Source organism: Dactylosporangium sp. NPDC049525 (genome assembly GCF_040676755.1).
Taxonomy (GTDB): domain Bacteria; phylum Actinomycetota; class Actinomycetes; order Mycobacteriales; family Micromonosporaceae; genus Dactylosporangium.
Genome location: NZ_JBFAPO010000003.1, coordinates 171,871 through 286,283, shown reverse-complemented (window position 1 = coordinate 286,283; position 114,413 = coordinate 171,871). Strand labels below are relative to the sequence as shown.

General features: G+C 72.6%; 102 protein-coding genes, 2 tRNA genes and 1 pseudogene (2 of these 105 only partly in view). 55 read left to right on the top strand and 50 right to left on the bottom strand.

Annotated features, from left to right (window positions below; translation table 11 throughout):
- The 5 genes in view from rhaS to AB0K00_RS07980 are tightly spaced (at most 22 nt apart) and all read left to right on the top strand, a layout consistent with a single transcriptional unit that may run on beyond the window.
- Positions 1–879, top strand: the 3' portion of a protein-coding gene (gene rhaS / locus AB0K00_RS08000; RefSeq protein ID WP_363517164.1) for a rhamnose ABC transporter substrate-binding protein. Its footprint begins 177 nt before the window's first position; 879 of the gene's 1,056 nt are visible here — the last part of the coding sequence; its start codon lies beyond the left edge, outside the window; its stop codon occupies positions 877–879.
- A 22-nt stretch (positions 880–901) separates the two neighbouring features.
- Positions 902–1,225, top strand: a complete 324-nt coding sequence (locus AB0K00_RS07995) for an L-rhamnose mutarotase (protein ID WP_363517161.1) — start codon at positions 902–904, stop codon at positions 1,223–1,225.
- Positions 1,222–2,400 (top strand): L-rhamnose isomerase, encoded by a 1,179-nt coding sequence (gene rhaI, locus AB0K00_RS07990; protein ID WP_363517158.1) that lies wholly within the window; start codon positions 1,222–1,224, stop codon positions 2,398–2,400. The genes AB0K00_RS07995 and rhaI overlap by 4 nt, the downstream gene beginning before the upstream one ends.
- Positions 2,397–4,397: a bifunctional aldolase/short-chain dehydrogenase gene (locus AB0K00_RS07985; protein WP_363517155.1), complete on the top strand. Its 2,001-nt coding sequence runs from the start codon at positions 2,397–2,399 to the stop codon at positions 4,395–4,397. The genes rhaI and AB0K00_RS07985 overlap by 4 nt, the downstream gene beginning before the upstream one ends.
- A 13-nt stretch (positions 4,398–4,410) precedes the next feature.
- A complete protein-coding gene (locus AB0K00_RS07980) occupies positions 4,411–5,865 on the top strand; it encodes a rhamnulokinase family protein (RefSeq protein ID WP_363517152.1) in 1,455 nt (484 codons plus the stop codon).
- 4 nt (positions 5,866–5,869) lie between these two features.
- On the opposite strand, the gene AB0K00_RS07975 is transcribed toward AB0K00_RS07980, so the two are convergent.
- The 4 genes from AB0K00_RS07975 to AB0K00_RS07960 all read right to left on the bottom strand — a co-directional run bounded on the left by AB0K00_RS07975 (position 5,870) and on the right by AB0K00_RS07960 (position 10,260).
- Positions 5,870–6,517, bottom strand: a complete 648-nt coding sequence (locus tag AB0K00_RS07975) for a 4'-phosphopantetheinyl transferase superfamily protein (RefSeq protein WP_363517149.1) — start codon at positions 6,515–6,517, stop codon at positions 5,870–5,872.
- 61 nt (positions 6,518–6,578) lie between these two features.
- Positions 6,579–7,631, bottom strand: coding sequence for a hypothetical protein (locus AB0K00_RS07970; RefSeq protein ID WP_363517146.1), 1,053 nt, complete (start codon positions 7,629–7,631; stop codon positions 6,579–6,581).
- A gap of 107 nt (positions 7,632–7,738) precedes the next feature.
- Complete coding sequence (locus AB0K00_RS07965; protein ID WP_363517143.1) at positions 7,739–9,151, bottom strand: FAD-dependent oxidoreductase; 1,413 nt, start codon at positions 9,149–9,151, stop codon at positions 7,739–7,741.
- On the bottom strand, positions 9,148–10,260 hold the full coding sequence (locus AB0K00_RS07960; RefSeq protein WP_363517140.1) for a polysaccharide pyruvyl transferase family protein: 1,113 nt from the start codon (positions 10,258–10,260) through the stop codon (positions 9,148–9,150). The genes AB0K00_RS07965 and AB0K00_RS07960 overlap by 4 nt, the downstream gene beginning before the upstream one ends.
- Before the next feature lie 84 nt (positions 10,261–10,344).
- On the opposite strand from AB0K00_RS07960, the gene AB0K00_RS07955 reads away from it, so the two are divergent.
- The 5 genes from AB0K00_RS07955 (at position 10,345) to AB0K00_RS07935 (ending at position 16,673) form a co-directional block, all read left to right on the top strand.
- Positions 10,345–11,361: a potassium channel family protein gene (locus tag AB0K00_RS07955; protein ID WP_363517137.1), complete on the top strand. Its 1,017-nt coding sequence runs from the start codon at positions 10,345–10,347 to the stop codon at positions 11,359–11,361.
- An 18-nt stretch (positions 11,362–11,379) separates the two neighbouring features.
- Entirely contained in the window at positions 11,380–12,012 is a 633-nt protein-coding gene (locus AB0K00_RS07950; protein WP_363517135.1) for a hypothetical protein, read from the top strand.
- Between the two features lie 156 nt (positions 12,013–12,168).
- Positions 12,169–12,672 carry a sigma-70 family RNA polymerase sigma factor gene (locus tag AB0K00_RS07945; RefSeq protein WP_363517635.1) on the top strand — a complete coding sequence of 168 codons (504 nt, stop codon included), beginning with the start codon at positions 12,169–12,171 and terminating at the stop codon, positions 12,670–12,672.
- Positions 12,669–13,676 (top strand): hypothetical protein, encoded by a 1,008-nt coding sequence (locus tag AB0K00_RS07940; protein WP_363517132.1) that lies wholly within the window; start codon positions 12,669–12,671, stop codon positions 13,674–13,676. Before AB0K00_RS07945 ends, AB0K00_RS07940 begins: the two co-directional genes overlap by 4 nt.
- A gap of 90 nt (positions 13,677–13,766) precedes the next feature.
- Positions 13,767–16,673 (top strand): RICIN domain-containing protein, encoded by a 2,907-nt coding sequence (locus tag AB0K00_RS07935; RefSeq protein WP_363517129.1) that lies wholly within the window; start codon positions 13,767–13,769, stop codon positions 16,671–16,673.
- Here the strand turns inward: AB0K00_RS07935 and AB0K00_RS07930 are convergent.
- Entirely contained in the window at positions 16,670–17,563 is an 894-nt protein-coding gene (locus AB0K00_RS07930; RefSeq protein ID WP_363517126.1) for a pirin family protein, read from the bottom strand. The two genes, AB0K00_RS07935 and AB0K00_RS07930, sit on opposite strands and share 4 nt — an antisense overlap.
- A gap of 71 nt (positions 17,564–17,634) precedes the next feature.
- Between AB0K00_RS07930 and AB0K00_RS07925 the strand changes: the two genes are divergently transcribed.
- Positions 17,635–18,198 (top strand): hypothetical protein, encoded by a 564-nt coding sequence (locus AB0K00_RS07925; protein WP_363517123.1) that lies wholly within the window; start codon positions 17,635–17,637, stop codon positions 18,196–18,198.
- Positions 18,199–18,212: 14 nt separating this feature from the next.
- Here AB0K00_RS07925 and AB0K00_RS07920 read toward each other — a convergent pair whose 3' ends face one another.
- Positions 18,213–19,247 carry an ROK family protein gene (locus tag AB0K00_RS07920; RefSeq protein WP_363517117.1) on the bottom strand — a complete coding sequence of 345 codons (1,035 nt, stop codon included), beginning with the start codon at positions 19,245–19,247 and terminating at the stop codon, positions 18,213–18,215.
- Between the two features lie 91 nt (positions 19,248–19,338).
- On the opposite strand from AB0K00_RS07920, the gene AB0K00_RS07915 reads away from it, so the two are divergent.
- From AB0K00_RS07915 to AB0K00_RS07895, 5 genes are read left to right on the top strand one after another with little or no spacing between them, the layout of a single operon-like run.
- Positions 19,339–20,637 (top strand): hypothetical protein, encoded by a 1,299-nt coding sequence (locus AB0K00_RS07915; protein WP_363517114.1) that lies wholly within the window; start codon positions 19,339–19,341, stop codon positions 20,635–20,637.
- Positions 20,638–20,679: 42 nt separating this feature from the next.
- On the top strand, positions 20,680–23,049 hold the full coding sequence (locus AB0K00_RS07910) for a hypothetical protein (RefSeq protein WP_363517111.1): 2,370 nt from the start codon (positions 20,680–20,682) through the stop codon (positions 23,047–23,049).
- Positions 23,046–24,188: a DegT/DnrJ/EryC1/StrS family aminotransferase gene (locus AB0K00_RS07905; protein WP_363517108.1), complete on the top strand. Its 1,143-nt coding sequence runs from the start codon at positions 23,046–23,048 to the stop codon at positions 24,186–24,188. Before AB0K00_RS07910 ends, AB0K00_RS07905 begins: the two co-directional genes overlap by 4 nt.
- The gene (locus AB0K00_RS07900; protein WP_363517105.1) at positions 24,176–25,141 is read left to right on the top strand and encodes a glycosyltransferase family 2 protein; all 966 of its coding nucleotides are present in this window, start codon (positions 24,176–24,178) and stop codon (positions 25,139–25,141) included. The genes AB0K00_RS07905 and AB0K00_RS07900 overlap by 13 nt, the downstream gene beginning before the upstream one ends.
- The gene (locus AB0K00_RS07895; RefSeq protein WP_363517102.1) at positions 25,141–26,106 is read left to right on the top strand and encodes a WxcM-like domain-containing protein; all 966 of its coding nucleotides are present in this window, start codon (positions 25,141–25,143) and stop codon (positions 26,104–26,106) included. The genes AB0K00_RS07900 and AB0K00_RS07895 overlap by 1 nt, the downstream gene beginning before the upstream one ends.
- Here AB0K00_RS07895 and AB0K00_RS07890 read toward each other — a convergent pair.
- Together AB0K00_RS07890 and AB0K00_RS07885 are read right to left on the bottom strand one after the other, a co-directional pair.
- Positions 26,092–26,733, bottom strand: coding sequence for a response regulator transcription factor (locus AB0K00_RS07890; protein WP_363517099.1), 642 nt, complete (start codon positions 26,731–26,733; stop codon positions 26,092–26,094). The genes AB0K00_RS07895 and AB0K00_RS07890 overlap by 15 nt on opposite strands.
- Complete coding sequence (locus AB0K00_RS07885; RefSeq protein WP_363517096.1) at positions 26,697–28,547, bottom strand: histidine kinase; 1,851 nt, start codon at positions 28,545–28,547, stop codon at positions 26,697–26,699. The genes AB0K00_RS07890 and AB0K00_RS07885 overlap by 37 nt, the downstream gene beginning before the upstream one ends.
- A gap of 145 nt (positions 28,548–28,692) precedes the next feature.
- On the opposite strand from AB0K00_RS07885, the pseudogene AB0K00_RS07880 reads away from it, so the two are divergent.
- The 4 genes and pseudogenes from AB0K00_RS07880 to AB0K00_RS07865 form a co-directional block, all read left to right on the top strand.
- Positions 28,693–29,337, top strand: a pseudogene (locus AB0K00_RS07880) (ABC transporter ATP-binding protein); the annotation flags it as partial.
- Positions 29,338–29,426: 89 nt separating this feature from the next.
- Positions 29,427–30,197, top strand: coding sequence for an ABC transporter permease (locus AB0K00_RS07875; protein ID WP_363517093.1), 771 nt, complete (start codon positions 29,427–29,429; stop codon positions 30,195–30,197).
- A gap of 88 nt (positions 30,198–30,285) precedes the next feature.
- Positions 30,286–31,443 carry an alanine racemase gene (gene alr / locus AB0K00_RS07870; protein WP_363517090.1) on the top strand — a complete coding sequence of 386 codons (1,158 nt, stop codon included), beginning with the start codon at positions 30,286–30,288 and terminating at the stop codon, positions 31,441–31,443.
- On the top strand, positions 31,436–32,518 hold the full coding sequence (locus tag AB0K00_RS07865; RefSeq protein ID WP_363517087.1) for a D-alanine--D-alanine ligase family protein: 1,083 nt from the start codon (positions 31,436–31,438) through the stop codon (positions 32,516–32,518). Before alr ends, AB0K00_RS07865 begins: the two co-directional genes overlap by 8 nt.
- Here the strand turns inward: AB0K00_RS07865 and AB0K00_RS07860 are convergent.
- Positions 32,479–34,485 carry an FAD-dependent oxidoreductase gene (locus AB0K00_RS07860; RefSeq protein ID WP_363517084.1) on the bottom strand — a complete coding sequence of 669 codons (2,007 nt, stop codon included), beginning with the start codon at positions 34,483–34,485 and terminating at the stop codon, positions 32,479–32,481. The genes AB0K00_RS07865 and AB0K00_RS07860 overlap by 40 nt on opposite strands.
- Between AB0K00_RS07860 and AB0K00_RS07855 the strand changes: the two genes are divergently transcribed.
- Entirely contained in the window at positions 34,484–35,407 is a 924-nt protein-coding gene (locus AB0K00_RS07855) for a phosphoribosylaminoimidazolesuccinocarboxamide synthase (protein ID WP_363517081.1), read from the top strand. The two genes, AB0K00_RS07860 and AB0K00_RS07855, sit on opposite strands and share 2 nt — an antisense overlap.
- 149 nt (positions 35,408–35,556) lie before the next feature.
- Here AB0K00_RS07855 and AB0K00_RS07850 read toward each other — a convergent pair whose 3' ends face one another.
- Together AB0K00_RS07850 and AB0K00_RS07845 are read right to left on the bottom strand one after the other, a co-directional pair.
- On the bottom strand, positions 35,557–36,471 hold the full coding sequence (locus AB0K00_RS07850) for a PAC2 family protein (protein ID WP_363517078.1): 915 nt from the start codon (positions 36,469–36,471) through the stop codon (positions 35,557–35,559).
- 72 nt (positions 36,472–36,543) lie between these two features.
- Positions 36,544–37,158 (bottom strand): TetR/AcrR family transcriptional regulator, encoded by a 615-nt coding sequence (locus tag AB0K00_RS07845; protein WP_363517075.1) that lies wholly within the window; start codon positions 37,156–37,158, stop codon positions 36,544–36,546.
- 84 nt (positions 37,159–37,242) lie between these two features.
- Between AB0K00_RS07845 and AB0K00_RS07840 the strand changes: the two genes are divergently transcribed.
- Positions 37,243–38,202, top strand: a complete 960-nt coding sequence (locus AB0K00_RS07840) for an SDR family oxidoreductase (RefSeq protein ID WP_363517072.1) — start codon at positions 37,243–37,245, stop codon at positions 38,200–38,202.
- 34 nt (positions 38,203–38,236) lie between these two features.
- Here AB0K00_RS07840 and AB0K00_RS07835 read toward each other — a convergent pair whose 3' ends face one another.
- The 16 genes from AB0K00_RS07835 to AB0K00_RS07760 all read right to left on the bottom strand — a co-directional run bounded on the left by AB0K00_RS07835 (position 38,237) and on the right by AB0K00_RS07760 (position 53,540).
- Positions 38,237–38,896 (bottom strand): response regulator transcription factor, encoded by a 660-nt coding sequence (locus AB0K00_RS07835; protein WP_363517633.1) that lies wholly within the window; start codon positions 38,894–38,896, stop codon positions 38,237–38,239.
- Entirely contained in the window at positions 38,884–40,110 is a 1,227-nt protein-coding gene (locus AB0K00_RS07830; protein ID WP_363517069.1) for a histidine kinase, read from the bottom strand. The genes AB0K00_RS07835 and AB0K00_RS07830 overlap by 13 nt, the downstream gene beginning before the upstream one ends.
- On the bottom strand, positions 40,107–40,787 hold the full coding sequence (locus tag AB0K00_RS07825; RefSeq protein ID WP_363517066.1) for a hypothetical protein: 681 nt from the start codon (positions 40,785–40,787) through the stop codon (positions 40,107–40,109). The genes AB0K00_RS07830 and AB0K00_RS07825 overlap by 4 nt, the downstream gene beginning before the upstream one ends.
- A gap of 66 nt (positions 40,788–40,853) precedes the next feature.
- On the bottom strand, positions 40,854–42,068 hold the full coding sequence (locus tag AB0K00_RS07820; RefSeq protein ID WP_363517063.1) for a VWA-like domain-containing protein: 1,215 nt from the start codon (positions 42,066–42,068) through the stop codon (positions 40,854–40,856).
- A 29-nt stretch (positions 42,069–42,097) separates the two neighbouring features.
- Positions 42,098–43,285 (bottom strand): AAA family ATPase, encoded by a 1,188-nt coding sequence (locus AB0K00_RS07815; RefSeq protein ID WP_363517060.1) that lies wholly within the window; start codon positions 43,283–43,285, stop codon positions 42,098–42,100.
- A gap of 51 nt (positions 43,286–43,336) precedes the next feature.
- Complete coding sequence (locus AB0K00_RS07810) at positions 43,337–44,845, bottom strand: hypothetical protein (RefSeq protein WP_363517057.1); 1,509 nt, start codon at positions 44,843–44,845, stop codon at positions 43,337–43,339.
- Entirely contained in the window at positions 44,845–46,320 is a 1,476-nt protein-coding gene (locus AB0K00_RS07805; protein WP_363517054.1) for a hypothetical protein, read from the bottom strand. Before AB0K00_RS07805 ends, AB0K00_RS07810 begins: the two co-directional genes overlap by 1 nt.
- Before the next feature lie 47 nt (positions 46,321–46,367).
- Positions 46,368–48,014, bottom strand: a complete 1,647-nt coding sequence (locus AB0K00_RS07800) for an ankyrin repeat domain-containing protein (RefSeq protein WP_363517631.1) — start codon at positions 48,012–48,014, stop codon at positions 46,368–46,370.
- A gap of 5 nt (positions 48,015–48,019) precedes the next feature.
- A complete protein-coding gene (locus AB0K00_RS07795) occupies positions 48,020–49,099 on the bottom strand; it encodes a gala protein (RefSeq protein ID WP_363517051.1) in 1,080 nt (359 codons plus the stop codon).
- Between the two features lie 80 nt (positions 49,100–49,179).
- Complete coding sequence (locus AB0K00_RS07790; protein ID WP_363517048.1) at positions 49,180–50,532, bottom strand: SDR family oxidoreductase; 1,353 nt, start codon at positions 50,530–50,532, stop codon at positions 49,180–49,182.
- 53 nt (positions 50,533–50,585) lie between these two features.
- Positions 50,586–50,658, bottom strand: a tRNA-Gly gene (locus tag AB0K00_RS07785).
- Between the two features lie 18 nt (positions 50,659–50,676).
- A tRNA-Ala gene (locus AB0K00_RS07780) sits at positions 50,677–50,749 on the bottom strand.
- Positions 50,740–51,147 carry a VOC family protein gene (locus AB0K00_RS07775; protein ID WP_327009329.1) on the bottom strand — a complete coding sequence of 136 codons (408 nt, stop codon included), beginning with the start codon at positions 51,145–51,147 and terminating at the stop codon, positions 50,740–50,742. Before AB0K00_RS07775 ends, AB0K00_RS07780 begins: the two co-directional genes overlap by 10 nt.
- A gap of 50 nt (positions 51,148–51,197) precedes the next feature.
- Positions 51,198–51,644, bottom strand: coding sequence for a hypothetical protein (locus AB0K00_RS07770; RefSeq protein ID WP_363517044.1), 447 nt, complete (start codon positions 51,642–51,644; stop codon positions 51,198–51,200).
- 22 nt (positions 51,645–51,666) lie between these two features.
- Positions 51,667–52,242 (bottom strand): sigma-70 family RNA polymerase sigma factor, encoded by a 576-nt coding sequence (locus AB0K00_RS07765; RefSeq protein ID WP_363517041.1) that lies wholly within the window; start codon positions 52,240–52,242, stop codon positions 51,667–51,669.
- Positions 52,243–52,352: 110 nt separating this feature from the next.
- Positions 52,353–53,540: a S8/S53 family peptidase gene (locus tag AB0K00_RS07760; RefSeq protein ID WP_363517038.1), complete on the bottom strand. Its 1,188-nt coding sequence runs from the start codon at positions 53,538–53,540 to the stop codon at positions 52,353–52,355.
- Between the two features lie 119 nt (positions 53,541–53,659).
- Here AB0K00_RS07760 and AB0K00_RS07755 point away from each other — a divergent pair, with 119 nt between their 5' ends.
- From AB0K00_RS07755 to AB0K00_RS07730, 6 genes are all read left to right on the top strand, one after another.
- Positions 53,660–56,350: an FHA domain-containing protein gene (locus AB0K00_RS07755; RefSeq protein WP_363517035.1), complete on the top strand. Its 2,691-nt coding sequence runs from the start codon at positions 53,660–53,662 to the stop codon at positions 56,348–56,350.
- Positions 56,351–56,400: 50 nt separating this feature from the next.
- The gene (locus tag AB0K00_RS07750) at positions 56,401–57,183 is read left to right on the top strand and encodes a dienelactone hydrolase family protein (RefSeq protein ID WP_363517032.1); all 783 of its coding nucleotides are present in this window, start codon (positions 56,401–56,403) and stop codon (positions 57,181–57,183) included.
- Between the two features lie 2 nt (positions 57,184–57,185).
- Positions 57,186–57,464, top strand: coding sequence for a DUF6295 family protein (locus tag AB0K00_RS07745; RefSeq protein ID WP_363517029.1), 279 nt, complete (start codon positions 57,186–57,188; stop codon positions 57,462–57,464).
- A 39-nt stretch (positions 57,465–57,503) separates the two neighbouring features.
- Positions 57,504–59,399 (top strand): AMP-binding protein, encoded by a 1,896-nt coding sequence (locus tag AB0K00_RS07740; RefSeq protein WP_363517026.1) that lies wholly within the window; start codon positions 57,504–57,506, stop codon positions 59,397–59,399.
- Positions 59,400–59,472: 73 nt separating this feature from the next.
- Entirely contained in the window at positions 59,473–60,048 is a 576-nt protein-coding gene (locus AB0K00_RS07735) for an ATP-dependent Clp protease proteolytic subunit (RefSeq protein ID WP_363517023.1), read from the top strand.
- Positions 60,049–60,070: 22 nt separating this feature from the next.
- Positions 60,071–61,342: a serine hydrolase domain-containing protein gene (locus tag AB0K00_RS07730; protein ID WP_363517020.1), complete on the top strand. Its 1,272-nt coding sequence runs from the start codon at positions 60,071–60,073 to the stop codon at positions 61,340–61,342.
- Positions 61,343–61,365: 23 nt separating this feature from the next.
- On the opposite strand, the gene AB0K00_RS07725 is transcribed toward AB0K00_RS07730, so the two are convergent.
- Positions 61,366–62,085, bottom strand: coding sequence for a hypothetical protein (locus AB0K00_RS07725; RefSeq protein WP_363517017.1), 720 nt, complete (start codon positions 62,083–62,085; stop codon positions 61,366–61,368).
- A gap of 79 nt (positions 62,086–62,164) precedes the next feature.
- Between AB0K00_RS07725 and AB0K00_RS07720 the strand changes: the two genes are divergently transcribed.
- The 3 genes from AB0K00_RS07720 to AB0K00_RS07710 all read left to right on the top strand — a co-directional run bounded on the left by AB0K00_RS07720 (position 62,165) and on the right by AB0K00_RS07710 (position 63,886).
- On the top strand, positions 62,165–62,734 hold the full coding sequence (locus AB0K00_RS07720) for a class I SAM-dependent methyltransferase (protein WP_363517014.1): 570 nt from the start codon (positions 62,165–62,167) through the stop codon (positions 62,732–62,734).
- A 64-nt stretch (positions 62,735–62,798) separates the two neighbouring features.
- Positions 62,799–63,299, top strand: coding sequence for a hemerythrin domain-containing protein (locus tag AB0K00_RS07715; protein WP_363517011.1), 501 nt, complete (start codon positions 62,799–62,801; stop codon positions 63,297–63,299).
- Positions 63,300–63,406: 107 nt separating this feature from the next.
- On the top strand, positions 63,407–63,886 hold the full coding sequence (locus AB0K00_RS07710; RefSeq protein ID WP_363517008.1) for an STAS domain-containing protein: 480 nt from the start codon (positions 63,407–63,409) through the stop codon (positions 63,884–63,886).
- Here the strand turns inward: AB0K00_RS07710 and AB0K00_RS07705 are convergent.
- On the bottom strand, positions 63,831–64,499 hold the full coding sequence (locus AB0K00_RS07705) for a pentapeptide repeat-containing protein (RefSeq protein WP_363517006.1): 669 nt from the start codon (positions 64,497–64,499) through the stop codon (positions 63,831–63,833). The genes AB0K00_RS07710 and AB0K00_RS07705 overlap by 56 nt on opposite strands.
- Positions 64,500–64,551: 52 nt before the next feature.
- Between AB0K00_RS07705 and AB0K00_RS07700 the strand changes: the two genes are divergently transcribed.
- The 4 genes from AB0K00_RS07700 (at position 64,552) to AB0K00_RS07685 (ending at position 67,949) form a co-directional block, all read left to right on the top strand.
- Positions 64,552–65,208 (top strand): TetR/AcrR family transcriptional regulator, encoded by a 657-nt coding sequence (locus tag AB0K00_RS07700; protein ID WP_363517003.1) that lies wholly within the window; start codon positions 64,552–64,554, stop codon positions 65,206–65,208.
- Between the two features lie 106 nt (positions 65,209–65,314).
- Entirely contained in the window at positions 65,315–66,115 is an 801-nt protein-coding gene (locus tag AB0K00_RS07695; protein WP_363517000.1) for a CAP domain-containing protein, read from the top strand.
- A gap of 229 nt (positions 66,116–66,344) precedes the next feature.
- Complete coding sequence (locus tag AB0K00_RS07690) at positions 66,345–67,238, top strand: DUF4397 domain-containing protein (RefSeq protein ID WP_363516997.1); 894 nt, start codon at positions 66,345–66,347, stop codon at positions 67,236–67,238.
- A 39-nt stretch (positions 67,239–67,277) separates the two neighbouring features.
- Entirely contained in the window at positions 67,278–67,949 is a 672-nt protein-coding gene (locus AB0K00_RS07685; RefSeq protein ID WP_363516995.1) for a class F sortase, read from the top strand.
- 209 nt (positions 67,950–68,158) lie between these two features.
- On the opposite strand, the gene AB0K00_RS07680 is transcribed toward AB0K00_RS07685, so the two are convergent.
- Positions 68,159–68,341, bottom strand: coding sequence for a hypothetical protein (locus tag AB0K00_RS07680; protein WP_363516992.1), 183 nt, complete (start codon positions 68,339–68,341; stop codon positions 68,159–68,161).
- 32 nt (positions 68,342–68,373) lie between these two features.
- Positions 68,374–69,324, bottom strand: a complete 951-nt coding sequence (locus AB0K00_RS07675) for a diiron oxygenase (protein WP_363516989.1) — start codon at positions 69,322–69,324, stop codon at positions 68,374–68,376.
- A gap of 47 nt (positions 69,325–69,371) precedes the next feature.
- Here AB0K00_RS07675 and AB0K00_RS07670 point away from each other — a divergent pair, with 47 nt between their 5' ends.
- Positions 69,372–69,674 (top strand): DUF4873 domain-containing protein, encoded by a 303-nt coding sequence (locus AB0K00_RS07670; protein ID WP_363516986.1) that lies wholly within the window; start codon positions 69,372–69,374, stop codon positions 69,672–69,674.
- 149 nt (positions 69,675–69,823) lie between these two features.
- Here the strand turns inward: AB0K00_RS07670 and AB0K00_RS07665 are convergent, their stop codons facing one another.
- Complete coding sequence (locus AB0K00_RS07665) at positions 69,824–70,255, bottom strand: SsgA family sporulation/cell division regulator (protein WP_033356715.1); 432 nt, start codon at positions 70,253–70,255, stop codon at positions 69,824–69,826.
- 413 nt (positions 70,256–70,668) lie between these two features.
- On the opposite strand from AB0K00_RS07665, the gene AB0K00_RS07660 reads away from it, so the two are divergent.
- Complete coding sequence (locus AB0K00_RS07660; RefSeq protein WP_363516983.1) at positions 70,669–70,998, top strand: TIGR02611 family protein; 330 nt, start codon at positions 70,669–70,671, stop codon at positions 70,996–70,998.
- 304 nt (positions 70,999–71,302) lie between these two features.
- Positions 71,303–71,659 (top strand): Lsr2 family protein, encoded by a 357-nt coding sequence (locus AB0K00_RS07655; RefSeq protein ID WP_203852988.1) that lies wholly within the window; start codon positions 71,303–71,305, stop codon positions 71,657–71,659.
- A 137-nt stretch (positions 71,660–71,796) separates the two neighbouring features.
- Here AB0K00_RS07655 and AB0K00_RS07650 read toward each other — a convergent pair whose 3' ends face one another.
- From AB0K00_RS07650 to AB0K00_RS07610, 9 genes are all read right to left on the bottom strand, one after another.
- Positions 71,797–72,912 (bottom strand): LacI family DNA-binding transcriptional regulator, encoded by a 1,116-nt coding sequence (locus tag AB0K00_RS07650; protein WP_363516980.1) that lies wholly within the window; start codon positions 72,910–72,912, stop codon positions 71,797–71,799.
- A 37-nt stretch (positions 72,913–72,949) separates the two neighbouring features.
- The gene (locus AB0K00_RS07645; protein ID WP_363516978.1) at positions 72,950–73,780 is read right to left on the bottom strand and encodes a carbohydrate ABC transporter permease; all 831 of its coding nucleotides are present in this window, start codon (positions 73,778–73,780) and stop codon (positions 72,950–72,952) included.
- Entirely contained in the window at positions 73,770–74,654 is an 885-nt protein-coding gene (locus tag AB0K00_RS07640) for a sugar ABC transporter permease (RefSeq protein ID WP_363516975.1), read from the bottom strand. The genes AB0K00_RS07645 and AB0K00_RS07640 overlap by 11 nt, the downstream gene beginning before the upstream one ends.
- Before the next feature lie 11 nt (positions 74,655–74,665).
- The gene (locus AB0K00_RS07635) at positions 74,666–75,946 is read right to left on the bottom strand and encodes a sugar ABC transporter substrate-binding protein (RefSeq protein WP_363516972.1); all 1,281 of its coding nucleotides are present in this window, start codon (positions 75,944–75,946) and stop codon (positions 74,666–74,668) included.
- Positions 75,947–75,991: 45 nt separating this feature from the next.
- Positions 75,992–77,635, bottom strand: a complete 1,644-nt coding sequence (locus AB0K00_RS07630; RefSeq protein WP_363516969.1) for an FAD-dependent oxidoreductase — start codon at positions 77,633–77,635, stop codon at positions 75,992–75,994.
- A complete protein-coding gene (locus AB0K00_RS07625) occupies positions 77,632–78,624 on the bottom strand; it encodes a LacI family DNA-binding transcriptional regulator (protein ID WP_363516966.1) in 993 nt (330 codons plus the stop codon). The genes AB0K00_RS07630 and AB0K00_RS07625 overlap by 4 nt, the downstream gene beginning before the upstream one ends.
- 138 nt (positions 78,625–78,762) lie before the next feature.
- On the bottom strand, positions 78,763–80,943 hold the full coding sequence (locus tag AB0K00_RS07620; RefSeq protein WP_363516963.1) for a xanthine dehydrogenase family protein molybdopterin-binding subunit: 2,181 nt from the start codon (positions 80,941–80,943) through the stop codon (positions 78,763–78,765).
- Positions 80,940–81,944 (bottom strand): xanthine dehydrogenase family protein subunit M, encoded by a 1,005-nt coding sequence (locus tag AB0K00_RS07615; RefSeq protein WP_363516960.1) that lies wholly within the window; start codon positions 81,942–81,944, stop codon positions 80,940–80,942. Before AB0K00_RS07615 ends, AB0K00_RS07620 begins: the two co-directional genes overlap by 4 nt.
- On the bottom strand, positions 81,941–82,495 hold the full coding sequence (locus AB0K00_RS07610) for a 2Fe-2S iron-sulfur cluster-binding protein (protein ID WP_363516957.1): 555 nt from the start codon (positions 82,493–82,495) through the stop codon (positions 81,941–81,943). Before AB0K00_RS07610 ends, AB0K00_RS07615 begins: the two co-directional genes overlap by 4 nt.
- A 111-nt stretch (positions 82,496–82,606) precedes the next feature.
- On the opposite strand from AB0K00_RS07610, the gene AB0K00_RS07605 reads away from it, so the two are divergent.
- Complete coding sequence (locus tag AB0K00_RS07605) at positions 82,607–83,320, top strand: class I SAM-dependent methyltransferase (RefSeq protein ID WP_363516954.1); 714 nt, start codon at positions 82,607–82,609, stop codon at positions 83,318–83,320.
- 61 nt (positions 83,321–83,381) lie between these two features.
- Positions 83,382–84,356, top strand: a complete 975-nt coding sequence (locus AB0K00_RS07600) for an SDR family NAD(P)-dependent oxidoreductase (RefSeq protein WP_363516951.1) — start codon at positions 83,382–83,384, stop codon at positions 84,354–84,356.
- Here AB0K00_RS07600 and AB0K00_RS07595 read toward each other — a convergent pair.
- The gene (locus tag AB0K00_RS07595; protein ID WP_363516948.1) at positions 84,342–84,833 is read right to left on the bottom strand and encodes a rhodanese-like domain-containing protein; all 492 of its coding nucleotides are present in this window, start codon (positions 84,831–84,833) and stop codon (positions 84,342–84,344) included. The genes AB0K00_RS07600 and AB0K00_RS07595 overlap by 15 nt on opposite strands.
- Positions 84,834–84,903: 70 nt before the next feature.
- On the opposite strand from AB0K00_RS07595, the gene AB0K00_RS07590 reads away from it, so the two are divergent.
- The 9 genes from AB0K00_RS07590 to AB0K00_RS07550 all read left to right on the top strand — a co-directional run bounded on the left by AB0K00_RS07590 (position 84,904) and on the right by AB0K00_RS07550 (position 93,512).
- Positions 84,904–85,998 (top strand): helix-turn-helix domain-containing protein, encoded by a 1,095-nt coding sequence (locus tag AB0K00_RS07590; RefSeq protein WP_363516945.1) that lies wholly within the window; start codon positions 84,904–84,906, stop codon positions 85,996–85,998.
- 53 nt (positions 85,999–86,051) lie between these two features.
- Positions 86,052–87,356 carry a DUF222 domain-containing protein gene (locus AB0K00_RS07585; RefSeq protein ID WP_363516942.1) on the top strand — a complete coding sequence of 435 codons (1,305 nt, stop codon included), beginning with the start codon at positions 86,052–86,054 and terminating at the stop codon, positions 87,354–87,356.
- An 11-nt stretch (positions 87,357–87,367) separates the two neighbouring features.
- Positions 87,368–88,162 carry an ABC-2 family transporter protein gene (locus AB0K00_RS07580; RefSeq protein WP_363516939.1) on the top strand — a complete coding sequence of 265 codons (795 nt, stop codon included), beginning with the start codon at positions 87,368–87,370 and terminating at the stop codon, positions 88,160–88,162.
- Positions 88,155–88,961, top strand: a complete 807-nt coding sequence (locus AB0K00_RS07575; protein ID WP_363516936.1) for an ABC-2 family transporter protein — start codon at positions 88,155–88,157, stop codon at positions 88,959–88,961. Before AB0K00_RS07580 ends, AB0K00_RS07575 begins: the two co-directional genes overlap by 8 nt.
- Positions 88,958–89,893, top strand: a complete 936-nt coding sequence (locus AB0K00_RS07570) for an ATP-binding cassette domain-containing protein (RefSeq protein ID WP_363516934.1) — start codon at positions 88,958–88,960, stop codon at positions 89,891–89,893. The genes AB0K00_RS07575 and AB0K00_RS07570 overlap by 4 nt, the downstream gene beginning before the upstream one ends.
- Positions 89,894–90,005: 112 nt before the next feature.
- On the top strand, positions 90,006–91,001 hold the full coding sequence (locus AB0K00_RS07565; protein ID WP_363516931.1) for an ABC transporter ATP-binding protein: 996 nt from the start codon (positions 90,006–90,008) through the stop codon (positions 90,999–91,001).
- 1 nt (position 91,002) lies between these two features.
- Positions 91,003–91,740, top strand: a complete 738-nt coding sequence (locus tag AB0K00_RS07560; RefSeq protein WP_363516929.1) for an ABC transporter permease — start codon at positions 91,003–91,005, stop codon at positions 91,738–91,740.
- 48 nt (positions 91,741–91,788) lie between these two features.
- The gene (locus tag AB0K00_RS07555; RefSeq protein WP_363516926.1) at positions 91,789–92,886 is read left to right on the top strand and encodes a histidine kinase; all 1,098 of its coding nucleotides are present in this window, start codon (positions 91,789–91,791) and stop codon (positions 92,884–92,886) included.
- A 20-nt stretch (positions 92,887–92,906) separates the two neighbouring features.
- A complete protein-coding gene (locus AB0K00_RS07550; RefSeq protein WP_363517628.1) occupies positions 92,907–93,512 on the top strand; it encodes a response regulator transcription factor in 606 nt (201 codons plus the stop codon).
- 5 nt (positions 93,513–93,517) lie between these two features.
- Here the strand turns inward: AB0K00_RS07550 and AB0K00_RS07545 are convergent, their stop codons facing one another.
- From AB0K00_RS07545 to AB0K00_RS07530, 4 genes are all read right to left on the bottom strand, one after another.
- Positions 93,518–94,312, bottom strand: coding sequence for an SDR family oxidoreductase (locus tag AB0K00_RS07545; RefSeq protein WP_363516923.1), 795 nt, complete (start codon positions 94,310–94,312; stop codon positions 93,518–93,520).
- Positions 94,309–95,427 (bottom strand): hypothetical protein, encoded by a 1,119-nt coding sequence (locus AB0K00_RS07540; protein ID WP_363516920.1) that lies wholly within the window; start codon positions 95,425–95,427, stop codon positions 94,309–94,311. Before AB0K00_RS07540 ends, AB0K00_RS07545 begins: the two co-directional genes overlap by 4 nt.
- 120 nt (positions 95,428–95,547) lie before the next feature.
- Positions 95,548–96,237 (bottom strand): hypothetical protein, encoded by a 690-nt coding sequence (locus tag AB0K00_RS07535; RefSeq protein WP_363516917.1) that lies wholly within the window; start codon positions 96,235–96,237, stop codon positions 95,548–95,550.
- 118 nt (positions 96,238–96,355) lie between these two features.
- Positions 96,356–97,552, bottom strand: a complete 1,197-nt coding sequence (locus tag AB0K00_RS07530) for a S8/S53 family peptidase (protein WP_363516914.1) — start codon at positions 97,550–97,552, stop codon at positions 96,356–96,358.
- Between the two features lie 172 nt (positions 97,553–97,724).
- On the opposite strand from AB0K00_RS07530, the gene AB0K00_RS07525 reads away from it, so the two are divergent.
- The 3 genes from AB0K00_RS07525 (at position 97,725) to AB0K00_RS07515 (ending at position 104,162) form a co-directional block, all read left to right on the top strand.
- Positions 97,725–100,379, top strand: a complete 2,655-nt coding sequence (locus AB0K00_RS07525) for a CHAT domain-containing tetratricopeptide repeat protein (RefSeq protein WP_363516911.1) — start codon at positions 97,725–97,727, stop codon at positions 100,377–100,379.
- Positions 100,380–100,455: 76 nt separating this feature from the next.
- Positions 100,456–103,539, top strand: coding sequence for a hypothetical protein (locus AB0K00_RS07520; protein WP_363516908.1), 3,084 nt, complete (start codon positions 100,456–100,458; stop codon positions 103,537–103,539).
- Positions 103,540–103,655: 116 nt separating this feature from the next.
- Positions 103,656–104,162 (top strand): hypothetical protein, encoded by a 507-nt coding sequence (locus tag AB0K00_RS07515; RefSeq protein WP_363516905.1) that lies wholly within the window; start codon positions 103,656–103,658, stop codon positions 104,160–104,162.
- A 29-nt stretch (positions 104,163–104,191) separates the two neighbouring features.
- Here the strand turns inward: AB0K00_RS07515 and AB0K00_RS07510 are convergent, their stop codons facing one another.
- On the bottom strand, positions 104,192–105,352 hold the full coding sequence (locus AB0K00_RS07510) for a glycosyltransferase (RefSeq protein WP_363516902.1): 1,161 nt from the start codon (positions 105,350–105,352) through the stop codon (positions 104,192–104,194).
- A 149-nt stretch (positions 105,353–105,501) separates the two neighbouring features.
- On the opposite strand from AB0K00_RS07510, the gene AB0K00_RS07505 reads away from it, so the two are divergent.
- Positions 105,502–106,263, top strand: a complete 762-nt coding sequence (locus AB0K00_RS07505) for a DUF998 domain-containing protein (protein ID WP_363516900.1) — start codon at positions 105,502–105,504, stop codon at positions 106,261–106,263.
- Here AB0K00_RS07505 and AB0K00_RS07500 read toward each other — a convergent pair.
- Together AB0K00_RS07500 and AB0K00_RS07495 are read right to left on the bottom strand one after the other, a co-directional pair.
- Positions 106,228–106,800 carry a hypothetical protein gene (locus AB0K00_RS07500; RefSeq protein ID WP_363516897.1) on the bottom strand — a complete coding sequence of 191 codons (573 nt, stop codon included), beginning with the start codon at positions 106,798–106,800 and terminating at the stop codon, positions 106,228–106,230. The genes AB0K00_RS07505 and AB0K00_RS07500 overlap by 36 nt on opposite strands.
- 98 nt (positions 106,801–106,898) lie before the next feature.
- Positions 106,899–108,122: a DUF2786 domain-containing protein gene (locus AB0K00_RS07495; protein ID WP_363516894.1), complete on the bottom strand. Its 1,224-nt coding sequence runs from the start codon at positions 108,120–108,122 to the stop codon at positions 106,899–106,901.
- Positions 108,123–108,211: 89 nt separating this feature from the next.
- Between AB0K00_RS07495 and AB0K00_RS07490 the strand changes: the two genes are divergently transcribed.
- Positions 108,212–109,402 carry an FAD-dependent monooxygenase gene (locus AB0K00_RS07490; RefSeq protein ID WP_363516891.1) on the top strand — a complete coding sequence of 397 codons (1,191 nt, stop codon included), beginning with the start codon at positions 108,212–108,214 and terminating at the stop codon, positions 109,400–109,402.
- 65 nt (positions 109,403–109,467) lie between these two features.
- On the opposite strand, the gene AB0K00_RS07485 is transcribed toward AB0K00_RS07490, so the two are convergent.
- Positions 109,468–110,922, bottom strand: coding sequence for a glycine hydroxymethyltransferase (locus AB0K00_RS07485; protein WP_363516888.1), 1,455 nt, complete (start codon positions 110,920–110,922; stop codon positions 109,468–109,470).
- A 161-nt stretch (positions 110,923–111,083) separates the two neighbouring features.
- Between AB0K00_RS07485 and metH the strand changes: the two genes are divergently transcribed.
- On the top strand, positions 111,084–114,413 hold the 5' portion of the coding sequence (gene metH, locus AB0K00_RS07480) for a methionine synthase (protein WP_363516885.1). It continues 366 nt past the right edge of the window; the window shows 3,330 of its 3,696 coding nt (coding positions 1–3,330); it begins with the start codon at positions 111,084–111,086; the stop codon falls past the right edge of the window.

Sequence of the window (114,413 nt, the reverse complement as noted above, 5' to 3'; positions counted from 1 at the left end):
TACTTCGACACCTCCGACAACAAGGGCGGCAAGGTCGCCGTCGAGGAGTTCAAAGGCGTCTACAGCGAGACCGGCCCGTCCGAGGCGAGCCCGTCGGCGCAGGTCAGCTACATCAACACCCTGTCGCAGCAGGGCACCAACGTGATCGCGGTGTCCGCCAACGACAAGGACGCCATCTGCGGCGCCCTCAACGAGGCCCGCAAGGCCGGCGCGAAGGTCGTCACGTACGACTCGGACACCAAGCCCGAATGCCGTGACCTGTTCATCAACCAGGCGACCTCCGAGGGCATCGCGAAGGTCCAGATCAAGCTCATCTCCGACGCGGTCGGCGCCGAGGGCGGCGAGATCGCGATCCTGTCGGCGACGGCGAACGCCACGAACCAGAACGCCTGGATCGAGATGATGAAGACCGAGCTGGCGAAGCCGGAGTACAGCAAGCTCAAGCTCGTCGACACCGTCTACGGCGACGACGACGACCAGAAGTCCTTCCAGGAGGCGCAGGGCCTGCTCGCCAAGCACCCCAACCTGAAGGGCATCATCTCCCCGACCACGGTCGGGGTCGCCGCCGCCGGCCGGTACCTGTCCGGCTCCACGTACAAGGGCAAGGTCCAGCTCACCGGCCTCGGCACGCCGAACCAGATGAAGGCCTACGTCAAGGACGGCACCGTCAAGGCGTTCGCGCTGTGGAACCCGGCCGACCTCGGCTACCTGGCCGCCTACGCGGGCGCGTCCCTGGCGTCGGGCGTCATCAAGGGCAAGGAAGGCGACAAGTTCAAGGCCGGCAAGCTCGGCGAGTTCACCGTCGGCAAGGACGGCACCATCCTGCTCGGCGACCCGTTCACGTTCAACGCCTCCAACGTCGACCAGTTCAACTTCTGATCCCGCTGTTAGGGGGTACGGCGTGCGCCGGGTTTGCTTCACCCTGCAGGTCAAGCCTGACCGGCTGGACGAATACCGGCGCCGCCACGCCCACGTCTGGCCCGACATGCTCGCGGCACTGCGCGACGCGGGCTGGCACGACTACTCGCTCTTCCTCCGCGACGACGGCCTGCTCGTCGGCTACCTCCTCACCGAGGACTTCGCCGCCGCGCAGGCCGCCATGGACGCCACCGACGTCGACCGGCGCTGGCAGGCGGAGATGGCGGAGTTCTTCATCAACGGTCGGCACTTCGTCGTCCTCGACGAGGTGTTCAACCTCGAACACCAGCTTGGAGCGTTGCAATGACTGAGCTCGCCCCGGAGACGCGCACGCGTGTCGCGGCACAACTGCGCGGCCAGCGGATCGAGACGGCGTCCTGGGCATACGGCAACTCGGGCACCCGGTTCAAGGTGTTCCCGCAGGAGGGCGTGCCCCGGGACCCGTATGAGAAGCTCGCCGACGCGGCGACCGTGCACCGGTTCACCGGCGTGGCGCCGAGCGTGGCGCTGCACATCCCGTGGGACCTCGTCGAGGACTACACCGACCTGGCCCGCCACGCCAGAGACCTCGGCGTCGCGCTCGGCACCATCAACGCCAACGTGTTCCAGGACAACGACTACAAGCTCGGCAGCGTCACCAACCCGGACCCCGGCGTCCGCCGCAAGGCGATCGGGCACCTCGTGGAGTGCGTCGACGTGATGGACCGCACCGGCTCGCGGGACCTGAAGCTGTGGTTCTCCGACGGCACCAACTACCCCGGCCAGGACGACGTGCGGACCCGGCAGGACCGCCTCGCCGCGGCGCTGTCGGAAACCTACGACCGGCTCGGCCCTGACCAGCGGATGCTCCTGGAGTACAAACTCTTCGAGCCCGCGTTCTACATGACCGACGTGCCCGACTGGGGCACCGCGTACGCGCACTGCGTGACCCTGGGGGAGCGGGCCCAGGTCGTCATCGACACCGGTCACCACGCGCCGGGCACCAACATCGAGTTCATCGTCGCGGTCCTGCTGCGCGCCGGGAAGCTCGGCGGGTTCGACTTCAACTCCCGCTTCTACGCCGACGACGACCTCATGGTCGGCGCCGCCGACCCGTTCCAGCTGTTCCGGATCCTGCACGAGATCGTGCTCGCCGACGCACTCAGCACGAAGGGCATCGCGTTCATGCTCGACCAGTGCCACAACCTCGAACCGAAGATCCAGGCGGTCATCCGCTCGGTGCTCAACGTGCAGGAGGCGACCGCGAAGGCGTTGCTCGTCGACCACGCCGCGCTTCGCTCGGCACAGGATGCCGGGGACGTGCTCGGCGCGAACGAGGTCCTCATGGACGCGTACAACACCGACGTGCGGCCCCTGCTGCGGTCGGTCCGCGAGGACATGGGCATCGACCCCGACCCGATCGGCGCCTACAAGCGGTCCGGCTACCTGGAGAAGGTCCGCGCCGAGCGGGTCGGCGGCACGCAGGCGGGGTGGGGCGCGTGAAAGAGCTCATCGAGCGGTCCCGGCGGCTCGGCGCCGACCCCCGCAACACCAACTACGCCGGCGGCAACACGTCCGCGGTGGGCACCGCGATCGACCCCGTCACCGGCGGCGACGTGGAACTGCTGTGGGTCAAGGGATCCGGCGGTGACCTCGGCACCCTCACCGAGGCCGGCCTCGCGGTGCTGCGCCTGGATCGGCTGCGCGCACTCGTCGACGTGTACCCGGGCGTCGACCGCGAGGACGAGATGGTCGCCGCGTTCGACTACTGCCTGCACGGCCGCCGCGGCGCCGCCCCGTCGATCGACACCGCGATGCACGGCCTCGTCACCGCCGCGCACGTCGACCACCTGCACCCCGACGCGGGCATCGCCCTCGCCACCGCGGCCGACGGCCCGGCGCTGACGAAGGAGTGCTTCGGCGACCGGGTCCTGTGGGTGCCGTGGCGGCGCCCCGGCTTCCAGCTCGGCCTCGACATCGCCGCCGTGCACCGGGCCAACCCGCAGGCGATCGGCGTCGTCCTCGGCGGGCACGGCATCACCGCGTGGGGCGCCACCTCCGCCGAGTGCGAGGCGAACTCCCTGGAGATCATCCGCACCGCGACGGAGTTCCTCGCCGCACGCGGCCGTCCCGAGCCGTTCGGCGCCGTCGTACACGAGCCGCTGCCGTCGCCGGAGCGCCGTTCGCGGGCCGCGGCGTTGCTGCCGCTCCTGCGCGGGCTGGCGTCCACCGACCGCCCCCAGGTCGGGCATTACACCGACGCGCCGGAGGTCCTTGACTTCGTCGCCCGCTCGGCGCTGCAACGGCTCGCGGCCCTCGGCACGTCCTGCCCCGACCACTTCCTGCGCACCAAGGTCCGGCCCCTGGTCCTGGACGTCGCCGGGGGCACCCCGGAACGGATCCGGGAGCTGTTCGCCGCCTACCGCGAGGAGTACGCCGCCTACTACCAGCGGCACGCCACCCCCGACTCGCCGGCGATGCGCGGTGCCGACCCGGCGATCGTCCTCGTCCCCGGCGTCGGCATGTTCAGCTTCGGCGCCGACAAGCAGACCGCCCGCGTCGCGGGGGAGTTCTACGTCAACGCGATCAACGTCATGCGCGGCGCCGAGTCCGTGTCCACGTACGCGCCGATCGACGAGTCGGAGAAGTTCCGGATCGAGTACTGGGCCCTGGAGGAGGCGAAGCTCGCCCGCCGCCCAGCGCCTCGCCCGTTGCAGTCCCGGGTCGCGTTCGTGACCGGCGGCGGCTCCGGCATCGGGCGGGCCGTCGCGCTGCGCCTGGCCGCCGAGGGCGCCTGCGTCGTCGTCGCCGACCGGTCCGCTTCGTCGGCCGCGGCCGTCGCCGCCGAGATCGGCTCCGCGGACGTGGCGGTGGCGGTCACCGTCGACGTCACCTCCGAGGACGCGATCCGGGCGGCGGTGCACGAGGCCGCCCTGGCCTTCGGCGGCGTCGACCTCGTGGTCAACAACGCCGGCCTGTCGATCTCGAAGCCGCTGCTGGAGACCACCGTCGAGGACTGGGACCTGCAGCACGACGTGATGGCCCGCGGGTCGTTCCTCGTCGCCCGCGAGGCCGCCCGCGTCATGATCGAACAGGGCATGGGCGGCGACATCGTGTACATCGCCAGCAAGAACGCCGTCTTCGCCGGCCCCAACAACGTCGCGTACGGCGCGACCAAGGCCGACCAGGCGCACCAGGTCCGGCTCCTCGCCGCCGAGCTCGGTGGGCACGGCATCCGCGTCAACGGCGTCAACCCCGACGGCGTCGTGCGCGGCTCCGGCATCTTCGCCTCCGGCTGGGGCGCGCAACGCGCCGCCGTCTACGGCGTGCCGGAGTCCGAGCTCGGCGCGTTCTACGCCCAGCGCACGCTGTTGAAGCGGGAGGTGCTGCCGTCACACGTGGCGGACGCCGTCTTCGCCCTCGTCGGCGGCGAACTGTCGCTCACCACGGGCCTGCACGTGCCGGTCGACGCGGGCGTGGCCGCCGCGTTCCTGCGGTGACAGCCGTCCTGCGATGACCGGACGCTTTGCCGCCGTCGACCTCGGCGCCTCGTCGGGCCGGGTGATGGTCGGCGACGTCGCCGACGGGCAGGTCCGGCTCGCCGAGGTCGCGCGCTTCGCCAACACCCCGGTCCGGGTCCGGGGCACCCTGCACTGGGACATCCTCGCCCTGTACCAGGGGATCCTCGACGGCCTGCGGGTCGCCGGCCGGGACGGCGCCGTCGACTCGGTCGGCGTCGACTCGTGGGCCGTCGACTACGGCCTCCTCGACGGCGACGACCGGCTCCTCGGCAACCCCGTGCACTACCGCGACGCCCGCACCGCGACGGTCGTCTCCCCGGTCCCGGCCGCCGCCCTGTACGCGGCGACCGGGATCGCGAACCAGCCGTTCAACACCGTGTACCAGCTCCTCGCGGCGGCGGACACCGCGCAGCTCGCCGCCGCCCGCACCCTGCTGCTCATCCCGGACCTCATCACGTTCTGGCTGAGCGGCACCGCCGGCGCCGAACGCACCAACGCCTCCACCACCGGCCTGCTCACCGCGGGCGGCGCCGGCTGGGACCGGTCCCTGGTCGCGCGGCTGGGGATCCGCGCGTCGCTGCTGCCGCCGCTGCGCGACCCCGGCAGCGTCGCGGGGCACCTACTCCCGGACGTCGTCGCGGCCACCGGCCTGACCCCCGACACCCTGGTCACGTCCGTCGCCTCGCACGACACCGCGTCCGCGGTCGCCGGCGTCCCGGCACGGACCAGCGACTTCGCGTACATCTCCTGCGGCACCTGGTCCCTCGTCGGCGTCGAACTGCCGTCGCCGGTCCTTACCACCGGCAGCTACGAGGCCGGCTTCACCAACGAGATCGGCGTCGACGGCACCGTGCGCTACCTGCGCAACGTCATGGGCCTGTGGCTGCTCCAGGAATGCATGCGCGACTGGGACAGCGAATCCGGCGGGGTCTCAGGGGTCTCCGGGGTCTCACTGCCGGCGCTGCTCGCCGGGGCCGCCGCCGCGCCGGCGCTGCGCAGCGTCGTGGACGCCACCGACCCGCGGTTCCTCGCGCCCGGCGACATGCCCGCCCGCATCGGCGCGGCCCTGCGGGAGACGGGCCAGCCCGTGCCCGCCGACCCGGCCGCGATGACCCGCTGCATCCTGGACAGCCTCGCCCTCGCATACCGGCGGGCCGTCCACGACGCCCAGCGGCTCACCGGCCGGCACGTCGACGTCGTGCACCTCGTCGGCGGCGGCGCCCAGAACGCCCTGCTCTGCCAGCTCACCGCCGACGCCTGCGAGCTGCCCGTCGAGGCCGGACCGGTCGAGGCCGGAGCCCTCGGCAACGTCCTCGTCCAGGCCCGCGCCCTCGGTCTCGTCGCCCCCGACCTGCCGTCGATGCGCGCCCTGATCCATTCGTCCCGCACCTACCGGCCCCGGCCCGGCGGCCAGTGGGCGGCCGCGGCGGGCCGCCTACCCGGTTAGCGCGTCACCGTTCGACGTGCCCGGCGGTGCGGATCAGGTCCGGCTCGGCGGCGAACCGCCCCCGGAACGCCTTCGGCGCGCCCGGCGACTCGTCCAGCTTCTCCTGCAGGATCGCGGCTTCGAACGTCCCCGCCGCCACGTCGATGGTCAGCCTCGCCTCATGGAAGTCCAGCCACGTGCCCATGATCGGCGACCACATCTTGAACACGGTCTCCTTGGCGCTGAAGTGCACCGCCGGCCACCACGGCTCATCCGGCCGCGCCGCGCACCAGGCGATCTCCTCCGGCAGGCAGATCGACGGCACGATGTTCGCCGGCAGCACCGTGCGGCGCTCCGCGTCGATCCCGACCGCCCGCAGGTCCGGCACCAGCCCGACGGCGACCGCGCAGTAGCCCTTGGTGTGGGTGATGCTCCCGACCGCGCCCGCCGGCCAGATCGGCGCCCGGCTCGGCGCCGGCAGCACCGGCTGGCCGTGGATCCCGACCTTCTCCAGCGCCCGCCGCGCGCACACCCGGCCCGCGGTGTATTCGCGTCGCCGCCCCTCAACCGCCCGCGGCGACAGGTGCAGCGCCTCGTCGGGCAGCAACGCACCGGTCCAGTCGTCGTCGGTGGCGACCTCGACCACCACGAACTCGGGCAACAGGTCACGCACGAGCCGGAACTCTACCCCACCGCCGCCACCGTCCCCCGCGCCGATGATCGAGCGCGGCGAATCAGTCTGCGGCGGGCCGGCGGACGAGCAGGGTGCCGAGGACCGCGCCCGCCAGGCTGGTCAGGACGACCACGCCGGCCCAGAGCTCCACCGACCACGCCACCCCCAGCGACGTCTGCACGCCGATCAGGTGGGTGGCCCAGACCAGCAGCGGCGTCACGGCGCCGACCGCGACCGGGACCAGGCGCGGGCGCCGGGCCGCGACCCACAGCACGGCCGCGTCGGCGACGGCGGCGCCGGCGAGGGGCCACAGCTGGGCGGCGAGGTTCTCGAAGTCGTTGAAGACGCCGTTGGGGATCGAGGCGGCGGCGACGACGACCGTGATGAGGCCGGCGGGGACGCGACCGAGGCGGGTCCAGGCGAACAGGACGGCGGCGACGACGAGCACGGTGAACGTGAGGTACTGCGCGAGCCCGAACGCCTGGCCGTTGCCGTAGCCGTCGAACGCGGCGGGCGCGTCGATGAACGGGGACAGGTAGTCGAGGAAGAACGCGGCGATGCCGACCGCGCTCAGCATGCTCAGCACGACCGGCAGGTCGCCGACGGGCGACCGGCGCACTGAGGCGGCTGTGCGGGCGGCTGGGCGGGCGGCTGGGCGGGCGGCGGCGGCGCGGACCGGCGTGGTGATCATCAGCATGCCGGCGGTCAGCAGCAGCAGGTGCGGCGGGCTGAGCAGGGCCTCGAGGTTGACCTCGATGCCGAGCAGCGTGTGCCAGGCCATGTCGACGGCGCCGCCGACGGCGAAGAGGATCGCGCCGAGCAGGCCGGGCCCGTAACCGGCGGGGACCCAGTCGCGGACCGGGCCGGCGGGGCGGCCCCGCCACAGACTCGCCGGGACGAGCGCGAGGGCGAGGGCCACGTAGCCGCTGTAGAGCACGCCGTGCCACGGGGTGAAGAACGTCTCCAGCTCAGGCACGTGCGAGTGCGCCCAGCCGTCGAGGTAGAGCCCGCCGGTGAGCCAGAGCGTGGCGAGCGCGACGACCAGGTCCCGGCGCGGGGTGGAGGCCGGCCGGCCCGGGGTGATCGTCAGGTGCGCAGCGGTGGTGGTCGCCATGGATCGATCCTGACGCATCGACGGGACGGAGGCGACCCCGTTGGACGGAAATGCACGCAGCGTCAATGCTCAACCACTATCAGTCAGTCGCGATCGGTCAGTCATGATCAGTCGGGCAGGCTGGCGCCCTGCGCGCGCAGGACCCGCTGGACGTGCGCCACGGGGATCTCCCGCGGCGGCTTGCCGGCGCGGGCCGCGAGCGCCGCGCACACGCCGGCGGCCTGGCCGGTCGCCATCGAGATGGGCATGATCCGGTAGGAGCTGTGCGCCACGTGGTCGCCGGAGATGCAGCGCCCCGCGACCAGCAGCCGGTCCACGTCCCGGGGGAGCAGCGTGCGCAGCGGGATGTCGTAGGAGGTGCCCTGTGGCAGGCGGCGCAGGATCGTGCCGGGGCCGTTCGGGTTGTGGATGTCGACCGGGTAGGCGCCGCGCGCCACCACGTCGGGGAACTTCCGCGCGTCGAGGACGTCCTGGCCGGTGAGCTGGTAGTCGCCGAGGACCCGGCGGGTCTCCCGGACGCCGACCTGCACACCGCTCTGGATGACGTACGAGGACTCGAAGCCGGGCACCCGGGTCCGCAGGAACCGGGAGATGCTGGCCAGCTGGCGGTGCATCGTCAGCTCCGCCCTGGTCAGGTCCCACACGCTGACGCCGAGGCCGCCGAAGCGGGTCGAGTTCACCGACACCTCGTCGTCGTGCGGGGTGGCGAAGAACAGGATGTCCTCCCGCGGCAGGTCCAGCTCGCCGGCGTCGCGGGCGACCCGGATCAGGTCCCACAGGCCGTGCACACCCTTCCACTGGTCGGGGTGCTCGCGGACGTACTCGAGGAAGCCGTCGCGCTCCATGTTGCCGATCCGGAACATCAGCGTCATCGGCTGGGTGAGGCCGTCCTCGGGGCGGCCGACCTCGTACGGCGCGCCGGCCGACGCGGCCAGGTCGCCGTCGCCGGTGCAGTCGACGACGACGTCGGCGTCGATCACGACGGGGCCGGACTTCGTCTCGAACACCACCCGGGAGGCGTCCGGCAGTGCGATGAGGTCGGAGGCGAACGCGTGCAGCAGCAGCTTCACGCCGGAGCCGCCGAGCATGTCGTAGGTGACGAGCTTGAACACCTCCGGGTCGAACGGCACCGTGTACCCGGTCTCCTTCGCCGGGGTGATCGCCCCGCCGGCGCGGACCAGGCGGTCCAGCAGCATCCACAGCACCCCGGCGACGACCGGCTCGCCCTCGCCGTGGTCGGTGGGCAGCAGCCGGCTGTCGTCACCGGCGACCGCCTGCTTGATCTCGTTGTGGAAGCTCATGAGGGGCATGACGAGGGCCGCGGTGGCGTTGCCGCCGAGGAACCCGTACCGCTCGACCAGCACGACGTCGGCCCCGGCGGCGGCCGCGCCCATCGCCGCGCCGAACCCGGCCGGGCCGCCGCCGACGACGAGGACCTCGGCGTGCCCGCCGTACTCCGCGGTTCGTGGCGGCAGGTGTACCCGCTGCGCCCCGTCCGGCCTGTGCAAGGCACTGTTCATGCGGCCACCTTCGGCCGGTCCAGTTGCGCGCCGAGGCGCCGGCCGGTCTCCGTGGCCCGCTGCTTGAGCGCCGCGACCCTCGACGCGGTCTCCTCCAGGCGCTGCGGCCGCTCGTCCCACAGCCGGTCGACCTGGGCCAGCAGTGGCCCCGCCGCCTCCCGGACCACGCCACGCGGCACCGGCGCGCCGATGCGCTGGGCGAAGTCGAAGACCTTCCCCGCGTACGGCAGCGCCAGCAGCGGCACCCCGGCGAGCGCGGCGAACATCAGGAAGTGCAGCCGCATGCCGACGGCCAGGTCGAGATGTTTCATCAGGTCCAGGATCTGGCCGGGCCGGTAGTCGCCGTGCAGGACCCGGCAGTGCTCCGCCGCCGTCATCCGGGACAGCACCGCGTGGGCGTGCCGGATGTCGGAGCGTTCCATCGGCACGAACAGCAGCGCCGCGTCGAGCCGGTGCACGATGAAGTCGCCGACGTGGGCGAGGAGCTGGTGATACCCGTCGGCGTCGAGGTGCTGCGCGGCCCGGCCCGGCTCGCGCACACTCATGCCGACGACCCGTCGCCCGGCCGGCAGCGAGTCACGCAGCAGCCCGACGTCGAACTCCTCCGGGGTCAGCAGCAGCGCCGGGTCGGCGGTCACGGAGACCTGGCAGGTCACCCCCGCCTCCTCGAGCGCGACCTTGGACTCCTCGTCCCGGACGGTCACCTCGACCGCCTGCGCGAGGACGTCGCGCGCCATCGCGCAGTCGGTCTCCTCCGTCAGCGGGCCGGCGCCCAGCGCGTAGGTGAAGACCGGCACCCGCTGCTCCTGTGCGGTGCGCACCACCCGGAGATAGCGGCGCGCCTCCGTGTCGTACAGGATGCCGCCGCCGCCGAGCACCAGCAGGTCCAGCCGCTGCAGCTCCGCCGTGGTCCGGTCCCGGCTCACCCCTTCCCACGGCGCGACCTCGACGTCAGGGTGTGCCGCGGCGGTGTGCCCGGGTTCCCGGGAGAACACCAGGACGTGCACATCCGGCCGCCGGGCCCGCAGATCGGCGAGGATGCTCGTCAGGATTGCCTCGTCGCCGAGGTTGCAGCCACCGTATGAGCCGAGCACGCCCACTCTTGTCATGGGCGCCCGCTACCCAACGGGCGTCGTGTCATACCTTGCCCGTATGGTGGGTTTCGACCATTCAGCAATCCGTGGGCGGGGCACGTGATCCAGTTTCCGGCTCAGCGGCGTGGCCCGCTGCGGGCGATCAGCTCGCGGCTGGGTTTCGCGGTCGTGCTCGTGTCCGTGATCGTCCTGGTCATCTTCGTCGACCGGGCGGGCTACCGGGATGTCAACAACGACGGGCTCACCCTGCTCGACTGCTTCTACTACGCGGTCGTCACCCTGTCGACCACCGGTTATGGCGACATCACCCCGGTGTCGGAGTCGGCCCGCCTGGCCAACATCCTGATCATCACCCCGGCCCGCGTGCTCTTCCTGATCATCCTGGTCGGCACCACCCTGGAAGTCCTGACCGAGCAGTACCGCACCAACCTCAGGTTGCAGCGGTGGAGGAAGCGCGTGAAGAACCACGTCATCGTCTGCGGCTACGGCACCAAGGGCCGGGCGGCCGTCAGCACCCTGCTGGAGAACGGGCTGGACAAGTCCCAGGTCGTCGTGGTGGAGAGCGACTCTGCCGCCGTGCGCCAGGCGCAGTCCGATGGCCTCGTCGTCGTCGAGGGCTCCGCGACCCGCTCGGCGGTGCTCAAGGAGGCCCGGGTCGAGGACGCCAAGGCGATCATCATCGCGACCGACAGCGACGACGCGTCGGTCCTGGTCACGCTCACCGTGCGGCAGCTGACCGCCGGCAAGGTCTCCATCATCGCCGCGGCCCGCGAGGCCGAGAACGCGCCGCTGCTGCGCCAGTCCGGCGCCCACCACGTGATCGTCTCCTCCGCCACCGCCGGGCGGCTGCTGGGCCTGTCGACGACCGCGCCGCCGCTCATCGAGGTCGTCGAGGACCTGCTCACCCCCGGCCAGGGCATGGCCCTGGCGATGCGCTCGGCCCGCCGCGACGAGGTCGGCTCGGCGCCGCGGGAGCTGACGGAGCTGGTCATCGCCCTGTTCCGGCGGGGCAAGGTGCTGTCGCTCGCCGACCCCGAGGGCACCACGATCCAGACCGGCGACATGGTCGTCTACGTCCGCGACGACCGCCCGCAGGCCGCCCCGGCCATGCCGTGACGAGGCTGTGAGACGGTCGTGAGACGGTTCGCCGTTGTCGCGCTGGTGCTGGTGGCGGTGCTGAGCCAGGCTTCGCCCGCCGCCGCGCACGGTGGTGCCTCGGTCACGATCCACTCCGACGGCCGCGGCTCGGTGTGGATCACCGCGCAGTGGCAGGACGGCCACCCGATCAACGAGCCGACCCCGGTGACGCTGACCGCCACGCCGGCGGGCGCTGTGTCGTCGGGGGCTGTGTCGTCGGGGGCTGCCGCCTCCCCGATCGCGGCGTCGAAGCTGACGCAGACCGGGGACGAGCGCGGCACGCAGACGTGGAGCGGCGTGCTGCCACCCGGCTCGTGGCGCGTCGCGGTCGACCTCGGCGCGCCGGTGGAAGGACACTGCCAGGCCCTGGTCCCGTCGGCGCCCGGTGACGCCGCCGGCGCGACGGGGGCCGCCGCCACGCCGCAGCCGGTGGAGGTCGCCTGCCTGATCCCGGCGACCGGAGCGACCGGGGCGGGTGCCCCCGCCGGGGATGCGCCGTCCTCGACCGGCAGCCTCGCCCCGCTCTGGGTGACCCTCGGCGTCCTGCTCGTGGTGGGCCTGGTCGTCGCCGAGGTGGTGCGCCGCCGGCGCCCCGGCGGACCGCGCCAGAGGGAGACGGGGAAGACGTAGACGGTGGTCACTGTGTGGGACGCCTGGCGAGGCGCTCACCCGGTTCGCAGGAACGGGCGCTACGCTTCCCGCGTGACTGGTGAGGCCGGCGAGGGAGCAGCTGACCCGACCCGCGACCCTGCGCTCGGCCCCGGGTTTGACCCGGCGACGGCCGCGCTGCTCGCGGCGCGTGACGGTGACCGGGCCGCCGCCGCGGTGTTCGTCCGCGCGACGCAGCCGGAGGTGTGGCGGTTCGTCGCCGCGCTCGTCGGCCCGCACCACGCCGACGACGTGACCCAGGACACCTATCTGCGGGCGTTCCGGGCGCTGCCCGAGTTCGCCGGGCGCTCGTCCGGGCGGACCTGGGTCCTCGCCATCGCCCGGCGCGCGTGCGCCGACCACGTCCGCGCGGCGGTGCGGGGCCGGCGGCTCGAGGCGCGGGTCGCCGCGGAGCCCGAGGAGCTCGCCGGCGCCGACCACGCGGGCCTGCACGCCGCCGCCGACCTGGTCGCGGCGCTGCCGGCGGAGCGCCGGGTCGCGTTCGTGCTGACCCAGGTGCTCGGCCTGTCCTATGCGGAGGCCGCCGAGATCGAGGACGTCCCCGTCGGCACGATCCGCTCCCGGGTCGCCCGCGCCCGCGCCGACCTCGTCGCCGCGATCGCCGCCGCCAGAGCCGGATGACCCGCCCGCGCATCCTGCTCACGGTGCTCGGGGGGCTGCTCGGGGTGCTCGCCGCGCTCGGGTATGTCGCACCGGCCGCGGCCCACGGCGCCGACGCGCCCGCCGCCGTCGACTACGTGGTGGGCGTCGACTCGGTGTCGGTGCCCGGCGTCAGCGTCCGCGCCGTCGAGGGCGGCGCCCGCCTCGAGCTGCGCAGCGACACCGACCGGACCGTCGTCGTGCTCGGCCTGCAGGGCGAGCCGTTCCTGCGGATCGGCCCGGGCGGCGTCGCCGAGAACCGCCGCTCCCCGACGTGGGCCGCCAGCCGCTCCCTGACCGGCCGGGCCGGCACCAGTGCGCCGGCGGAGGCGCCCGACTGGCGGCAGGTGTCCACCCAGCGCACCGTCCGCTGGCACGACGAACGCGCCCGGGAGCTGCCCGCCCGCGCCTGGAGCGTGCCCCTGGAGGTCGACGGCACCACGCCCGGGATCATCCGCGGCACCGTCCGCCGCGCCGACCCGCCGCAGACCGGCTGGTGGTGGTCGGGCGCGCTGCTGGCGGCCGTCGCGGTCGGTGCGCTCGGCCACCCGGCCCTGGCCCGCCGCGGCCGCTGGCCCGTCGTGGCCGTCGCCGCCGTCGCCGGCGCGGTGACCGTCGCCTGGATCGTGGCGAGCGCCGGCCTGGCCACCTCGCCGGCGGAGAGCCTCGCCACCCAGCTCCTCGCCAGGCTGTGGCCGCTGCTCACCGGCCTGGGCGTGCTCGCCGCCGCGGCGTTGCAGGCGCTGCGGAAACCGGCCGCGGACATCGTCGTCGCCATCGCCGGCGCGTGCCTGGCGGTGATGACGGGCTTCGCCGACGCCGCCGTGTTCAGCAACGGCAGCCTCGCCGGCCCCGGCTGGTCCCGGTGGGCGGTCGCGACCGCGCTCGCCGCCGGCCTGGGCCTCCTCGCGGCCGGCGGCATCCGCTGGTACCGCACACCCATCGAACACCGAGCCGCTGAACACACACTCGCTCAGGATAAATAAACAAAGTCAAACGTGTTCTTTCATAAAGGCGCGTTTCTGCGCATAATCGGGCATCGATGTTCCCCGCCAGGAGCAAAGGAGTCCGGTCTCATGGACCGCAGAACGTTCGTCGCGAGCGGTGTCGCCCTCACCGGCGGCGCGATCGCCTTGTCCACCACCATTGCCAGCCCCGCCGGCGCCGCCGTCCGCACCGCGAAGACCGTCACGCCGGGCGCCAGGGGCGGCCACTACTGGCCGAACCTCGCCCCGCTGAAGGCGACCGCGTTCCTCAAACTCCCGCCGGGTGCGGTCCAGCCCCGCGGCTGGCTTCGCACACAGCTCAACATCGAGGCCGACGGCCTCTGCGGCCGGATGCCGGAGGTGTCGGACTACCTGCAGCTGAACAACTGCGGCTGGGTGGACAAGACCAAGGGCGCCTGGGAGGAGCTGCCCTACTGGCTGCGCGGCTTCGGCGACCTCGGCTACGTCACCGGCAACACCCGGATCCTGACCCTGGCCCGCCAGTGGATCGACGGCATCATCGCCAACCAGGGCAGCGACGGCTTCTTCGGCCCGAACGCGCTGCGCACCTCCCTGGAGGGCGGCCCCGACTTCTGGCCGCACATGCCGCTGCTGGACGCGATCCGGTCACACGCGGAGTACAACGAGCGCAACGGCACCCCCGACGCCCGGGTCAACACGTTCATGCGCAAGTACTTCCAGTTCCAGAACGCGCAGCCGGCGGCCGTGTTCAACCGCAGCTGGGCCGCCCTGCGCTGGGGCGACAACATCGACAGCGTCTACTGGCTGTTCAACCGGACCGGCGAGACCTGGCTCCTGGATCTCGTCCGCAAGATCCACGCGGGGTCCGCGGACTACACCAACGGCATCCCCAACTGGCACAACGTGAACCTGGCGCAGGGCTTCCGCGAGCCGGCGCAGTTCGGCCTGCTCGACCCGGACCCGAAGTTCCCCGCCGCCACCTACCGCGACTACGACACCGTCATGGGCCTCTACGGCAACTTCCCCGGCGGCGGCTTCGCCGGCGACGAGAACTGCCGCCCCGGCTACACCGACCCGCGGCAGGGCTTCGAGACCTGCGGGATCGTCGAGTTCATGCACAGCCACCAGATGCTCGCCAGGATGACCGGCGACTCGGTGTGGCTGGACCGCTGCGAGGACCTCGCCTTCAACCTGCTGCCCGCCTCGCTCGACCCGGCGCAGCAGGGCATCCACTACATCACCTGCGCCAACAGCATCGGCCTGACGAACGCGACCCTGACCCAGGGCCAGTTCCAGAACGGCTTCCCGATGCTCGCCTACATGCTGGGCATCCACAACTACCGGTGCTGCCCGCACAACTACGGCATGGGCTGGCCCTACTACGCGCAGGAGTTGTGGTTCGCCACCTGGGACAAGGGCCTGTGCGCGGCGATGTACGGCAACTCGCAGGTGACCGCGAAGGTCGGCGCGAACGCCACCACGGTCACCGTCACCGAGGACACCGACTACCCGTTCAGCGACACGATCACGCTCACCATGGGCACCCCGAGCGCGGTCGCGTTCCCGCTGTACCTGCGGATCCCGAAGTGGAGCACCGGCGCGGTCGTGCGGGTCAACGGCGCGACAGTCACCGGCACGGTCGAGGCCGGGTCATTCGTGATCGTCGACCAGACCTGGAACAACGGCGACAAGGTCACCGTCACGCTGCCGATGCGCACCACCGTGCGGACCTGGGCGAAGAACGGCAACGCGATCAGCGTCGACAACGGCCCGCTGACGTTCTCGCTGTCGATCGCGGAGCGCTGGTCGCGCATCGGCGGCACCGACGCGTGGCCGACGAACGAGGTGTACGCCAACTCGCCGTGGAACTACGGCCTGCTCATCGACCCGGCCAACCCGCAGGCCACGGTGACCCGCAAACCGGGCGCCCTCGCAGCGAACCCGTTCACCCGCGACGGCGCGCCCGTGTCGCTGAGCGTCACCGCGCGGAAGATCCCCAACTGGCAGGCCGACGCCGAAGGGGTCGTGCGGACCCTGCAGCAGAGCCCGGCCCGCTCCACCCAGCCCAATGAGACCGTGCAGCTGCTGCCGATGGGCGCGCAGCGGGTCAGGATCACCACGTTCCCACGGGTCAGTGACGGCGCCGACGCCGTCGAGTGGGTCATCCCGGCGACCCCGTCGGCGTCGCACTGCTGGAGCGGCGACTCGGTCGCCGCGCTCAACGACGGCAAGGTGCCCAGCAGCTCCGCCGACACGTCGATCCCGCGGATGACGTTCTGGGACCACCTCGGCACGGCCGAATGGGTGCAGCTGACCTACGCGAGCGCGATCACCACGAACGCGGTGTCGGTCTACTGGTTCGACGACACGGGCACCGGGCAGTGCCGGACCCCGCAGTCGTGGCAGGTGCAGTACCGCAACGCGAGCGGCGCCTGGGTGCCGGTCAGCGGGGCGTCGGCGGCCGGCACGGCCACCAACACCTTCAACCGGGTCACCTTCACCGCCGTGTCGACCACCGCGCTGCGCCTCGCCGTGCAGCTCAAGGCGGGCGTCTCGGCCGGCATCCTGGAGTGGCGGGTCGAGGGCAGCACCACCCCGGTCGCGTGGAAGCGGATTCAGAACAAGAACAGCCTCAAGGTGCTCGGCGTCGACGGGATGTCGACCGCGAACAGCGCCAACGTCGTGCAGTACGACGACAACGGCACCGCCGATCACAACTGGCGCCTCGTCGACGCCGGCGGCGGCTGGTTCAAGATCGTGAACCAGAACAGCGGCAAGATGCTCGCGGTGCAGAACATGTCGACGGCCAACTCGGCGCTGGTGCAGCAGTTCGAGGACAACGGCTCCGCCGACCACCTGTGGCGGCTGATCGACAACGGCGACGGCTGGTCGCGCATCCAGGTCCAGCACAGCCTGAAGGTGCTCGGCGTCGCCGGCATGTCGACGGCGAACTCCGCACAGGTCGTGCAGTACGACGACAACGGCACCGCCGACCACCTGTGGCGGCTGCTCTAAAGCCCCCGGTGGCGGGGCCGGGGGAGCAGGCGAGTGGTGGGAAGGGCGGGGGCCGGCAACGGCTCCTGCCCGCCCGGCACCACGCCGAACCGGGACGACCCGGCCTCCCACTCCTCGCGCGCCGCCACGATCTCCTCGTGGGACCGCGCGACGAAGTTCCACCACATGACCAGGTCCTCGTCGAGGGGTACCCCACCGATCAGGAACAGCCGGGCGGACCCTTCGAGACGCAGCGACGCGCGGCCCTCGGGCAGGTGCAGCAGCGAGCCGGGCGTGACATCGACCCCGTCGACCCGCGCGGCGCCGTCGGTGACCACCACACCGTGCTCAAAGGCTGGATCGATCGCGATTTCCGCGGGTGTACCGGCGGCGAGGCGCAGTTCGGCGCCGACGAGGTCGCTGTGGACGGCGGCCGGCGACGTCACGCCAGCCAGTGACCCGACGGCGACGGTCATCCGTACCCCTGCCGCCTCCGCGACCGGCAGATCCTCCAGGTGCTCGAAGCGCGGCTCCTGCCTCCGGGCGGCCTCGGGCAGCGCCACCCACAGCTGCAGCCCGTGCAGCAGCGGCGGCTTCTCGCCAGGGGAGTCCTCGGAGTGCGCGATCCCGCGCCCCGACGTCATGATGTTGAGCTGGCCGGGGCGGATCAGCTCGTCGGAGCCGAGGCTGTCGCGGTGCCGGATCTCCCCATCGAACAGCCAGGTCACCGTCTGCAGCCCGATGTGCGGGTGCGGCGGGACCCGCATCCCCGGCTTCCCGGTGACCTCCTCCGGCCCGAAGTGGTCGAGGAAGCACCACGCGCCGACGGTCCGCCGGGTCTTGTTCGGCAGCGTCCGGCGCACCACCGAGTAGCGACCGAGGGGCACGTCCCGGCCTTCGAGCAGTTCCATCGTCCGATTCTCCCTCCCGTTCTCCCACTGTGACCCGGCGGCAACCAGCGGCGGGTAATTTGTCCGATGTGATGGCATTGGTGGTGGCGGCGCTCGCGATGCTCGTCGCCGGTGCCGCCGCGTTCCTCGGGTTCCAGTCGCTGCGGGGCGTCCGGCGCGCCGCGGCCGCCGCCGCCGGGCTGCTCGCCGCGTATCAGCTCGCCGAGTCCCGCGCCGACGCCGAGCGGGTCTGCGCGTGGGCGGTCAGCGAGCGCGAGACGTTCGAGAAGATCATCACCCGGGGCGTGGTCGGCGCCGCGATCCGCAACGCCGGGCAGACCCCCGTCTACGACCTGGAGATCGTCTTCCGGGACCCGCCGGCCGCCTGGACCGCGATCCGCCGGGTCCGCATCGTGCCGCCGTCGGAGCAGCCCGAGGTGTACGCCGGCTTCGATGAGGAGCACACCGACGGCCCGGTCGAGCGGGACCGGATCAACGAGGACGGCACGATCCGGCTCGCTCCGTCCGCCGACATGCACGTCGAGGTGCGCTTCACCGACAGCCGGGGCCGCCGCTGGCAGCGCGACGACCACGGCATCCTCGCCCAGGTCGGCGAGAACGTGACCCGCGCCCCGGCGCCGGTCGAGCAGGCGTGAGTTACAGGCTGTAGTTACAGGCTGTCGGCGGCCGCGATCGCGGCGCCCCGGGCGCCGGCCATGTCGCGGTCCGGGACCAGGGCGAACGTGGCGACCGCCGCCTGCTCCTCGCGCAGCAGCGTGTGCTCGCGGACCTTGGCCAGGAACCACTCACGGAAGTGCGGGGCCGCCTCGACGACGCCACCGCCGACGAAGTAGCAGTCGGGGTCGGTGAAGTTCGCGGAGATGGTGAAGAGCCGGCCGAGGCCCATCGCCTGCTGCTCGAAGATCCGCAGCGCCAGCTCGTCGCCCTGCTCGGCGAACGAGCGGACCTGCTTCGCGGCGGCCCGGACCGTGTCGGCGTGGTGCAGCGGGTGGTCGGGGAACCGGGTCAGCCAGTACGGCAGCAGGTTGCGCACGATCCCGGTGAGGGAGGTGACGCTCTCCACGTCGCCGAGGAAGCCGCAGCCGCACGACGGCAGCGGCTGGCCCTCCTCCAGGAGGCCGTGCATCGGGATGTGGACGTGCCCGAGCTCGCCGGCCATCCCGGCCGCACCCTTGATGACCTTGCCCTGCTCGATGACGCCGCCGCCGAGGCCGGTGCCGACGATCGCGGAGATCGAGGAGCGCTCGGCGGCGTCGGGGCCGAAGTAGACGTGGTGGGCGTACAGGGCGGCCGCGTTGCCGTCGTTGTTGTAGACGACGGGCAGGCCGAGGCGCCGCTCGAGGGCGCCGCGGAAGTCGAAACCCCACCAGGCCGGCTGGGAGAAGTTCGTCGAACCCTTCGAGGAGATGACCCCGTCGGCGCTGGCCGGGCCCGGGGTGTCCAGGCCGACGGCGGCGACCCGCGACCGGTCGATCTTGGTCACGGCGAGGATGTTGTCGAACGCGCCGGCGAGGGCCTCGACCGCGATCGCCGGCCCCTCCAGGACCCGGCTGGGCACCTCGACGAGACCGTCGACGAGGAACGCCCCGTCGTGGGAGAGCACCGTGGCGTTGTTGGCGGTGCCGCCGTTGTCCAGGCCGACGACGACCCGGTCCTGCACGCTGTTGTCCTGCACCGTGCCCATCGGTCCTGCTCCTCGGGGACGAACGAAGGTGAGCGGCGAACACGGTACCGCACGACGTACCCGGGCGGGCACCTCGATCGTTAGGAACCTCATGGTGGTGCGGGAGCGGCGCGCAAGCGCTCTCGCGGCGGCGGCGCTGTTCGCGGCCACCGTCGCGCAGGGGCCCGCGGGCGGGTTCGTCTACGACGCCGCCCGCTACTTCAACGGGTCCCTCGCCCTGTTCACCGGGCAGAGCACGGTCCGCGAGGGCGACCTGGACTTCCGCGGGGTGCTGACCACGGTGGTGTACGCGCCGGCCGCCCTCGCCGAACACCTCGCCCCCGGCGCCGGCCGGTACGCCGTCCTGGCCAGCAACGCGCTGCTCGTCGCGGTCGTCGGCGCGGTGCTGCTGCCCGCGCTCGCCGCCGCACTCCGCGGGCGGGGCGAGCCGGGCGGACCGGTCGTGACGGCCGGGCCGGTGGGTGTCTGGGTGTGCGCCGCGCTGACCTGGCTCGTCGCGGCGAGGTTCGCGCCGTTCCCGCTGATGGACCTGCCCGCCGCCGCCGGTTTCCTGACCGCCGGGTGGCTGGCGCTGCGCGACCGGACCTGGTGGACGCTCCCGGCGGCGGGGGTGGCGGCCGGCGTCACGCTGAACCTGCGGCCCGCGTACCTGCTGCCGCTCGTCGCGCTCGGCGCTCTCGTCGCGGTGACCCGCCGGTGGCCGGCGACCTGGTTCGCGGCCGGGGTCGTGGCCGGTTCGCTGCCGCAGGTGGCGGTCAACCTGGCGCGCGGCCTCCCGCCCGGGTTGACCCCGCCCGGCACCGCGGGGCTCGTCGGGTTCCAGGCCGGGTACGCCTCCTACGTCGTGCGCTACGACACCGTCACCTCCGGCGGCCCGCCGCAGCAGTTCTACTGCGACCCGTCGATGGCCGCGGCCGTCGCCGGGCACCCGGTCGACTCCACCGGCGGCCTGGTCCGGGCGCTGCTGGGCAACCTGCCCTCCTCGGCGCTGTTCCTCGTGGAGAAGGTCGCCGCCGCCCTGGCCTGGTCGGTGCCGACCCCGTACAGCGTGCCCGCGACCGCCGAGCACTTCGAGCTCGCGATCCCGATCGTGCTGATCGTCGTCGTGGGGGTCGGCGCCGCGTGCCGCACCCCGGGCGCGCGGGCCCTGGCCGTGCTCGCCGCGGGTGTCTGCGCCTCGCTGATGACGTCGGCCACGGAGACCCGCTTCGCGCTGCCGCTCGTGCTCCTCGGCGTCGCCGGCTGCGCGCTGCTGCGGCGGCCGCCGCCGCTGATGGCGGTAGTGCTGGTGGTGGTGGCCGCGGTGCTGCTTGCCGCCGCCGCGGCGGGCGTCGCGCATCCGCTGCCGCCGGGCCCGGCGACGCCGGCGGCCTGTGCCGCGAACGGGTGATCCGGCGCGACCGACCCGGCGCCCGCGGCGTTGGGCGGTGCAGTGAGCACGACACTGGACGCGACACGTGACCCCGCCGCAGGTCCGGGCGAGCCACCGGTGACCACCGGCCGCCGCCGGCTTCACGGCGTGGCACCGGCGGCCCTGCTGCCGCTGGCCGTCGGGCTCGCCGGGGTCGCGGCCACGCTGCGGTACTACGGGGTGTCGCTGCCCTCGACTCTCGCGTTCACCGGCTGGCTCACCGCCGGGGTCGTGCTGCCGGGGCTGCTGCTGTGGCGCTCGCTGCTGGGCCGCTCCGGCTGGCTCGTCGCGGACGTCGTGGCCGGTGCCGCCGTCGGTTACGTCGTGGAGGTCCTCGCGTACGTCGCCGCCCGCGCCGCCGGCGCGCCGCTGCTGGTGCTGGCCTGGCCCGCCGGGATGATCGCCGCCTCCGTGGCCGTGCCGCGGCTGCGCAAGGCGTGGCGAGGGCCGGCGGACCGGACCCGGACCCCCGCGCTGTGGGCCTGGTCGATGCTGCTCGTCATCGGTGTCCTCGTCCTGCGCAGCGTCCGGATGTTCCGCTCGCACGGCCTCGGCTGGCCCGTCACCGGCCCGTCGGACGCCGACACCCCGTTCCACCTCGCGCTGATCGCCGAGGCGAAACAGCACATGCCGATGCAGGCGCCGTGGGTGTCCGGCGAGCCCCTCGTGTACCACTGGTTCGTCTACCCGGAGATGGCCGCCACCAGCTGGGTCACTGGCATCGACCCGCTGACGCTGCTGGTCAGGCTCACGCCGCTGCCGATGCTCGCCGGCACGCTGCTGCTCGTCGCGGTCCTCGCCCGCCGCCTCACCGGCGGCTGGTGGACCGGTCCGGTCGCCGCGGCCGTGACGCTGCTGGTCCTCGCCCCGGACCCGTACGGCTGGCCGCACTACGACGGCTGGTTCGGCTTCGGCGCGTACGAGGACGGCTCCATGTTCCGGATGGTCGCCTGGACCAGCCCGACACAGACGTTCGGCGCCCTGCTGTTCGCCGCCGTCGTCCTGGTGCTCCTCGACCGGTTCCAGGGCGACGGGACCCAGCGCAAGGGCCCGTGGGTGCTGTTCGCGCTGCTGCTCGCCGGGCTGGCCGGGGCGAAGTCGCCGTACCTGCCGCTGCTCACCGGCGCCCTCGTCGTGGTGGTGCTCGTCCGGCTCGCCGCCCGCCGGGGCCTGCACCGGCCGGCGCTGCTCGCGGCCGGGCTCACCGCCGCATGCACCGTCGTCGCGCAGGTCGTCCTGTACGACGGCGGCGCCAACCAGGGGCTCGTCGTGCGGCCCCTCGCCACCGTCGACGGCTTCGTCACCGTCGCCGCCACGTGGACCGGGTACACCGGGCCCGGCACCCCCGCCGGGCACGCCCGGGTCGCGGCCGGGCTCACCGTCCTGTGCTGGCTGTTCATGTGGGCGGGGGTGCTCGCCCTCGGCCGCAAGGCGCTGGAGCCGCCGGTCCTGCTGTTCCTCGCGGTCGGCGCCGGCGGGCTCGCCGGGGTGCTGCTGTTCGGCCACCCCGGTGGGTCGCAGTCGTACCTGATCGTGTCGGCGCGGCCGTACCTCGCCCTGGCGTCCGTGGCCGGGCTGGCCGCCGTCGCCGGCCGGCTGACCTGGGGCCGGGCCGGGATCCTCGCGCTGGCCGCGACCGTGGGCGGCACCGCGGTGCTGCTCATGCGGCGTTACGACACCATCCAGCCGGTGGGGGCGCGGGTCGGGTGGGAGCTCGCCCGCCCGTACCTCATCCTCGCCGGACTGGCAGTCCTCGTCGCCGTGGCCGCGCTCGCCCGCCGCGACCGCCGGATCCTCGCGGTGCTGGTCGCGCTGTGCGCCGGGTTCGGGCTGCCGACCGCCTACGACCAGACCGCCGTCGTCGTCACCGACACCGCCCTCGGCGGCTGGCGCGCCGTGCCCGTCACCGACCAGGTCGCCCTCGACGGGCGGACCAGCGCCATCGACCACGACACCTGGGTCGCCGGCCGCTGGCTGCGGGCGCACACCACCCCCGGTGAGCTCCTGGCCACCAACGCGCACTGCTTCGGGGTACGCCCGGCCGCCGCGCCGGGTGGGGGCGGGCTGTGCGACAACCGGCGCTTCGCGCTCGCCGCCGCCAGCGGCCGCCGGGTCCTCGTCGAAGGCTGGGGCTTCACCAACACCACCTACGAACGCGCCGCCGCCGACGGGGTCCCGCCGTGGTTCGCCGACTTCTGGGACCCCGACCGGCTCGCCGCCAACGACGCCGTGTTCACCGACCCGAACCCCGCGACGATCGGCGTGCTGCGCGAGCGGTACCACGTCCGGTGGCTCGTCGCCGACCCCGCCGCCGGCCCGGTCGGTGACCTCGGGACCGTTGCGGTGCCGCGGTTCACCGCCGGCCGGCTCACCGTCCTTGAGGTGACATGAACGATCTCGCGGCACTGCACGCCCCACTGGCCGACGCGTTGACGACGGCGGTGCGACGGGTCATGGACAGCGGCTGGTACATCCTCGGCCCGGAGGTCGCGGCCTTCGAGGCGGCGTTCGCCGACTACTGCGGCGCCGGCTACCGTGCCGCCGGGTCCGGTGGCCTGCACGCCGTCGGTGTCGGCAACGGCACCGACGCGATCGAGCTCGCCCTCGCCGGTGTCGGCGCGGGCCGCGGCAGCCGCATCGCCCTCGCGGCGAACGCGGGCGGCTACGGCACCACCGCCGTGCTCGCCCTCGGCGCCGAGCCCGTCTACGTCGACGTCGACGAGGACACCGCCACCCTCGACCCGGCCCTGCTGGACCGCGCCGGCCACGAGGCAGGGTTCGACGCGGTCCTCGTCACGCACCTGTACGGCCGGCTCGCCGACATGCCGGCGCTGCGCGCGGTCGCGGACGCCCACGGGGCGAAGGTCGTCGAGGACTGCGCGCAGGCCCACGGCGCGGCCCACGGGGTCACCGCAGGCGGCCGCCGCGCCGGCGTGTGGGGCGACGCGGCGGCGTTCAGCTTCTACCCGACGAAGAACCTCGGCGCGCTCGGCGACGCCGGCGCCGTCGTCACCGCCGACCCGGACGTCGCCGAACGGGTCCGGCGGCTGCGGCAGTACGGCTGGGACCGCAAGTATCACCAGGTGACCGGCCCGGCCCGCAACAGCCGCATGGACGAGCTGCAGGCCGCGGTGCTCGGCGTGAAACTGCCGCACCTGGACGCCTGGAACGCCCGCCGGGTCGCGGTCGCCGCCCGGTACGCCGCCACGATCCGGCACCCGAAGCTGACCCTGCCCGACGTCGCGGCGCCGTCGCACGTCGCGCACCTGTACGTGCTGCGCAGCACCGACCGCGACGCCCTGTCGTCGCACCTGCGCGCCCACGGCGTGCCGCACGACGTGCACTACCCGGTGCCCGATCACCGCCAGCCGGTGCACGGCGACCGGTTCGCCGACCTCGACCTGCCGGTCACCGAACGGCTGTGCGCCGAGGTGCTGAGCCTGCCGTGCCACCCCGGGCTGGACCCCGCCGAGGCGGACCGGGTCGCCGCCGTCCTCAACGTGTTCGGAGACGCCGCGTGTACTCCCTGATCATCCCCGTGTACCGCAACGAAGGATCGATCCACGACCTCCTCGGCGCCGTCTCGGACCTGCACGACGCCCTCGACGGGCGGCTCGAGGCGGTGTTCGTCGTTGACGGCAGCCCCGACCGGTCCGCGGACCTGCTCCAGGCGCTGCTGCCGGCGCAGCGGTTCCCCGCGCGGCTGGTGCTGCTGTCGCGCAACTTCGGCTCGTTCGCCGCGATCCGCGTCGGCCTGCAGCACGCCACCGGCGACTACTTCGCCGTCATGGCCGCCGACCTGCAGGAACCGCCGGAGCTGGCGCTGGAGTTCTTCCGTACCCTGCGGGCCGACGAGTACGACGTCGTCGTCGGCACCCGCGAAGGGCGCGCCGACCCGCTCGGCAGCCGGCTGGCCGCCGGGCTGTTCTGGGGGGTGTACCGCCGTCTCGTCGTGCGGGACATGCCCCGCGGCGGCGTCGACATCTTCGGCTGCAACCTCGCGTTCCGCGACTGCCTCCTGGAGTGCGAGGAGGCGAACACGTCCCTCGTCGCGCTGCTGTTCTGGCTCGGGTTCCGCCGCAAGCAGGTCGCGTACACCCGGCGCCCCCGGGTGCACGGCGGCTCCGGCTGGACGCTGCGCAAGAAGGTCACATACCTGATGGACAGCGTCTTCGCGTTCACCGACCTACCGGTGCGGGTGCTGATGACGTTCGGGTTCACCGGGCTGCTCGTGTCGCTGACCCTCGGCGTGGTCGTGCTCTCCGCCCGCCTCGCCGGCCTGTTCGACGTGCCCGGCTACGCCGCGACGATCCTCGTCGTGCTGTTCTTCGGCGGCATCAACGCCCTCGGCCTCGGCGTCGTCGGCTCGTACGCGTGGCGCGGCTACGAGAACACGAAACGCCGCCCCCTCGCCGTCGCCGCGCGGGAACTGGACTACGCCGGCGCGGCCAAAACCGCGGTCCTGCAGGGAAGGCAGCGCTGATGTCGTACTTCACCCATCCCAACGCCCTGTGCGAGAGCACCGCCGTCGGCGCCGGGACCCGGATCTGGGCGTTCGCGCACGTGCTGCCGGGCGCCCGCATCGGCGCCGACTGCAACGTCTGCGACGGGGTGTTCGTGGAGAACGACGTCGTCGTCGGCGACCGGGTCACCGTCAAGTGCGGCGTGCAGCTGTGGGACGGCGTGACCCTGGAGGACGACGTGTTCGTCGGGCCCAACGTCACGTTCACCAACGACCGGATGCCGCGCAGCCGCCGCCACCCGGTGACGTTCGACCGCACCACCGTCGCCGCGGGCGCGTCGATCGGCGCGAACGCCACGATCCTGCCGGGCGTCACCATCGGCCGGCACGCCATGGTCGGCGCCGGCGCCGTGGTGACCCGTTCGGTGCCGCCGTACGCGATCGTCGTCGGCAACCCGGCCCGGCTCACCGGCTACGTCGACGCCGCGCCCCAGCCCCTGCCCGCCCAGGCCGGCCAGCCCGCCCAGCACGGGCCGGAGGAGACGCAGACGGGGGAGCGGGTCAACGGCACCAAGGTCCGCGGGGTCACCGTGCACCGGCTCGACTACGTCCGGGACCTGCGCGGCGACCTGTCCGTCGGGGAGTTCGAGCGGGACATCCCGTTCCCGGTGCGCCGCTACTTCATCGTCTTCGACGTGCCCAACGAGAAGGTCCGCGGCCAGCACGCGCACCGCGAATGCCACCAGTTTCTGATCTGCGTCAGGGGCCGCTGCAGCGTGGTCGCCGACGACGGGGTGTCGCGGCAGGAGTTCCTGCTCGACAGTCCGGCGACGGGGCTGTACCTGCCGCCGATGACGTGGGCGACGCAGTACCGCTACTCGCCGGACGCGGCGCTGCTCGTCTTCGCGTCGCACTACTACGACGCCGCCGACTACATCCGCGACCACGCCGAGTTCGTGTCGGCCGCCGTCTCAGCCGCCTTGTAGGTGGGCCAGCACGGCCAGGACCCGGCGGTTGTCGTCGTCGGAGACCGGCAGGTCGAGCTTGCCGAAGATGCTGGCGATGTGCTTGCCGACGGCGCTGTCGCTGAGGAACAGCTGCTTGCCGATGGCGGCGTTGGAGCGGCCCTCGGCCATCAGGGTCAGCACCTCCCGCTCCCGCGGGGTGAGCGTGCCCGTCGTCGCCGACGGCCTGGCGACGAGCTTCGCGATGACCGTCGGGTCCATCACGGTGCCGCCGGCGGCGACCCGGCGGACCGCGTCGACGAACTGGTCGGCGTTGAACACCCGGTCCTTCAGCAGGTACCCCACGGCGCCGGTGCCGTCGGCGAGCAGCTCCCGCGCGTACAGCTGCTCGACGTGCTGGGAGAGCACCAGGACCGGCAGCCCCGGCACCTCCCGCCGGGCCGCCAGGGCCGCCTGCAGCCCTTCGTCGGTGAAGCTGGGTGGCAGCCGCACGTCGACGACCGCGACGTCCGGGCGGTGCTCGAGCAGCGCCGCGAGCAGCGCCGGTCCGGTGTCGACGGCGGCGACCACCTCGAAGCCGTGGCTCTGCAACAGCAGGACCATGCCGTCCCTCAGGAGGTAGAGGTCTTCGGCGAGGACAACACGCACGGCAGCTCCAGCGTCGCGACGGTCGGCCCGCCCGGCGGGCTGCTCAGGGCCAGGGTCCCGTCGAAGGTACCCAACCGGCGTTCGATGCCGCGCAGGCCGGTGCCCCGCGACGGGTCGGCGCCGCCGGAGCCGTCGTCGGTGACGGTGACCCGCAGCAGGCCGTCCCGGTGGTACAGCTCGACTGTGACCTTCCCGGCGTGGCCGTGCCGGGTCGCGTTCGCGATCAGCTCGCTGACGGCGAAGTACGCGGCCGACTCCACCGGTGCCGGCGGCCGGCCGTCGAGCCGGCCCGTGATCGCGATCTCGGCGGTGGTCCCGGTGGTGGTCTCGGTGGTGGTGTAGTCCAGGTCGAGGGCGAGCGCGCGGACGGCGTCGGCGAGGCCGCGTTCGGACAGCACCGGCGGGTGGATGCCGCGGACCAGGTCACGCAGCTCCCGCAGCGCCGCCTCGGCCGTCTCCTTCGTCTGCGCGACGAGCTTGCGCGCCGCCGCCGGGTCGGTGTCCAGGAGCCGTTCGATCGCGCCGAGGGTCAGGCCGACCGCGATCAGCCGTGCCTGCGCGCCATCGTGCAGGTCCCGTTCGATCCGGCGGACCTCGGCGGCCTGCGCGTCGACGGCGTCGGCGCGGCTCTGTGTGAGCTGCTCCACCCGCATGCGCAGCGCCGCCTCCCGGGTCGGGCGCAGCAGCAGCGCCGTCCACCGCGCGTGGACCGTGACGAGCTGCTCCGCCACCACCAGTCCCGCCGCGACGAGCGCGATCCCGAGGACGAGCCCGGCGGTCCGGTTGCCGTCGGCGGCGCCGTACCAGGCGGACCAGTCGGCGCCGAAGAACTCCGTCCACAGCCACGGCAGGGCCAGCCCCCACGCGCCGTAGATCGTGGCGGCGACCGGCACGCCGAGCAGCGCGACCGTGACGACCGGGTCGACGGCCAGCCACACCAGGTCCCGCCACGACGCGACGTCATGCCAGGTCCACAGCCAGCGGGCGTTGAACGCCGCCATCGCCTCGGTCTTGTACAGGTTGTTGCGGACCTGCAGCATCCCGTCCGGGCGGCGCTGCGGCCGCAGCTCCGGCGTGTACGGCCGGTCGATCCGCACCCCGCCCCACGCGGCGAAGTGCCGGCGCAGGTTCGCCAGCCACCGGTAGTGCGAGACGGCGGGCGGGATGAGGAAGATCAACCCGAGGCCGAACCCGAGACTGAAGCAGGCCAGGCTGAACGCCAGCAGCAGCACCTCGACGGCGGCGAAGCAGATGAGCAGCGCCGCCCGCGCCCACGCCAGCAGCATCTTCTGCGTACACCGGCCGCGGCTCTCCTTGCGGGCCAGCCGCTGCGCCGACATCGGGGCGAGCATCCACGCCGACCACCTGGCGACCAGGCGGACCGTCCACGGCGCCACGACCAGGCCGACCGGCACCACCGCGAGGACGACGACGGGGAACCACAGCTGCCAGGCGAGGTCCCGTTTCGTCGCCGGGTCCTGCATCAGCCAGTCGAGACGGCGGAAGAAGCGGGGGTAGCGCGGCGACTTGTAGAGGGTCGCGTCGTGCCGGTACATGCCGTCCTCGTCCGGCTGCGGCGGCGGGGGCGGGGGCTGGTACGGCTCCGGCACCTCCCGGCCCGTCCACGACGCGAACATCGCCCGCCACCGGTTCGTCAGCCGCCGCCCCTGCTGCACCGGCGGCGGGATCAGGAACACCAGGCCGAGCAGCACGCCGGGGAAGAACAGCACCAGCGACCCCAGGAACTGCACGAGCACGACGGCGGCGACGCCCAGCAGGACGACGCTGCGATACACACCCCTCAACCAGGTCATGCGTCCAAGTCTCTTGTCACGGTCCGGCCCGCACATCGGCCCTGCCCGCCGGGCCGGGGTGGGGCTACCTCCACCTACCTGGCTCCACCCTGGTCGGCGTCCAGCCTCATTCTGCCGCCCCCGCCGGTTCCGCAGGATCAACCGCATGGCAGTCATCGACGTTCACCAGTTGCAGAAGCGCTACGGCGACCGGCACGCGGTCCGGGACGTCTCGTTCAGCGTCGAACGCGGCGAGATCTTCGGCATCGTCGGCCGCAACGGCGCCGGCAAGACCACCACCGTCGAGATCATCGAGGGCCTGCGCGTCGCGGACGCCGGCACCGTCCGGGTCCTCGGCCTCGACCCGCGCGACCCGCGGCTGCGGCACCGGGTCGGCGTGCAGCTGCAGGAGTCGCAGCTGCCGGACCGGATCCGGGTCATGGAGGCCATGCAGCTGTTCGCCTCCTTCTACCGCGACCCGGCGTCCCCGGCCGCGGTCCTCGCCCAGCTCGGGCTGGCCGAGCACGCGAACCAGCAGTACAAGAAGCTTTCCGGCGGGCAGAAGCAGCGGATGTCGATCGCGCTGTCGCTGATCGGCGCCCCGGAGGTGGCGGTGCTCGACGAGCTCACCACCGGCCTGGACCCGCACGCCCGCCGCGAGACGTGGCGGCTCATCGAGGACATCCGCGAGCGGGGCGTCACCGTGCTGCTGGTCACCCACTTCATGGACGAGGCCGAACGGCTCTGCGACCGGATCGCGGTCATCGACGGCGGCCGCACCGTCGCCGTCGACACCCCGGCCGGGCTGATCCGCCGCGCCTTCGGCGACGCCGCCGGTCCCCGCGACGACCTGGAGTCCGCGTTCGTCTCGCTCACCACCGCCGCTCTGGAGGTCTGATCATGCCCGCCCTGTCGCTGCGCACCCCATATGTCCGTGCCCTGACCCGGCTGACCGTGGTGGAGACGCGGCTGATGCTGCGCGAGGTCACGCCGCCGCTGTTCACCGTCCTGCTCCCGGTCGCGCTGCTGCTGGTCTTCGGCTGGTCCGCCAGCACCCGGCGGCCCGACGCGGCCCTCGGCGGGCATCGCGGCATCGACACCGTCATCCCGTCGATGTCCGTCATGGTGTCCCTGGCCATGGTCGCGTTCTTCATGCTGCCGGTCGTGCTCACCACGTACCGGGAGAAGGGCATCCTGCGCCGCTTCGCCACGACCCCGGTCCGGCCGTCGGTGATGCTCGGCGCGCAGATCCTCATGAACGGCGCCGTCGTGCTCGTCTCGACACTGCTGACCCTCGTCATCGGCGTGACCCTGATGGACATGCGGCTGCCGAACCTGCTGCTGGTCCTGCCGACGTTCCTGCTCGGCCTGCTGGGGCTGTTCCCGATCGGGCTGCTGGTCGCCTCCGCCGCCGGCAGCGCGAAGGCCGCGACCGGCTGGGCGCTCGGCATGTGGTTCCCGTCGGCGTTCTTCGCCGGCCTGTACGTGCCGGTCGAGTACCTGCCCGCGGTGCTGCGCCGCATCGGCGACTTCACCCCGCTCGGCGCGTTCCGCCAGGCGATCCAGGCCGCGTGGGTCGGCGACACCCCCGAACCGTTGCACCTGGCCGTGCTCGCCGCCACGTTCGTGATCGCCGGGGGACTGTCCGTGCGCCTGTACCGTGCCGACTGAACTGCAGGCCGGCTGAGCTGCGTGCGGCGAACCGACACTGCTGTGACGCACGGTGACCACTATGATCGGCGGGACAAGGGGGTGGCTCGTGGGAGCAGTGGCAGAGGCGGTCGTCGATCTCGACGCTGTGGCGCACAACACCAGGCTCCTGGCGGATCTCGCGGCACCCGGCGCGGCGATGATGGCGGTCGTCAAGGCCGACGGGTTCGGTCACGGAGTGCTACCGGTCGCCCGCACCGTCCTGGCCAGCGGGGCCACCTGGCTCGGCGTCACGTCGATCACCGAGGCCCGGCAGCTGCGCGACGCCGGGATCGGCGCGCCGGTGCTCGCCTGGCTGTATGGCACCGACGACGACTTCGCCTGGGCCGTGCGGCACGACGTCGACCTGTCGGTGTCCACGCCGGCGCACCTCGACGCGATGCCGCCCGGCGCCACCGTCCACCTCAAGGTCGACACGGGGCTGACCCGCAACGGCGTGGCCTGGGCCGACTGGCCCGACCTCGTGCGGCGGGCCGCCGACCTGGAGCGGCGCGGCACGCTGCGGGTCCGCGGGATCTGGTCGCACCTCGCGGCCGCGGACGACCCCGGCAACCCGTCCGTGCCGCTGCAGCTGGAACGCTTCGAGGAGGCCCTCGCCGTGGCCGCCAAGGCTGGGCTGGAGCCGCGGCTGCGGCACCTCGCCAACTCGGCCGGGATCGTCGACGTGCCCGCCGCCCACTACGACCTCGTCCGGGCCGGGCTCGCGCTCTACGGCGTCGAGCCGATCGAGGGCGTCGTCGCCGGGCTGCGACGGGCGATGACCCTGCGGGCCCGGGCCGTCAACGTCAAGCGCGTCCCGCCCGGGACCGGCGTGTCCTACCTGCACCGGTACGTGACGGACCGCGACGCCACCATGGTGCTGGTGCCGGCCGGATACGCCGACGGGGTGCCCCGCCTGCTGAGCAACCGGGGTGCGGTCGCGATCGGCGGGGTGCGCTGCCCGATCGCCGGGCGGGTCGCCATGGACCAGTTCGTCGTGGACGCCGGTGACCTCACCGTGGCGATCGGTGACGAGATCGTGCTGTTCGGGCCGGGCGACGGTGCCGAGCCGACCGTGGAAGAGTGGGCGGCCTGGGCACAGACCAACCCACATGAGATCTTGACGGGCATCGGCGCCCGGGTGCCGCGAAGGTACGTCGGCTCGGTCGGCTCGCATGTGAGTTCGTTCGTGAGTTCGTTCGTAAGTGAGGAGCAACCGCATGACTGAACGTCGCATCCGCGTCGCCGTCGTCTTCGGAGGGCGCAGCGGCGAGCACGAGGTCTCGTGCAAGTCGGCGCTGAGCATCGTGCGGTTCCTCGACCGCGGCCGCTACGAGGTCGTGCCGGTGCGCATCACGCCCAGCGGCACCTGGGTCTTCGGCCGCGACGCCGAGTCGCCGGACGCCCTGGACCTGGAGGGTCTGCTGGCGCTCACCAAGGAGACGGACGCGCCCGCGCTGGCCAGTCTCGCCGACGCGATCGGCACGCTGCGCGACTGCGACGTGGTGTTCCCCGCCATCCACGGCCCCTACGGCGAGGACGGCACGATCCAGTCGGTCCTGGAGATGGTCCGCCTGCCGTATGTCGGCAGCGGCGTGTTCGCCAGCGCCGCCGGCATGGACAAGGAGTTCACCAAGCGGCTCCTCGTCGCCGACGGCCTGCCCGTCGCCGACGGTGTCGTCCTGCGCGGCGGCACCGGCACCGTGTCGCCGCAGGAGCGCGAGCGGCTCGGCCTGCCCGTGTTCGTGAAACCGTCCCGGGCCGGCTCGAGCCTCGGCGTGTCCAAGGTCGACGACTGGGCCGACCTCGACGCCGCCCTCGCCGAGGCCCGCGACAGCGACGCGAAGGTCCTCGTCGAGGAGATGGTGCACGGGCGCGAGGTCGACCTCGGCGTCCTGGAGCACCCCGACGGCTCGCTGCAGGTCGGCCCGCCCCTGGAGATCCGCTTCCCGGACAAGCACGAGTTCTTCGACTACGAGGCGAAGTACCTCGACCCGACGACCATCTTCGACATCCCGGCGAAGCTGGAGCCGGCGATCATCGAGCAGCTGCAGGACCTCGCCGTGCGCACGTTCCGCGCCCTGGAGTGCCGGGGCCTGCTGCGGGTCGACTTCTTCCTGCGCTTCGGCACCGAGCCGGTCATCAACGAGGTCAACACGTTCCCCGGCTTCACCGCCGTCTCGCAGTACCCGCAGATGTTCCGGGTGGCCGGCCTGGACTACCCGGCCCTGCTCGACGTGCTGATCGCGACCGCGCTGGCCCGTCACGCCCGCACGAACCGGGCCGCGTCGGCGATCACGTAACCGTCGGTCTGCTCGGTGCGGATCAGCACGCTGCCGGCGCTGCCGGCGGTGAACTGGAACGTGCCGAGCGGCACCCACTGCCCGCCGGACGCGCGCTGGTCCACGCTCAGCGTGCTGAGCCCGCCGCCGTGCACGACGTCGACCGGGACGTTGCTCGCCCGGTTGGCGTGCGCGGTCCACCGCAGCTGCACCGTCCACGCGCCCGCCGCCGGCAGCGCCGGGGTGTAGCGGAGCCGGTTGACGCCCTTGGCGGTGTTGCCGTCGTGCTCGTAGTCGCTGCCGTAGTAGCCGCCGATCGACGTGCTCGACAGCCACGTCCCGGCCCGCGTGACCCCGCTGCCGCTGCGGCTGTCAATAACAATTTCCGAATTGCCCGAAATGTCAATTCGCTGGCCGAGGTCGCGGAGCAGGCCCTGCAGCGTGGTGACGTTCACCTGCTGCACGGGCACGGCACCGGTGATCGCGAGCCGCGCCGCGACCGCCGCCGACTGGCCCAGCACCATGAACACCGGCTCCATCCGGATCGACCCGTACGCGATGTGGCTCGCCGACAGGCACACCGGGACGAGCAGGTTCGCGCACTGCGCCTCGAGCGGGACGATCGAGCGGTAGCTGACCTGGTACGGGCCGGGCACCCCGACCTGCACGTCCCCCTCGTTCCTCGCCACGCCGCCGACCACCAGGCGTTGGCAGTTGTGCGAGTCCATCGTGTAGCTGGCCAGGCCGACGGAGTCCGCGACCGTCGTGGCGCCGCGGCAGTTGTGCTCCGTCATCACGTACGCCGACACCATCCGGCGGGCCTCCCGCACGTACAGCATCGGCGGCCAGTTACCGGTCGCCGTGAACTCGTCCGGGGCGAGCCCCCAGGCGGCGGTGGCGGAGCGGATCGCGGCGGGCACCCTGGTGTCGTTGCTCAGGAACCACATCAGCCCCTGCTGGTAGGTGCGGTGCTCGGCGACGATCGTGTCCCGCGCCGCGAACGACGCCGTCGGGTAGGCGGCGTTCATGCCGATGTCGTCGGTGGAGAACGCGCCGTCGTTGTTCGAGTCGGTCTTGCCGCCGCCGACGCTGACGGCGTTGAAGAACGGCCCCGTGTAGCCGGCCTCGATGTAGCGCAGCAGCAGCGCATAGCGGCCCGCGTCGTAGCCGGCCGGCCGGGGGAACGGGACCCGGCCGGCGGCCCCGGTCAGGCACATCCGGAAGTTGTACGCCTGGATCCGGCCGTCGGCGGTGCCGTTCGGCGCCAGGGCCGCGGCGGAGACGCCGGGCAGCAGCCCGCTGGCCGGGTTGCCGGGCGTCACGTACGGGTCGACCGGCTTCGTGAACTGGTGCTTGTCGCGCAGCTGGACGCCGTTGATGCTCTCGCCGTAGGTGGCGTTGCCCTCGCGGCCGACGGTGCTGGCCACCCCGGCTTTCGCGAGGAGGTCGCCCTCGTAGCTGGCGTCGACGTACATCAGCCCGCGGTACACCTGACCGTCCTCAGTGGACAACTCGGTGATCCGGTTGCCGGCCTTGGTGACCGTGGCCAGCCTGCGTCCAAGGTGGACGGTCACGCCCGCCTCCGCCAGCAGGTCGGTGAAGACGGCCGCGGCGACGTGCGGCTCGAACGTGAACCGGGCCGGCGACGACGCGGTGACCGGGGTGCCGTTGTACTTGCCGTACACGCGCCGGTAGAACTCGTGCGACAGGCCACCGATCGCGGCCGTGTTGCCGGTGTCGGTGGCGCCGAGCCCGGCGGTGGTCATCCCGCCGACGTGGTTGCCCGCGTCCACGACGACCGCGGAGCCACCGGAGCGGCGGAACTGGATCGCGGCCGCGAGCCCGCCGGGCGTTGCCCCGTACACCACGAGATCCGCGGTGACGACAGCCGCCTGCGCGCGAGCGCCGGGGGAGAGGATGACGGCGCCTGTGCCGAGGAGGGTTGCCTGGAGTCCGGTGCGGATGAGCTGACGGCGGGTGTGCGGCATGCTGCTGGCTCCCTTGCCTGCGCGAGTGTTCGCTGCATGGGGCCGCCGCGCCCCTGAGATTGAAGGGAGTCTAAACGTTAGGCTGGCGGGCGTGAAGCTGCTGCATTCGGGCAAGGTCCGCGACGTCTACCTCGACGGCGACGACCTGCTCCTCGTCGCGTCGGACCGCATCTCCGTCTACGACGTCGTGCTGCCCACCCCGATCCCGGACAAGGGCGCGGTCCTCACCCGGCTGTCGCTGTGGTGGTTCGAGCAGCTCGCCGACCTGGTGCCCAACCACGTCCTGTCCGCCACGGACGTGCCCGCCGAGTTCGCCGGCCGGGCCATCCGCTGCCGGCGCCTCGACATGGTGCAGGTGGAGTGCATCGCCCGGGGCTACCTGACCGGCCTCGGCCTCACCGAATACCGGCGCGACGGCGCCGTCAGCGGCCTCACCCTCCCGCCGGGCCTGGTCGAGGCCGACCGCCTGGCAGAGCCGATCTTCACCCCGACGACGAAGGCCGCCGTCGGCGAGCACGACGAGTTCGTCACCTTCGACGACGTCGTCGCCCAGGTCGGCAAGGAGCTCGCGGAGGAGCTGCGGGACCTGACGCTGCGGGTCTACGCGCGCGGCCGGGACGTCGCCGCGGAGCGCGGCATCATCGTCGCGGACACCAAGCTCGAGTTCGGGCAGGCCCCCGACGGCACGCTGATCCTCGCCGACGAGGTGCTCACCCCCGACTCGTCACGCTTCTGGCCCCTGGACGAGTGGGTGCCGGGCCGCACCCAGCACTCCTTCGACAAGCAGTCCGTGCGGGACTGGGCGCGCTCCACCGGCTGGGACCAGACCGCGCCCGGCCCCGAGATCCCGGCCGACGTCGTGGAGCGCACCCGATCCCGCTACGTCGAGGTCTACGAACGGCTGACGGGACGCTCGTTCTGACCGACCCCGTCGTCCTCTGACCAAGCCCCTGGTGCCGTCGACCGCTCTCACGCCACGGTAGCCCGGCACTGCAAGTTGATGTTCGAGCCCGTCACGCTTCGTAGTAGTGCCTGCGTCGCCAGTGCCTGTGTCGCCGTGCCTGCGTCGGCTTACGGGTTCTCGTCGTTGCGGGTCTGCTCTGCGAGGAACCGCTCCAGCTCCGCGCCGATCTCGTCGGCGGTCGGCAGCGGCGACGGCGAGTCCGCGAGCAGGTTGTTGCCCTGCCGGCCGCGGGTGTAGGCGTCGTACTGCTCCTCGAGGGCCCGCACCAGCGCCGCGGCCTCGTCGGCCTGCGCGATCTGCACGTCGATCTCGGCCCGCACCGACTCCGCGGCCGCGTGCAGGTCCTCCGTCGGCAGCTGCAGCCCGGTCGCCTCCGACACGCAGCCGAGCAGCTTCTCCGCCGCCGACGGGAACTCCGCCTGCGCCACGTAGTGCGGCACGTGCACGGCGAAACCGAACGCGTCGCGGTCCTGCTGCCCGATCCGGAACTCCAGGAGGTTGCCGACGCTGCCCGGCACCTGGACGCGCTGCAGCCACGGCTCGAACCCGGCGATCAGGTCGCGGCTCGTGCCGTGCGCGGTCACGCCGGTCGGCCGGGTGTGCGGCACCGCCATCGGGATCGCGGTCAGCCCGACCGTCGCCCGCACGTCGAACCGCTCGATCAGCTCGATGACCGCCGCGGTGAACCGCTCCCACTGCAGGTCCGGCTCCGGCCCGTCCAGGAGCAAGAACTCGGTGCCGGTCGCGTCGCGCAGCACCCGCAGCAGCAGCCGTGGCTGCTCGTAGTGTTCCCAGTGGTCCTCGACGAACAGCATCGCCGGGCGCCGGCTGCGGTAGTCGTAGAGCTGGTCGAGGTCGAACGTCGCCAGGGTGCGCGGCGAGCCGACCGTCAGCAGGTGCTCACGGGCGAGACGGCTGGCGTTGCCGGCGTCGACGAAGCCCGTCAGCGCATGCACGAGCACCGGCCGGTCGACGGCCGGCAGATCCTCGGTGAGCGTGTAGAGCTCGCTGGGGTTGAGCACCGGAACGCAGCCTCCTTGTGGGTCCTGGCGGGTCTGGGTTGCTTTCTGCCTGCAACCCGAAGACTGCCACGATCATTCCATCCCGGCGGACCAGGGATTCGTGAGGATCGCGTAGACCAGCTCGTCGACGGCCGTGGCCAGGGACGTGAACGACGCCCCGGCACCGGTGTAGGGGTCGGAGACCTGCAGCATCATCTCGTGCACCCCTCCCACCAGCGCGATCGCCAGCAGCTGCGACAGCTTCGGGATGGCCGGGTCCGCGGCGCGAGCCGCATCGACCACCTCTACCAGCGTATCGGCGAATTGGCGCTGCATCTGCTGGCGCAGCCGGTACGCCTTCGGGCCGGCCGCCTGGATCTCCACCAGTAGCGTGCGGGTCACCGCCGGCATGCTCTCCAGGGCGTTGAGATAGGCGGTCACCCCGTCGTTGATCATGCTCTTCCAGGTGCCGCCACCGGTCGCGGCGCTCTTGACGACGGCGAGCAGGTAAACGCACCCCTGCTCGTACAACGCCATGAGGCACGCTTCCTTGTCGGTGAAGTGCTCGTAGAACGTGCGCTTCGACACCCGCGCGTGCATGACGACGTCGGCGATCGTGGTCGCCGCGTAGCCCTTGTCGGCGATCGCCGCCGCCAGTCCGCCCGTCAGCGCCTCACGGACCTCATCGGCGGTCCTCGTGCCCGTCATGCGCGTGTCTCAGCCTTTCGCCAGAATGTCTGTGGGTGTTAGTTTGCCTGGTACTGAACGGTACCGCCGACGGGAGGTCTCACGGTGCAGCACAGCTTGTCCGGCAAGGTGGTGCTCATCACGGGAGCCGCGCGGGGTATCGGAGAACACACCGCCCGGGTCGCCGCCGCCCGAGGCGCCACGGTCGTCCTCACCGGCCTCGAACCCGAACGCCTCGCCGACCTCGCCGCGGAGCTGCTCGCCGCCGGCCACGAGGCGACCTGGTCCGCCTGCGACGTCACCGACCAGGCCAGTCTCGCAGCCGCCGTCGAGGGTGCCGTCGCCGCCCACGGCCGCCTCGACGCCGTCGTCGCCAACGCGGGCGTCGCCAGCCGCGGCACCGTCGCCACCGGCGACGTCGAGGCCCTCGTCCGCACCGTCGAGGTCAACCTCGTCGGCGTCGTGCGCACCGCCGCCGCCGTCATGCCGCACCTCATCACGTCCCGCGGCTATCTGCTCATCGTCGCCTCCGCGGCGTCGTTCGCCGCGCTGCCCGGCATGGCGCCCTACTGCGCCTCGAAGGCCGGCGTCGAACACTTCGGCAACGCCCTGCGCCTGGAGGTCGCCCACCACGGCGTCCGCGTCGGCACCGCCCACCCGTCGTGGATCGACACCGACCTCGTCCGGGACGCCCAGGACGACATGCCCACCTTCCGCGAGACGCTGCGCAGGCTGCCACCCCCGCTGGGCTCGACCACGTCGGTGGAGCGCTGCGCCGCGGCGTTCGTCGACGCGCTCGTCCGCCGCCGCCGCAAGGTCTTCGTCCCGCGCAGCGTCGCGGTCGTGTACTGGCTGCGCACCTTGATCAACAGCCGGCTCTCCGAGCGGATGATCGAACGGCAGGCCCGCACCAGCGTCCCCGCCATGGAGGAGCAGGTCCGCTCCCTGCAACGCGGCTTCGGCGCCCACACCGCCACCGGCCTGCCCGCCGCGCCGCCGCCCGCGCGACCCGCGTTCGCGGAGCAGCCGGCTCCGGGCTTCATCGCCGACCGCTACCACCGGTAGCCGCTGCCGGGCGGGCGCGTGCTGGGCGGGTGCGTCAGCCGGTGCGGCTGTCGTGGACGAGGATCGCGACCTGGACGCGGTTGGTGCAGCCGAGCTTGGCGAGGATGCGGGACACGTAGGTCTTCACCGTCGCCACGCTCATCAGCAGCGCGGCGCTGATGTCGGCGTTGGAGCGGCCCTCGGCGACCGCCTCGGCGACCTTCAGCTCGGCCGGGGTCAGCGACGCCAAGGCCCGGCCGGCCGTGGCCCGGCGTTCGGCGGTGTCGTCGCGGACCACGTGCTCCACGAGGCGCCGGACCACCGACGGGGACAGCATCTGCTCGCCGGCCGCGACCCTGCGGACCGCGTCGAGGATGGCGAGGGGCGGGGTGTCCTTGAGCAGGAAGCCGTGCGCCCCGAGGCGAAGCGCCCGCAGCACGTGCTCGTCCGTGTCGAACGTGGTCAGCACGATCACCGCCCCTGGCAGCCCCTCGGCCCGCAGCGCTTCGAGGGCGGCGAGGCCGTCCATCCGCGGCATCCGGATGTCCATCAGCACCACGTCGGGCCGGTTGGTGCGCACGACCCGGACCGCCGCCGCGCCGTCGCCGGCCTCGCCGACGAGCTCCAGGTCGGGGTTGCCGCCGAGGACCATCGCGAGCCCCGCCCGCACCAGCGCGTCGTCGTCGACGACCACGACCCGGATCACGCCCGCCACGGCAGCCACGCCTCCAGATGGAACCCGACCTCGCCGGGCTGCGGCTCTGTGCGGCGGGGGCCGTGCTGCAGGCGGCCGCCGGCCAGGGTGACCCGCTCGGCGAGGCCGACCAGGCCCGACCGGGAGCCGGGCAGCGTGGGGCGCACCGGCGCGGCCGGCAGCGGGTTGCGCAGCCACACGTGCAGCTCGCCGCCGCTGGTCCGGTCCAGGCGGACGGCGACCTCGGCGCCCGGGGCGTGCTTCCGGGCGTTGGTCAGGCCCTCCTGCACCAGGCGGAACGCGGTCCGGTTGACCGCGGCCGGCAGCGTCTCCGGGGCGGCGTCGCCGTCGCCGGTGAGCCGGTTGTCGAGGTGGACCGGGGTGCCGGCGCGGCGGACCTCCTCGATCAGCTCGTCGAGGTCGGCGAGGTCCTGCCGGGGGCGCAGCTCGTCGTCGTCGCTGGTGCGCAGGACGCCGAGGATCTCCCGCAGCTCCTCCATCGCCTGGTGCGCGCTGGCGCGGATGGTGCCGCCGGTCTCGGCGACCTGCTCGCGGGTCAGGTCGCGGCGGATCTCCAGGGCGCCGGCGTGCAGGCTGATGAGGGAGATCCGGTGCGCGAGGACGTCATGCATCTCGCGGGCGATCCGCTCCCGTTCGAGCCCGCGCAGCAGGTCGGCGCGCTGCTCGGCCTCGGCCTCGGCGCGCACGGCCCGCACCCGCAGCGACGCGATCAGCTCCCGCCGGGTGCGGACCGTCACCCCCCACGCGACGACAATGGCGAGGATCGCCGCGGCCGCGGTGCCGATGCCGACGGGGTGCAGGTCGGGGTCCGGGTAGCGCAGCGTCAGCGGGATCGGGGCGACGAAGTGCGCGACCGCGACCGCGACCGCTACCCGGAACGGCCGGTGCACCGCGACCGTGAACACCGCGATCGTCGTGGCCCCGCCGACGAAGTCGGTCAGCGCCGCCGGGATCAGCAGCAGCAGCGCCACGTGCACCGGCCACCGCCGCCGCCACCAGATCAGCACCAGCGCCGGCAGCGACACGGCCATCGACACCAGGAGCCGCTCGTCGCTGATGGTGCCGGTGTCCAGGCTCGAGGACGCCGCGACGACCAGCACCAGCACGGAGATCACGAACACGCTGACGTCGACGGCGACGTTGCGCGCCCGCCTGCCGGAGACTGAGCTGCCGGAGACTGAGCTGCCCGAGACTGCGCTGCCGGGGAGCGTCATGAGCGCACCAGCGGGCGCCAGTGCTGGGTGGTGCCGTCGTCGCGGACCGTGTAGCCCAGCTTCTGCACCTCGTCGCGCAGCTCCGTGGCGTCGGTGGCGCTCTTGTTGGTCAGGGCGACCGCCCGCGCGGCGAGGACCGCGTTGACGGCGCCCGGCAGGTCCGGCAGGTCCGGCACCCAGCGGCGGAACAGCGCCGCGAACGGGTCGCGCTCCAGCCACGGATAGCCGTGCGCCCGGAACGCCGCGGCCACGCGCGGATGACCGGCCCCCTCCAGGCGGTCCCGCACGACCTGCCGCGACTCCCAGTCGAGCACGACCAGGTGCCGCCCGTCGACGAACACCGCCGCGATCTCGCCCCGCCGCACGGTGCGGGCGTTGTCACCGAGCCGCAGCCGCAGCTCAAAGTCGGCGACGGTCACCCGCAGCGTCTCGTGGACCGCGACGAACGCGAAGACCAGGCCGAGCAGCAGCCCCGCGCCGACCAGCGCGATCCGGCCGAACCCGGCGTCGAGCGCGGCGACGAGCCGGATCGGCCCGGCGAACGGCACCCACGGCAGGTCCAGCAGCCACCGCGCCAGCAGCGGCAGCGCCCACCCGGCGGCGAGACCGACCAGCGGGAACCCGACCCAGATCAGCCACCGGTCACCGCGCGAGAGCCCCAGCTCGTGTTCAGCCATACGCCTCACGGTAGGCAGCCTGGCCGCCCCCGGACAGTCTCCGAAAGTTGTCGCGTCCATCGCAACTCAGCCGGTCGGGGTGATGTGCACCGACTCGACCCAGGAAGGTGGCAGTGGCGGGTTCGGCCCGATCAGCCCGGCGATGAGCCGGCAGGCGGTCGGCTCGTCCGGCCACGGGGTGCCGCCGTCGGTGAGGACGACCACGATCTGCGGCCGGTCCGGCGAGCGCAGCGCCGCGGCGATCCCGACCCGCATGTCGGTGCCGCCGCCACCGCCGAGCTCCACCTGCTCCGTCTTCACCACCCGGGTCACGGCGTGCACGTCGGCGTCGCAGGCCACGACGGTCACCCGGTTGCCCCGGATGCCGACGGTCCGCAGCACGCCGGTCACCTCGCTCAACGCCGCGGCCAGGTCGTCCGCGCCCATCGAACCGGACGTGTCGACGACCACCGCGACCCGTGGCAGCGGGCGCCGCAGGCTCGGCAGCACCACGCCGCGCATCGCGCCGGTGCGCCGGCCGGGCCGTGCGTAGGTGTAGTCGACGGCGCCGCTGGCCCACGCGACCGCCTGGCGCAGCGCGCCGGTCAGCAGCCGCCGCCAGTCGACGACGGGCTCGGCGATCTCGTCGGCCCAGCGCTGCCAGCCGCCCGGCACCGTGCCCCGGGACCGCACGTGGGCGCGGATCGCGTCGGCGGTCTGCCGGCGGATCGCGACCGCCTCCACGTCGCGGACGCCGGGCTCGGCACCCTCTCCGAGCACGCCGCCGACCTCACCGGCGACCGGGATGCCGTGCGCGCCCGACCCGCACTGCACCACGTGCTCGTGCGTGTGCGGGATCCCCGCCAGATACTCCTCGAACAGCCGCCCCTCAGGCAGCCCGAACGTCGCCGGCTCCACCCGCGACGCCGGCAGCGCGAGCCGGTCGGCGACCAGGTCGTCGTTGATCTCGCAGTCCTGGGCGAGGTTGACCCGCAGGTGGTCGGCGCGGTCCGCGGCGGGCAGCCGGTCCGCCCGGCCGTGGTGGTCGCGCAGCAGGTGCGCCACCTCGTGCACCCACACCCCGGCGAGCTCCTCGACGCCGTGCCGGTCGACGAACTCGGGCGACACATACAGCCGCCACCGCCGGTCGACCCCCATGGTTGCCAGGTGCCGGCTCGGCACGACCGACAGCGCATACAGCGCCGTGGCCAGATACGGCCGCAGCATCGCCGCCTTGTATCGCGCCGCGAGCAGCTTCGTGCGGTCCAGCGCCCGCGCCGCGGGCACAGGCTCAGCGGGCACGGGCTCAGCAAGCGGGGGTGGCACGGTGGTCATCGCAGGGCGCCGGACAGGCTCAGGATGTCGATGAACGCGTCGATGGTGGCCGGCACCGGCCAGGCCGGCTGGCGCATCGCGGCCAGGTCGGCGGCGGCGCGGGCCGCCACGTCGGGCACCCCGGCGTCGACGGCCTTGCCCAGCACCGTCCAGCCGGCCTCCCACCGCTCGCGGGTCGTGTTGCTCTGCACGGCGGACACGATCGCGGTCAGGAACGCCAGCTGCCGGTCGCCGCGGGTCGGCAACTGGAACGCGTCAGGGTTGGCCAGGACCCGGTTCGGGTCCGGCAGGTCGAGCTCGTCGAGATAGTTGACCAGCTCCAGGCCGGCGCCGTCGCCGATCGCGCCGATCAGCGCCGTGGACAGCGCCGCCCGCGACGCGTCGCTGGCCATGCCGAACGTCAGCAGCCGCAGCGCCATCTCCCAGGTCCGCGGCGACGGCCACGCCCCGCCGCGGGCCTCGGCGTCGGCGGGCAGGTGATGGGCCAGGCCCGGCCGCGCCGTGAGGAACCCGGACAGCGTGCCCCGGGCCCGCGCGAGCGCCGACGCCGCCCGCTTCGGGTCGACGCGGGGGATGTCCGCGGTCGGCCAGGTGCCGGCGAGCCCGCGGGCGACGACCGCCGGGTCGTGGGTCCAGTGCAGGTGGACGAACCGGTTCGCCAGCGGCGGGCTCAGGTGCCAGCCGTCGGCGGCGCTCGCCGGCGGGTTGGCCGCGGCGACGACCCGCACCGCGGGCGGCAGCTCGAGGCTGCCGACGCGCCGCTCCAGCACCACCCGCAGCAGCGCCGCCTGCACCGCCGGCGGCGCCGAGGACAGCTCGTCGAAGAAGATCAGCCCGTAGCCGCGCTTCGCGAGCCGGACCGCCCAGTCCGGCGGTGCCATCGGCACACCCTGCGTGGCCGGGTCGTCGCCGACGACGGGCAGCCCGGCGAAGTCCGACGGCTCGTGGATGCTGGCGATGACCGTCTCCATCGGCACCTGGAGCCGGTCGGACAGCTGCTGCAGCGCCGAGGACTTGCCGATGCCGGGCTCGCCCCACAGCAGCACCGGCAGGTTGGCGGAGACGGCGAGGGCCAGGGCCTCCAGCTGCGTGTTGTCGCGGCGCTCCACGCGGGTCGAACGGGTCGCGGCAAGCAACTCGTCGGCCGCCGCGAGCAGGCTCAGCGCCGTGGGTTCTGCTGTCATGCGCGACACGGTATCCGCCAGGTACGACATTTCCAGCCTGCATTCCCACGGTCACAGGTCGACCAGGAACCACAGTTCTTGCAGGCGTCCCGCGGTGCGGGCCAGGTCGGCCCAGCCGGCGCCGCCGAACGTGACGGCGTTCACATCCGCGCCCATCGTGACGAGCGCCCGGACCGTCGCGGCCGCCCCGCCGTGGGCGACCGCGTACAGCAGCGGGGTCATGCCCTCATGGTCCCGGGCCTCCAGGTCCAGCCCCGCGGCGAGCAGCTCCAGCAGCAGCGTCTCGACCTGCTCAGACTCAGCCGGCCCAGACTCAGCCGGCCCAGCAGGCAGGTAGGCCAGCAGGTGCAGCATCGTGCGGCGCGCGGGATCGCGGAAATGCGGGTCGCCGCCGGCCGCCAGCCACGCCGACAGCGCCGGGGTGTCACCGTGCCGGGCCAGCCGTACCAACGTGTCACGCCGCAACCGGAGGGCCTTCGGCAGCGCGGCCAGAGGGTCGTACCAGCCGAGGTCGCCCGGGTCGGCGAACCGCCAGGCACCGTCGCGGCGGACCCGGACCGGTCCCGTGCCCGGCTGCGGCGCGGGCGGCATCGTCGACAGCGCCGGGAACAACGCCGCGCCGACGAGCGGGTGCAGCGCCGACGCCGGCAGCATCCCGAGCCGCACCAGGTCGACGTCGACGGGCCGCTCGACCAGCGCCGCAGGCAACCGCAGCGCCGCACTGTGCGCGTCACCACGCACCGTGTGTTCCGAGATCACGGTGGTGTACGCGTCGTCGACCTGATCCAGCAGCGCCTCCGGCGCTCCCGTGGACCGTAGTGCCCCGCCCAGGCCGGTCAGGTCCAGCCGCCACACCCTGCGAGCCGGTCCCCGCCCTGGCCCCCGGATGGACGCGCGCAGGTCCGCCCGGCGGTCCACCAGCGGCCCGAGGTCGAAGCCGGCGAGCCGCCACGCCCCGATCCAGTCCCCGGCGTCCTGCAGCGTGATGACGTGCTCGGCGAGCCCCCAGCGTTCCGGCGGCAGGCGCCCGCCGGCGGCGTCCACGAACGGCACCCGCGAGACGGCGCCACCGCACCGCGCGGCGAGCGCCGCCGTGTGCCGGCTGTCCCAGTGGTCCCTGCTGTACGCCAGCGACCCCCGCCACGAGCCGGGCGGCACCGCGCCGTACCGCAACGCCAGCCGCTCAGGCTCCCGCCGCAGCACGAACAACGCCCGGTCGGCCGCGCCCTCGACGCCGCCGCCTGCAACGCTGCCGCCCGCGACGCTGCCGCCCGCGACGCTGCTGTACTGGCTGAGGACCGTAACGGGCAGCGCCGGGTCGAGATGCCACCGCAGCAGGTCCGGCACCAGGTGGCGCAGGTCGTCCTCGACCCGCGCGGCGACCGCGCCGCCGTCGCCGCGGGCGATCGCCGACGGGTCGAGCTCGACGTCCACGTGCGCCGCCGCGCAGGCGCCGCGCCAGTCCCCGGCGAGCCGCCGCGCCGTCGCCGCGGTGATCATCCAGGCGGGCACGCCCAGCCGTCGCGTCCACCGCGCCGCCGCGAGCTCACGGCGCCACATCACGCGCCCCGCGGTTGCGGGCCGAGGTCGTCCGGGTCGGCGCCGAGGTCCAGCAGCGCCTGGATCGCCTGCGGGGTGCCGCCCATCGTGACGGCGTGCCGCAGCGGCGTCAGCCCGGCGTGGTCACGGGCCCGCGGGTCGAGGCCGGCGTGCCGCAGCCGGGCCACGACCGGACCGGGCTCCGGCAGCCACGCGAGCAGGTGCAGCATGGTCCGGCCGAGGTGGTCGCGCAGGTGCGGGTCGAGGCCCGCGTCGAGCCACGCGGCGATCGCCGGCCCGTCGCCGTTGACGGCGTGCAGGACGATCTGCCGGCGGCGCAGCCGCAGCGCCTTCGGCGTCCACGCGTCGGGGTCGCGCCATCCGGCCCGCGCCGCGAAACATCCGCGCAGCGGCGCCCCGCCGAGGGCGCGCAGCGTCAGCTCCCGGCGGGTCTCCTCCGCGGTGTGGTTACCGTCGCCGAGCACGTGCCACACGCCCTGACACCGGACCCGCACCGGCGACATGTCGGGGACCGGCTCCGGCGGGCCTTCGAAGAGCCCGGCGAGGCCCGGGAACATCGCGTCGCCGACGAGCGGGTGCAGCTCGTGCAGCGGCAGCAGCCCATGGCGTACGAGGTCGAAGTCCACCGGCCGGTCACAGCGCACCGCGGGCACGTCGGGCGGTGGCAGCGGCGCGTTGACGTACTGGACCCGCAGGTCGCCCTCGATGGTCAGCGGGACGGTCAGGTGGGCGCCGAGCGGGACCCGGACCCGGCCGCGGCGCTCCTCGACGGCGGCGCGCAGCTGGGCGAGGTCGTGCCGGCCGTCGCGCAGGTACGCCTCGATCCAGTGCCCGGGGCCGATCATCGTGCGCAGCGGCTCGACGTCGAAGCCGGCCATGCTCCAGGCGCGGGCCCAGTCGCCGGCGTCCTGCGCGGCGATCATCCGCTCCCGGTCGGTCCACGACGTCTCCGGCAGGCGGTCCCCGGTCGCGGTGAGGAACGGCAGGTGCCCGTCGTACCCGCCGCACCGGGCCAGCAGCGCGCCGGCGTGCCGGGTGTCCCACCGCTCCCGGGCGTGCTCGAAGCCGTGGAACGCGCCCAGCGGCCCCGCGCCGTCGTGCTCGGCGAACCCGAGCTCGAGCCGCTGGCTCGGCGTGTCACGGTGCCGCGCCCGGACCCGCAGGGCCATCCGGCCGTGCACGGCCAGGGGCACCGTGACGGGGAGCAGCGTCGTGGCCGGCAGCGCCCGGAACAGGTGCCAGCGCAGCAGGTCCGGCGCCAGGTGCCGTAGGTCGTCCTCGACCGACGCGGCGACCTCCGCGCCGTGCTCGCGCCGGATCCGGACCGGGTCGACGTCGGCGGCGACATCGACGCCGGCCGCATCGCAGGCGCCGCGCCAGTCCCCGGCGAGCCGCCGCTGCGTGGCCCGTTCGATCATCCAGCGGGGCACGGCGAGCCGCCGCACCTGGCGCCACCCGCGCAGCTCGCGGCTCACCCACACGGTGGTGTCAATCGCATGGCTGTGTCACCCACACGGCTGTGTCAGTCCTGTGACGGTTGCAGGAACGCGAGCTCCGGACGGCCGAAGCGGTCCAGGGTGTCGGCGAGGGAGACGCCGTTGTCATCGACGGGAGCGGGATCGGCGCCGGCGTCCAGCAGGGCGCGGACGAGCTCCGCGGAGCCGGTGTCGTACACCGCCGTCTGCAGCGGGGTCATGCCACGCCGGTCGCGGGCCTCGAGGTCCAGACCGGCGGCGACGAGCCGGTGGAACAGCGACAGGTCGCCGGGTGCGGCCATCAACCCGCTGATGTGGTGCAGCAGCGTCCGGCCGTGCGGGTCGCGGGCGTGCGGGTCGACGCCCGCGTCGAGCAGCTCCAAAACCCCGGGCAGGTCGCCGTGCTGGGCCCGCAGCATGAGGTCGCGGCGCAGCTCGTGCAGGGCGCGGGGGAGCGTCGAGCCCGGTTCCCGCCAGGCCCGTTCGGCGGCGACACAGCCGTACACCTGACCACCGAGCGCCAACAGGGCCTGTTCGCGGCGGCGTTCCTCGTCGTCGTGCGGGATGTCGAACCGCCCGCCGTCCATCCGCACGTGATGCCACGCACCGTCACGGCACCGCAGACGGGCGTCCGTCGCCGGGGGCGGCGCGACCCGCGGCACGAGCGGCTCCGCCTCGGGGAAGAACGCGGCGTGCACGAGCGGGTGCAGCGCCGCCACCGGCAGCACGCCGGCGCGGATCAGCTCGGCGTCGATCGGCCGCTCGTAGGGTCCCGGGTCGAGGTGCCAGTCGGCGTCGCGGTCCCGGTACCCGGTCTCCAGCCACTCGCCGGTCAGCTGCGGGCCCTCGAACCCGGTCAGCCGGACCACATGGTTCCAGCCGAACGGGATGCCGACCTGATCGCCGCCGTCGGCAGTGTCACGGACCCGGTCGCGGGCCGCGTCGATGACGGCGGTGTGGTCGGCGAGGAAGCCCTGCCAGTGCTGCTGGAGGATCTGGTACGTCCAGCGGCTGGACGGCTGTGGTGCCTCGGGGATGTCGGCGCCGGCGGCCTGCCACGCCTCGCGGAACCGCCCGGCGTCGTGCAGGGCCAGGATCTGTTCGGTGCGCCCCCACGCCCGTTCCGGCAGCGGGTTGCCGGCCGGGTCGAAGAACGGCAGGTGCGTCCAGCCGCAGCCGGCCAGCAGCCGCCCGGACTCGCGGGCGTCCCACAGGTGGCGGTGGCCGCGGTAGTCGTGCAGGGCGTGGAACGGCCGCGGTCCGTCGTCCCACTCCCAGTCGTCCCACGCGTCCTGGTCCAGCGGCTCCGCGGTGACGAACAGGCGCAGCCGCTGCGAGCCGAAGCCGAGCCGGGTACCGCCGACGTACAGCGCCGGCCCGCTGTCACCGTCACCGTCACCCTTCCCGCCGCCGGCGAGGTGCACGACCTGCCGGGCGTCGAGGTGGGTGTCGCCGCGGCCCGGTTTGCGGGGCAGGTGCCAGCGCAGCAGGTCGGGCGCGAAGTGGGCCAGGTCGTCCTCGAACGGCGCGAAGTCACCCGCCGCGACGGCGGAGTCGGCCACGTCGACGTTCGCGGCCGCGCAGGCGGCCCGCCAGTCGCCGGCGAGGCGGGCGGCGGTCGCGGCCCGGATCATCGACGGGGGCGTCGCCCAGCGCCGGATCCGGCCCCAGTTTCCGGCGCCGGCACGGGTCATGGTCGTCACCGGTACACGCTCACGATCTCGCTGCCGGCGCCGGCGTGCAGCTCGGCCGGCGGGAGCAGCGCGCTGATGGCCCGTTTCACTCGGCGCGGGACGTCCGGGCCGAGCGCGAGACGGGTCAGGTCGGTGGAGGGCAGCGCCGCGAGGAGCGCCTTGGCGCCCCGGCCGCCGACGCCGGTGTGGCGCAGGTCGAGCCGGCGCAGCCGGGTGCCGGGCAGCGCCGCGGCGAGCAGCGCGGCACCGTCGTCGCCGACCACGTTGTCGGCGGCGCCGAGCACCCGCAGCGACTGCGGCCGGCTCAGGTCGAGACTGTCCAACATGGACAGCCGGTCGGCGATCCCGGCCACCGCGGCCGGGGACAGGCCGTTGCCGCCGAGCCCGAGCGTGCTGCCGGTGCTGTGCACGGCGGCGACGACGGGCCGTACGCCGTCGTCGCCGAGCCGGTTGGCGGCCAGGAACAGCCCGCGGACCCCGGCGTCGCGCAGCAGCCGCGCCAGCAGCGGCCCGGCGGACGGGCCGAGGCCGTTGCCGCCGAGGAACACCCGGGTCACCGGGACGGCCCGGTTGACGAGCGCGTCAACGAGCATTTCGAGGCCGGCGCTCGTCAGCCCCGTGTTGACGAGGTCGACGGTGTCGATGGTGGTGTTGCGGCGCAGCGTCGCGGCGAGCGCGGCCACCCCGTCGTCGCCGAGCGGGTTGCGCTTGAGCCACAGCGCCCGCACCCGGTCGTCGGCGGCCAGCCGCTCGAACAGTGGCGCCGCACCGGCCGCGTCGATCGCGTTGCAGCCGAGGTACAGCGTCTCCACCCGATGCCCGGCGGGCAGCCCCTCGGCGAGGGCGGCGGTGCCGGTGGCGCCGAGGCCGTTGGTCCCCAGCAGCAGGTGTACGGCGTGCGGCGAGCCGACGACCCGGTCGAGCACCTGCGTCACGCCGGCCGCGCCCAACCCCTGCTTGCACAGGTCGACGCGGCCGTCGGGCTGCAGCGTGCCGAGCGGGAAGCGCTCCGTGCCGGTGACGGGTGACGGGTCGGCGAGCCGCCGCAGCAGCGGCGACAGGTCCGCGAGGTCGGCCTGCGGCACGGCCGGCACCGCGAGGACGGGGCACGCGATCTCTGGGCTGTCTGGGCTGTCTGGGCTCTCTGGGCTCGCTGTGCTGCTGTCTACCACTGCACCACCTGGTAGTCCTTGAGGAAGACGCCGGAGATCCGGTCGCCGTGCACGCCACGGACGATCGGGTCGTAGACCCGGGCGGCGCCGTCGACGACGTCGAGCGGCACCCGGAACCCGGCCTCGTGGAAGGCTTCCTTCGTGCCCTGCGGCCGCTCGTCGGTGACCCAGCCGGTGTCGACGCTGGTGACGTGGATGCCGTCGCGGGCGTAGTCCGCGGCGATGGTGCGGGTCAGCATGTTCAGGCCGGCCTTGGCCATGTTCGTGTGCGGGTGCCGGCTCGTCTTGTTGCGGCGGCTGAAGCTGCCCTCCATCGCCGAGACGTTCACGACGTAACGGTCGGGGTGCGGCGAGGCGAGCATCAGCGGGCGCAGCCGGGCGGTGAGCAGGAACGGCACGAACGCGTTGACGACCTGCACTTCCATCCACTCCCGGGGGGTGACCTCGTGCAGGTGCAGCACCCAGCTGTTGACGGGGCGCAGGTCGAGCGGCTCGCCGGTCTCGTCGAGCGCGCCGAGCGGGAAATAGTCCACTGTGGAGCGCAGCGCCGGCACCTGCGTCGCGGGCACCACCGGGACCGGCGGCGGTCCCTGCTGTGCTCCCTGCTGTGCTCCCTGCAGCGCCGCCTGTTGTGCAGCGGTCTCCGCGGCCCGCAGCGAGCGGTGGTACTCGAACGGCCGGGAGATGGTCTGGGCCGCGTTGTTGACGAGGATGTCGAGGTGGCCCCAGCGGGCGGTGACCGCGTCGACGAGCCCGACGACCGAGGGCAGGTCCAGGAAGTCCGCGCCGTGCACCCGCAGCCGGTCCTGCCAGTCGGCGAAGTCGGCCTCGGCAGCGAAGCGGCGCGCCGCGTCGTGCGGGAAGCGGGTGGTGACGATGACGTCGGCGCCGTCGCGCAGCAGCTTCAGCGCGGTCTGGAAACCGATCTTGATCCGGCCGCCGGTGACCAGCGCGCGCCGGCCACGCAGGTCGCAGCGGGCCGTGCGGCGGGCGGTGTTGCCGGTCGAGCAGGGCTGGCACATCAGCGGGTACGCCCGGTTGACCGTGCGGTAGTGCTTCTTGCACACGTAGCAGCGCCGGGCCCGCAGCAGCGCGGCGTCGCTGTTGTCCTGCTCGCCTGCTTGCTCGCCGGCCCGCTCGTCGGCATGGTCGGAGCCGGTCAGCAGGCGGAGGTCGTGCGCGCCGCTGGCGCTGCGCCTGGCGGTCTTCTGCTGCTTCTTGCGGCTCTTGTACGCGCTGACGACCGCCTCACGGACAGCCTGCGCCGACGGGTCGTCGTCCGCGCCGTTGAGCGCGGCGAGCACACGGAGGCAGGCCGCGACGTCGGAGGGGTCCAGACGAGGCACCGGCAGAGCCTAGCCCCTGAACGCAAGCGGCAGACCCGGGTGGCTGGTGTTCGGTGGACCGGCCGGAATCGAACCGGCGTCCTCCGCTCTGGCAAAGCGGTGCGTCGACCTCTGCGCTACGGCCCACCAGAGGCGAGCTTAGGGCAGAGCCGGTCGGAATCGAACCGACGTCCTCCAGCGTGCTGTGCCGGCGCGACGACCTCTGCGCTACGACCCTGCCGGCGGGAAGCTTAATACCCTCGTGCGCGGTTGGTAGAGCTGGTGCAGCACAAAAGTGTTGCCGTCAGGGTCGGAGAAGCTCGTGACCCGCGAGAACGGACCCTCCTCGATCGGACCGTCGAAGATGATGCCCCGCTCGGACAGCTCCTCGAAGGTCTTCTCGATGTCGTCGGTGTCCAGCACGATGCCGCGCAGCGAACCCGCGGGCATGGTCTCGAACCAGGTGACGAGGGTGAACGCGGTCTGGCCGTGCTTCGGCGCCACCTCGACCCACCGGCGGTCGCCGGAGTCGTTGTCGCTGACCAGCTCCCAGTCCAGCGCGTTGACGTAGAAGTCGCGTGCCCGATCCTGGTCGCTCACCGGGATGGACACGATCTGCACGTGATCGATCGGCATGCTTTGCAGGGTACCGCCGGAAGTGTCCGTCTCGTGGCGAATTGCACCTCTTAGAGGAGCACCCATTCGGTGTGTACGGCGGCACCCTCGACGGGCTCGCACCGCAGCCGCACCGACCCCGCCACGACGCCCTGGAACCGGAACCGGCCCTCTTCGTCGACGTCGGTCTCGTGGCTGCCCGCGGGCGACTCCAGCACGACCCGCGCCGGCACCGCCGGGGACACCTCGCCGACCACCTCGACCGCGCCTTCATGCGTCGTGGCCTGCACGTCGATCGTCAGGGAACCGCCGAAGAAGGACAGCAGCCGCCGTGACCCGCCGCCACGGACCGCGACGAGCCGCGAACTGGCGGAGTCGGCGGTGAGCCGCGCCAGGGCCGCGTCCGGGTCGCGCCAGGCGATACTTGCCCGCGCGGCGGCCAGGACGTTGTCCGGCACCGGATCGCGCCGGCCGGCGATGTCGCGCAATGCCCTCAGCACCTCTTCCTCCCCGATCATCGGGTCGGCCCTGCCCAGTACCTCATGTCGAACCCAATCTGCGTCGCAGCGTGCCGAGGCAGCGCTGCCGGGTCGGTCCGATGCTGCCCACCGGCACGTCGAGCGCGGCCGAGACCTCGGCATAGCTCGGCGGGGGATCGGCGATGAGCACCCGCAGGAGCTGCTGGCAGGGCTCCGACAGCGAGCGGAACTCGTGCCACAGCGCCGCGTCCCGCTCGTCGCGCAGCACGGCCGCGTCGGGCTCGTCGTCCTCGCTGGTGAGGCCGCCGGCGAGCGTGCCGCCGAGGATGCCGACGAAGTCGGTGGCCGCGCCCGCCGGCACGTCCCGCCCGCCGCGGCGCAGCAGGGCCAGCGCCTCCCGCCGGGCGGTGGTGGCGAGCCACGAGCCGAGCTTGTCGGCGTCGCGAACGTCGTCGATGTGTTCGACCAGGCGCAGCCAGGTGGCCTGGCTGACGTCGGAGGCGTCGGACTGGGCGAGCTGGAAGCTGCGCGCGACCGACCAGACAAGGTTGGCATATCTGTCCACGATGGACTCCCAAGCCTTCTGGTCGCCGGCGGCGGCCGCCCTCAGGACCGCGGCGTTTTCAGGCTCAGCCATGGTCTCGAAGGCTATCATCGCGCCCCCGGAGTGACGGGATGCGACCTGCGTGCCGCACCCCGTCACCCCCCTCCCCCTGGTGTAGATGCTCAGTGTGCTCTGCATGGGGATCACGCCAGGCCCGCGTAGCGGCCGTACCTGCGGGCCGCGCCGGCGATGACCGCCTCCGCCGCCAGCCGGGCCGAACCGGCCCCGGGCAGCGCGTCGGCGATCGCCGCGGCGACGAACGGCGCCGCGAACGACGTGCCGCTCCACTTGGCCCAGCCGTCGTCGAACCCCTCATGGTTGACGAACGTGCTCGTGATGTCGGCGCCCGGCGCGGCGAGCGTGATCCACGTGCCGGTGTTGCTCCAGTCGCTGATCCGCCGGCCGTCGTGCGCCGCGACGGCGATGACCCGCCGCCGCCACGACACGCTGGTGCCGGCGTAGGCGGCCGGCCAGAACGGCCGGTCGTGCTGCCCGTCGTTGCCGGCCGCGGCGACGGCCACCCGGTCGCCGCTGCCGAGCAACCGGGCCAGCGCCGCGGTCAGCAGCAGCGGCGGCCGGTCGTCGAGCGTGTAACCGCCCAGTGACAGGTTGATGATCTGATGGTCGTACGCCTGCCCGAGACCAGCGATCAGGTCGGTCTCACGGCAAACCCCGAACGTGTCGACGATCCTCATCACCCTCGGCCGCACCCGCTCGGACCTGGTGAGCAGCACCCCGGCGACGAAATTGGCGTGCCCGACGTCGCCGTCGCGGACCCCGTCGTCGTCGATCCCGGCGCCGGCCCGCAGGTCGGACTCGAAGTCGTCGGTGACATACCGGTCCTTGGGCAGCGGGCTGTCCAGCCACACCCCGGTGTCCAGCACGAGCACCTCGACCTCCGGCACCTCCTGGTCACGGACCGTGAGGTGTCCGGGTGCCGTCGGTCGCGGCGGGCCATACGGCCCCGCGTGCTCGAACGGCGTCGATACGAACACGTGGTTGGGTCCGGCGGCCACCCTGGTGTCACCGGCCGCCTCGGCCTGGACCCGCACCCGCCTCGCGGCGCGCGCGACGTCCAGACCAGGCAACCGCACCCGCCGGAACCCGTCTGGGACATCCCCCTCCTCCACGATGTCCCCGACGGTGAAGCCCTGCTCCGCGAACGCCTGACGAGCGGTGGCGAAGTGGTCGTCGAGCACCAGGAGCTCATCCGCGACGAACCGCACCGGAGTGCCGTCCGCCCGGTCCTCGCGACGCACCCACCCCAGCCCGGCGAGCCGGCGGGCGCGTCGCGACCGCCACTGCTCCGAACGGGCGTCCGCTGGTGCCATGGCTCCTCCTCACGTGGTCTGCAAAGTAGAGGTAGCGGGTCGGCTTCCTGATACAAAAAACCTTTGGGGAGGAGCGCCCCCGCTGTTTTCTGTCGTACGCGGGCGGCATGATGATGCCCGTGGCGAGCAACGACCAGCAGACCGTGACCCGTGAACTCACCGTCCTCGAAGTGACCGTCGCCGGCGCGGCCGGGGAGGCACGCTCGCTGGTGCGGCCCGACGACACCGTGACCATCGGCCGTGACGCCGCCAACGACCTGGTGGTCGAGGGCACCCTGATCTCCCGCCGGCACGCCGAGGTGATCTGGAACGACGACGGCTGGTTCCTGCGCGACCTCGGCAGCCGCAACGGCACGTATGTCGCCGGTGAGAAGGCCGCGTTCGTCGCCGCCGTCGACGGGGGAGTGGTGCACCTCGGCGCCGCCGACGGCCCCGCCGTCACGTTCAAGGTCGTCACGATCACCGAGCAGGTCCCGGTCCAGCCGGCGGTGCCCCAACCGGCTGTGCCCCAACCGGCAGTGCCCCAACCGGCAGTGCCCCAGCCTGCGGCGCAGCCCGGGCATCAGCCGGCGGTGCCGCGGGAGGCGGCGCTGCACACCGCGGGTGCGCTGATCCGGCTCGGCCGCGGGCCCGACAACGACATCGTGCTCAGCGACCTGCGCAGCTCACGCAACCACGCCGAGCTGCGCCGCACCCCGGCCGGCTATGAGGTCGTCGACCTCGGCAGCCGCAACGGCACGTTCCACAACGGCAAGCAGGTCACCCGCCAGGTGATGCAGCCCGGCGACATGATCTCGATCGGCAAGCACGAGTTCATCTTCGACGGGATGCGGCTGCACGAGTTCGAGGACGCCGGGCCGTCCTCGCTCATCGCCGACGACCTCACTGTGCGGATCAAGGACGCGATCCTGCTCGACGACGTCAGCTTCGCGCTGGCCGAGGGCAGCCTCCTGGCCGTCATCGGCCCCTCCGGGTGCGGCAAGTCGACGCTGGTCAAGGCCGTCGCCGGGCTGCGGCCAGCGACCCAGGGCACGGTGCGCTATGACGGCCGCGACCTCTACGCCGACTACGCCGAGCTGCGCTACCGCATCGGCATGGTCCCGCAGGACGACGTGCTGCACCGCCAGCTCACCGTGCGCCGGGCGCTGCGCTTCGCCGCCGCGCTGCGCTTCGCTGACGACGTGCCGCGCAAGGAGCGCCGGGTCCGCGTCGCCGAGGTGCTCCGCACGCTCAACCTCACCGAGCGCGCCAAGATGCGCATCGACAAGCTCTCCGGCGGCCAGCGCAAGCGCGTCTCCGTCGCCCTGGAGCTGCTGACCGAGCCGTCGCTGCTGTTCCTGGATGAGCCGACCTCCGGCCTCGACCCGGCCCTGGACAAGGAGGTCATGGAGGAGCTGCGCGACCTGGCCGACAAGGGCCGCACGGTGGCCGTCGTGACCCACAACGTCATGCACCTCGACCTGTGCGACCGGGTCCTGGTCCTCACCGTCGGCGGCCGGATGGGCTACTTCGGCCCGCCCGCCGGCCTGCTGGACTTCTTCGGCGCCGAGGACTACGCCGAGGTGTTCCGCGAGGTCACCAAGAACGCCGAGCACTGGACCCGCACCTATCGCAGCTCCGAGCTGTACACGCAGTATGTGACGGCGCAGATCGCCGAGGCCCCGCTGCCCAAGCCGGCCGTGGTCGAGCGCGTTACCGTCCCGCTGCCCCGCGACCCGGCCGACGCGGCGATCCCGGCCGCGGCCACCACGGCGCTACCGGCCGGCGACGCGACCGAGTCGCCGACCGCCGAGCAGGCGATGCCCAAGCGCCCGGCAGCCGCCGCCGAACCCGCGGCCGCGCCGGCTTCGGGTGCGGCGCCGGCTTCGGGGGCGGCGCCGGCTTCGGGTGCGGTGCCCGGCGGGAGCGCGCCCGGCGGGAAGCCGGCGCGGGCGGTCGGGCGGGCGCGGGTGAAGCTCGGCGGGGCGTCGCTGCGCAGCCGGGCGCTGCACCCGGCGGCGCCGATCCGGCAGTTCCTCACCCTCTGCCTGCGCATGTTCTGGGTCATCGGCGCCGACCGCGGGCTCGCCCTGTTCACCGTCGGCCTGCCCCTGGCCCTGGCGCTGCTGACCCGCACCGTCCCGGGGGAGAACGGTCTGGCCCCCGGCCTGACGAAGTTCAGCCTGGAGGCGCAGCGGCTGCTGGTCGTGCTCGCCGTCGGCGCCGCGTTCCTCGGCACCGCCGCCGCGATCCGCGAGATCGTCAACGAGGCGACCATCTACAAGCGGGAACGGGCCGTCGGGCTGTCCGCCGGGGCGTATCTCGCGTCGAAGGTCTTCGTGTTCTCGATCATCATCGTCGGGCAGACGGCGCTGTTCACCTGGCTGGCCCTGCTCGGCAAGAACCCGCCGAAGGACCCGCTGATCTTCCAGAACCACTGGCTGCTGGAGATCAGCATCCCGGTGGCGCTGGTCGCGCTCGCGTCGATGGCGTTCGGGCTGCTTGTCAGCGCCCTGGCGAAGACGACCGAGCAGACGACCCCGGTGCTCGTCGTGGTCGTGATGGCGCAGCTGGTGCTGTCCGGGGGGCTGTTCGAGCTGGAGGGGCAGAATGTCCTGCAGCAGATCGCGTGGCTGTTCCCGACCCGCTGGGGGCTGGCCGCCGGCGCCTCCACCGTCGACCTGCAGTCGATGATCCCGTTCAAGGACGCCCTGTGGGAACACACCACCGGCGCGTGGTGGCGCTCCGTGCTCATCCTGGTGCTGCAGATCGCCGCGCTGATCGGCCTCGCCCGCCTGGCCCTGCGCCGCCTCGAGCCGGGCCGGCAGTGAATTCGGCAGCGAGTCCAGCAGTGAATCAAGGGAGCAGTAGCGTGGAAGGCATGTCTGATGCGATCCGCGCCGAGACGGTGTACGTCGGGGACGAGAAGATCCAGGCCTACCGGGCGGTGCCCCTGGGCGCCGGCCCGTTCCCCGGTGTGGTGGTGATCCACCACCTGCCCGGTTTCGACGAGTCGACGAAGGAGATGGTGCGCCGCTTCGCCGCCAACGGCTATCTGGCGATCTGTCCCAACCTGTTCTGGCGGGAGGCGCCCGGCGCGTCCCCGGACGACGCGTCGGCGTTCGTGCGGGGCCAGGGCGGCATCCCCGACGAGCAGATCATCGGCGACGTGCGCACCGCGGCCGACGCGCTGCGCGGCCTGACCGGCGATGACGGCGGGCCCGCCCACAACGGCAAGGTCGGCGTCATCGGGCACTGCTCCGGCGGCCGGCAGGCGCTGCTCGTCGCGACCGCGCTGCCGCTGGACGCCGCCGTCGACTGTTACGGGGCGTTCGCGCTGGAGCCGCCGCCGGCGGCGAGCGGGCTGAAGATGACCTCGATCAAGGACCGGCTCGGGGACCTGAGCTGCCCGGTGCTCGGCCTGTTCGGCGACGACGACAAGAACCCGGCGCCGGAGGAGGTCGACCGGCTCGCCGCGATCCTCGCCGAGCACGGCAAGTCGTTCGAGCGGCACAGCTACGAGGGCGCCGGGCACGGCTTCTTCGCCCCGGACCGGCCCGGCTACCGGCCGCAGGCCGCCGTCGACGGCTGGCGGCGGATCTTCGCGTTCTTCGACCAGCACCTCGGCGGCAAGCGACTGCAGGTCCAGGAAGCGGGGGTCTGAGCATGTGCACCTATGACACCGAGACCGTCGAGCTCGAGGGCAGCGCCAAGGGGCCGGCCGGCTGGTTCCCGGTGACCCGGGCCGCGGTCTACGTCGACCACCCGCACCACGCGCCGTTCGGCCACACCCTCAACATCGACTTCGCCGACCCGGCGCAGGGCCCGTCGGCGCGGGTCGCGGTCGAACTGACCGAGGAGGCGGCCCGGGCGCTGGTCGCCGCGATCACGGCCGCCCTGGACAACGCCCCCGCCGGCCTGGCCAGCGCGCACGCTGCAACATGACGCTGGCCACAGCCAGCGGCGCGGTGTAGACATCGAGGGATGGGCGCTTATCGCGACACGTACGAGCGCAGTCTCGCCGACCCCGACCTGTTCTGGCGCGACGCCGCCGCCGGTGTCGACTGGGAGCGGATGCCGATCAGGGTGCTGGACGGCGACCGGCCGCCGTTCTTCCGCTGGTTTCCCGACGCCGACCTGAACACCTGCCACAACGCCCTGGACCGGCACGTCGCCGCCGGGCGGGGCGAGGACACGGCACTCATCTACGACAGTCCTGTCACGGGGACGCTGCGCACGTACACCTTCCGCGGGCTGCTGGACGAGGTCGCCGTGTGCGCCGGAGCGCTGCGCCGGCTCGGCGTCGACAAGGGCGACCGGGTCGTCATCTACATGGCGATGGTGCCCGAGGCGATCATCACGATGCTCGCCTGCGCCCGGCTCGGCGCCGTGCACTCCGTCGTCTTCGGCGGGTTCGGGCCGAAGGAGCTCGCCGCCCGCATCGACGACGCCCAGCCCAAGGTCGTCGTCGCCACGTCCTGCGGGATCGAGGGCAGCCGCGTCGTGGCCTACAAGCCGCTGCTGGACGCGGCGCTCGCCGAGGCCACGCACCAACCTGCGCACCGCGTGATCCTGCAACGCGAACAGGCCCCCGGCGAGCTCGGCCCCGGCGACCTGACCTGGGACGACGCCCTCGCCGGTGCGCCCGCCGCGGCATGTGTACCGGTCGCCGCCACCGACCCGCTGTACATCCTGTACACCTCGGGCACGACCGGCCGGCCGAAGGGCATCGTGCGCGACAACGGCGGCCACGCCGTCGCCCTCGCCTGGTCGATGGCCAACGTCTACGCGACCGGACCCGGGGACGTGTTCTGGGCGGCGTCGGACGTCGGCTGGGTCGTCGGCCACTCGTACATCGTGTACGGGCCGCTGCTGGTCGGTGCCACGACCGTGCTGTACGAGGGCAAGCCCGTCGGCACCCCGGACGCCGGCGCGTTCTTCCGCGTCGTGGAGCAGCACGGGGTGACGGCGCTGTTCACGGCGCCGACCGCGATCCGCGCGATCCGCAAGGAGGACCCGGACGGCAAGCTCGTCGCGAAGTACCGGACCGGCACGCTGCGGACCCTGTTCCTCGCCGGTGAGCGGCTCGACCCGCAGACCTACGAGTGGGCGGGGCAGACCCTCGGCGTGCCCGTCGTCGACCACTGGTGGCAGACCGAGACCGGCTGGCCCGTCGCGGCGAACCTGCGCGGCCTGGAGCCGATGCCGACCAGGCCCGGCTCGCCGTCGGTGCCGGTGCCGGGGTTCGACGTGCGGGTCCTGCAGCCCGACGGTACGCCCGCCCCGGCCGGCGTCGACGGCGCGATCGTCATCGCCCTGCCGCTGCCGCCCGGCTGCCTGCCGACCCTCTGGCAGGACGACGAACGGTTCGTCGCTTCGTACCTGTCCGCGTTCCCGGACATGTACCTCACCGGCGACGGCGGTCGGTTCGACGAGGACGGCTACCTGTACGTGATGGGCCGCACCGACGACGTCATCAACGTCGCCGGGCACCGCCTGTCCACGGGCTCCATGGAGGAGGTCCTCGCCGCCCACCCCGCCGTCGCCGAGTGCGCGGTGATCGGGGTCGACGACGAGCTCAAGGGGCAGGTGCCGCGCGGGTTCGTGGTGCTGAAGGCGGGCGTGGACACCGCCGCCGGCTTCGATCACGACGATCTTGAGCAGCAGCTGGTCGCACTGGTACGCCAGCGCATCGGCGCCGTCGCGTCGCTGCGCCGGGTGCAGGTCGTGCCGGCGCTGCCCAAGACCCGCTCCGGCAAGATCCTGCGCAAGACCATGCGCGGCATCGCGGCCGGCGACGACCCGGCGGTCCCGTCCACGATCGAGGACGCGTCCGTGCTGGACGCGCTGCGGCCGATCCTGCGGGCGGCCGGGCCGTGAGCACGCTGACAGCGAACACGCTGAGAGCGAACCAGGGGTCCTTTTCCGGGGTGCGATCAATATCGTCGAACCCATGGCTGACACAGAGATCCCCTTCGACAGCGCCGTCTTCGACAGACTGCTCGCCAAGCGCATCATCGTCCTCGGCACCGAGGTCAACGACGAGAGTGCCAACCGCATCTGCGGCCAGCTGATCCTGCTCGCCGCCGAGGACAACGAGAAGGACATCAGCCTCTGGATCAACTCGCCGGGTGGTGTCATCAGCGCCGGCCTGGCCATCTACGACACGATGCGGTTCGTGCCCAACGACGTGTCGACCGTCGTGATGGGCATGGCCGCCTCGATGGGGCAGTTCCTGCTCAGCGCCGGCACCCCCGGCAAGCGCTACGCACTGCCGCACTCGCGGGTGATGATGCACCAGCCGTCCGGCGGTATCGGCGGCACCGCGTCGGACATCGCGATCCAGGCGGAGCAGATGCTGTTCACGAAGCAGACCATGCAGCGGCTCATCGCCGAGCACACCGGTCAGACGTATGCGCAGATCGAGGAGGACTCCGACCGGGACCGCTGGTTCACGGCGCCGGAGGCCGTCGAATACGGGTTCGTCGACAAGGTCGTCGCCGGGGCCGAGCAGCTGGCCGTTTCCTGATCACCCGTTTAGGCTGCCGGGCGTGAGCATCGAACGTGAGGTCGCGCCCGAGCAGGTCGGCCTCGACGCGAAACGCCTGGCCACGCTGGACGCCCACTTCGGCCGCTACGTCGAGGACGGCAGGCTCGCCGGCTGGCAGCTCGTGATCAGCCGGGACGGCCGGGTCGCGCACGCCTCCACCTGCGGGCGGCGCGACCTGGAGGCCGGCCTGCCGGTCGAGCCCGACACCCTGTGGCGCATCTACTCGATGACGAAGCCGATCACGTCGGTCGCCGCGATGATGCTGTGGGAGGAGGGCCGCTTCGAGCTGACCGACCCGATCAGCCGATGGCTGCCCGAGTTCGCCGCGCCGCAGGTGTATGACCGTGGCTCCGCCGGCCAGCCGTTCACCGTGCCGGCGATCGAACCGATCCGGGTCTGGCACCTGCTGACGCACACGTCGGGCCTCACGTACGGGTTCCTGCAGACGTCCGTCGTCGACGCGCTGTACCGCAAGGCCGGCTACGACATCCAAACCAAGGCGGGCGCCGACCTGGCGCAGGCGTGCCGCGACTGGGCCGCGCTGCCGCTGCTGTTTCAGCCCGGCACCGGCTGGGGCTACGGCGTGTCCACCGACGTCCTCGGCCGGCTCGTCGAGGTCGTGTCCGGCCAGTCGCTCGGCGACTTCCTGCGCACCAGGATCTTCGAGCCGCTCGGCATGACCGACACCCGCTGGTGGGTCGACCCGGCCGGCGACGAGGCGAAACGGCTCGCCGCGCTGTACGTGCCGAGCCCCTCGGGCGCTCCTCAGGCCGGCAGGGCGGTCCGGTTCGACGCGATCGGCCAGCACGCGCTGCGGGAGCCGGACCTGCACTCCGGCGGCGGTGGGCTGATCTGCACCGCCGCGGACTACCACCGGTTCACCTCGATGCTGCTGCGCGGCGGTGTGGGCGCTGAAGCCGGCACTGCGGCGGGCGGCGAGCGCCTGCTCAGCAGCCGGACGGTGCGCTTCATGACCCGCAACCACCTGCCCGGCGGCGTCGACCTGGACCGGCTGCAGACCGGCGGGTTCGCCGAGACCACGTTCGAGGGCATCGGCTTCGGGCTCGGCTTCGCCGTGGTCCGCGACCCGGTGCCGGCCCGCACGCCGAGCACGCCCGGCACGTACTACTGGGGCGGCGCGGCCAGCACCGCCTTCTGGGTCGACCCGGTCGAGCGGCTCACGGTCGCGTTCTACACCCAGCTGCTGCCGTCCAGCACCCACCCGATCCGGCCGCAGCTGCGCCAGCTGATCTACTCGGCGCTTACTGACTGAGCCTGCTTACTGAGTGAGCCTGCTTACTGACTGAAGCTCAGGTTGCCGCCGCCGGTGACCACGTGCACCTTGTGCAGCGCGGTGGCCTCGGACTTCACGGTGCCGGACTGCTGGCCGCCGTCGAGCTCCACGTCGAGGGCGTAGCCGTCCTTCGTCAGCTTCAGCGCCACGTTGCCGCCGCCGCTGTCGATGTCGACCCGGTCCGGGGCCTGCGTCACGGCCAGGTCCACCGCGCCGCCGCCGGTGCGGGCGGTCAGCTCCGGCGGGGCGAGGCCGGCGCCGGACAGCGCGCCGCCGTCGGAGGACACGTCGATGATGCCGGTCAGCCCGGACAGCGAGATCGCGCCGCCGGCGCTGTCCAGGCGCACGCTCAACGTGGAGGGGATCTCCACCGTGTACGCGATCGAGCAGTCACCGCTCGCGCAGCCGGTCGACGCCAGGACCAGCTCACCGCCGTCGACGCTCTGCTTGCGGCCCGGCTTGTCGGCCTTGAACGTCGAGACCTCGGTCACCTTGATCGTCGGGCCGGAGCCGACCTTCACCGAGATCGCGCCGCCGGCGCTGTCGACCTCGACCACGCTGACGTCGTCCTTGACCTCGAACGTGTTGGTGGCCGTCTGCGAGTTGCCGTCCTTCGCGCGGTCATTGCCCGTCGACGGGGTGTCGGAGCCGCAGCCGGCGAGGACCGGCGGTGCCGCGAGGGCCAGCAGGGCGGCGAGGGTGAGGATCCGCGGTGACTTCACGGAGGTCAGCTTCGCACGCGCCACCCGGCACCCTCGCGTAGGGTCGGTGCGCTTCGAACCGGCTCGATAGGGTCGCCGCATGGATCTCGTCGATGCCGCCTACGCCCGTGCCGAGAGCAGCGGCTTCCCCATGTCCTGCGAGCGCCCCGTCGGGCAGCTCCTCGCGACCCTTGCCGCGGCCGTGCGCCCGGGCGGCAACATCCTCGAGCTCGGCACCGGCGCCGGGGTCGGCGTCGCCTGGCTGGTCCGCGGGCTCGGCGAACGCACCGACGTGACCGTCACCTCGATCGAGCTCGACCCCGCCACGGCCGCGGTCGCGGCGACGGAGGCGTGGCCGTCCTTTGTGGACCTGCGGGTCGCCGACGCCCTGAGCTTCCTATCCACCACCCTCCTGTCCAGTGCAGCCGGCGCGTTCGACCTGATCTTCGCCGACGCGCCGGGTGGCAAGGTCGAAGGGCTCGACCTGACGATCGCCGCGCTCCGGCCGCGGGGCATCCTCGCCGTCGACGACATGCGCCCCGCCGAGGACTGGCCCGAGGACTTCAAGGTCCGCCAGGACGGGGTCCGCCGGACCCTGGTCGAGCACCCGAACCTCGTCAGCGTCGAGCTCGACCACGGCTCCGGCATGGTACTGAGCACCCGCCGATAGTCGTTTGCCCAGCTCGCGGGCGGGTACTGGGATGGCTGTCAAGACCCGCCCGTGAGGAGACTCGATGTCCACCGACGCCATTGTCGTGCTGAAGGAAGACCACAAGAACGTCAAACGGCTGTTCAAGGAGTTCCAGGCCGCCGAAGACGGTCCGGCGCAGGCGAAGGAGCGGATCGTCAAGCAGATCCTGTCCGAGCTGACCGTGCACACATACCTCGAGAACGAGGTCATGTACCCGGAGGTCCGCCGACTCCTGCCCGACCTCGAAGACGACATCCTCGAGTCGTACGAGGAGCATCACGTCGCCGACGTGCTGTGCATGGAGCTCGCCGCGATGACCCCGGACGACGAGCGCTTCAACGCCAAGGTCACCGTCCTCATCGAGACCGTCACGCACCACATCGACGAGGAAGAGAAGGACTGGTTCCCGAAGGTCCGCGAGGGCCTCGGCCGCAACCAGCTGCAGGAGATCGGCGCCCGGATGCAGCAGCTGCGCCCGGACGCGCCGACGACCCCGTCGCAGCCGAAGGCCTTGAAGAAGGCCCTCGACGCTATGCGGGCCTGACCTGCGCGCCTGAACTGTCAGACAATTACCGCGCACCAACGGACGGGGCGGGGTCATCCGACCGAAGGAGACGCTGGGGTCGGGGCGTGCCGGTACCGTCGGAACCGATGAACGCCGTGGTGCTTGCCCTGCACGGGTTGCTCGTGGAAGGGACCGTCGAGACCGTCGAACCGGTCCTCGCCGGCTGTCTCGTGCTGGCGGAGCCGCGCCTGGTCCTGGACGTCTCCCAGGTGACGGTGTGCGACACCGCCGGCGCGGCCCTGCTCGTCAGGGTCGCCGAGCTCGCCTGGCAGCGGGGCGGGGAGCTGCGGCTCGCCGCCCCGTCACCGGCGATCCGGTCGTGGTCGCAGGTCGCCGCCGGGATGGACCGGATCGCCGCCTTCGCCACCGTGGAGGGTGCGGTCGACGCCGACCCGCGCGACCTGCTCACGGGCGGGCCGGGGCTCTCGGCGGGCCTGCCCGCCGAGAGCATGCAGGCGGTGTGCGTCGACGAGCCCGCCTACCCGCAGCGCCGCCGCCCCCGCTGGCGGGTCAACCCTTCGGCCCGCGGACGATCACGCCGAGGTCCCGCATCACCGCGTCGGTGAGCCCCGGCAGCTGCGCCGGCTCGATCGTCACGCCGCGCAGGCTGCTCACGCCGCTGACCTCCGACAGCTGGTTGCCGCGCAGGTCGGCGCCGCGCAGGTCGCAGCTCTCGAACGACATCTGCCGCAACCGGCACCCGGACATCGCCGCGTGCGGCAGGACACAGTCGCGGAAGACGGTGTTGACCAGGACGCAACCGACGAAACCGGTCGGGCCGATCGTGGTGATGTCGTCGAGGGTGGCGGCGTCCAGGCGGCACCCCTCGAAGAGCACGTCGCCGAGGCGGGACTCGGCCAGGTGCGCCCAGGTGAGCTTGCAGTTGACGAAGTGGACCCGTTCGAAGGTCAGGCCGGTGAGCCGCGCCGCGGTGAAGTCGACCTTCTCGAAGCGGCAACCGGTGACCGTCACGTCCTCCCACACGACCCCGTTGAGGTCGAGGTTCTCCAGGTGGGAGCGGCGCAAACGGGCGTCGATGAGGGTGGTGCGGATGGCGCGGCCGGTCTGCACGTGCGCGTCGTTGAGGTTGCCGCCCCACGGCGCGCTGACCGGCTCGAGCTCTCCGGAGTCGATGACCGGGAGATCGATGTCGAGTTCATGCACGGTGCGCAGTGCCACGCACCTCACCGTACACACGTAGGCTGATGCGTCATGAACAGTGAGGCCCGTCATGAGTGAGTCGGCGGTCGGGCAGCGGCGGATCGACGGGCGCACGCTGCGGGCCGAGCGGACCCGGCGGGCCATCGTCGACGCCCACCTCGCGCTGCTGGAGGAGGGCGACCTCAAACCGACCGCGGAGCGGATCGCGGAGCGCGCCGGGGTTTCCCTGCGGGCGCTGTGGACGAACTTCAAGGACATGGAGCGGCTCTTCGCCGCGGCCGGCGCCCGGCTGATGGAGCGCCAGCTCGCCGAGCACCGCCCCGTCCCGCAGGAGCTGCCGTTGCCGCAGCGGATCGAGGTGTACTGCGAGCAGCGCGCCCGGCTGCTCGAACTCATCGCCCCGGCGGCCCGGGCGGCCCGGCTGCGGGAGCCGTTCTCGGCCGCGCTGCGGCACAACCGGACCTGGTACGTGACGAACGCCCGCGAGGAGCTGGAGAAACTCTTCGCCGACGAGCTGGACCGAGTGGGTGAGGCGGGCGAGGCCGGTGCCGGCGCACGCGAGCAGACCCTGCACGCGCTGACGGTGGCCACGACGTTCGCGGCGTGGTCGATGCTGCGCGACGAGCTGCACCTCGACGTGCCGGGCGCGACCGCGGTGCTGCGCCGCGCGGTGACCGCCCTGCTACGACCCGGCACGGCGGACGGGACACCGGACGCCGAGGCATAAGTTTCGCTTAGATCGTCGTGAAATCGGCGTCCTTGGTTGGGAAAGGCGGCGGCCGGGCTCATAGGCTCGGTGCGGTTGTAGTCGTCTGTGCCTCAGGAGGCAGCTGGTGTCCGCGTACGGCCCATACGACGCGTATCGCGAAGAGCCGGTCTACGGTGAGGAACCCGGCACAGATGGGCACGAACCCCGCCACCGCCGGGGCACCCGGCTCGCCGTGATCGTCGTCGGGGTCGGCGTCGCCGCCCTGCTCGTCGTCGGCGCGGCCGCGTTCGGCGGTGCCGTGCTGCTCGGCAACAACGGTGACACCGGCGACGCCGCCCGCACCTCCGTCGCGGGCGACACGACCGGCGAACCGGCGAACGCCGGCGACCCGTCCGGCGGTGACCCGTCCGCCGCCGGCGGCGTGGAGGGCGCCGCCGCGTCCGCCGAGCCGAGCACCGCCGCCCCGACCAGCGCGACGCCGACGAAGGCGCAGACCACGCCGCCGGCGAAGCCGAAGACGACCGCCCCGGCCGCCGGCAACGCCTCCTACGAGCAGCAGGTCCTCACGATCGTCAACACCGAGCGGGCGAAGGCCGGCTGCAAGCCTCTTGCGTACAACGCGAAGCTCACCACCGCGGCGCGGAAGCACTCGCAGGACATGGCCACCAACAACTACTTCTCGCACACGTCGCAGGACGGCACCAGCTTCGCCACCCGCATCACGAACGCGGGATACAAGTGGTCCGGCGCGGCGGAGAACATCGCGAAGGGCCAGCGCACGCCGGCCGACGTCATGAACGCCTGGATGAACAGCTCCGGGCACCGCGCCAACATCCTGAACTGCGGACTGAAGGACCTCGGCGTCGGCCTGGCATACCAGGGCAAAACCCCGATCTGGACCCAGGACTTCGGCAGCCCCCGGTAATCGCTGGCCCTCGTCGCCGGCCCCATAGTCGCTGTAGTGATCACTACCGATCGGTATACCGCTCGGTAGTGGAAAAAGACCGTCCAGCGGTTGCGTTTCGGCGCGCCGTTCGGCATCGTGCACATCGGTCAGTGCTTATGGTGCCCGGGCGGATTACTCAATTTTCCCCTTCGCGCGGGTGCGTTCCACCCGCATCTCGAACGTGTCATTCGAGCAAGGGACTATCAACGTGATCGCTGCCTCCCTGCGACGAGCTGGGGTGCTCGCCGCTGCGGCGCTGCTGGGCCTCGGCGTCTCGCTCATCGGCGCCTCCCCGGCCGCTGCGGCCGGGGTCGGCTACGTCCGCCTCGCCCACCTTTCGCCCGACACCCCCGCCGTCGACGTCTACCTGAGCTCGGTCAACGGCTCGATGGCGACGCAGAAGTTCGACGCGGTCGGCTACGGCGTGGTGTCGAAGTACCTGCCTCTCGCGCCCGGCACCTACGCGGTAGCGATGCGGCTGCCCGGTGCCGCCGCCGACAGCCCACCGGTGCTGAGCACCCAGGCGACGGTCGTGGAGGGCAAGGCGTACACGGTCGCCGGCGTCGGCAAGTTCACCGACCTCGGCCTGCGGGTCATCCCCGACGACCTGGCGCTGCCGGACCCGAGCAAGGCCAAGGTCCGTGTGGTGCAGGCGTCGGTGAAACAGCCCACCCTTGACGTGTCGATCGCCAACGGCGCGAAGATCGCCGGCAACGTCCAGTTCGCCACCACCACCGACTACCAGCTGGTCGACCCGGGCAAGTGGACGCTGCGGCTGACCCCGCCGAGCGTCACCACCGCCGCGACCACGGTCACCGCGCCGCTCAAGGCCGGCAGCGTGTACTCGCTGATCGTCCTGGACGGCAAGAGCGGCCTCACCGCCCAGCTGCGCACCGACGCGACCAGCAACGGCGTGCCGGCCGGCGGTGTCGACACCGGTGGTGGCGGCACCGCGAACCTCGACGGCAATGGCTTCGGCGTCTGGCAGACCGTCGCGGTCCTCGCCGGGCTGCTGGTGCTGCTGGCCGCCGGCGGCGGGCTGCTCCTGCGCCGCCGTGCTGCGGCTCGAACGGGCCGCCGGGTCACGGCGCAGCCGTCGTGAGCTGCCGGCTCGTAGGCTGAGCACTCGTAGGCTGAGGATATGGTCAGGTCCGCCGGTCAGGTCGTCAGGCATCGCGCGTTTCGCCTGAATCCTGGCCGGCGGCGGACCCTGACGCTGATCGCGTGCGTGCTCGCCCTCGCCGCGCCGGTGTACGTCGGCGCGGCGACGCTCGTCGGCCGCCGCGTCGACATCGACGCCGGCGAGTCGACCTGGATCGTCCCGCACCGCATCGACCTGAACTTCGCGCCCGACTCGCCGGATTCGTCGGCGCAGGACGCGGCGCCCACCCGGCTGCGGATCACGTCGCTGGGGGTCGACACCAGCCTGGAGTCGCTCACGATCGACCCGGCCGGGCAGTTGCAGAGCCCCAAGGTGTACGAGGAAGCCGGCTGGTTCGCCGGCGGCACCGCACCCGGCGACCCGGGCCCCGCGGTCCTGGCCGGGCACGTCGACTCCCGCACCGGCCCGGCGGTCTTCTACAAGCTGCATGAGCTCAAGACCGGCGACCGGGTCGAGGTGCAGCGCGGCGGCGCGTGGCTCACCTTCACGGTGACGGCCCGCGAGCATTACGCGAAGGCGAAGTTCCCCAGCGCCAAGGTCTACGGCCCGACGCCGCTGCCGGAGCTGCGGCTCATCACCTGCGGCGGCGACTTCGACGCCGCCCGCCACTCCTACCGCGACAATGTCGTGGTCTACGCGGTGTTGAGCTGAGCTCAGCCCAAAAAGTTAAGGTCGGTGTGCCAGGTCGCCTCGCGGCGATAGGCGCATCACGGCTCCAGCCGAACGGTATTCCGTGAAGGCAGTGTGGTGAGGCCCGGGGACACACAGCACACCGACTCACTCGACAGTAGCGCGCCCGGCACGCGTCGTCCCGTGATCTGAATCTCCCAACCCGTGCGGGTCAGCGCTTGCATCTTTTCTCAGCGCTTGCGCACGCCCCGCAGGAAGAGCACGGCGCCGACGATCGCGGTGATCGGGCCGATGACCGCCCAGATCGTGTTGCCACTCATCGAGCTGCCGCCGACCAGGTTCAGCCCTTGGAGCGTCCAGACCACGCCGGACAGGACCAGCAGCGCGCCGACGATCACCAATACCCACTTCATGGGCTCACAGTAGTGCCGCGGCCCTCGGGGACCTAGATCAGCGCCGACGCGCGCCAAAGTCGCCTGGCCGGACCCTCGACGAGCCCGAGCTCCTGCAGGTATGCCGTGACCCGCTCCGCCGACCAGCGCAGCGTCTCCCGGAACACGGGGTTGCGCCAGGCCGCCGCCCGCGCCGCGACCGGGTCGAGCCCGACCGCCGCATACGCGCCCGGGTGGATCAGGGAGTGGGTGACCGTCCACGCGGCCCGGCCGATCATGAGCCGCGAGTACGCGAGGGACGCCCGGCCGGCCCAGCCCCGGGCGCCGGTCGAGCGGCGGCTCGCCGCGACCTGCCGGGCAAGTTCGTCGCGGGCGAAGCGGATGTGCCTCGCCTCCTCCACGACGTGAATCCGCGACACCATCCGGACCAGGGGCTGGAGGCTGTCGTCGGCCATCGCCTCGCGCTGCAGGGCGTCGAGGATCTCCTCGGCGATGAGCGCCGCGGCGAACGTCTGCACCCCGCCGGCGGTCGCGCCGAGGTACTTGCCGAGCGCGCGCTCCATGGGCGCCGGCCGGTACGCGGGCGTGCCGAACGCCTCGATCATCCTCGCGAACATGATGGAGTGCCGGCATTCGTCGCCGACCTCGGTCAGCGCGTACTGCACGTGGCCGGTGCGCGGGTCCTGGTCGCTGATGTGCCGCAGCAGCAGCCGCATGAGCAGCATCTCGAACCAGATGCCGACGCTGGCGATGCTGGCCACCTCGTGCTTGGACAGCTCGATGCGCTGTTGCGGGGTGAGCCCGTCCCACAGGGGAGTGCCGTACAGCGACAGCCGGTGCTCGGGCGCGAACATGCGCTCCGGGTCCAGCGGCGCCCGCCAGTCGATGTCGACGTCCGGGTCATAGGAGTTGCCGGCGGAGATCTTCAGCAGCCGCGCCGCGGTGGCCTCGCGGTCCTGGGCCTGCGCTGTGGCCGTGGTTGCGGCTGTGGCTGTGGGCGGCATGTGCGGCTCCTTGACGGCTCCGGCCGGACTTGGTACTCATCAGTACCATGCCTGAGGAACCGCAACCGGTCAAGGCCGAGCTGCTCGTCGACGGCGCCGCCCACGCCGTCGAACTGCACCTGAGCGGGCACTTCGAGCCGCTCGACGGCCGCTACCACTGGGGCGGCCGGATGCGCGGCGACGCGGCGGTGTCTTCGGAACTGCTGCCGGCGCTGGTGCGGGCCGGCCGCCGCGACGTGCGACTGCGCTGCGCGCCGGCCGACCCGGTGCCGGCCCGCCTGCTCGAGGTCGACCCGTGGGGCAACGTCCGCTTCAGCGGTACCGGCGCCCCGCCGCACGGCACTGCTTGAAACGGTGCTGTGTGTAAACGTCGGGCGCCACCCTTCGACCGTGCCCTCGGCAGCTGGCGGGCTGCTCGCGGAGGGTGGTCGTCGGTGTGGCGCCCGGATGACGCGGTCCCGTGGTGCTGTTCGCAGTACTGATTCCTGAGCGGCTCGGGTCAGCGGCCGGCGAGCAGCCGGTTCACCGCGTTGTCGACGTCCAGGTGGTCGGTCTCGTGCCCGCGCGGCACGACACTGTAGGTCCGGCGCAGGAAACGCACCAGCACGCTGCGTGGAACCTCGAACAGCGCGTTGCCGTCCGGTGAGGACAGGGCCAGTGCGACGAAGTCGCCGCGTGGACCGTTCCACGGCCAGACCCGCACGTCGCCGATGCCCGCGGGCTCGTCCAGGCCGGTGAACAGCAGTTCACGGGCGAAGGACCAGCTGACCGGCTCGCCCCCTGCCGATTCGGCGTGGAAGAGGACGTGGACCGCGTACGGGTCGTTCGGGTCGTATCGCAAGCTGGCTCGCACCGGCAATGCAGTCGCGTCGGGCGCGACGAGTCGTAGGGATGTCTCGACCTCGACGGTCGATGGTCGGATAGCGCTCATGTCGTACTCCCCCCGGCACCGCTGCGGAGCATGCCGTGCCCCGCCTCTCTTATGTTGAGGCGATTCCCAGTGTTACGCGTAGTGATTCTGCGATCTCACTCTGTAGTGTTTCTGGGCCCGATTTGCCGTCAACCGAACAACGTGCGCGCGATGTCCGGTTTTCAGAGCGTGACCGGGGTCCTTGACGTGACGTGTGGGTCGTACGTCAATTCATTCGGGTAACGTCCAGTGGTTCGTGGGAGTGACGGGTTATCCAGTGATGGGAACGGAAATTGCGCGACAGTGAGGCGGACGGGTCGGGCGTTACGCCTGATACCGGACCGCTTGGCTCCCCACCGGGTGACTTGCGGCGTGTCGCTGCGTCGCAGCGGGGCCGGGGAGCGGGTATTGGCACGGGTATTGGGGCTCGGCTCTTGAGTTGGCGCGAACGGCTCTATGCGACCAGGATCGGCCGCTTCGGTGTGAAGATCGTGGTCGCGGTCGTGGGCACCCTGGTCATCGCCGTCGGCGTGGTGCTGCTGCCGCTGCCGGGGCCCGGCTGGGTCGTCATCCTGGGTGGCCTGGCGATCCTGGCCATGGAGTTCCACTGGGCCCGGCGGCTGCTGGCGTTCACCCGTCGGCAGTTGCTGCGCTGGACCCGCCTCGTTCGGGACGGCTCGTGGCTGGTGCGGATCGTCTCCGTCGGCGGTCTGCTTCTCGTCGTCGGTGCGGCGTTGCTGCTCTCGCTGCGGATGCTCGCCTGACTTCACGACAGCGATCATGCTGCTGTCGAGGATGAGCCAAGGACATCCGGGCCGGGTGATCGGTGCGAGCCGTGTGATCTGCGCCGGATCTGCGTTGCCGCCTTAACCGATTGTGCGCGTTTCATGTTGTCTGCGTTTCGTGACGCACTGATTCAGCGCCAGGTGCGCGAGAACGGTACGGTGGGAGTAATCTCGCCCGGTATCAGGGCGTAGTATCCCGCTGAGTATCTTGGTTCGTGTCCGAATGATGCGACGCCGTGTCGATGATGCGGCGCATTGGCAGCACCTGAAAGAAAGGCCACTCATGGCAAAGCGCGTCATCCACGAGCTGATCGACGACATCGACGGCAAACCCGCTGCCGAGAGCATCGTGTTCGCGCTCGACGGCGTGCAGTACGAGATCGACCTGTCCGCCTCCAACGCAGCAAAGCTGCGCGACGCCGTCGCCCCCTTCGTCGCCGCCGCGACGAAGATCGGGCGTGGTGGCGTGGTCAGCACCGTGCGCGGGCGCGACGTGCGCGGCCGGGGCGTCACCCGCGGCGACCGCGACCAGAACCGTGCCATTCGGGAATGGGCGCAGGCCAAGGGGATCGACGTTTCCGACCGGGGCCGGATCAAGCAGGACGTGGTGGACCGCTACCACGCCGAGGCCGGCCGCTAAACACGGTCAACCCGCACGCCGGCTCACGCAGCCACCCGCACCGAATTACCACGAGTTGAGAAGCCGGTCGATGCAGTGACGCATTCCGGGGAAAACGCGATCGAGCCGCGGCCCAGCAGGGTCGCGGCTCGTCGCAATCATCGCCGGGAAACGAGGGTCTGGCCGGCGTGGATAGCGCAGGGCAGCAGCCGCTGCACGACAGTGCCGCCAGCGGCACCCGCTACAGCGCCGGCCACAGCGACTCCCTCGATCGCGGCGGTCAGCTGCTCCACTGCCTGCCAGCCCATTTCCCGGCGCGGGATCCGCACCCTGGTGATCGTCTCGTCGAGAGGCCCGGCGCCGCTCGGCTCGCCGAGGGCCGCCATCGACAGGTCTCCGGGCACCGACCAGCCCCGCGCGCGGGCCGCCGCGAGCAGCGCCGCCGCGTCCGCGTACTCCTCCAGGAGCACCGCGGTAAGCCGCTCCCGCTCGATCGCGTCGAGCCAGCCGTGCAGCGGCAGCTGGTTGTGGGGCGGCTGCTGGTTGTGGGGCGGCTGCTGGTTGTGGGGCGGCAGGTGGACGGTGCCGCCGGCCGCCTGGAAGCCGCGGAGCCGGTCGGCGTGCGACTCGGCGGGCCCGCCGCTGCCGAGGTACCCGATGCGGGTGTGGCCGAGCTCGTGGGCCCGCTCGACCAGCGCCGCGACCGCGGCCGGGTAGTCGGCGCCGACGTAGGGGACCGGGCCGCCCGCGTCGTCCCGCCGGCCGACGGACACGAACGCGTGCCCTTCACCGACGAGCCGGACCAGGTCGTCGCGGTCGACCCGCCGGCCGAGCAGGATCGTGCCGTCCGCGATCCCGATCCTGCTGTCCGCGTGGAAGATCTTGCGCCCGCCAGCGCCACCATCTGCGCCGCCGCCAGCGCCTCCTGCGCCGGACACCTGCGAGCTCGACGTGAACAGCAGCAGGTCGCAGCCGAGCTGCTCGGCCCGCTGCTCGATGCCGACCAGGAACGGGTGGTAGAAGTCGGCCGCGGTGCTGGGGAACACCGGCTCGTACGTGAACACGCCCAGGATCCGGTTCCGCCCCGACACGAGCCGCCGGGCGACGGGATCGGCGACGTAACCGGTGGTGCGGATCGCGTCGAGGACCCGCTGCCGGGTCTCGGGCGCGATCCGCACGTCGTCACCGCTGCGGTTGTTGAGCACCAGCGACACTGTCGCCTGGCTCACTCCCGTCATCCGCGCGATGTCCCGCTGCGTGACTCGTCTGCTCACGGTCGAAGGTGTATCACCCTTTGAGGCCCGTGTGGGCTCAGCCTTTGAGGCCCGTATGGGCCAGGCCTTCCACGAACTGGCGCTGCGCGATCACGAACACGACGAGGACGGGCAGCGCGGTCAGCGAGGCGGCGGCGAGCTGCACGTCCCACATGGGGCCGCCGTACGCGTCGACGTACTGCGTCAGCGCCTGCGGCAACGTGAACTTGTCCTTGCTCGACAGGTACACCACCGGCTCCAGGAACAGGTTCCAGCTGTTGAGGAACGTGAAGATGCCGACCGCCCCGAGCGCCGGGCGGGCCAGGGGCAGGGCGATGCGCCGGAACGTGGCGAACCGGCCGAGCCCGTCGACGCGGGCCGCCTCCTCCAGCTCCTTCGGCAGGGTCACGAAGAACTGCCGCATGATGAACGTCGCCAGGACACTCGGCGCGCCGAAGATCGGCACCAGGATCAGCGGCCAATGCGTGTCGATCATGTCGAAGCGGTTGAACAGCTGGAACAGCGGCACGATCGTCACCTCGCTCGGGATGAGCAGGCCGGTGAGCACCACCACGAACAGCACGTTCTGCCCGGGGAAGCGGATCCGGGCGAACGCGTACCCGGCGAGGGACGCGACCGCCATGGTGCCGACGGTGACGATCGCGGCGATGTACAGGCTGTTCCAGTACTGCTCCGCGAACGGCTGCAGCTCGAACACCTTGCGGTACGCGTCGAAGTGCCATTCGGAGGGCAGCAGCTTCGGCGGGTACGCGAAGATCTCGCTCGTCGGCTTGAACGACGACGTGACCATCCACCAGGTCGGGAACACGAACGGCACGCAGAGCACCGACAGCAGCCCGTACACGAAGACTTTGCCTCTACTGCTCATGGACGACCCACTTCCGGCGCAGCTGCCACTGGACGAGGGTCAGGGCGAGCACGATGAGGAACAGCAGGATGGCCAGGGTCGAGCCGTAGCCGAAGTGATGGAACTGGAACGCCTGCTGGTAGAGGTAGTAGACGAGCACGGTCGTCGAGGTGCCGGGGCCGCCCTGGGTGAGCACGGCGATCTGCGCGAACACCTGCAGCGACCCGACCACCGTGATGATCGACGTGAGCAGGATCGTGGGGCTGATCATCGGTACGGTGATGCGCCGGAACCGGTCCCACGCCGTCGCGCCGTCCAGCTGCGCCGCCTCGTAGAGCTCACCCGGTACACCCTGCAACGCGGCGAGGAACAGCACCATGTTGAGCCCGACGTTCTTGAACACCTGCACCGCGATCACGGACACCATCGCGGTCGGGCCGGTCCGCAGCCAGTTCGGGCCCTCGATGCCGACGGCGTGCAGCAGGCCGTTGATGCCGCCGTTGGACTGCAGCAGGAAACCCCACACGATCGTCCAGGCGACGAGCGACACGACGACCGGGGAGAAGAACAGCGTCCGGTACACCGTGAGCCCCCGCAGCCGCTGGTTGAGCAGCACCGCGAGCAGCAGCGCCAGGCTGAGGTTGAACACGACGAGCCCGACGGAGAAGATCCCGGTCGCCCGCAGCACCGACGGCAGCGACGGGTCGTCCAGCAGCGCCTGGTAGTTGTCGGTGCCGACGAACTCGAAGCTGTCGGCGAGCACGTTCCACTCGTGCAGGCTGTACCAGAGCACCATGCACAGCGGCGCGAAGACGAAGACGGCCGAGCCGGCCAGCTGGGGGGCGATGAACAGCCACCCGGCCAGCCGGTCCGCAGTTCTGGATTTCAGCTTCACAGATGTTCAGCTCACTGCTTCGCCAGTTGCGGGGCGATCTTCGCGCACACGCCGGACAGCACCGCCTTGACGTCTGCCTGCGGCTGCCACAGCGGGTCGAGGCTGGCGCGGACGGTCTGCGACAGCTCGGCGAACCCGGCGTGGCTGGGGCCGACCGCGCCCTTGGTGATGCCGTCGACGACGACCTTCTGCAGCTGGTCGGGCTTGAGCAGCGGGTTGGTCTTGGCGAGGGTCTCCGCGGTCTGCTGCGAGGTACGCGGCGGCGGGAAGTACGCGGCGAGCTTCGCCGAGTTCGCGGGGCTGGTCATGAAGGCGAGGAACTCCTGCGCCGCGGCGGCGTGCTTGCCCTTCTTGAACACCCCGATGCCGGCCTGGCCGAACACCGCGTAGTCGCCGACCTTGCCCTTCGGCAGCGGCACCAGGTCCCAGCCGAACTGGTTCTTCAGCAGCGACGCCCGGCTGATCTGGGTGATCGTCATGGCGGCGTCGCCGGCGAAGAAGTCGGCGCTGACACCGGGGCCTGGCAGGGCCTTGTCGGTGAAGATCGCCTTGTGCAGCGTGGTCATCGCATCGACCATCTCGGGCTGGTCGAACCCGCAGGTCTTGCCGTCGGCGCTCCACGCCTGCGCGCCCCAGCCGCCCCAGAAGCTGGCCAGGTTCTGCCACGACTTGTAGTCGAAGTCCCGCACGACGAGGCCGGCCTTGCCGGTCGCCGCGTTGACGGCGGACGCGGTCTGCAGCGCGGTGTCCCAGGTCCAGTTCCCGGCCGCGATGAGCTCCGCGGGAGTGGGCTTCCCGGCCTTCTTCACGAGGTCATTGTTGACGAACACCCCGAACGGCGAGGTCGAGAACGGGTACGCGTACAGCTTCCCCTGCTGCTGCCAGAGCTTCATCGGGCTCGCGCCGAGGTCCTCGTACTGGTACCCGGGCGTCTTCTTCAGCGTGTCGTCGAGGGGTACCAGCGCGCCGGAGGAGACGAAGTCGGGCGCGGAGTTCTCCAGGATCCAGGCGAGGTCGGGCTGGTTCCCGCCGGCGATCTGGGTGGTGAGCGCGGTGGTGTACGTGTCGAACGGCAGCGAGTCGAACTTGATCTCGGTGACGTTCGGGTGCGCCGCCTTGTACTCGCCGGCGATCTCGTTGAACAGCTTCAGGTGGGCCTCGTTGGCGGTCCAGATCGTCATGCGCAGCGAGACCGGTCCGGTGTCCTTCGGGGCCTCGTCGTCGCCTGAGCCGCACGCGGTCAGGCCGAGCAGCGCGGCGGTAGCCACTGCTAGCGCTGTTTTCAGTCGCATCGGAATCTCCTGCAGGTGTCGGGGGGGGTCAGGGTGTTGGGGGTGTCAGTAGCCGGTGACGTCGGGCCAGGCGAGCTCGACGCCGTCGGCGGTCAGGCGGGACTGGAACGCGGCGAGCCGGGCGGGGTCGTCGCGGACGGCGCGGGGGGTGGTGCGCCGGCCGCGGTCGGTCTCGTCCAGGCAGAACGCCGCGAGGGCGCCGGCGGCCTCGCCGATGTTCCACTCGACGGGGTGCAGCCGGTAGCAGCCGTTGGTGATGTGGGTGGTGCCCAGGTTCTTCGCCGCCGGCAGGAGGTTCTCGACCCGGCGGGGCAGCAGCGCGCCGAGCGGGATCTGAAACGGGCTGGACGGCACGTCGATGTACGTGTCGCCGCCCGTGGACGGGTGCAGGTCGATGCGGTACATGCCGACACCGACCGAGTCGGAGTACGTGACGCTGCCCTTGTCGCCGCGCACGGCGTAGGACAGGTCCTGCTCCACGACGGTGTAGTCGGCGAGGATGCGCCGCGACTCGCGGATGTACGGCGCCTGCGCCAGGCCGCTCCCGGTGCCGGGTCCCGTGCCCGGTCCCGTGCCGGTCACGTCGCCGCGCAGGCGCAGGCCGGGCCAGCCGGTGCCGCCGTCGGGGCGGGGCGCCTCGGTCTGCAGCCAGTACAGCACCGACAGGGACAGCTCACGGGCCCGCGCCAGGTGCTCCCCGGCGTCGGGTACGTCGATGACCGGCGACTCGAAGTAGTCGATCATCGGCCAGTTGACGAGCGTGATGTCGCTGGCGTACGCGCCGGGCGTGAACAGGTTCCTGGCCGCGATCCGCCGGAACGTCCACAGGTTCGCGTCGCCCGGGTTGAGTCGCTGGTCGGCGACGACACCGACCGGGTTGTCGTCGGGGTTCGGGGTGAAGCTGCGCTCCGAGACCTCCAGGGTCCGCGGGTGCGGGGACCGCCACGACAGCAGCGGGCCGCCCCAGAACGGCGGCGTGTACGCGCGCCAGAACCCGTACGCGTTGGGCCGGTCGATCGTGTGGTCGCCGTCGACGTGATCGATCGCGAAGCACACGGAGACGGCCTGCATGTTGCCCGGCTGCGCGACCGGCGGGGCGCTCGGCTCGCCGGTGTCGTCCTGCGACTCGAACCCGGTCACGTACTCGGTGCCCGTCAGCGGCAGCAGCTCGCCGGTCTCGGTCGCGTCCAGCACGTACCGCGCCGTGATCGTGGTCGTCCCGTCGCCGTCGCGGTGCCGCCCGGTGACCGCGGTGACCCGGTCGCCGTCGGTCTCGGCGCTCGTCGCGATCCACGGCTGCAGGACGGTGAGGCGGCCGGCGCCACGGTACGGCTGCAGCATCGCCTCCAGGACCGCCTTCGCGACGGCGGGCTCGTGGCACAGCCGGCTGACGCCACCGGCGCCCGGGTTCAGGTGCGTCCAGCGCCGGGCGGCGTCGGTGAGCGGGTAGTAGCGCCGGTAGTACTCGCGGATCCCGTCGCGCAGCGCCCGGTAGCTCGCGGTCACGCCGAACTGCTCGACCCAACTGTGCTCGTCCGGCGGCACGGCCTGGCTGGTGAGCTGGCCGCCGAGCCAGTCGTACTCCTCGGTGAGCACGACCGTCCGCCCGGCCCGCAGCGCGGCCAGTGCCGCCGCCACCCCGCCGAGTCCGCCGCCCACGACGAGGACGTCCGCCGCCAATTCCTTCACGTGCTCTCCTTGCTTGCGCTTGCGCTTCTCAGGGTTTCACCGGGCACGAGCTCGCAGGCGAGCAACGTCTGCCTGGGTGCGGTGCCGTTGACGATCTCGGTGAGGTGGTCGACCGCCTGCCAGCCCATCTCGCGGCGCGGGGTGCGGAACCGGGTCACCTCGACCGGCGGGGGCGTGGCGCCCGCCCGGGTCGGCTCGCCGAGCACCACGACGGACACGTCGCCGGGCACGTCCCGGCCGTGCGCGAGGAGCACCGCGATCAGCTCGGCCGCGTCCGCGGGCTCTTCGAGGAAGATCCCGGTGACACCGGCGGCGAGGACCCGGCGGACCGCGTCGGTGAGAGTGTCGTCCCGGCGTGGCTCATGGGTCGCGAACACGCCGGCGGCCAGGCACGCGTCGGCGAAGCCACGCAGCCGGTCCAGGTGCGACTCGGCGGGGCCGCCGGTGCCCACGTACGCCAGGCGCCGGTGCCCGAGCCCGACCGCCGCCGCGACCAGGGCGGCCGTGGCGGCGCCGTAGTCCGCGCCGACGTAGGGCACGTCGGGGGAGTCGCGGCGCCCGACGCTGACGAACGGGTGGTGCTCCGCGACGAGCCGGGCCAGCTCGTCCCGGCCGATCGAGCGGCCCAGCACGATGCAGCCGTCGGCGAGCCGCATCCGGTGCGGGCCGGAGGTGAACAGCAGCAGGTCGCAGCCGAGCTGCTCGGCCCGCTGCTCGATGCCGACCAGGAACGGGTGGTAGAAGTCGGCGGTCGCGCTGGGGAACACCGGCTCGTAGGTGAACACGCCGAGGATCCGGTTGCTGCGGTCGGCGAGGCGCCGCCCGACGACGTCGGCGACGTAGCCGGTGGCGCGGATCGCGTCGAGCACCCGCTGCCGCGTCTCCTGGGCGATCCGGACCGCCCCGCTGTCGTTCAGGACCACGGAGACGGTCGCCTGGCTGACGCCGGTCATCCGCGCGATGTCGCGCTGCGTGACTCGACGTCCCACGGGGATCTCCTTGGCTAATGCGTATCAGCAAGCTCTGGGCACGAATCGTGCGCCGGAGCCCGCTGGCCCGTCAAGCCGTGGGAGAGGTTTCGTTACCCGTTCGCGTCAGTTACTAATACGCATTAGCTCGCGCTTCTGTCAGGAAGATCTGCGCTTGGCGATCATCTGCTCCAGGCCGATCGGGAGCTCGCGGACGCGGATGCCGGTCGCGTGGTGGACCGCGTTCGCGACGGCGGCCGCCGTGCCGACGATGCCGATCTCGCCGATGCCCTTCACGCCCATCGGGTTGAGGTGCGGGTCGTGCTCGTCCAGCCACGCGACCTCGATCCGCGGCACGTCCGCATTGACCGCCACGTGGTACGCGGCCAGGTCGCCGGTCACGAAGTCGCCGGTGCGCGGGTCGAGCACGGAACGCTCCAGCAGCGCCGCCGACAGGCCCATCGTCATCCCGCCGAGCAGCTGCGACCGGGCCGTCGTCGGGTTCACGATCCGCCCGGCGGCGAACACGCCCAGCAGGCGGTCGACCCGTACCTCACCCGTCACCGTCGACACGCGCACCTGGCAGAACTGGGCCCCGTACGCGTGCCGCGAGTATGCGTCCTGCTGCTGGTCGCGGATCTCCAGGTCCGTGTCGGCGCGGACGGCGACGCCGCCGGCGGGCACCCGGCCGCCGTGGTCGCGTTCGATCTGCTCCCGCAGCAGCCGGCACGCCTTCGTCACCGCCCAGCCCCACGACGCGGTCCCCATCGAACCGCCCGCGACGGTGGCCGGCCCGATCGCCGAGTCGCCGACGGTGATCGCCACGTGTGGCAGCGGCACGTCGAGGGCGTCGGCGGCGATCTGGCGCAGGACGGTGCGCGCACCGGTACCGATGTCGGCGGCGTTGACCTCCACGTCGAACCGGTGGTCGGCGGTCGCCCTGGCCAGGGCCGTCGACGGCCACGTCAGCGTCGGATACGTCGAGGCCGCCACCCCGGTGCCGACCAGCCACTCCCCGTCGCGGCGCACCGCCGTCCGCGGGTCGCGCAGGACCCGGCCGGACGCGTCGGTCCAGCCGAACCGTTCCGCGCCGTCGCGCAGGCACTCGACCAGGTGCCGGCTGGAGAACGGGATCTGCTCCTCCGGGTGTACGGGCGGCTCGTTGTCGATCCGCAGCCGCACCGGATCCCAGTTCCCGGCGAACGCCAGCTCGTCGATCGCGGACTCGAGGGCGAACGACCCGGGGCACTCCCCGGGCGCCCGCATCCACACCGGCGTCGGCACGTCGAGGGCCACGACCCGGTGCGTCGTGAGGCGGTGCGGGGCCGCGTACATGTGCCGGGACAGCACCGCGCTCTGCTCGACGAACTCGTTCAGCTGTGACGTCTGGCTGACCGCGTCGTGCCCGATCGCGATGAGCCGGCCGTTCGCGGTCGCGCCGAGCCGGACCCGCTGGATCGTCGGTGTCCGGTAGCCGGCGATCGCGAACAGCTGCTGCCGGGTGAGCGCCAGCTTCACCGGCCGGCCGACGAGGCGCGCCGCCATCGCCGCGACGACCACGTTCACCTTGGCCGAGGCCTTGCTGCCGAACCCGCCGCCGACGTGCTCGTTGATGACCCGGACCGACTGCGCCGGCAGCTCGAACATGCCGGCGAGCGCGTCGCGCGCCCACGTGGACGCCTGCGTCCCGTCGAAGACGACGAGGCAGCCGCGCTCCCAGAACGCGGTCGACGCGTGCGGCTCCATCGCGCAGTGGTGCTCGGCCGGCGTGCGGTACGTCGCGTCGATCCGCACCGCGGCGGCGGCGAGCCCGGCGTCGACGTCGCCGATCGCGGACCGCGCCGGGTAGCCGCCGTTGACCTGCACCGGCTGGTACAGCGCCGGATGGTCGATCCGCAGGACGGTGTCGGCGGTGGTGCCGTTCTCCCGGACCCGCACCAGCTCGGCCCCGGCCCGCGCGGCCTCCGGCGACGTCGCCACGACCACCGCGACGATCTGCCCGCGGTACGCGATCCGCGGCGACTGCAGCGCCATCAGCTCCGGGTCGCCGATCGGTTCGAGGCGCGGCGCGTTGCCGTGCCAGAGCACCCCGAGGACCCCGTCCTCGGCCAGGGCCCGCGACGTGTCGACGTCGACGACGACCCCGCGGGCCACCGTCGACTGGACCACCCACGCGTGCGCGGCACCGGGCACCGGATGGTCGACCGCGTACGGCGCCCGCCCCGTCACCTTCTCCCACGCCTCGAGCCGCGGGCTGGCGACCCCGACGCTGGGTTGCTGGGTTTGTGGCTGCTGGGTTTGTGGCTGCTGGGTCTGTGACTGGGTGTGGGTGCTGGTCACCAGCTGGCCTCCGTCATCCCCCGCAGGACGCCGACCGTCAGGTTGCGGATCAGTGGCACCTTGTATGCGTTGTCCCGCAACGGTTTCGCCGCGGCGAGCTCCTCGTCCGCGGCCTGTTCGAAGTTGTCGACCGTCGCCGGCTTGCCCCGCAGCGTCCGCTCCGCCACGTACGCCCGCCACGGCCGGTGCGCCACCGCCCCGTACGCCAGCCGCACGTCCTGCACCATCCCGTCGCGCACGTCGAGCGCGGCCGCGACCGACCCCGCGGCGAACGCGAACGACGAACGGTCCCGCACCTTCCGGTACGTCGACGTCCGCGCGATCGGAGTCGCCGGCAGGACCACGGCGGTGATCAACGCACCCGGCGGCAGGTTCGTGTCCCGCTCGGGCCGGTCGCCGGGCAGCCGGAAGAACTCGTGCACGCTCATGCTCGCCGCCCCGTCCGCGGTCAGCAGCTCCACCCGCGCGTCCACGAGGGCGAGCGCGACCGCCAGGTCCGACGGGTTCGTCGCGATGCACTGCGGTTGCTGCGCAGTGCCCACACCCGTGCCCAGCACCGCCAGGTCGCGGTGCTCGCCGTTCAGGGCGGCGCAGCCGGCGCCCGGGCGCCGCTTGTTGCACGACTTCGTGACGTCGACGAAGTACCGGCACCGGGTGCGCTGCAACAGGTTCCCGCCGATCGTCGCCCGGTTGCGCAGCTGCGCCGACGCCCCCGACAGCAGCGCGAGCGCCACCGCGGGGAACCTGGTCCGCAGCACCGGATCGGCGGCGAGGTCACTGTTCGCCGTGAGCGCCCCGACCCGCATCCCGCCGTCCGGCAGCGCCTCGATCTCCCGCAGCGGCAAGCCGGTCACGTCGACCAGCAGCTCGGGTGCGGTGACGCCGAGCTTCATCAGGTCGACGATGTTCGTGCCGCCGGCCAGGAACGCCGCCCCGGAACGGGCGACGGTGGCGACCGCCGAGTCCGCCGCCTCGACCCGCTGATACGCGAACGGCTTCACTGCGCTGCCACCGACTGCTGTGCCATCGACTGCTGGGCCGCTACTTCTTCGATGGCCGCCACGATGTTGACGTACGCGCCGCAGCGGCACAGGTTGCCGGACATCCGCTCACGGATCTCGTGCTCGTCGAGCTTGGCTCCCTCGACGGTGGCCTCGTCCAGCATGCCGACGGCGGAGCAGATCTGCCCCGGCGTGCAGAAGCCGCACTGCAACGCGTCGTGGGCGACGAACGCCTCCTGCATCGGATGCAGCGACGGCTGCTCATGCGGTGGTATCGCGGTCTGGATCGTGGTGCGGCTGCTGAGCCCCTCGACGGTCGTGACCGCGGCGTCCTGGCAGGTGACCGCGAGGACCAAGCAGCTGTTCAACCGCCGGCCGTCGAGCAGGACCGTGCACGCGCCGCACTGCCCGTGGTCACAGCCCTTCTTGGTACCCGGTAGGGCCAGCTGTTCGCGGAGCACGTCGAGCAGGGTCGCCCGGTTGTCGACGCGCAGCTCGTGCGTGTGCCCGTTGACGCAGAACGCGAGATCGTTCGTGAACTGTCCTTCCACGCTGTGCTCCTGCCCACGGGCGGCGCGTCCATGCGTGCCGGGCGCCATCCACTGGCCTGCGACCCCACGAAGTCACCCGAACTGTGGGACCGTGGGTCCGTGGACGGTGCGGTGACCAGAGACGGCTGCCCCGTCGACCTGTACCCGCTGCTCCCGCCGACCGGTGAACCCGCGCTCATCCACGCGGCGATCCCGCCCGGCGCGGAGATCCTCGAGCTCGGCTGCGGCGCCGGCCGGCTCACCCACCCGCTGATCGACCTCGGTCACCCGGTCACCGCCGTCGACAACTCCGCCGACATGCTCGCCCACGTGCGCGGCCCGGCGGGGCTCCTCGGCACCGTCCTCGCCGACATCGAGACACTCGACCTCGATCGGCGGTTTCCAGCGGTACTGCTGGCAAGTCACCTCCTCAACACCCCCGACGACCGGCTGCGCGGCCGGCTCCTCGCCGCGTGCCGCCGGCACCTCGCGGCGGACGGCCGGGTCCTGATCCAGTGGCTGCCGCCGGCCTGGTTCGACCGGGTGTTCGCCGACATGCGCCCCGTCACCGGCCGCATCGGCCGCATCGAGGTGACCGACACCCCGCTGTCCCACGACGGCACCGTGCTGCAGGCGATCTGCACGTACCGCCTCGAGGACGGCACGGTCCCGCCTTCTGGCACCCTCCCGGAAGGCGTCACGCTCCCGGAAGGCGGCGTCTGGTCGCACCGGTTCGCCACCCGCCGGCTGAGCCGCGCCGACCTGCACGCCGCCCTGGCCGGCGCGGGCCTGCGCTTCGAACGCCACCTCGACGCCGGCCGCCACTGGCTCACCGCCGCGGTGTGAAAACTGCACGAACCGCGGTGCCCTTGACCTCAACCGTGCTTGAGGTTTCAAGCTGGAGTGCATGAAGGCGATCGAGGTGGCCCGCTTCGGCGGTCCGGAAGTCCTGGAACTCCGCGAAGTCCCAGACCCTGTCCCCGGCTCGGGCGTGGTCCTCGTCGACGTGGACGCGGCGGACACGCTGTGGCTGGAGACGATGGTCCGCTCCGGTGGCGGCGGCGCGTACTTCCCGGTCACGCTGCCGTACCGCCCGGGCGTCGGTGTCGCCGGTGTCGTGTCCGGCACGGCCGGCCGGCGGGTGGTCGCGCGGCTGGGGCACGCCGGCGGCGGATACGCGACCCGCGTCGCCGTCCCCGCGGACGCCCTCGTCGACGTCCCCGACGGCGTCGACGCTCAGACGGCGGCCGCGGTCCTGCACGACGGCGTTACCGCGCTCGCCCTCATGGACATCGTGAAGATCGTCGCCGGTGACCGTGTCCTCGTCACCGCCGCCGCGGGCGGCATGGGCGCGCTGCTCGTCCAGCTCGCGAAGGCCGCCGGCGCGACCGTCGTCGCCGCCGCCCGCGGCCCCGCCAAGCTCGACGCGCTGCGCTCACTGGGCGCAGCGGGTTCAGCGGGCTCACTGGGTCCGGACGTTGTCGTCGACTATGGCGTCGCCGACTGGACCGACACGGTGTGGGAGACGGTCGGCGGCCTCGACGTGGTCCTCGACGGCGCCGGCGGCGACTACGGCCGCGCCGCGTTCGACCTCGTCGTCGAAGGCGGCCGGTTCTCCGCGCACGGCACCCCGGCCGGCGGGTTCGCCACCGCCGACCCCGACGTCGCCCGGTCCCGTGGCATCACCGCGACCGGCCTCGAAGCCGTCCAGCTCGGCCCCGAGCGGTTCCGCGCGTACCTGATCCGCGCCCTGGCCGACGCCGCCGCGGGCCGGTTCACGCCGCTCATCGGGCAGACGTTCCCACTCGAACGCGCCGCCGACGCCCACGCCGCGATCGAGTCGCGCACCGCGATCGGCAAGACGGTCCTAACAGTCACATGAGACAGCCCACCTCGGCGCGGTGAGATCGTCGGCCGGGCGCCGGTCCGGCCCGGTCGACGACTCGAACGTGAAGCCCTCGCGCACCCAGTACTCGTACCCGCCGAGCATCTCCTTCACCTGGTAGCCGAGCTTCGCGAACTCGAGCGCCGCCCGCGTCGCACCGTTGCAGCCGGGCCCCCAGCAGTACGTGACGACCAGCACCTCGACGCCCTCGGCACCGGTGGGCACGACCTCGGCGGCGCGGCCGGCGATCTGCGCCGTCGGCAGGTGCACCGCGCCGGGCAGGTGCCCCTGCGCCCACGCCTGTGCGCCGCGCGAGTCGACAACGACGTACCCCGGCGTGCCCGCCTCCAGGGCCGCGTGCACGTCACTGACATCCGTCTCGAACCGCAGCCGCTCGGCGAAGTGACTGACTGCGGCAGTGTTCTGCGTTACTGGGTTCTGGGTTACTGGGTTCTGCGTCGCTGTGTTTGGCATGCGTTCAGCGTGCGACGGTGTGCGCGGCTCGAACAGTGGCGTGAATGCCACTGTCCGCTAAGATCGCGCCATGGCGTCCGCGACGGTTCCCGCTGCAGCCGACCTGTCCGTGGCCGACCTGTCCGTGTCTGTGCTGGTGTACCCGGGCATGTCGGCGTTCGAGACCGGCATCGTCACCGAGGTGTTCGGGCTGCCGAGGCCCGAGTTCGAGCGCCCCTGGTACCGGCTGGCGGTCTGCGCGCCCAGCGACGCGCCCGTCCCGATGATCGGCGGGGCGACCCTCACCACGCCATTCGGGCTGGCCGAGTTCGCGGCCGCCGGCACCGTCATCGTCCCCGGCGTCGCGGACGTGCGCGCCGACCCGCCGCCCGCGGTCCTTGACGCGCTGCGCACCGCGTACGCGCGCGGCGCCCGCATCCTGTCGATCTGCTCCGGCGCGTTCGCGCTCGCAGCCGCGGGACTGCTCGACGGCCGCCGCGCCACGACCCACTGGCGGTACGCGGAGCTGCTGCAGCGCCGTTTCCCCGCCGTACACGTGGATCCCGGCGTCCTCTACCTCGCTGACGGTGCTGATGATGTTGACGGGGCTGACAATGGTGCTGGCGGCGTCGTGTGGACCAGCGCCGGCAGCGCGGCCGGCCTGGATCTGTGCCTGCACGTCATCCGCGCCGACCACGGCGCCACGATCGCCAACGCCGTCGCCCGGCGGCTCGTCGTGCAACCCCACCGTGACGGCGGCCAGGCCCAGTTCATCGAGGCGCCGATGCCGGCAGGCAGCGCGAACTCCGGCGACGGGCTCAGCGGGCTCGGCGACGACCGCATCGCCCGCAGCGTGGACTGGGCGCTCGCGCACCTCGCCGAGCCGCTCACCGTCGACGTGCTCGCCCGGCAGGCGCACATGTCGCCACGGACGTACCTGCGGCACTTCACCCGCTCGACCGGCACGAGCCCGATCCGCTGGCTGATCCGGCAGCGGGTCCAGGCGAGCCTGCCGCTGCTCGAGTCCACCGGCACCCCGATCGAACAGATCGCGACGGCGGTCGGGTTCGACACGCCGGTGACGTACCGGCATCACTTCGCGAACATGATGCGCACCTCGCCGTCCGCGTACCGGCACGCGTTCCGCACGCGATCCCACGGCGAGCCGGCGAACAGCGCAGAGTAGCGGGCCGGTCGCAGTTCGAAATTCGTGTCGTACCCGCGGTTTAGGTTGCGGGGGTGGATGCGGTGCTCGCGGTGGTGGACTCGGCATTGGGCGACGGCCCGATGTCCGAGCCGTGGGCATGGTCCGACGACGAGCTCGGCGCCCGCGTCGACCTGGTCTACGCGCACCTGCAGCGGGTCTCGGCCGCGCATCTCGCCGTCGTCCGCGAGATCCAGGGCCGTGGGCTGCCGGCGCGGCAGGGCATGACGTCCGCCGCGCAGTGGCTGCACCAGCGGCTCCGCATCACCACGGGCCTCGCCGGGCGGCTGCTGCGGCTCGGGCAGGCGCTCGACAGCGACGAGCACGCCGCGACGGCCGACGCCCTCGCGGCCGGCGCCGTCAACGTCGAGCAGGCCGAGGCGATCGTCGACCTGCTCCGCCAGCTGCCGGGGCAGCACCGCGCGGAAGGCGAGTCGCGGCTGCTCGAGGAGGCCGTCCACTCCGACCGGCACGGGCTGCGCGAACGCGCCGGCCAGCTGCTCCACGAGCTCGACCCCGAGGAGGCCGAGCGCCGCGAGGCGCACGCCGCCGAGCGCGAAGCGGAGCGGGCGCACCTGGCGAGGTCGTTGACGTTCCATGACGTGCCAGGCACCCAGCAGACCCGCGTCCGCGCCGTTCTCGAACGCGCCGAGGCCGCCCTGCTCCGCGAGACGCTCGACGCACAATGCGGCCCCGGGCGCGACGCCGACGCGGTCCTCCGCACGCCGCGGCAGCAGCGGGCCGACGCGTTGATGGAGCTGTGCAGGATCGCGCAGTTCACCGGCTCGCTCCCCACGAACGGTGGCGACCGGCCGCAGGTCGCGGTCATCGTCCCGTTCGAGACGCTGCTGCGCCAGTCCCAGGGCAGCGCGGCGCAGGGCCGCGGATTCCAGGGCGGCACAGCGCAGGGCAGTGCGGCGCGGCTCGACGACGGTTCGCCGATCAGTGCCGAGACCGCGCGGCGGCTCGCGTGCGACGCGATGATCCTGCCCGTGGTGCTCGGGTCGCGGGGCGAGATCCTCGACGTCGGCCGCGAGCAGCGGCTGTTCACCACGGCGATCCGCCGGGCTCTCGCGTTGCGCGACGGCGGCTGCGCGTTCCCCGGCTGCACCAGGCCCTCCCGCTGGTGCGACGGGCACCACATCGTGCACTGGGCCGACCACGGTCCGACCAGCGTCGACAACGGCGTGCTGCTGTGCGGCGTACATCATCGTCTTGTGCACCACGGTGACTGGCAGGTGCGGCTCAACCCCGCCGACCGGCTGCCCGAGTTCATCCCGCCGGCGTATATCGACGGGGCACGGACACCCCGTCGCAACACGTTCCATCCACGCAGATAGCGTTACGCGCTGTGCGCCTCTGGTTGACGCTCGTCGGCATCGGTTTCCGGCGATGGTCGACCTACCGCCTCGCGGCGTTCGCCGGCGCGTTCACCAACAGCGTGTTCGGCCTGATCCGCGCCGGCGTCATCACCGCGACCGTCGCCGCGGCAGGTGGCACGCTGGGCGGCTACGACGCGCTGACCGGCGTCACCTACGTCTGGCTCGGCCAGGCGCTCATCGGCCCGGTCTTCTTCTTCGCGTGGAGCGAGCTGGCGCAGCGGATCCGCACCGGCGACGTCGCCGTCGACCTGGCCAGGCCCGTCGACCCGATGCTCGCCTACCTCGCCGCCGACCTCGGGCGGGCCGCGTTCGTGTTCCTGCCCCGCGGGCTGCCGCCGCTCGCCGTCGGCGCCGCCGTGACCGGGCTGGCCCTGCCCGGCGACCCGACCGCATACGTGCTCGGCCTGCTCAGCGTCGCGTTCGCGGTCGTCGTCTCGTTCGCGTGCCGGTGGCTGGTCAACCTGACCGCGTTCTGGCTGCTCGACCTGCGCGGCCCGATGACGCTGTACCTGCTGGTCACCAACATCCTGTGCGGCCTCGCCGTGCCGGTGCAGTGGTTCCCGGGCTGGCTCGCGACGGTCGCCGCGGCGACCCCGTTCCCGTCGATGCTGCAGACCCCGATCGACGTGCTCATGGGCCGCCACGCCGGCTGGGACGCGGTGCGGCTGCTCGCCGTGCAGGTCGCGTGGGCCGCCGGGCTGCTCGTCGCCGGCCGCCTCATCTTCACGCTCGGCACCCGCAAGCTGGTGATCCAAGGTGGTTGAGAACCCCTACGTGGTGCTGGTGCGGCTGCGGATGCGGGCGCAGACGGTGTACCGCGGGTCGTTCGCGATCGAGGTCGTCGCCAGCCTCGGCGCGACGATCAGCGGCTTCGGCGAGATCTACGTCATCTTCGCCAACGTGCCGGCGCTCGGCGGGCTCGACTTCGCCGCGGCGGTGCTGGTGTTCGCGATCGGGCACGTGTCGTTCAGCATCGCGGACCTCGTCGTCGGGCATCTCGACGCGCTGCCGAACTACCTGCGCAACGGCACGCTCGACGCGTTCCTGCTGCGGCCGCTGCCGATCCTCGCGCAGCTGATCACGGCCGAGATCTCGTTGCGGAGGTTCGGGCGGACCGCGGCGGGCTCGGTACTCGCGGTCGTGGCGCTGGCGCACTCCGACGTGGCGTGGTCACCGGCGAAGGTGGCGCTGCTCGCGGTGACCGTGTGCGCCGGCGCGGCCCTGTTCGCGGCCCTGTTCGTCGGGGCCGCCGCCGTGCAGTTCTGGCTGGTCGAGGGCGCCGAGTTCACGGCGTCGTTCGTCTACGGCGGAAACTACGCCGCGCAGTTCCCGACGAGCGTGTTCGGCACGCCGGCCCGGGTGCTGTTCACGTTCGTGGTGCCGGCGGCGTTCGTCGCGTACCTGCCGGTGCTGACCCTGCTCGACATCCCCGGCAGCCTTCCCGGCGGCATCTCCGGCACCGCGATCGGCTGGTGCTCGCCGATCGCCGCGGCGGCAGTCTGGGTGGTGGCCCTGCTCGGCTGGCGGGCGGGCCTGCGGCACTACACGGGGGCTGGATCATGAACGGCGACATCATCGCCACCGACGGGCTGCGGCGGGTGTTCGGCGCGAAGACGGCGGTCGACGGGTTGACGTTCAGCGTGCCGCCGGGCGCCGCCGTCGGGTACATCGGCGCGAACGGCGCCGGCAAGTCGACGACCATCAAGATGCTCACCGGCATCCTCAAACCGACCTCCGGCTCGGCGCTGACCTGCGGCCTGGAGCCGCTGCGGCACCGGCGGCAGCTGGCCCGCCGGATCGGGGTCGTCTTCGGGCAGCGCAGCCAGCTGTGGTGGGACCTGCCGCTGCGGGACTCGTTCCGGGCACTGGGCGCGATCCACCGGCTGGGCCGCGACCCGCTGCGCGAGCGGACCGACGAGCTGGTCGACCGGCTGGACCTCGGCGAGTTCGTGGACACGCCGGTACGGCAGCTGTCGCTCGGGCAGCGCATCCGCGGTGAGGTCGCCGCGGCGCTGCTGCACGAGCCGGAACTGCTGATCCTCGACGAGCCGACGATCGGCCTGGACGTGCTGAGCAAGGAGCGGCTGCGGGTGTTCCTGACCGAGCAGCGGGCCCTGCACGGCACCAGCCTGCTGCTTGCGACCCACGACATGGGCGACGTGCGGCGGCTCACCGAACGCATCCTCGTCGTCGACCACGGCCGGCTCGCGTTCGACGGCACCTTGGCCCAGCTGGTCGAGCAGGTCGGAGCCGAACGCATCGTGGTGCTCGACCTCACCGACCCGGCGCCGCCGCTGGACGGCATCCCCGGCACCCGCCTGGTCGGGGTGGAGGCCGGCGGGCTGCGGCAGCGGCTGTCGTTCGGCCCGGGGGAGACGACCGTCGCGGCGATCCTGACCGTCGTGGCGCAGCGGCAGCACGGGGTGCACGACCTGACGATCGAGGAGCCGGACATCGAAGCCGTGGTGCGGCGGCTGTACACCTCCGGACCGTGACACCCCCTGGCCGTGGCACCTCCTGACTGGGGATTCGGGCAGGACATTTGTCACGGCCGGCGCGCGACACACGAATCTGCCGTCACCGGAAGCCGGACCCTAGCGTCGAGGCATGAGCACGATCGAGCTGGATCACGTGTCGTACGCCTACAGCAACACCCGTGGCAGCAACACCGGCAGCAACACCAACGGGGGTGTCCCCGCCGTGCAGGACGTGTCGCTGCACGTCGGGGCGGGTGAGGTCGTCGCGATGCTGGGGCCGAACGGCGCCGGCAAGTCCACGACCCTGCTCTTGCTGCTCGGCATGCTGCCGCCGCGCACCGGCACCGTGCGGCTGTTCCGCGGCGCCGTCGAGCGGGCCGTCGCCGGCGGCCGGGTCGGCGCGATGCCGCAGGCCGGCGGGGTGCCGCCCAGGGCGAGCGTCGGTGACCTGCTCGAGTTCCTGCACGCGGTGTACCCGCGGCCGATGCCGGTCCGCGAGGCCCTCGACCTCGCGGACCTCGGCAAGCTGGCGGGGCGCACCGTGGAGCGGCTGTCCGGCGGGCAGCAGCAGCGGCTCCGCTTCGCGATGGCCGTCATCGGCCGCCCCGACCTGCTGATCCTCGACGAACCCACGGCGGCGCTGGACGTCCAGTCCCGGCGGGCATTCTGGACCGCGATCCGCGCCTACGCCGCGCAGGGCCGCACCGTCCTGTTCTCCACCCACCACCTGGAGGAGGCCGACGACAACGCAGACCGGATCGTCGTGCTGGACCGGGGTCGGGTGATCGCCGACGGCACCGCCGCGAGCGTGAAACAACGGGTCGGCATTCGCACCGTGAGCGTGGCGAACGACGTCTCCGATGCCGGGTTCGCGCGGCTGCCCGGTGTCGTCGCGGTCGCGGACCGGGGCGGGCGGGTCGTGCTCACCACCACGGACTCGGACGCGACGGTGCTCGCGCTCGCCGCCGCCGGCCTGCTCCGCGACCTCGAGGTCACCGGCGTCGGCCTGGAAGAGGCGTTCCTGTCCCTCACCGCAGCACCGATCAACACAGCACCGATCACCAAAGCGCCCAACAACACAGCGCCCATCAACACCACACTCACCACCACAGCAGTAGGAGTCTGACGTGCGCGCGTATGTGCGGCTGGAGTTGCGGCGGCTGGCCCGGATGCCTGGGCTGCTCATCTTTGCGGTGCTGATGCCGCTGCTGAGCTATCTGCTCTTCACGAACATCGACGGGCTGACCGGGCAGGAGCGTAGCGTCGCCGCGACGTACACGATGGTCAGCATGGCCGGGTACGGGGCGATCGGCGCGCTGCTCAACTACGCCTCCGGTGTGGTCGTCGACCGGTCGATCGGCTGGATGCGGCAGCTGCGGCTCACGCCGCTGTCGCCGGTGCGCGTCGTCGTCGGCAAGGGGCTCGCGGCGATGGCGACCGCGATCGTCCCCGTGGCCGCGTTGTGCGTCGCCGCCGTGCTCGTGAACGGGGTCAAGCTCGACGTGGGTCAATGGCTGGCGATCGTGCCGTTGCTGTGGTTCGGCGCGCTGCCGTTCGCGCTGCTCGGGCTCGGCATGGGGTACCTCGCGACCGCGCAGACGGTGCAGCCGCTGAACCTGCTCGTGTACCTGGGGATGTCGGTCGTCGGCGGGCTGTGGCTGCCGCTGGACGCGCTGCCCGGCTGGGTCGCGGCGGTCGGGCGGTGGTTGCCGACCCACGCGTACGCCGACATGTCGTGGCAGGTCGCCTTCGGCGGCTCGCCGACGGTCACGGACCTGCTGACGCTCGCCGGCTGGATGGTCGCGTTCACGGCCCTCGCCGCCGTCGGGTTCCGCCGGTCGGTCCGCAGCACGGCGAGCCTGTAGCAGGCCGGCCGCGTCGTGCTGGACAACACAGAGGTTAGGGTGGAGCGCATGCCCGTGCAGCGGTGGAGACCGTCGGTCGGTGGGCTGCTCTGGGTCGGGGTGTGGACGTTTCCGCTGCTGGACCCGCTCAGCACGGTCGACGGCACCCGGGGTGGCATCATCGCCGGGGTCGGACTCGGGGTGTTCACCCTGACGTATGTCGTGATCACCACGCTCGGGTTCGACCACCGCGAGGACCTGCGCCGGGTCGCCGACGTCGGGTTCGGGGCCGTCGCGGCGCTCGGGGTGGGGCTCGCCGCCGCGTACGGCGAGCACTGGCTGATCGTGATGCTGTTCGTGGGAACGTGCGGGGCGGCGGTGTACGCGGGCTATGAGCGGGTGACCGTCGCGCTCGTCGTGCTCGCGTCGGTGCTGGCGGCGACGGTCCTGCTCGGGCTGCTGCACAACGCGCTCTCAACGGCGCTGATCACCGTCATCGGCACGGTCCTCGCGTCGGGGCTCGTCGGTGCGGTACGCCAGATGCAGCGGCTGATCCGTGAGCTGCAGCGGACCCGGGACGCCCTCGCCACGGCCGCCGTCGCGGAGGAGCGGCTGCGGTTCTCCCGGGATCTGCACGACCTGCTCGGTCACACGCTGTCGGTGATCGTGGTCAAGGCCGAGGTGGTGCGCCGCATCGCCGAACGCGACCCGGCCGCGGCCGCCGCGCAGGCCGCCGACATCGAGGACATCGGCCGCCGGGCGCTCGTCGAGATCCGGGAGGCGGTCACCGGGTACCGGGAGAGCGGGCTGACCGCCGAACTGACCCGTGCGAAGGGGGTGCTGTCCAGCGCGGGGATCACCGCGACTGTGCAACGGACCGCGGACCCGCTGCCGGAGGCGGCCGACCAGCTCCTCGCCTGGGTGCTGCGGGAGGCGACGACGAACGTGGTCCGGCACAGCGGCGCGCAACGCTGCGACATCGAGATCTCCACCGTTGACGGCGCGGCGGCGCTGAGCGTCGTCGACAACGGCGGGACCGCGTCCGGTGCCGCGTTCGGCAACGGGCTGCGGGGGCTCACGGAGCGGCTCGGAGCGGTCGGCGGCACCCTCCAGGCGGGTACCCGGGACGGCGGCGGGTTCGCCGTGGTCGCGAGACTGCCACTGTGAGCACTGTGACGGGCGCTGCGATGATCAGGGTGCTGCTGGCCGAGGATCAAGGCATGATGCGGGGCGCGCTCGCGCTGCTGCTCGACCTGGAGCCGGATCTCGAGGTGGTGGCGCAGGTCGCGACCGGGGACCAGATCGTCCCCGTCGCGGTGCGGGTCCGGCCGGACGTCGCGCTGCTCGACATCGAGATGCCCGGCGGCGACGGGATCACCGCGACCGCGGAGCTGCGCCGACGGCTGCCCGGGTGCAAGGTGCTGATCCTGACGACGTTCGGGCGGCCCGGGTACCTGCGCCGCGCGATGGAGGCCGGCGCGAGTGGCTTCCTGGTGAAGGACGGCCCGGTCGAGCAGCTGGCGGCGGCGGTCCGCCGGGTCCGCGCCGGGGAACGCGTCGTCGACCCCGCCCTCGCCGCGGCGGCCCTCGCCGCCGGGCCCGACCCGCTCACGGACCGCGAACGCGACGTGCTGCGCGAGTCGGCGGGCGGCGCGACCGTCGCCGACATCGCCGCCCGGCTCCGCCTGTCGGAGAGCACGGTCCGCAACTACCTGTCGGCGGCGATCACGAAGACCGGCACCCGCAACCGCATCGAGGCCGTCGGCATCGCACTGTCGAACGGCTGGCTGTGAGCGGGTTACGGCAGGATCGCGTCGACGTAGCCGCCGTCGACGCGGACCGCGCCGCCGGTCGTCGCGGACGCGAACGTAGAGCTGAGGTAGACCACGAGGTTGGCGATCTCCTCCGGTTCGATCAGCCGCTGCAGCAGCGAATTGGGCCGGTGCCGCAGCATGAACTCCCGCTGTGCCTCGTCCCACGGCAGGTCGCGGCCGACCAGGTCGTACACGAAATCCTCCACGCCGCCGGTGTGGGTGGGGCCCGCGATGACGGAGTTGACGGTGACTCCGGAGCCGGCGGCCTCCTTCGCGAAGCCGCGTGAGACCGCGAGCAGCGCCGTCTTCGACATGCCGTAGTGGATCATCTCGGCGGGGATGGCGACGGCGGAGTCGCTGGCGATGTACTGCACCCGGCCCCACCCCCGCTGTTTCATCCCGGGCAGGTAGGCGCGGGTGAGCCGTACGCCGGTGAGGACGTTCGTCTCGAAGTACCGGCGCCACTCGTCGTCGGTGATCTCCAGGGCCGGCCGGGTGCCGAAGATGCCGAGGTTGTTGACGAGGATGTCGACCTCCGGCAGCGTCTCCAGGGCGCTGCGGGTGCCGTCGTCGGTGGTGACGTCGGCGGCGACGGCCACGAACTCGGCGTCCGGTGCCTGCCCGCGCAGCGTGGTCAGGGCCTTCTCGACGGACCCGGCGGTGCGGCCGTTGACGCCGACCCGGGCGCCGGCGCGGCCCAGGCCGAGCGCGATCGCGGCGCCGATGCCCTGGGTGGAGCCGGTGACGAGTGCGGTGCGGCCGGCAAGCTCGATCTTCACGCCGTCAATCGTGCCACCGTCGGGCCGGTCCGCCGGTAACCCTGCGCGGGGTTCTGCCCGGAACTCTGCCCAGCGCGCTGCCAGTGGCGGAGCATCGGGGCGACGTCCCAGCCGAACTCCCGGGAGCGGTACTCGGCCTCCGCGCAACGAGCCGTCCAGCTCTGCCGCGCTGTGCCGGCTGCCGTGTTGGCTGGGAGCAGCTCGTCGCGCAGGTCCTGCAGGACGCGGATCGAGTGTTCGAACGCGGGCACCTCGCGGTCGCGGTCGCTGAGCTCGGCCATCCAGTCGACGTCGCGGCCGTCGCAGACCGTGCAGGCGCAGCCGAAGAGATCCGGGTCCGGGTGGCGGCGGTGCGCCCTGGCGATGGCACCGATCCGGCGGTACGACAGGGTCGGGCGGAACACGGCCGACGGCGCCGGGGGACGGAAACCGCGCGGCTGCGTGCCGCCCCCTGCGGCCGGTGCGGGACGCGGGGTCAGGTGTCGCAGGCCGGCGACGGTGCCGACCGCGGCGGCCTGCGCGCCGTGGCACAGCGCGCCGAGGGCCGACACGTCACAGCGCAGCAGCAGCGTCGGCACCCCGCAGTCCAGGACGGCCAGGAGCCCGTCGACCACGCCGGGGAGGGCGAACGGGTCGCGGTTCGCCTCCAGTACCAGCGCGACGGGGGCACCGGCAGCGCGGATGTGACCGGTCAGGACGGTGCGGTGCAGCCGGTCCTGCAGCCAGGCCGGGTGCAGCGGCAGGACGGCGACCGTGTCCGGCAGCACGGCGGCGCGGTGCAGGATGCCGGCGAGGCCGGGTTCGTCGCCGCTGTCGACGTACCCGGAGTCGGTGAGCACCGGCACTCCCAGCTCCCGTTGCCGGCGCAGCCACCGCGGGTTGAACGGCGCGCTCGCCGGCAGTCGCGCCTGGCCGGCGTAGCGGGCGGCGTCGAGCAGCAGCGGCGCCTCGAACTGTCGCTGGCGCAGCAGGTACGCGGCGGTGGCGAGCAGGCCCGCCTCGTCGCGCTGGTACGGCGAGATGACGAGGCCCGCGCCGGGACGTTCGGCGATCGGCGCGCACCGCAGCGCCTGGTTGGCCGTGCAGTGCACCAGCAACGTGCCGTCGGTGATCATGGCATTCGTCGATCCCGTCACTATTGGTACATCGAGCGTAACCAATAGTGCGGTATTCACGAACATTCACGTTCGTACGTGTGTGCTACCTGAGATCTGGCATTGGGGGGTCGGGGGTGGTCAGTCGCAGGTGTACTTGAAGGTCGCCGTGTCGGAGGCGGCGCTCGGGGCGGTCACCTTCAGCACGGAGGTGTAGGTGCCGGCCTCCCGTTTCGCGTTCGCCTCCCAGCTGTCCGTGTACGTCTTGGACCGCATCGTGGTGCCGAGCTCCTTGCCGCCGTCGACGGTGTACCGCAGCCGCACCTCCGGCACCGACACGGTGATCGTGACCTTCATGGTCACCCGGATGTATCGCGTCGAGCGCGGGCACGGACCGCTGGCGCTGGCCGGCTCGATGGTGATCGACGCCGCCGTGACCTGCGACTTTCCCGGCGACGCCGCGACGGTCGTCTTCGCCGCGGCGGGTGTGGTCTTCGCGGGGGTGGCGGTCGGCGTGGCAGGGGCGGCTTCCGCGGCCGGGTCGGCGTTCGGGTCCGCCGGGCCGGTCGGCACCAGCACGACGGGATCGGTGGCCGCCGACTTCGGGCGCGGGCGGGCGGTGTCGGCGGACGCGCTGTACAGGCCGAACGCGGCCAGACCGGCGACGAGGACGAGGATCACCGCGCCGCCCCCGACGAGCAGCAGCGTCTGCCGCGACCCGGCCGCGCCGGCCCGGTGACTGCCGGGTTCACTGCCGCTGTCGGATTCGCTGTCGCCGTCGCTGTCTGGGGTCAGCCACGCGGGCGGCTCCGGCTGCTCGCTCTCGATCACGGGCAACAGTGCACCACGGCATCAATCCGAAGAACCCTCGGGAAAACGGCCAGAGCGGAACCGACCGATCAGAAATCCGGTCGATTCCGCTCTCATGCTGGGCTCGTGCTGCACTCGTTCAGTGCAGCGCCGGGTAGCCGCCGAGCGGGTTGCCCTGCGCCTCGGCGCGGACCGCCGCGGCCGCGGCGGCGACCGAGCCGGCCGTCGCGACCCGGTCGACGATCGCGGCGACGACCTTCGGGGTGGCGAACGATGTGCCGCTCCACGTCGCCCAGCCGCTGGCGAACAGCTCATGGTTGATGTACGTGCTGATGATGTCCGCGCCCGGTGCGGCGACGCTCACCCACGGGCCGGTGTTGCTCCACTCGCAGATCGCGGTGCCGTCGTGCGCGGCGACCGCGAGCACCTGCCCGGCCCAGCCCGCACTCCCAGCAGTGTTGCCGGCAGTGTCACCGGCGGCGAACGCGGCCGGCCAGAACGGCCGGTCGGCGATGCCGTTGTTGCCGGCGGCCGCGACCACGACCCGGTCACCGCCGGACAGGAACGTCTGCAGGGCGGCGGACAGCGCGGCCGGCGGCAGGTCCCCGATCGAGAAGCCGCCGAGGGACAGGTTGAGGACGTCGGTGTCGGTGAGGCCGGTGATCGCGACGGCAAGGTCGGCCTCGGTGCACACGCCGAAGCTGTCCAGGATCTTCACGATGCGGACCTGCGCGCCGTCGGTGTCCTGCGCGACGACCCCGGCGATGAAGTTGGCGTGCCCGACGTCGGAGTCGAGCAAGCCGTCGGCGTCGCCGTCGAGGACCGTCTCGTGGTTCTCCGGCGTCGCGGTGTAGCAGCCGGCCGGCAGTGGACTGTCGAGCCAGATGCCGGTGTCCATGACGACGACGCGTACCGGCGACGTGTTGTCCGCCGACGGCGCCAGCTTGGCCGGCGGGGCGTCCGCCGGGACCGGCGGGCCGAAGGGGCCGCCGTGCTCGTGCGGGGTGGACATGAAGACGTGGTTGGGGCCGATGACCGAACCCTGCGGCAGCTGCCCCCGCAGCTGGCGGACGGCGGCGGAGACGTCGAGGCCGGACGTCCGCAGACGGCGCAGCCCCGCCGACGGTTCGTCCTCGGCGATCTCGCTGGTGCGGTGGCCGAGGCCGGCCAGGGTGCGGTGGGCGATCGCCGTGCCGGAGTCCTGGACCAGGATCTCGTCGGCGACGAACCGTACCGTCCGCCCGGCGTGCGTCTCGGTGCGCAACCACGGCAGTCCGGACAGGCGCTCGTCGCGGGTCTGCAGCCACCGTTCGAGCCGTTCTCGTGCAACGGACATGCTTGCTCCTCATGCTGGCAACGTGCGGACATACATCAACAGACGGACCGGTGACAAGAGACGCTGCCCGCTTCCCTTGATACACGCTGCCCTCAATACACGCTGCCTCAATACACGCTGCCCTTACATACACACTGCCCTGAATGCGTACTGCCCGTGATAGACATCGGAGGTGTCCTCCACCGCTGACGAGCTGGCGCAGCGGCTGTTGCCGATTGTGATGGCCGATCCGGGCAAGGCCAAGGCGCTCGCCGACGTGGCGTTGCGCGACGCCCGGCGCAGCGGCGACCACGCCGCACAGGCGGTGGCACTGCGGACGCTGGGCCTGGCCGCCCGGGCCCGGCACGACGCGGCGGACGCCGCCCGGCACCTGCGCGCGTCGATCGCCGTCGCCCGGCGGCACCGGCTGACGCAGTACGAGGCGGAGGCGCGCATGAGTCACGCCCTCATCCTCGACGACCTCGGCCGTCCCACCGCGGCGCTGCGGGAGATCGACCGGGCCATGGCCGACCTGCAGGGGCAGCGCCGGACGCGGGCCACCATGCAGCGGGCGCTGATCCTGCGCCGGCTCGGGTTCGACCGGGAGGCGATGGACCTGTACCGGGGGGCGTTGCGGGCGTTCCGCCAGTCCGGTGACGAGGTGTGGGAGGCCCGGACGCTGACGAACCGCGGGGTCCTGCACGGGTTCCGCGGCAACCTCCGCCTCGCCGAGGCCGACCTGCGTGCCGCGCAGGCGCTGTACAACCGGCTCGGGATGGCGACCGCAGCCGCGCAGGTCGAGCACAACCTGGGGTTCGTCGCGGCGCAGGCCGGTGACGTGCCGACGGCATTGGCCCGCTACGACCGGGCACACGACCGGCTGTGGAACACCGGCGTCGACGCGGTGAGCCTGCTGGATCGGGCGGACCTGCTGCTGTCGGTACGCCTGCTGCCCGAGGCCGACACCGCGATCCGCGCCGCGATCGCCGCGTGCACCGACGGGCACCTCGACTCGGTCCTCGGTCAGGCGCACCTGATGATGGCCCGGCTCTCGGCCGCCCAGTCCAAGGCCGCCGAGTCGAGGGCCGCCGCGGCCGCGGCCCGGAAGGTGTTCGCGCGGCAGAAGCGCGGCGTGTGGATCGCGCGGGCCAGGGTCGCCGAGCTGGCGGCGGTCGTCGCGTCCGGCCGGGCGCACCGCGGCACGCTGCGGGACCTGCGGACCGCCGGGCGGGCGCTGGTCGCGGCCGGCTGGCCGCAACCGGGCTGGGAGGCGCTGCTGGACGCCGCCCAGCTCGCCGTCGACCTCGGCGAATGCGCCACCGCCGCCGAGCTGCTCGCCGAGACCGCCGCCGCGTGGAAGCTCGGGCCGGCGCCGTTGCGGGTGCGCTGGTCGCACGTACGTGCGCGGCTCGAACTCGCCTGCGGCGCCACCGCCGAGGCGGCCAGGGCCGCGACCGCCGGGCTGCGGGTCGCCGACGAGTACCGGGCCAGCCTCGGCGCGACCGAGCTGCGGGTCCGTGGCAGCGTCGAGGCGGCGGCCCTCGCCGGGCTGCGACTGCGGCTCGCCCTGGACCACGGCGGCCCGCGGGAGGCCCTCACCTGGGCGCAGCGGTGCCGGTCGGCAGCGCTGTCCCTGCCGCCGACCCACCCGTCCAGCGACCCCGTCGTCGCCCGGCACCTCAGCGAGCTGCGCCGCATCACCGGCGAGCTGGCCGCCGCGCCGGCCGGGCCGCAACGCGCCGGGCGGCTCCTGCGCCGGCAGCGGTCCCTGGAGGCGGAGATCCGCCGCCGCTCGTGGCGGGTGCCCGGCTCCGCCCCGACCGCGCGGACCGACGTCCCGTTCGTCGACCTCGTCGCCGCCCTGGACGGGCGCGTCCTGCTGGAGCTGCTCGCCATCGACGGTGTGCTGCACGCGCTCGTGGTGAGCCGCACCAGGACCCGGTACCGGGTCACGCACCGGGTCGTCGGGCCGATCGCCCCGGTGGCCACGGAGCTCGAGCACCTGCGGATCGCGCTCAGCGGTCAGATCCTCGGCCAGGGGGGTACCAGCGCCGACCGGGCCGCCCGCGGCGTCGACGCTCTCGACCGGCTGCTGCTCGACCCGGTCGCGGACCTGATCGGCACCGGGTCGATGGTCCTCGTGCCGACGGGCGCGCTGCACGCGATGCCCTGGACGATGCTGCCCCGGCTGCGGGGGCGATCGATGACCGTCGCCCCGTCCGCCGCGATCTGGTGGCGGGTCGCGACCCAGCCGCCGGTCGACGGCCCCACGGTCCTCGTCGGCGCCCCGTCCGCGCCGCAGGCCGGGGCGGAGGTCGCGCAGATCGCCGCGGATCAGAGCCGGGCTGGGCGCGCCGGTGCGACGGTGCTCGCGGGCGAGCGGGCCCGGGTGGCGCCCACGCTCGCGGCGCTCGACGGGGCCGCGATCGGGCACATCGCCTCGCATGGCGAGTTCCGGGTGGACAACCCGCTGTTCTCGTTCCTCATGCTGGCCGACGGCCCGCTGACCGTGTACGACTTGTCGGTCCTGCGCCGCCCGCCGGCCCTGCTCGTGCTGTCGGGCTGCGACACCGGGCTGGCCGAGGTGCACCCGGGCGACGAGCTGATGGGCCTGGTGTCGGCGCTGCTGAACATGGGCACCGCGACGGTGGTGGCGAGCACCGGGCCGGTCGACGACGGCGCGACCAGGGTGCTGATGCGTGACCTGTACACCCACCTCGGCGCTGGGCACCCGCCGGCGACTGCCCTGGCGATGGCGCAGTCGACCGCGCGGGCGACGGCGCAGGCCCTCGCCGACCCGGCGCTGCGGGCGAGCACGGACAGCTTCGTCTGCTTCGGCGCCGGCTGAGCCGCACTCCTGGGTTACGAATTTTTCTCTGGTTCGGCTCGCGGAAATGTCGGACCCCGGATCTACGATGTGCCGCATGCGACGCCCGTGGACCCCGCTGACGGCAGCCGCGCTGCTGCTGGCGCTGGGTGCGCTCGTGGCGTGGGGCGTCGGCGGCGCGCTCGGGCTGTCCTTCAGCCCGGTGGCCGTCCCAGCCGAGCGGGCCGTCGCCGCGCCGGCGACGCCGCTGGTCCCGGCGCCGCAGATCGGCACGATCAGCGTGCAGCACGACCAACCCGCCGACCCGGGGCTTGCCCTCGCCGCGACCGCCGTCGCCGACGCGCTCGTGCAGCGTGGCCAGCCCCGCCCCGCGATCAACCAGGAGCCGGGCGCCGGGTCTGTGGGTGCTGGGCAGCTGCGGGTCGTGGTCGGTGGGGCGCCGTTCGACCCGTCGCCGGAGGCGTATCGGCTCCGGGGTGACGCCTCGGGGATCACCGTCGAGGCTGCCAGTGTCAGCGGCGCCGCCGCGGGGTTGTATGCGATCGCCGACCGGATCCGTTCCGGGGTGGCGGTGCTGCCCGAGGCCGGGTCCGGTGCGGGGCCGGCCGTGTTCGCGCCGCGGCTCGGCCTGCGGCTCACCGACGCCGGTTCGGTCGGCCGGGAGCCCGACGCCGCCGCGTTCGCCGCGGGCACCGACTATTCGCTCAACACCGACGTCGTCGGCGGGGCGCTGCTGCCGGCGGCGCCGTGGGTGGACCGGGCCGCCGTCGACCGGATCGACGGGCAGTTCCGGCAGTTCGTCGAGCACTCTCTCGCGCAGGGCTACAACGGCGTCGTCGTCCCCGGCTTCCTGGAATACGTGACGTTCTCGCTCGTCGGCGACGGGCACGCCGTCTACCCGGAAGGCGACGACCACATCGCCCGCGCGCGGGCACTCGTCGCCGCGTTCGCCCCCGTGTTCCGCCGCGCCGCCGACCTCGGCATGCGGGTCTACCTGCTCACCGACATGCTGGCCGTCTCGCCGCCGCTGGAGCGCTACCTGCAGCGGGAGTTCGGCGGCAGCATCGGCGAGGCCAGGCTTGCCGACCCGAGGTTCTGGCAGGTGTACCAGCTGGGGCTCGCCGAGCTGTTCGATGCGATGCCGTTCGTCGCCGGCCTGATGGTCCGCATCGGCGAAGGCGGCGACGTCTACTCCCAGCCCGGCTGGGACTACTCGTCGAAGCTCGCGGTCACCGGCGTCGACGCCGTCCGCGCCATGCTGCGGGCCCTGCTGTATGTCGCCGGCACCGCGGACAAGGACCTCATCTTCCGCACCTGGACCGTCGGCGTCGGCGCCGTCGGCGACCTGCACACCAACCCGGAGTCCTACGAGGAGGTCCTCGGCGGCATCGACGACCCGCATCTCATCGTCTCGACGAAGTACACGCTCGGCGACTTCTACAGCCACCTGCCGTTCAACGGCACCCTGGAGACGGGGACACAGCGGCGGATCGTGGAGTTCCAGGCCAGGCGCGAGTTCGAGGGGTTCGGGGCGCTGCCCAACGACCTGACCGGGCTGCACCAGCAGGCGCTGCGGCGGTTCCTCGCCGCGAACCCGCACGTCGAGGGCATCTGGACGTGGACGCAGGACGGCGGCCCGCTGCGCGCCGGGCCGATGACGCTGTACCTGCGCAACGGGTTCTGGCAGCTGTACGACCTCAATGCGTACACCCTCGGGCGGCTCGCGCGGGACCCGGACGTGCCGGCGGAGCAGCTGACCGCCGACTGGGTGCGGCAGACGTTCTCGACCGACCCGGCGACCGTCGCCGCCGTCGGCGAGATGCTCGCGATGTCCCGGGAGGCGGTGACGAAGGGGCTGTATGTCAGCGCGTACGCGGACCGTTCCGTGCGTGCCCTCGGCCTCGAACCGCCGCCCATGATGTGGATCTTCGAATGGGACATCGTCACCGGCGACTCGGCCGCCCTCGACAGCATCTACGCAGTGACGCGAGACGCTGTCGACGCTGCGGTCGCCGAGGGGGAGCGGGCGGTGGAGGTCGCCGACCGCATGCGGGCCGTGATCGTGGCGACCGACCCCGCCGCGTGGCGCGACCCGGTGCTGCGGGCGAAGCTGATCGACACGCTGACCTATGAGGCCGATCTGTTCGGCACGCTCGGGGCGTACCGGACCATGGTGCTGCGGCACGCGCAGTGGCTCGACACCGGCGACGGCGCCGCCTACGACGAGTGGCGCAAGGCCGAGAGCCGCTACCTGACGGCCCGCGACGCGCACGTCACGCGGTATGGCGGCGACGTTGAACTGCCCGCGTACAACTTCACCGCCGCCGATCTCGGTGCCACCCGTGCCGACCGTGACCTGACAATGGCGTGGCTGGCCAGGGCGCTGCTCGTGGCGCTCCTGGCGGTGTTCGCGGCCGGTGCGCTACGGCCTGGAGCGCTACGGCCTGGAGCGCCGCGGATCGGTGCGCTGCGGGCGTTGTGGGTCGGTGCGACGCGGCCGTGGCGGCTCGCCGGCCTCGACGGGACGCCGACGCGCGCCGACCGGGTCGTCGTGATCGCGGTGCCGGTGGTGGCGCTGGTCGCGAGCCGCCTCGTGTTCACGTGGTTCGCGGCGCCGGCGCAGCTCGTCGCGACGCTCGGCGCGTGGCTGCTGTTCGCCGTCACGGCCAGGCTGCTGATCGGGCGGCGCGACCCGTTCCACCTGTGGGCGGCGATCGGCGGGGTGGCGCTGCTGCGGACCGTGCTGCTCCTCGGCGTGCTCGCGGTGCGCGGGCCTGGGCACTACTGGCTGGAGTTCTGGACCGCGCCGGCGGCAAGGGCCGGCTACATCTGTGTGGCGTTCGCGGCGTTCGGCTGGCTGTTCGTGGCGACAGGCCTCGTCCTGCGCGACCGGTACGGGTTGCGCCGCCGCCGGGTGGCGGGGACGCTGCTGCTCGCGGCCGGGGTGCCGCTCGCGCTGCTCGGCGGGCTGGTCGCCGCCGTCGGCCTGGAGCGGGCGCTGACGGTGTGGAACGACCAGATGGCGTTGCTGCCGTGGGGCCTGTCGCGGATCCTGGGGATCACGGTGTACCTCGGCATCCCGTCCGCCCTGCCGAGCGCCGTCGCCGCGTGCGGACTGGTGCTGGTGGCGGCGGGTGGTGCACTGTCCGCGGGAAGGAGGCAGGCATCCACCGGACGATGAGCGCAACGCTGGCCGCCACAATCGCCGCAGTCGGGTTGGCTGCGGTCGGGTTGGCTGCTGTCGGGTTCGCCGCGGTTCGGTTGGCGGGCGGCGGCGCTCACGACCATCGGGATGCGGTGGCGGTCCTGCAGGCGGTCGCCGTGGACCGGTTGCTGGTCGCGGGGGCCGACAGCAGGGTGCGGCTCGCGTCGGCCGTCGACCTCGTGACGCGCTGCGTGCGGCTGGACGTCGCCGTCGCGGAACTGGCGGCGACCGGTCAGGAGCGGCTCGCGCAACGGCGCCGGCTCGAGTTCCTCGACCTGTCCCGGCTGGACCGCCGCCTGCCCGGCGGTTCGCGGCGCGGCCTGCGGGACCTGCTGCGGGACGCGTTGCTGCGGTCGGCGGACACCGACGCCGCGTTCCTCGGGTGGGCGAGAGCGCGGCAGGCGAACGGGTGCGACAGCGGCGGCGTCGTCGGGGTGTCCGACGAGGCGTTCGCGAGGGCTCGCCGGGTCGAGAGCACCTATCGCGACGCGATGCGCGCCGCCGACACCTCGACCGCTGCCAAACGGGCGTTCCTGGACCAGTGGAACCTGGTCGCGTCCCGCCTCGGCCTGCGGGTCTGGACCGAGTTCGCCATCTAGTTGGTTCGCCGTCTAGCCGGCCTCGCTGTCTAGCTGGTCAGGTCGGCGAGCACCGTCGCGGCGTCGGGCATGGCGACGAGCTCGGCGCGTACCGTCGCCGCGGCCGTCGTGAACGAAGGCTCCTCCAGCAGGCGGGTGACCCGGTCGGCGATCGCGCTCCCGGTCACCTCGGCCGGGTGCAGGGCGAGGCCGGCGCCGGCCTGCTCGATCGCCTCCGCGTTCATGAACTGGTCGCCGCCCTGCGGCAGCACCAGCTGCGGCAGGCCGTGCGTGAACGCGCCGAACATGATCCCGGCGCCGCCCTGCGACACGACCGCCGCGCAGCGGGGCAGCAGCAGCGTGTGTGGCAGGTACGGGGCGAGCAGCACGTGCGCCGGCTGCCGCCCGAAGCCGGTGGGGTCGACGTCCGGCCCGACCGTCGCGACCACGTTCACCGGCAGCGCCGACAGCGCGGCGATCGCGGTGTGCAACACGTTGCGGTTGTCGTGGAACACGGTGCCGAGCGTGACGTGGACCGTCTGCTCGTAGGGCAGCGCGTCAATGGCGGCGGGCAGGCGCTCCCCAGGCGCTGGGGAGCCCGCGACCGGCCGCAGCGGCACCGCGTCCGGCCAGATCCGCTCTACTGCTGAGATGCCGGCCGCTGAGACGTCAGCTGCTGGGGCGCCGGCTGCTGGCTGTCGCAGGCTCGGCGGGCACAGCTCCAGGTATGTCGCCGCGCGATGGTCGCCGCTCGTGTCGTACCGGCCGAACAGGTCGTCCAGGATCGGGCCTAGTGCGCCCCACAGCTGGATCGGCGGCATGATGCCGATGCCGTGCACGACCTGCCGCGCACCGGTGACGGCGGCGGCGACGGGACCGGCGAGTTCGGTGTCCTCGGAGATGACGAGGTCGGGCTTCCAGTCCACGGCCCGCGGCACGAGGTCCGCGGCACGGGCCCGCGCCGTGTCCGCGAAGTACGCGAGCCAGTTCGTGCCGGGGCCCCCACCGGCCTCGCGGTGCGACGGTCCGACGGCCCACGTGGTGACGCCGCGCCCCTCTGTGTGCACGTCCAGGTGCGTGACCAGGTGCGTGACCAGGTCGGCGCCGGTCGCCACGACGACGTCATGGCCGGCGTCCCTCGCGGCGAGGACCAGCGGCAGGATCGGATTGACATGACCGAACATCGGGCACGCGCTGAAAAGGATCCGCATACCTCGTCCACGCACCCCGGCGCACAGCGGTTCAGGGTCACAGCGGTTCAGAACAGCGTTCAGGGGCTGTCGAAATCGGGGTGTGCCGTTCGACGCGTCAGTGAGCGCACGAACCGCGGCGCTCCCGACGCCACCGAAAGGCTCCGATCATGACCGTCACCAGCACCGCCGTCACCAGCACAGAGACGTCCAGCACAGAGACGTCCAGCACTGGCGCCAGCAGCACCGGCGTCCCGAGGTTGCTCGCGGGGGCCGCGGTGCTCGCGGCGCCAGTGTTCACCGTTGCTGCCGTCGTGCAGGCGGCGACCCGCGACGGGTACGACATCACCCGCCACCCCGTCAGCATGCTCGCCCTCGGCGGTCTCGGTTGGGTGCAGACGACCAGCTTCGTGGTGACCGGGCTGCTCAGCGTCGCCGGAGCGGTCGGCGTTCGGCGGGTCCTGCAGGGCGGGCGGGGGCGCACATGGGTGCCGGTGCTGCTCGCGCTGATCGGGGTGGGGCTGCTCATCGCGGCGGTGTTCCGGATGGATGCGAGCGACGGGTTCCCGCTCGGCACTCCGCCCGGCCGCCTGACCACGATGAGCGGCCACATGATCCTGCACAACGTCGGCGGCAGCCTGTCGTTCTTCTCGATGATCGCGCTGTGCTTCGTGCTGGCGGCGAGATTCCGCGCAGACCAGCAGGCAGACCGGCAGGCAGGGTGGCGCGGGTGGGCCCTGTCGGGGCGGGTCGCCGGGGTGCTGTTCGCGCTCGGCCTCGGGTGGGCGATGACCGGCGGCGAGGGCGGCGCGCTCACCCTGTTCCTGGGTGTCGCCGTCGCCTGGAACTGGATCGCCGTCGCCCTTACCCTCGCCGCCGGCGTCACCGGCGCGGCCCTACCGCAGCGCGGGGTCGGCCGCCGGGTGGGGTGAGCGGCCGAGCGGCATCAGCCCGACGAACAGCAGGACGGCGGCGAGGGGCATCAGGTCGAGGTTCACGCCGATCGCCGCGAACGCCGCCACCACCAGCACCGGGCTCCACACCGGGATGTGCCGGGCGAGCACCAGCAGCACCAGCAGGGTCAGCATGCCCACCTGGAACAGCGCCGGACCGGCGATCTGCAGCGCGTCGGGCAGCTCGGGGAACGACGCGAACAGGTCCCCGACGATCACCCACAGGAAGCAGGCGGCGCCGAACACCCCGCCGGCCGTGGCGGCGAGCGCGACACCTCGGCGGACGGGCGTGGCGTGTACCGGGCGCAGTGCCCGGTACACGTGCACCGTCAGCGCCGCCAGCAGGACGAACGCGACGAAGAAGCAGACGTGGCCGACGTTCCAGAGAGCGCCGTCCTTGTCGTGGTGGCCGTCCCGGCCGTCGATCAGCCGCAGCGTGCCGTAGACGAAGAGCAGGACCGGAGCGCCGAGCCGTACCAGCGGGGGAGTCAACGGGGGAGTCAGCTGCGGAGTCATAGGTGCAGACTCGCAACCGTCGATCCGCACCGGCATCAGGGCGCAACCCGGACAGCACCCCGAGAAAGCTAGCCCTGAGAAAGCTAGCCCTGAGAAAGCTAGCCCTGGTGGAGTGCGGCGCGGTCGGCGGCGGCGCGGCCGGAGTCCCAGCCCTCGTCGCTGTCGACGCGGGTGCCGCGGCCCCGCACGGTGCGGGGGAAGATGCGGTGCATCGTCTCGCGAACCTGCGCGTCGCGGGCGGCAAGCACCGGCAGCAGATCCGGCACCGGCTCGGCAGTGTCGGCGCCGGCGCTGGCGGCGGTGACCGCGGCCTCGCTCGCCTGGCTGAGCCGCTCGCCGACGCGGACCGCGAACCCGACGAGGAACGACTGCCGGAACGTCTTCAGCCGGGCCCGGCCCGCCTTCCCGCTCGGTGGTTCGGCCGCCGACATGGCCCGGCTCGCCTGCACCAGCAGCGAGGTGTGGAGCAGGTCGACGGCGTCGATGTCGCTGTCGAACCCGAACACGGTCGCGAACCCGAGCTCCGGCGACCAGACCGCGTGGCAGCGGTTCGCGTCGGCGACGGCGGCGAGGAGGGAGGCCTTTTCGCTCTCGTACGGGTGGTCGACGCCGATCCGCCGCGCGAACGGCACGACGGTGGCCGCCGCGCCTCGCGCGATGAGCAGCGCCTCGTCGATGCTGTGCCGGGCGATCAGCTCCTGCGCCTTCGCCGTGTATGTCTCCGCCTCGGCGGGGTACGTCGTCGACTCGGCCTTCGCCAGCAGCGCCCGCACCCGGTCGAGCAGCCGCACGTCGACCGCGCCGCGCCGGCCGCCCCCAGCAGCACTGCCGGCAGCAGCAGCAGCCGTGCCGGGCGGCGGGATCAGCACCTCGATCGGCGGCAGGGTCCGCAGGATGCCGAGCAGCACCAGGACCGTGTCGAGGGCCTCGATCCGGTCGACCCGGTACCGGGCGGCGAACTTTTCGAGATAGCCGTTGTCTGCCTGCCACCAGACGGTGGCGCCGAGCGCGTCGGCCTGGGCCCGCCAGCGCGGGTCGACGGTCGCGGGCCGGAAGCCTCGCAGGTGCGCCGCGACGGCGTCGGTGACGAGATAGGTGTGCGGCACGGTGCCACGCCGCCCGACGACCCGGTGCAGTTCGCCGGGTTGCCAGCCGCGGTCGAACACCCGCGCGCAGACCGCCTGCAGCGCCTTGAACAGCGCCGGGTCGACCTCCGCGGCGGGTGCGACGGTGAGCGTGTCGAGGCCGCGCTCGTACCCGACGCTGCCGTCGAGCAGCGCCTTGATCTGTTCCGCCGCCGTCAGCGTCGAGCCTGTCTGCACGGCGCAAGGCTACCCGCGACCCACTGATAGGCTCCCGTCGCTGTCCGGCGGACCCATAAAAGCGGACCCACAAAAGTCGAGAAGGTGTCATGACTTCACGCGTCGTAGTCATCGGATCCGGAATCGGTGGCCTCACCGCGGCGATCGCGCTGCGGGCCGAGGGTCACGAGGTCGAGGTGTACGACCAGGCGACCACGTTCGGCGCGATCGGGGCCGGGGTGTCGCTCGGCGCGAACGGCTCGCGGCTGCTGGACCGGCTCGGTCTCGGGCCGGCGTTGCGGGAGGTCGGCTCCGACCTGCACCGCATCCAGTTCCACGACTGGCGCACCGGCGAGCTGTTCTACGAGCACCCGATGGGCGACTGGTACACGGACCATTTCGGCGCCCCGTTCCTCGGCCTGCACCGCGCCGACCTGCAGCAGGTGCTCCTGGACGCGTTCCGCGCCAGCGGTGGCGAGGTGCGGCTCGGCCGGCGCTGCGTCACGATTGACGAGCTGCCCGACGGGGTCGACGTGACGTTCGCCGACGGCACGAGCACCCGCGCCGACGTCGTCATCGGCGCCGACGGGGTCCGTTCGACCGTCCGGCAGCACGTCGCCGGGCCCGACGAGGCCGTGTTCGCCGGGATGAGCTGTTTCCGTGGGCTGGTCCCGGTCGACCGGGTCCCCGGCGGCGACCAGATGGGGCTGACGTTCTTCCTCGGGCCGGTCAGCCACCTCGTGGTCTATCCGGTACGGCGCGGCGAGCTGATCAACTTCGTGGCGTACACGCGGGACGAGGCCTGGACCGACGAGTCGTGGTCGGCGAAGGGCGACGCGAGCCAGGCGGTCGCGGCGTTCGAGGGGTTCAACGACACGGTGCTCGCGATGCTCGGCGCCGTGGAGGACACCGGCCGCTGGGCGTTGTTCGACCGGGAGCCGCTGCGGCAGTGGAGCACCGGCCGGGTGACGCTGCTGGGTGACGCGGCGCACCCGATGCTGCCGCACGCCGGGCAGGGCAGCAACCAGGCCGTCGAGGACGCGGCGGTGCTCGCGCACTTCCTCGGGCAGCCGGATCTGAAGGTCGGCGAGGCCCTGGCGGCGTACGAGACGGTCCGCAAGCCGCGTGCCCGGCAGCTGCAGATCGGGTCGCGGGGCAACGCCAAGTGCTTCCAGGTGCCCGACGGCCCGGAGGCCCAGGCCCGCAACGAGCGCCTCGTCAACCTGCCCGACATGGTCAGCTGGATCCACCAGTACGACGCCCACGCGGAACTGCGAGCGGCACGGGAGCCAGCTGTATAACAGCCGGTACAGCTGCCGGTGGCGGCGCGCCAGGTGCACGCCGCCACCAACAGTGCCGGGACAGCTCAGTGCAGCGTGATCTCCGGGTACAGCGGGAAACCGGCGAGAAGGTCGGACGCCTGGCCGGACACCTTCGCCGCGACCGACTCGTCGAGGGTGTACTTCGCCTTGGAGTCCGCGGCGGGCCGGGTGCTGGTCAGCACGGTGGTGATGAGCTCGGCGATGGTGTCCATCTCGGCGACGCCGAGGCCGCGGGTGGTCAGCGCCGGGGTGCCGATGCGCACGCCGGAGGTGTACCAGGCGCCGTTGGGGTCCTGCGGGATCGCGTTGCGGTTGGTGACGATGCCCGCGTCCAGCAGCGCCGCCTCCGCCTGCCGGCCGGTGAGACCGGTCGGTGCCCAGCCGCCCCCGGCGGTGCCCAGCTGCGAGGCGTCGATCAGCACCAGGTGGTTCTCGGTGCCGCCGGTGACGAGGCGGACCCCGCGGCGCTGCAGCCCCTCGGCGAGCGCGGCGGCGTTGTCGACGACCCGCTGGGCGTAGTCGCGGAACGACGCGGTGCGGGCCTCGGCGAGCGCGACCGCCTTGGCGGCCATGACGTGCGGCAGCGGGCCGCCGAGCACCATCGGGCAGCCGCGGTCGACCTGGTCGGCGAGCTCCGGCTGGCACAGGACCATGCCGCCGCGGGGGCCGCGCAGGGTCTTGTGGGTCGTGGTGGTGACGATGTGGGCGTGCGGCACCGGGTCGAAGTCGCCGGTGAACACCTTGCCGGCGACGAGCCCGGCGAAGTGCGCCATGTCGACCATGAGGGTGGCGCCGACCTCGTCGGCGATCTCGCGCATGATCGCGAAGTTCACCTTGCGGGGGTACGCCGAATAGCCGCCGACGATGATCATCGGGCGGAACTCGCGGGCGGTCTCCCGCAGCGCGTCGTAGTCCAGCAGGCCCGTCGCCGGGTTGGTGCCGTAGCTGCGCTGGTGGAACATCTTGCCGGAGATGTTGGGCCGGAAGCCGTGGGTGAGGTGCCCGCCGGCGTCCAGGGACATGCCGAGCATCCGCTGGTCGCCGAAGTCGTGGCGGAGCTTCGCCCAATCACTCTCGGTGAGGTCGTTGACCTGCCGGACGCCGGTCTCCTTGAGGAACGGCGCCTCGACCCGTTGCGCCAGGACCGCCCAGAAGGCGACAAGATTGGCGTCGATCCCAGAATGTGGTTGAACGTAGGCGTGTGACGCGCCGAACAGTTCACGGGCGTGTTCGGCGGCGATCGACTCGACAGTGTCGACCTGCTGGCAACCGGCGTAGAAACGGCGCCCGACGGTGCCCTCGGCGTACTTGTCGCTGAGCCAGTTGCCCATCGCCAGCAACGTGGCCGGCGAGGCGTAGTTCTCGCTGGCGATGAGCTTGAGGGACTCCCTCTGGGCGGTCAGCTCACGGGCGATGGCGTCCGCGATCCGCGGCTCGACGGCCCGGACCACGTCGAGTGCGGCATTGACCGCGATCGATTCCGAACTTTGCGCGCTCATGACGGGACCCCTTGACTGTGTGACGGCCAACCACGGTAACAGGCTAGAATCTACGGTCGGGGCGAGAGGCGCTGCGACGGGTCATCGACGATCCGCCACGCTCGACCTGGATTCACTCTGTGTAAGGGCGCCTTCCGTCTGACCCACGGAAGGTGGATTGCATGCCGATCACAGCGCCGATCAACACGCCGATTGCCGCACTGCGCAAACTGCTCGACGAGCGAGTGGTCGTGCTGGACGGCGCGTGGGGCACCATGCTGCAGAAGGCCGGCCTGGCGCCCGCCGACTACCGCGCGGACCTGATCGCCGCGGATCACCTCCAGGATGTTACCGGCGACCCGGACCTGCTCAATCTCACCCGCCCGGATGTGATCCTCGACGTGCACCGGCAGTATCTTGCCGCGGGCGCCGACATCACCACCACCAACACGTTCACCGCCACCACGATCGCCCAGGCCGACTACGGCCTCGAGTCGCTGGTCCGTGACATGAACGTGCAGGGCGCGCGGCTCGCCCGGCAGGCGGCGGACGAGTTCTCCACCCCGGACAGCCCGCGGTTCGTGGCCGGGTCGGTCGGCCCGCTCAACGTCACCCTGTCGCTGTCACCGCGGGTCGACGACCCGTCCTACCGGGCGGTGACGTTCGACACGGTCCGCGCCGCGTACGCCGACCAGATCAGTGCGCTCGTCGAGGGCGGCGTCGACATGCTGCTCATCGAGACGATCTTCGACACGCTCAACGTGAAGGCCGCCGTCGCCGCCGCCCATGACGTGGCGCCGCAGCTGCCGCTGTGGATCTCGGTGACGATCGTCGACCTGAGCGGCCGGACGCTGTCCGGGCAGACCGTCGAGGCGTTCTGGCGCTCGGTCGAGCACGCCCAGCCGCTCATCGTCGGCGTCAACTGCTCCCTCGGCGCGGCCGAGATGCGCCCCCACGTCGCGGACCTGGCCCGCCTCGCCGACACCTACGTCGCCGCGCACCCCAACGCCGGCCTGCCCAACGCGTTCGGCGGTTACGACCAGACCCCGGCCGAGACCTCCGCCCTGCTCGCCGGTTTCGTGTCGGACCGCCTGGTCAACGTCGTCGGCGGCTGCTGCGGCACCACGCCCGCGCACATCGGCAAGATCGCTGAGGCGGTCCGGGGGAAGGCGCCCCGGGAGGTCCCGGCGCCCGTCCCGGCGACCAGGTTCAGCGGCCTGGAGCCGTTCGAGATCGGCCCCGACACCGGCTTCGTCATGATCGGCGAGCGGACCAACGTCACCGGCTCGAAGCGCTTCCGCCGCCTCATCGAGTCCGACAACCATCAGGGCGCGGTCGATGTCGCCCTGGAGCAGGTCCGCGGCGGCGCCAACCTCCTCGACGTCAACATGGACGCCGACCTGCTCGACAGCGAGCAGGCAATGACCACGTTCCTCAACCTCATCGCCACCGAGCCCGAGGTCGCCCGCATCCCGATCATGATCGACAGCTCCCGCTGGAGCGTCCTCGAGGCCGGCCTCAAGTGCGTGCAGGGCAAGGGCGTCGTCAACTCGATCAGCCTCAAGGAGGGTGAGGAGCCGTTCCTGGAGCAGGCCAGGATCATCCGCTCCTACGGCGCCGGCGTCGTCGTCATGGCGTTCGACGAGCTCGGCCAGGCCGACACCGCGCAGCGCAAGGTCGACATCTGCGGCCGGGCGTATGACCTGCTCGTCAACCGCGCCGGGTTCACGCCCGAGGACATCATCTTCGACCCGAACGTCCTCGCCGTCGCCACCGGCATCGCCGAGCACAACGGCTACGCGAAGGCGTTCATCGACGCGCTGCCGCAGATCAAGCAGCGCTGCCCCGGCGCGCGCACCAGCGGCGGCATCTCCAACCTGTCGTTCTCGTTCCGCGGCAACGACGTCGTCCGTGAGGCGATGCACTCGGCGTTCCTGCTCCACGCGGTCCGCGCCGGTCTCGACATGGGCATCGTCAACGCCGGCCAGCTCGCCGTGTACGCCGACATCCCCGCCGACCTGCTCGAGCTCGTCGAGGACGTGCTGTTCGACCGGCGCGAGGACGCCACCGACCGGCTCGTCACGTTCGCGGGCACGGTCAGCGGCTCCGGCACCGCCCGGGTCGTGGACCTGTCGTGGCGCGAGGCGCCCGTCCGTGAGCGGCTGTCCCACGCTCTCGTGCACGGCATCGTCGACTTCATCGAGGAGGACACCGAGGAGGCGCGCCTGTCGGCGAAGCGCCCCCTTGAGGTGATCGAGGGCCCGCTGATGGACGGCATGAAGGTCGTCGGTGACCTTTTCGGCGCCGGCAAGATGTTCCTGCCGCAGGTCGTGAAGAGCGCCCGCGTGATGAAGCGCTCCGTCGCCTACCTGGAGCCGTTCATGGAGGCCGAGAAGGAGGCCGCCCGCGTCGAGGCACGCGCCCAGGGTCTCGCCGAGGCCGCGCCGGGCCGCAGCGGCCAGGGCAAGGTCGTCATGGCGACCGTCAAGGGCGACGTGCACGACATCGGCAAGAACATCGTCGGTGTCGTCCTCGGCTGCAACAACTACGAGGTCATCGACCTCGGTGTCATGGTCCCCGCCGCGAAGATCCTCGACACCGCGATCGCGGAGGGCGCCGACGCGATCGGCCTGTCCGGTCTCATCACGCCGTCGCTGGACGAGATGGTCGCGGTCGCCGCCGAGATGCAGCGCCGCGGCCTGAAGCTGCCCCTGCTCATCGGCGGCGCCACCACGTCGCGGCAGCACACTGCGGTGCGGGTGGCTCCGGCGTACGAGGGCAACACTGTCCACGTGCAGGACGCTTCGCGCGTGGTCGGGGTCGTTGCCGGCCTGCTGGACCCCGACCGGGTCGGGCAGCTCACCACCGACAACCGTGACGAGCAGGAGCGCCTGCGCAAGCAGCACGCCGAGCGCCGGCACACCGCGCTGCTCACCCTTGCCGAGGCTCGTTCGAGGGCGTCGGATGTGTCGTTCGCGGAGCTGCCGTCGCCGGACTTCACCGGGGTACGGGTCGTCGAGCCGGCCCTGAAGACGCTCCGCGAGATGATCGACTGGCAGTTCTTCTTCCTGGCGTGGGAGTTGAAGGGCAAGTACCCCGCGATCCTCGACCAGCCGGTCGCCGCCGAGCTCTTCGCCGAGGGCAACACCCTGCTCGACGAGATCATCGCCAACGGTTCGCTCACCGCCCGCGGCGCCTACGGCTTCTGGCCCGCCGCGGCCGTCGGCGACGACATCGTGCTGGATGCCGACGCCGCCGGGCAGCGGGTCACGTTCCCGATGCTGCGCCAGCAGACGGAGAAGCCGGAGGGCCGGCCGAACCGCAGCCTCGCCGACTACATCGCGCCGGCGACCGCGGACTCCGCGTTCCCGGATCACCTCGGCGGGTTCGCGGTCGCCATCCACGGCGCCGAGGACCTCGCCGCCCGGTACGAGGCGGAGAACGACGACTACCGCGCCATCATGGTCAAGGCCCTCGCGGACCGCCTCGCCGAGGCGTTCGCCGAGTACATC

Excerpts from the sequence above, each read along its gene's own strand:
- rhaI (WP_363517158.1), top strand. The coding sequence starts at position 1,222 with ATGACTGAGCTCGCCCCGGAGACGCGCACGCGTGTCGCGGCACAACTG.
- AB0K00_RS07980 (WP_363517152.1), top strand. The coding sequence starts at position 4,411 with ATGACCGGACGCTTTGCCGCCGTCGACCTCGGCGCCTCGTCGGGCCGG.
- AB0K00_RS07970 (WP_363517146.1), bottom strand. The coding sequence starts at position 7,631 with ATGGCGACCACCACCGCTGCGCACCTGACGATCACCCCGGGCCGGCCG.
- AB0K00_RS07965 (WP_363517143.1), bottom strand. The coding sequence starts at position 9,151 with ATGAACAGTGCCTTGCACAGGCCGGACGGGGCGCAGCGGGTACACCTG.
- AB0K00_RS07960 (WP_363517140.1), bottom strand. The coding sequence starts at position 10,260 with ATGACAAGAGTGGGCGTGCTCGGCTCATACGGTGGCTGCAACCTCGGC.
- AB0K00_RS07940 (WP_363517132.1), top strand. The coding sequence starts at position 12,669 with ATGACCCGCCCGCGCATCCTGCTCACGGTGCTCGGGGGGCTGCTCGGG.
- AB0K00_RS07935 (WP_363517129.1), top strand. The coding sequence starts at position 13,767 with ATGGACCGCAGAACGTTCGTCGCGAGCGGTGTCGCCCTCACCGGCGGC.
- AB0K00_RS07930 (WP_363517126.1), bottom strand. The coding sequence starts at position 17,563 with ATGGAACTGCTCGAAGGCCGGGACGTGCCCCTCGGTCGCTACTCGGTG.
- AB0K00_RS07925 (WP_363517123.1), top strand. The coding sequence starts at position 17,635 with ATGGCATTGGTGGTGGCGGCGCTCGCGATGCTCGTCGCCGGTGCCGCC.
- AB0K00_RS07920 (WP_363517117.1), bottom strand. The coding sequence starts at position 19,247 with ATGGGCACGGTGCAGGACAACAGCGTGCAGGACCGGGTCGTCGTCGGC.
- AB0K00_RS07915 (WP_363517114.1), top strand. The coding sequence starts at position 19,339 with ATGGTGGTGCGGGAGCGGCGCGCAAGCGCTCTCGCGGCGGCGGCGCTG.
- AB0K00_RS07905 (WP_363517108.1), top strand. The coding sequence starts at position 23,046 with ATGAACGATCTCGCGGCACTGCACGCCCCACTGGCCGACGCGTTGACG.
- AB0K00_RS07895 (WP_363517102.1), top strand. The coding sequence starts at position 25,141 with ATGTCGTACTTCACCCATCCCAACGCCCTGTGCGAGAGCACCGCCGTC.
- AB0K00_RS07885 (WP_363517096.1), bottom strand. The coding sequence starts at position 28,547 with ATGACCTGGTTGAGGGGTGTGTATCGCAGCGTCGTCCTGCTGGGCGTC.
- AB0K00_RS07875 (WP_363517093.1), top strand. The coding sequence starts at position 29,427 with ATGCCCGCCCTGTCGCTGCGCACCCCATATGTCCGTGCCCTGACCCGG.
- AB0K00_RS07865 (WP_363517087.1), top strand. The coding sequence starts at position 31,436 with ATGACTGAACGTCGCATCCGCGTCGCCGTCGTCTTCGGAGGGCGCAGC.
- AB0K00_RS07855 (WP_363517081.1), top strand. The coding sequence starts at position 34,484 with ATGCTGCTGGCTCCCTTGCCTGCGCGAGTGTTCGCTGCATGGGGCCGC.
- AB0K00_RS07860 (WP_363517084.1), bottom strand. The coding sequence starts at position 34,485 with ATGCCGCACACCCGCCGTCAGCTCATCCGCACCGGACTCCAGGCAACC.
- AB0K00_RS07845 (WP_363517075.1), bottom strand. The coding sequence starts at position 37,158 with ATGACGGGCACGAGGACCGCCGATGAGGTCCGTGAGGCGCTGACGGGC.
- AB0K00_RS07830 (WP_363517069.1), bottom strand. The coding sequence starts at position 40,110 with ATGACGCTCCCCGGCAGCGCAGTCTCGGGCAGCTCAGTCTCCGGCAGC.
- AB0K00_RS07825 (WP_363517066.1), bottom strand. The coding sequence starts at position 40,787 with ATGGCTGAACACGAGCTGGGGCTCTCGCGCGGTGACCGGTGGCTGATC.
- AB0K00_RS07815 (WP_363517060.1), bottom strand. The coding sequence starts at position 43,285 with ATGACAGCAGAACCCACGGCGCTGAGCCTGCTCGCGGCGGCCGACGAG.
- AB0K00_RS07810 (WP_363517057.1), bottom strand. The coding sequence starts at position 44,845 with ATGTGGCGCCGTGAGCTCGCGGCGGCGCGGTGGACGCGACGGCTGGGC.
- AB0K00_RS07800 (WP_363517631.1), bottom strand. The coding sequence starts at position 48,014 with ATGACCCGTGCCGGCGCCGGAAACTGGGGCCGGATCCGGCGCTGGGCG.
- AB0K00_RS07775 (WP_327009329.1), bottom strand. The coding sequence starts at position 51,147 with ATGCCGATCGATCACGTGCAGATCGTGTCCATCCCGGTGAGCGACCAG.
- AB0K00_RS07770 (WP_363517044.1), bottom strand. The coding sequence starts at position 51,644 with ATGATCGGGGAGGAAGAGGTGCTGAGGGCATTGCGCGACATCGCCGGC.
- AB0K00_RS07765 (WP_363517041.1), bottom strand. The coding sequence starts at position 52,242 with ATGGCTGAGCCTGAAAACGCCGCGGTCCTGAGGGCGGCCGCCGCCGGC.
- AB0K00_RS07760 (WP_363517038.1), bottom strand. The coding sequence starts at position 53,540 with ATGGCACCAGCGGACGCCCGTTCGGAGCAGTGGCGGTCGCGACGCGCC.
- AB0K00_RS07750 (WP_363517032.1), top strand. The coding sequence starts at position 56,401 with ATGTCTGATGCGATCCGCGCCGAGACGGTGTACGTCGGGGACGAGAAG.
- AB0K00_RS07745 (WP_363517029.1), top strand. The coding sequence starts at position 57,186 with ATGTGCACCTATGACACCGAGACCGTCGAGCTCGAGGGCAGCGCCAAG.
- AB0K00_RS07740 (WP_363517026.1), top strand. The coding sequence starts at position 57,504 with ATGGGCGCTTATCGCGACACGTACGAGCGCAGTCTCGCCGACCCCGAC.
- AB0K00_RS07735 (WP_363517023.1), top strand. The coding sequence starts at position 59,473 with ATGGCTGACACAGAGATCCCCTTCGACAGCGCCGTCTTCGACAGACTG.
- AB0K00_RS07720 (WP_363517014.1), top strand. The coding sequence starts at position 62,165 with ATGGATCTCGTCGATGCCGCCTACGCCCGTGCCGAGAGCAGCGGCTTC.
- AB0K00_RS07715 (WP_363517011.1), top strand. The coding sequence starts at position 62,799 with ATGTCCACCGACGCCATTGTCGTGCTGAAGGAAGACCACAAGAACGTC.
- AB0K00_RS07710 (WP_363517008.1), top strand. The coding sequence starts at position 63,407 with ATGAACGCCGTGGTGCTTGCCCTGCACGGGTTGCTCGTGGAAGGGACC.
- AB0K00_RS07700 (WP_363517003.1), top strand. The coding sequence starts at position 64,552 with ATGAGTGAGTCGGCGGTCGGGCAGCGGCGGATCGACGGGCGCACGCTG.
- AB0K00_RS07685 (WP_363516995.1), top strand. The coding sequence starts at position 67,278 with ATGGTCAGGTCCGCCGGTCAGGTCGTCAGGCATCGCGCGTTTCGCCTG.
- AB0K00_RS07680 (WP_363516992.1), bottom strand. The coding sequence starts at position 68,341 with ATGAAGTGGGTATTGGTGATCGTCGGCGCGCTGCTGGTCCTGTCCGGC.
- AB0K00_RS07675 (WP_363516989.1), bottom strand. The coding sequence starts at position 69,324 with ATGCCGCCCACAGCCACAGCCGCAACCACGGCCACAGCGCAGGCCCAG.
- AB0K00_RS07670 (WP_363516986.1), top strand. The coding sequence starts at position 69,372 with ATGCCTGAGGAACCGCAACCGGTCAAGGCCGAGCTGCTCGTCGACGGC.
- AB0K00_RS07665 (WP_033356715.1), bottom strand. The coding sequence starts at position 70,255 with ATGAGCGCTATCCGACCATCGACCGTCGAGGTCGAGACATCCCTACGA.
- AB0K00_RS07655 (WP_203852988.1), top strand. The coding sequence starts at position 71,303 with ATGGCAAAGCGCGTCATCCACGAGCTGATCGACGACATCGACGGCAAA.
- AB0K00_RS07645 (WP_363516978.1), bottom strand. The coding sequence starts at position 73,780 with ATGAGCAGTAGAGGCAAAGTCTTCGTGTACGGGCTGCTGTCGGTGCTC.
- AB0K00_RS07635 (WP_363516972.1), bottom strand. The coding sequence starts at position 75,946 with ATGCGACTGAAAACAGCGCTAGCAGTGGCTACCGCCGCGCTGCTCGGC.
- AB0K00_RS07600 (WP_363516951.1), top strand. The coding sequence starts at position 83,382 with ATGAAGGCGATCGAGGTGGCCCGCTTCGGCGGTCCGGAAGTCCTGGAA.
- AB0K00_RS07595 (WP_363516948.1), bottom strand. The coding sequence starts at position 84,833 with ATGCCAAACACAGCGACGCAGAACCCAGTAACCCAGAACCCAGTAACG.
- AB0K00_RS07590 (WP_363516945.1), top strand. The coding sequence starts at position 84,904 with ATGGCGTCCGCGACGGTTCCCGCTGCAGCCGACCTGTCCGTGGCCGAC.
- AB0K00_RS07570 (WP_363516934.1), top strand. The coding sequence starts at position 88,958 with ATGAACGGCGACATCATCGCCACCGACGGGCTGCGGCGGGTGTTCGGC.
- AB0K00_RS07565 (WP_363516931.1), top strand. The coding sequence starts at position 90,006 with ATGAGCACGATCGAGCTGGATCACGTGTCGTACGCCTACAGCAACACC.
- AB0K00_RS07555 (WP_363516926.1), top strand. The coding sequence starts at position 91,789 with ATGCCCGTGCAGCGGTGGAGACCGTCGGTCGGTGGGCTGCTCTGGGTC.
- AB0K00_RS07550 (WP_363517628.1), top strand. The coding sequence starts at position 92,907 with ATGATCAGGGTGCTGCTGGCCGAGGATCAAGGCATGATGCGGGGCGCG.
- AB0K00_RS07540 (WP_363516920.1), bottom strand. The coding sequence starts at position 95,427 with ATGATCACCGACGGCACGTTGCTGGTGCACTGCACGGCCAACCAGGCG.
- AB0K00_RS07530 (WP_363516914.1), bottom strand. The coding sequence starts at position 97,552 with ATGTCCGTTGCACGAGAACGGCTCGAACGGTGGCTGCAGACCCGCGAC.
- AB0K00_RS07520 (WP_363516908.1), top strand. The coding sequence starts at position 100,456 with ATGCGACGCCCGTGGACCCCGCTGACGGCAGCCGCGCTGCTGCTGGCG.
- AB0K00_RS07510 (WP_363516902.1), bottom strand. The coding sequence starts at position 105,352 with ATGCGGATCCTTTTCAGCGCGTGCCCGATGTTCGGTCATGTCAATCCG.
- AB0K00_RS07505 (WP_363516900.1), top strand. The coding sequence starts at position 105,502 with ATGACCGTCACCAGCACCGCCGTCACCAGCACAGAGACGTCCAGCACA.
- AB0K00_RS07500 (WP_363516897.1), bottom strand. The coding sequence starts at position 106,800 with ATGACTCCGCAGCTGACTCCCCCGTTGACTCCCCCGCTGGTACGGCTC.
- AB0K00_RS07490 (WP_363516891.1), top strand. The coding sequence starts at position 108,212 with ATGACTTCACGCGTCGTAGTCATCGGATCCGGAATCGGTGGCCTCACC.
- AB0K00_RS07485 (WP_363516888.1), bottom strand. The coding sequence starts at position 110,922 with ATGAGCGCGCAAAGTTCGGAATCGATCGCGGTCAATGCCGCACTCGAC.